Source organism: Campylobacter vicugnae (genome assembly GCF_002139875.1).
Lineage (GTDB): Bacteria > Campylobacterota > Campylobacteria > Campylobacterales > Campylobacteraceae > Campylobacter > Campylobacter vicugnae.
On the sequence record NZ_CP018793.1, the window covers coordinates 1,496,269 to 1,583,173 of the forward strand.

Here is an 86,905-nt window from a genome sequence, read left to right on the forward strand (position 1 = left end):
CGCAAATGAACTACTAAATAAAAATAAGGAGTAAAATATGGCACTACCATTTATCGCTGGGATTGCACTAGGTGCTGGAATTGCATTTGCATTTAGCAAAAGAGATGAAATAGCAAAAACACTTGGAAATTTAAATTTAGACAAAAAATTACAAGATGGGCTAAAGGCTAGCAAATCTGTAATTATCGCTACAAAAGAAACAGCAAAAAAAAGCTCAAATAAAAAGCCAAGTCGCAAACCAAAAGCAAAAACAGCAGACAATATAGCTGCTAAATCAATTACATCGCCAGATGGAGATAAACTATGATAAATACAGGCTCACCTCGCTCAGTTAGCGGACATGCAGTAAGTGGGGCTATACTAGCACTTATGGTAAGTGGAGCATATCAATATGCCAAATTAAAAGATGGCCAAACAACTCAAGATGAAGCTATCAAATCTACACTAAAAGCAACATTTGAAGGTGCTGCAGTAGGTGCTTGTGCGATTGCTGCAGCAAATGTTATTGGCAATCCTAATAAAAGCACAACTAGCAAAATCGTAGAAACAGGAGCTTACATCGCAATTGGTACAGCATTTGTATATGGTATGCAAAATGCATTTAAACCAAAAGCGTGTAAAACTCTACAAAATCAACAAAAAAGGTTAAATAATGATCAACAATAATCCATATATAAAAAATATAAACCAAAATCAACCAAATCAAAACTTTCAAAATAATCAAAATGGGTTTTTAGATGGAGTTTTTGGCTCTAATGGTAGTGGAGACTTTTTAAAAGGTGCATTAATCGGCGCTGCGGCTACATATATTTTAACAAATGAGAGCGCTCAAAGAGCAATATTTAAAGGGTTTGCTAAAATTTCAACACTTTTTGAATGCGGTCTAGAAGAGTTAAAAGAGCGCTATGAAGATGCAAAAGCAGAAGCCAACGAGTAAGATATGCCTATAAAACTTCTGCACAAAACCAAATCTAGAGCTAGATTTAGCTATGAAGGTAGTGTAGATCCGCTCTTGCTTAGAGTTGCTATTGACTCTTTGTCAAATGTAAAAGATGTACGAATAAATGGGATAATTAAAAGTATAGTAATAAATTATGAAGGCTCATTAGATCAAATTCAAAATCAAATTTCAGATATTTTAAAATCTAATGAGATTAAAAGCCAAAGCAAGAGCAAAAAAGATAGCTACATTGCTCTAAGAAGCGAAATCCCAAGCTCATCTGAAGTAGTGCGTGCTGCTAGTGCTTTGGCTGTGGCTCCATTTCTTAGAAGCCCAGGACTTAGTCTTGGTTTTAGCCTTTTAGCCTCTTTTCCATTGCTAAAAAGCGGATTAAAAGAGACATTTAGCGAAGGTATCACATCTCGTAGCCTTGAAGCTGCAGCTGTTGCTATCTCGCTATATCTAAAAGATTATAAAGCGGCAAATTCAACTAATTTTATGCTAACTTTAGGTGAGTATATAGAAGAGCTTACAATGTATAAAAGCGATGATCTTATCAAAGAGTTAGCCAAACAAAAAGGCGGTCTAGCCTGGATTGAGATCATAGAAAATGGCAAACCAATACTTCGTCAAATTCCAAGCGATGATATAAAAATTGGCGATATCGTAGTAGTAGGTGCTGGAGATACCATATATATAGATGGTCATATAGTAGATGGAGAGGCTTTAATAAATCAAATTTCAATGACAGGAGAGGCTACTCCAGCTAGTAAAAGTAGAGGCGATAGAGTTCTAAGCGGTACAATAGTTCAAGAAGGTAAGATTAAAATCTGGGCTGAAGCTGTAGGCGATCACACTGCTACTAATCGCATAAAATCTTATATCCAATCCACACTAGATGAACGCTCAAATCAAGAGCTAACCGCTTCAAAAATGGCAGACTCTTTAGTGCCAATTACTCTTAGTCTAGCAGGACTAAGTTATGCTATGACTGGCGAGCTAGTGCGCGCAGCTAGCGTGCTTCAGGCTGACTACTCTTGTGCGTTAAAGCTTACTACACCAGTAGCATTTAAATCAGCTATATCAAGTGCTGCTAAAGAGGGAATTATCGTAAAAGGTGCTAAAAGTTTAGAGAGTCTTCAGCTAAGTGAAATATTTGTTTTTGATAAGACTGGAACGCTAACAAATGGTGATTTAGAAGTGTTAAAAGTACATTCATTTCATCAAGACTGGGATGCTAATCAAGTATTAAATTTAGCAGCAAGCATTGAAGAACACTACTTTCATCCAGTAGCACAAGCAGTAGTAAAAGCAGCCAAAGAGGATAACTTCGATCATTTTCATCATGATGAAGTTACATTTATAGTAGCTCATGGAGTAAAAAGTGAAGTAGGCAAAAAAAGCGTAATAATTGGCTCAAGACACTTCTTAGAAGATGATGAGTGTATAAGTTTTAAAGAGCATTCTCATAAGATAGATGAGATTTTAAAAAATGGAGATACTCCACTATTTATCGGATTTGATGGCAAGCTTTTAGGCGTTATATTGCTTAAAGATACTATTAGACCAAATACCAAAGAGGCACTAAAAAGACTTAAAAAAAGCGGTGTAAAAGAGTTTATAATGCTTACTGGAGATAGCAAAAGCAAAGCTCAAGCTATCGCTAAAGAGCTTGGCATTGAAAACTATTACGCAGAGCTATTGCCAACTGATAAGGCCAAAATTTTAGATGAGATTATGCTAAAAGCTGCCAAACATGGCCAAAAAGTTGCATTTGTAGGCGATGGGATAAATGACGCTCCAGCACTTGTAAGAGCAGATATAGGCATAGGCATGCATAAAGGTGCTGATATAGCCAAAGCTAGTGCCGATATAGTGCTACTAAGAGATGATATAGAAGCAGTTGCTGATGCTAGAGAGCTAGCTATCTCATGCCTTTCAAAAGTCAATAATAGCTTTAAGGTTACAGTAGGCGTAAATTCACTAATACTTATCTTAGCAAGTCTTGGTAAGCTTTCGCCAATACAAACTGCAATAGCGCATAATGGTACAACAATCGCTTTATTGCTTAATGCTCTTAGGCGAATTCGTATCAAAAAGGATAAATAATGCCTGTTTTAGTAGCCATAGGAGTGATTGGTAGTTTAATTTTAAGCGTACAAACCAATCTAAGAGCATATAAAAAGATCAAAAATAGGAAAAACAATGAACGCAGTAAAAGAGTCTAAAAAATCAAAAATTAGTCTAGAAACTAAAAGAGAAATAGCCAAAATAGGTATGAGCAGCAGCTTGCTTTTAACTGCTAGTACTGCGCTATTTATGAAAAATAAAACCGCTAAAGCTGTACATATTGTAAGCGGTGTAGCTTTAGTAGGATTTTGCCTATATCACGCATCTTTATATCCTAAAGGAAAATAAATCTAATTTATTATAAATAATACTTTTTATCTTTCTTTTTAGCTAGGGTTTAACACCTTAGCTATTTTATATTTTAAATAAATCAAATTTATTTGTGATAGCTAATTTATTCTAAATGACTTAAAATTACCACTAATTAATAATATGATGATTATAAAATATTAAATTTGTTAAGATTGATTTATAGATTTTATTAAAAAGAAATTTGATTATAAAAGCCCCTAGGAAACCCTAGGGGTAAATGCATTATATAAGTGCAGAAGCGATAAAGCCAAATGCAACAGAGAATGCAATAGCTAAAATACCAGGTATTAAGAATGCATGGTTAAATACATATTTACCAAGCCTTGTAGAACCTGTATCATCCATTTGTACAGCACCTAGAAGTGTAGGATAAGTAGGTAAAACAAATAGAGCCGATACAGCAGCAAAAGATGCAACTAGCATATATGCATCGCCTGGGTTTGTTGCACTAATACCTAGAGCTGCTACCACCACTGGAGTAATTGCTTTTGCAGTAGCTGCTTGAGAGTATAGAAGCATAGCAGCAAAGAAGAATATAACAGCAAGTAGTGAAGGAACAGCTTTAACCCAATCACCAGCTAGAGTTTTAATCTCGTTTGTATAGCCACCAACAAATGTATTACCAAGCCATGCAACACCAAGAACACAAACGCAAGCAACCATACCTGATTTAAATACGCTTGTATCAGCTACTTTGCCAACTTCGATTTTACAAAAGATTGTAATAAATGTAGCCACACCAAGCATAAAGCTCATAATCGCTGCATCTCTAGGAACAATTACATTTTCAATAAGAACAGGTTTGCCGCCAACTTTAGAGATAGCTGTAGCATATAATACAACTAGTAAAACGCCAATTAAGAATATACCTACAGAAAGTTTCGCACCTGGTTTAAGCTCTTTATTTTGTACACCAACTGAAGGTTTTACTAAACCTTGAGCTAGACGCTCTTGATATACTGGATCTTTGCTTAGATCAAGGTCAGCAAATAGTGTAATAATAAGAGCTGTAAGCATACAACCAGCAAATGTAGTTACTAACCATAAACCAATTAGAGTTGGATAACTCCAGCCAAGTGGCTCAAGAACACCTGTCATATATACAACAGCAGCACTAACTGGGCTAGCAGTAATAGCAATTTGGCTAGATACAACAGCAATTGATAGTGGAGCTGAAGGTTTAATATTTTGCTCTTTAGCAACTTCTACGATAACTGGAATCATAGAAAATGCTGTATGGCCTGTACCTGCTAAAATTGTCAAAAAGTATGTAACAGTTGGAGCTAGGAAGTTGATATATTTAGGATTTGAGCGTAGAATTTTCTCTGCTATTTGAACTAAATAATCAAGACCGCCAGCAAGTTGCATAGCTGAAATAGCTGCAATAACTGACATAATAATTAGGATAACATCCCAAGGGATAGATCCTGGCTTCATGCCTAGACAAAGACCTAGAATAACAACACCGATACCACCGGCGTAACCAATACCGATACCACCAAGACGAATACCTACAAAGATAGCGCCTAGTAGAACAATGATTTGTAAAATCAATACAAAATCCATAGATTCTCCTTTTATTTTACTTGCTAAGAGATTGACTCTTAGCAAATTTTGAAACGAAATTTAAATTATTTATTTTCACCCATATGCGGATTAAGCATATTAGCAGGTGTTAGAATTTTATCAATCTCTTCTTTTGTTAAATATCCACGCTCTAAGCATATATCTGCAACGCTTTTACCTGTTTGAAGAGCTTCTTTAGCAATGCTAGCTGATTTTTCATAACCAATATATGGGTTAAACGCTGTAACAATACCAATTGAATTATAAACAAAATCGCTACAAATTTTTTCATTAGCTGTAATGCCATCTATACATTTATCAGCTAGAGTTTTCATAGCTTTTTCAAGCATAATAATTGAATTAAATAAGCTATAAGCCACAACTGGCTCAAATACATTTAGTTGTAATTGACCGCCTTCGCAAGCAAAAGTAACTGTAACATCTGATCCAATAACTGAATAACAAACTTGATTTACAACTTCAGGAATAACTGGATTTACCTTACCTGGCATAATTGAGCTACCTGGTTGCATTTTTGGTAGATTAATCTCATTTAGACCACATTTTGGACCAGAGCTTAGAAGTCTTAAATCGTTACATACTTTAGATAGTTTTGTTGCTACCCTTTTTAAAACACCTGAGATTTGTACATATACACCAGTATCTTGTGTAGCTTCTATCAAGTCTTCAGCTACTTTATAGTCATGGCCTGTTACTTCTCTTAGTTTTTGTTCCACCACTTTTGGATAATCTGGGTGAGAGTTAATACCAGTACCAATAGCTGTACCACCTAGATTAACTTCTAATACAAGCTTTCTAACTTCTAGAATTCTTTCTATATCTTCACCTATCATTACAGCAAATGTTTTAAACTCACGACCAAGTGTCATAGGTACAGCATCTTGAAGTTGAGTTCTACCCATTTTTAATACATCTTTGAATTCTTCAGCTTTTCTCTCATATGATTTTTTTAGATAACCCATAGCTGTAGCTAGGTCAGTTAGATAATCATGTAAAGCTAGATGAAGTGCAGTTGGGTATGCATCATTTGTACTTTGGCTTAAGTTTACATGATCATTTGGATGAAGGAATTGATATTCACCTTTTTTATGACCTAAATGCTCAAGTGCAAGGTTAGCAATAACCTCATTAGCGTTCATATTTGTAGAAGTACCAGCACCACCTTGGATCATATCTACTACAAATTGATCATAATACCCACCAGCTAAAATTTTATCGCAAGCTGCTAAAATTGCGCTCTCTTTTTCTTTATCTAAAAGACCTAATTCGCAGTTTGCCATTGCGGCTGCTTTTTTTACTCTTGCTAAAGCACGAACAAACCTAGGAAAGTTTTTTAACCTATCATGAGATATATTGAAATTCTCAACAGCCCTAAAAGTTTGGACACCATAATACACATCATCGCTGATTTCTAATTCACCGATAAAATCGTGTTCTTTTCTTGTACCCATTTTATCTCCTTGATAAATAATTTCAGTGAAAATTCTAATCTCTTAATACTTAATCTATTTTGAAAATTTAAAAAAATAGCTTCAAATGCTGAATTTACGGGGGTTAAAATTTGGCGATTATGGATTTTTGGGCTTTTAAAAGAGTATAATTTTTTATAAAATGTTATAAATACATCTAATTTTTATATTATTTTAATTTAACCTCTATTGAAATTTATCCCCTAAAAAGGGGATTTAAAGCTTTTTTATCTATTATTTTTCTTAATTGCTTAACAGTATTGATATGGATTTAGTTTTTGGATTTGCATCTAGAGCGATCTTGATACTCATAGTAAGCGGTACAGCCAAAAACATTCCGCCAATACCAAAAACAAATCCCCAGAATAATAGACTCAAAATTACTACTAAAGTAGATATTCCAAGTTCTTTTCCAAGAAATTTAGGCTCAATAAAATTACCAATGGCAATATTTAATACTAAATATATAAGTGTTAGCCAAAGCGTACTACTAAGATCATTAACTGCTAAGCTAACTAAAATTGCAGGAATTGCTGCTATTATAGAGCCAATTGTTGGAATATAATTAAGAATAAAAGCAAGAACAGCCCATAGCGGAGCATAAGGCACATCAAATAAGATTAAAAATATCCACACTATCACGCCTGTGGCAATTGATGAAATTGTCTTGATAGCTAAGTAGCGTTTTAAATTTGATATAAATGTACTTGCAATATCTGAAGCTAAAGGGTTTTTTAATGCAAAGTATGCGACCTTATCTTTAAATATTTGAACCTCAAACAAAATAAATGCCAAAAGTAAAAATACTAAAAATGATTGAGTAACTATACTTCCAGTTTGTACAATCAAATTTGATGTAGTAGCAATTAACTTATCTATATTGATAAAACTTAATATATTATTGCTTATATCGATATTTGAATTATCTTTTATATATATTACAAGATTATCTATAAATATATCAATCTTAGCTTTATATATTGGCAAGTCTGCACTAAATCCTAAAAGCGCTGTAGCAATCACATTACCTAAAATCCAAAGCCCACTACCACAAATCCCAATCAAAATTATAAAAGCAAAAAAGCGATTAATATGCACTTTGCTCATTAACTCCAATACCGGATATACTATTATTGAAATAAATACAGCTAGCAAAAACGGCACAACAATAGAACTAGCAAGACTAAGCCCACCTATAATAATGATAAAACTTGCTATAGCTACTAGATTGTATCTCAAATTTATCCCTTTATATATTTAGGCTAAGATACCTGCATTTTGCAGTTTTTGACTTCGCTCAAGAGCATAGACTCTCTTTTGGCCTATTAAATCATATTTCCATATTGGTGCATTTGCCTTAAAATCCTCTACAAATTCATTTATAAGCTTTAGCGCAACCTTCCTTTGTGGGCTACAAACTCCAGCTATAAAGCTGCTTTCATGCACCGCTACATCTCCTTTGCTATGTGCCATTAAAATTATAGCATTTTGTGATTTTGCTCTTTCTTGCCACTTATTAAACCACGTTTTTAAAATCGGTTCATATAGATCAAAACTAAGCCCACTTATGCCGCCTTCATCTCTTACCACGCCTACAAAACTCATAATAGCTCCATAATTTTTGAGCTTATTATCGCTATACCATCGGCTAGTTATTTCATTTGCGTCTAGATTGCCATCATAAATTTCCATCTTAACCTCCACAAACTGGTGGTAAAATACAGATTCTATCTCCGCTTTTAAGCTCTGTATTTATATCATTAATTATCTCATCATTTAAAGCAACAGCACAAAGCTTAAGCCATTTTGATATCTCATCGTTTTGAGATAATATATCTTTTAATTGGCCTAAATTTTTTACATCTAACTCCATAGGCTTAACTCCAATAGGGCCTAAAAACTCCACTTTTACCATATTTTTCCTTTAAATTTTAATTACCTTAGTTTTATAATTTATATAATTTACAAAGGCTCCATTTTGGATTTTTACATTTTGTCTTTTAGTATAATCAACCTCATATGTTCCACTTGATTTAGAGCTAAATTGAACGCAAAGCTTGGCCGCAAATAGCGTAATTTCCTCGCTTAAATTTAGCTTATTAGATTTAACAATAACATGTGTGCTAGCTCTATCTTTTAAATGAAACCAAAAATCATCTTTTTTAGCATTTTTTAGCAAAAACTCATTTCCTTTTTGACTCTTACCAAGACTAATTTTATACCCATTTATATAGAAATTTTCTACTAAATCACTAAATTTAGCCTCGCTTTTTTGTATTTGCTTTTTAGGAGATAAAATCTCAATTTCATTAGCATCCTTGCTAGCATTTATAGCATTTTTTAATGAATTTAAAAATTCTAATTTAGTGATTAAATTCTCTTTTTGTATCTCTATATTTGCAGCCTTTTGGCGTAGCTTTTTACTAGTTTTAAACATCTCATTTGCAGCAATTTTTGGTGAAGAATCAATAGCAATTTGAATAATATTACCATTATAATCCATAAGCTTTAAATCTCTATCATAATCATTTAAATTATGCAAATTTGCAATTATTAAATTTGCTTTTTGGTTTAGCTCATTTGCTCTATTATTAAGCTCATAGCTTGTTTGGAGTGTATTTAAATTTGAGTTTAAAATCTCAATTTTTTTATTTATATTTGCTATTTTGTTTGCTTTAATTTGCTCTAGATTTTTTAAAGAAATTTTAGCAAATTCATCTTGAAAATACTCATCAAAATTCTCTATAATTTGGCTTGGTTTTTCTTTTATCTCTATCCCTTCAAGCAAAGTTAAAACCTTACCAACTTTTATACTTCTTGTAGAATTATCAAAATGATGTAAAGCCTCTAAGATTACCCCATTTTCATCGCAGATAATCGCGTTAGTAAATCGTCCAGTAAATTCAAGATATAAAGTGCTAATAAGCTCCTTATATGAACCAGTAAAGGATACATTTATAGCTAAAATTCTATTATTTTTAAGCGTTTTAATATTTAAAATTTTAGCTGAGTTTAGACGCTTTTTAAGTAAAATATCAAATGGTGCTTTGTACTCTTTAATCTGAATTTGATTACTTTTATAAATAGCTGAATTTGATTTATTTAAATCAAAAATAAGCTCATAATCACCATCAAATTTAATAGCAATCATTAAATCGCCAACTCTTTTAATAGATGAAATTTTGCGAAATTTAGACAAGAACTCTGATATTTGGGTTAAAATTTTGTATTTCATAAGCACGATTATACCAAAATTTTGCTACAATGTAGTCCAAATTTGGTTAAAAAGGAAGTGTATGAAGCAGACAATAACTGAGAAAATTTTTAGCGAACATGTAGGCAAAAAAGTAAGCGCTGGTCAAATCGTAGAGAGTAGCATTGATATGGTAATTGGCAATGATATTACAACGCCAATTTCTATCAAAGCTTTTAAAGAAAGTGGAGCTAAAAAACTAGCCAATCCAAATGGTTTTGCCATTGTGATGGATCACTATATCCCAGCAAAAGATATAATGAGTGCCAATCAAGCTAAAATAAGCAGAGATTTTGCTTATGAGCATGATTTACCAAATTTCTTTGATGAAAAAGATATGGGTATTGAACATGCACTAATGCCTGAAAAAGGTCTAGTAGTTCCAGGCGATGTTATCATTGGAGCTGACTCTCACACCTGTACTCATGGTGCTATTGGTGCATTTAGTACTGGTATGGGAAGTACTGATTTAGCATATGCAATGATAACAGGTAAAAACTGGTTTAAAGTACCACCAACGATAAAAGTTGAATTTGTAGGCAAACCAGGCGATCACATCTATGGTAAAGATCTAATCTTAGAAGTTATTAGAATGATTGGCGTTGATGGTGCTCTTTATAAGGCGCTTGAATTTACTGGTGATGCTATGGCGTATCTAGATATGGATAGTAGATTTAGTCTTTGTAATATGGCTATTGAAGCAGGCGGTAAAAGCGGCATAATCGCAGTCGATGATATCACTAAAGAGTTTTTAAGTAAAGTAAATTTAAGAAGCGAGCCAAAACTTCATTATAGCGATGAAGGTGCAAACTATGATCAAATAATTACAATCGATGTTAGCAAACTTGAACCAGTAATTGCATATCCATATCTTCCAAGCAATGGTAAAAGCGTAAGTCAAGCTGTAAAAGATGATATTAAGATCGATCAAGCATTTATTGGAAGTTGTACTAATGGTAGATTAAGCGATTTAAGAATTGCTGCTCAAATTTTAAAAGGCAAAAGAGTAGCTAAACATACAAGACTTATCATCACTCCAGCTACTCAAAAAATCGCCTTACAAGCACAAAAAGAGGGCTTAATGGATATATTTGTAGAAGCTGGCGCAGTAGTAAGCAATCCAACATGCGGTGCGTGTCTTGGTGGATATATGGGAATTTTAGGCGCTGGGGAGAGATGTATCAGCACAACAAATCGTAATTTTGTAGGCAGAATGGGTGACCGTACAAGTGAAGTTTATCTAGCAAATTCAGCTGTCGCTGCAGCAAGTGCAATTGCTGGTAAAATCGTAGATCCAAGAAATTTATAATGCAAAATGCGTTGATACTAGCTGGTGGCAAAAGCTCTAGAATGGGGTCTGATAAGACCTTATTAGAGTTTTGCTCCTATCCTAGTATTACGCATTTTTTATTTGAGCGTTTAAGCAAACATTTTGATAATGTAAAGGTTGCAAGCAAACAAGATAAATTTAATCCCAAACTACCACTTTTAATAGATGAATTTAGCGAATTTGCACCAATTTATGTAGTTGCAAATTTAGATAAATATTATAAAGACCCAGTATTTATAATAGCAGCAGATACTCCATTTGTAGAGATTGATACTATTAAAGAACTATCAAAACAAAAGTCTCAAATAGCCATAGCAAGCGATGATGAGTTTATGCATTATCTATGTGGATTTTACTCTCCAAATGTGGCTAAGTTAGCAAGACAAATGATAAAAAATGGCGATTTACGCCTAAGTAATTTGGCTAAAATTTGCAAATTTAAGAGTGTGAAATTTCAAAACACTCAGCAATTTTTTAACATAAACACAAAAGCCGATTACGAAAAAGCTAATATTTAACCTATTGTCAATCCAGCTCTTAAATTAAAGCACTTAATGAGTATAAAAATACTAATTGATATAACATAAATATAGTTAAAGAATTACCACTTCACATCTTAACTCTATATCAAAAAGCTCCTTAACTCGCTCTTTAGCTAAATTTATCAATCTCATTGCATCGCTAAAGCTTCCATTGCCATAATTTATCAAAAAATTAGCATGTAACTCGCTAAAGCCGCATCCTCCTATTCTATACCCTTTTAATCCAGCTTGTTCTATAAGCCTACCAGCATGATCATTTTTAGGATTAGCAAAACATGAGCCAAAGCTTGCTCTCTTTGGTTGATTGGATCGCTTTTGATTTAGATGGTTACTTAGATCATCATCATACTCTTTTGTAATCTCAAAACTAGCCTCATATATCACCCCATCAATACTAGAGCATCTATAACCAAATTTGCACTCATTAGACTTTTTAATCCCTTTAGATGTTACTACTTCTAAGAGTTGATTTGATATCTCATACTCCTTTACTCCAGCGTTCATTGTTATCATTCCGCCTAATGTACCTGGAATTTTTTTTACAAACTCAAATCCACCAAGATTATGCTCCTTAGCAAATTTATATATTTTTGAGCTTGGAGTTTTAGCCCCAATTTTTAGCACTCCATTTTCTAGCTTAATATAATTAAATTTATTACTTAAAATACCCATTTTAGGTGGATTAGGAGAGATTAAGATATTGTTAGCACCACCTATTATCACTCCATCAAACTCCATCATATATTCAATCTCTTCTACTTCAAAAATCCCGCCAATTCTTACAGAGCTATACTTGCTAAAATCAATTTTCATTGGATAAATGTCGGTATCATATTTAAAATTCGTTCAGTAAAATCAATCATTTGCCCCATCATCCACGGCATTAAAAAGATTATTACAATTACGACTAAAATTATCTTTGGCACAAAGCTTAGAGTCATCTCATTAATCTGAGTTGTAGCTTGAAATATACTAATTATCAAACCAGCCACCAAACCAGCCATAAGCATTGGTAAGCTAATCATCAAAGCCAACTTAAAAGTCTCAACTCCAAGACCTATTAAATCGCCCTGCATTAGCTATTCCTGCTTTGTAGATATTCAGTTGGAATAAGATTTGGCTGAGCTTTTATCAAATTTGGATATATACCATTTTCATATCCAATTTCAAAAAGTCTATCAACTGCTCTAAGTTGAATCTGGTTCATATTGATTGAATCTGCATTGGCATATAATCCTAAATAGCGTTGCAAGCTTGCATTATCTACACGAACCATATTTCGCTCTATTAGCATTTTACTTAATATATTTTTATTATCATTGGCTACTTGCACAGCTTTCATTAGCACCCTTTCGCACTCTATAGCATCGCTTAATGGCAAGCTTCGTCTAAGTGCCATTCCACCAAGAGGCAAAGGCAAACTATCATCTTCTCTAAGCTCACACCATATATCCCAAATTTCACGCTCTACGCATAACTCATCACTAAAGCTTAATATACTCTCATGTATTAATACACCAGCATCTACTTCGCCACTTAATACAGCATTTTCAATCTCTAAAAAATTCTTATAAACTATCCTAGCCTTAGGATATGCGATACGAAACAACATCGCATTTGTAGTGTATTGACCACTTAATGCAACTTTAAAATTTGGCTTTAGGATTGTATTTTTTTTCTTAATTAATTTTGGCCCATATCCATTGCCAAAGCTTACAGCAGTACGCAAAAGAGCATAATCATCAAAAATAAATGGATATAGAGCAAAACTAATAGCAGTCGCATCAAATTTGCCCCTTAAAGCTCCTTGATTGAGCGTTTCTATATCATCAGCCCTAGAATTAAACTCCAAAATATCACTACCGACCCAACCTAAATTTATCGCACTATACATAAATATATCATCAGCATCTGGTGAGTGAGCTACGCTTATATTTTTCAAATTTATCCTTTTTATTTTGGCTAATTTTACTTGAATTTATCTAAATTTCTAATATATCGCTGTATCAAAAATATGACAAACCTTGCCTTTAAAGTGGATTGTTCTGCCATCAAATCTAAGATTTAAAATCTCTGTACTTTTTGGCACAACCTCCACACTACTACTAAGTTCAAATCTTTCAAATCCAGTAAAAAACGACGCTGCCATACCGGTTCCACAAGCGTTTGTCTCATTTTCTACACCACGCTCAAATGTCCTTACTAGCAATCTTTTACCATCAAATTTGGCATAATTTACATTGGCATTATACTTAGCTCTCATCGCCTTGCATACCTCTAAATCAAATACCTCTAAATCATCTACAAAACTTACTAAATGCGGCACTCCAGTATCATAAAAACTCCACTCAAGACCCATTTTACTAAATGGTTCGCTTAATTTTTTTGGCTCACTTAGGGCTACTTCTACGCTATTTTCTTCTATTGTAGCAGCTATAACTCCAGCTTTAGTCTCAAAAGAGCAAACATTAGAACAAATTTGATTTTTATACGCATATAAAGCAGCCGCTCTACTACCATTGCCACACATCGCAGCCTCGCTACCATCGCTATTATAAAACTCCCACGCAAAATCGCATTTGCTGTTTGCGCGCTTAATTACTATCATTCCATCAGCGCCTATACCGCTAAATCTATCACAAAGCTTTCTTGCCAGGTTTGATCGATCAATAGAGTTAAAATAGCTATTATCAATTGCTTGGAATATGACAAAATCATTACCACTTGCATTATATTTTGAAAGTTGCATAAATATCCTTAAAGAGTTATAATCCATGGATTCTAACATAATATAAATTCAAATTTGCTTTTCTTTATAATTAAAATTAGCATTTATAGCCATAAAAAGCATTGCAAATTCAAATTTAATAAAATATAATCCAAATTTATAAAATATTTACTTAATTTTTATACAAAATTTATGTAAAATAGTATATTATTCCACAGTAAAAAGATAAAGTTTATCCTAATTATTTTAGGAAGAGGAAGGATAGTTTTGAAAGTTTATTTAGACAACAATGCAACAACGATGATTGACCCTGAGGCTTTAGAGTTGATGCTTCCATTCCTTGGTGAGAAATTTGGCAATCCAAATTCACTTCACAGCTACGGAAGCCAAACACATCCAGCACTTCGCAAGGCGCTAGATCAGCTCTATACTGGTATAAATGCAGCTGATAATGATGATATAGTAATAACTGGATGTGCCACTGAGAGCAATAACTGGGTATTAAAAGGTATATATTTTGATAAAATATTAAAAGGCGATAAAAAGCGTATAGTTACAACTACAGTAGAACATCCAGCTATCGGTGCTACCTGTGCATTTTTAGAATCTCTTGGTGTAGAGATTACTAAAGTAGATGTAAATAATCAAGGAATTATCACTGCAGACGATCTACGCAATGTGATGAGTGATGATGTTGCACTTGTGAGTGTAATGTGGGCAAATAACGAAACTGGTATGATCTTTCCAATCAAAGAGCTAGCTAGCGTAGCACATGAATTTGGCGCACTTTTTCACACCGATGCAGTTCAAGCAGTAGGCAAAATTCCCGTAGATGTACAAGATGCAAATGTTGATTTTTTAAGCTTTTCAGGACATAAATTCCACGCACCAAAAGGAGTAGGCGCTCTATATATCAAAAACTCAATACCGCTTACTAGCTTACTTCATGGTGGCGAACATATGGGCGGACGCAGAAGTGGTACATTAAATGTTGCTGGTATAGTAGCAATGGGTCAAGCATTAGAAAATGCAAATAAATTCCTAGCCTTTGAACAAAGCCATGTAGGAAGATTAAGAAATAAGCTAGAAGATGCACTATTATCACTCCCAGATATTACAGTAGTAGGCGATAGAGCCAATCGTGTGCCAAATACAATTCTAGCAAGCATTAAAGGTGTAGAGGGTGAAGCAATGCTATGGGATCTAAACCAAGCTGGTATAGCAGCAAGTACTGGCTCAGCCTGTGCGAGCGAGGATTTAGAAAGTAATCCTATAATGGAAGCCATCGGTGCTGATAGCGAATTAGCACATACTGCGCTTAGACTATCACTATCACGCTTTAATACTGAAGAAGAGATAGATTATACAATAGAAAAAATTAAACATGCTGTACATAGACTAAGAAGCATATCAAGTAGCTATGCATACGCCCCAGAATGGCATAAATCAGGACTATAAAGGAAATAATAATATGGCAAAAGGTAATTTAATAAGCGGAAATATATGGGAAGAGTACTCTCAAAAAGTTCAAAATGCGATGAACGCACCAAAAAATATGGGTGAAATTACAGAAGAAGATGCTAAAGCTCTAGGCTGTAAGCTAATAGTTGCAGATCATGGCGCTGAGAGCTGTGGTGATGCAGTTAGACTATATTGGGCTGTTGATGAAACTACTGATATTATTAAAGATTCTAAATTTAAAAGCTTTGGTTGTGGTACAGCAATTGCAAGTAGCGACTATATGGCAGAACTATGCAAAGGCAAAACAGTAGATCAAGCAGTTAAAATCACAAATATAGATGTAGAAAAAGCTATGCGTGATGATCCAGATATTCCAGCAGTTCCACCACAAAAGATGCACTGCTCAGTAATGGCATACGATGTTATCAAAGCTGCGGCTGCTAGCTATAAAGGCGTTGATCCAGACCACTTTGAAGATGAGATTATAGTATGTGAGTGTGCTAGAGTTAGCCTTGGTACAATAAAAGAGGTAATAAGATTAAACGATCTTACAACAGTAGAAGAAATTACTCAATACACAAAAGCTGGAGCATTTTGTAAATCTTGCATTAAGCCTGGTGGCCATGAAAAAAGAGAGTACTACCTAGTAGATATTTTAGCTGAAGTAAGATCTGAAATGGAAGCTGAAAGAATGAAAGCTATAGCTGATGCTAAAATAAGCGGAAGCGGCGTAGATAGCGATCTAAGCTTTGAGGAGCTAACAGTAGTAAAACAGCTAAAAGCAGTAGAGGCTATTATCGATGAGCATGTAAGACCAATGCTAGAGATGGATGGCGGAAATATGGAAATATTAGATATCAAATCTGAAGAAAGCAGAATCGATATATATATTAGATATCTAGGTGCTTGTAGTGGGTGTGCTAGTGGATCAACTGGAACGCTATATGCGATTGAAAATATCTTGCAAGAGAGCCTAAGTCCAAATATTAGGGTAATTCCTGTATGATAAATGCTAAATTTAAAGCTGGTAAATACTATATTGGTGATTTAGCTAAAATTTTAGACTACTCAAATTTAAGTATTTTAGAGCTAGGGTTTGGAATTTTAGATGAATTTAAATATCTAAATTTTGAGCTTGAATGCGATGAGATAACCGATAATAGTAGATTTATTTATAGCGTTGATAGTTCAAATTTTGGTATAATAAGTGCCAAAATCATAGATGAAGAACTCTTAAGTAGTAGGATTTTAACGCTTAAAAATGGATTTGTCGCTAATAAATTTAGCGGCTATTCTCTTGCTAGGATTGTTGATTTTAAAGATGAGTTTGAAGTTGCTATTTGTGACAATAAGATAACGTTTGGAAATATCATACTAAATTTATAAAATTTATTCACGATTTTTCTTTTATTTAAAAAATTTTCAGCTAAACATAGCATAAAATTTAGTATAATAGACAGATTATAATTTTTCATAGAGAGTTTGAAATGGTACCTAGCTGGGACGATAAATATAGCATTGGCAATTCAGATATAGATTTACAACATCAAAAGCTATTTGATCTTGCCAAAAAATCATTTATTTATGCAAATAAAAATGTATCCCGTGAAGAGATTCGTGATATTGTTGCTGAATTTTTTGAATATATGAAAGAGCATTTCAAAGATGAACAAGAGTATATGGAGTTAATCGGCTACCCAAACCTACACGAACACACTATGATCCATAAAGATATTATCGCTAGTATGGCAGGTCTAATCAAAACTGCCAAAAATGTAAATGATTTAAAAGAAAATCTTTTATTAATTGCTGAAAAGTGGCTAGTAGAACATATTTTAAAAGAGGATGCTAAAATAGAAAAGTGGCGTCAAGCTCAACTACAACATACAGAAGAAGAACTAGTAGAAGAAAAACCTAAACAATATAGATATACATGTGGTTGTTCGCATAAAATTCACTTAGTACCTAGCCATATCCATGAGAAGATCGTAGAAGGTAAAAAATTCTCTTGTATGACTTGTAAAGTTGTAATTAAAATCAAATTATCTTAATTAAAACGAATATTTATCAGTAAATCGATTGGAAGTTTTTACACCCAAATAAATTTGGGTGTAAAATAATTTATTATGCAATTAGTAAAGAATTAATCTTATTTAAATTATCTTTTTTAATCCCTGTAAAAACTAAAAATAGATCTACAATAGCCAAAACCCACACTATAAATAAGATAAAAATACCAATATAAATAAATGTAGTTATAAGACCTAAAATAAAAAGACCAAGCTTTACAGCACCTAAGGTTACATCGCCTTTATAAAATCTATCTATACCAAGCGCACCAAAAAATATACCAAGCAAAAGCCCAACTATAGGACTTTTAAAATTTAACAATCCTATACTTTGTAACTTATCATTTGATGCATTTTTTAATCTTTCTGACAATATAGCCAAGCTATTGCCAGGAATTTTATCTTTTACAGATACTAATACAACATTATAATCCGCAACTTCCTCCTATATTTACTTTTTAGGTGTAACAAGCATATTTACATAACGCCCTTCTAAAACAGGCGCTTTGTCTCTATCAGCATACTCTTGAACCATCTCCCAAATCTTTTCAAGCATATTTACGCCAAGTTCTGGGGTAGACATCTCACGCCCCTTTAAAAATACTCTAAATTTAACATATTTGCCCTCAGATAAAAACTCTTGAGCATGTTTTATCTTATAGTTTATATCATTTTGTGCAATTTTGGCTGAAAGTTTAATCTCTTTTATCTCGATTACTTTTTGCTTTTTCTTAGCCTCTTTTTGCTTTTTCTCTTGTTGATAACGGAATTTGCCATAATCCATTATCTTACATACTGGTGGTTTAGCATCAGCTGCTATTAAAACTAGATCTAATCCCATTTTATTAGCAATATCTAACGCTTCATCTCTACTGATAACACCATACGCAGTGCCATCATCTCCTACGCATCTAACCTCGCTTGCGCGAATTTCATCGTTTAGATAAACCTCTTTATCTTTACTCAAATATTCACCTCGTTTAATTTGGTTTGGACTAAGCTATAAAAATCATCTAGACTTATATCCTTTTGTTCTCTAGCTCTACGATCGCGCAGTGCTACACCTCTATTTGCCACCTCATTATCGCCAAGTACTATTATCATAGGTACTCTTTGTTTTTCTGCGTTTCTAATTTTTTTATTTAATGTTTCATTTTTGCTAAAGATTTCGCTATCTATATTCATATCAAGTAATTTTGCATAAATCTCTTTAGCATACTCTTGATGAGCTTCACCAATTGGTATGATCACAACCTGAGTTGGTGCAATCCAAAATGGCAATTCACCAGCAGTATGTTCAAGTAAAATTCCAATAAATCTCTCAAAACTTCCTAAAATTGCACGATGAAGCATAACTGGCTGTTTTCTTTCATTATTTTCATCGATATACTCTAGATTAAATCTTGCTGGAAGGTTAAAATCTACTTGAATAGTACCGCATTGCCATTTTCTTTTAAGGGCATCTGTAATTTTGATATCGATTTTTGGCCCATAGAATGCACCGCCACCTTCATCAATACCATATTTTAATCCCTTTTCATCTAAAGCATCTTTTAATGCTTTTGTAGCGATCTCCCATACCTCATCATCGCCAACAGCCTTAGTTGGTTTAGTAGAAATCTCCATCTCATAGCTAAATCCAAACGCATTCATAAGAGTATCAACAAAACTTAAAATCTCATAAACATTTTCTTTAATCTGGCTTGGCATACAAAATAGATGTGCATCATCTTGAGTAAATTCACGCACTCTAAATAGCCCGTGCAACACGCCACTCTTTTCGTGTCTATGCACTACACCATACTCAAAAAACTTAAGCGGAAGATCTCTATAGCTTCTAATCTCGCTTTGATAAACTTTAATATGGCCTACGCAATTCATTGGCTTAATACCATACTCTTGATCATCAATTACAGTAAAATACATATTTTCTTTATAATTAGCATAGTGGCCACTTGTCTTCCATGCATCGCTTTTTAAAATCTCTGGCCCACGCACTGGCTCATATCCACGAAGCCTATGAGTACGATATAGTTTATGTTCTAAGCGGCTTCTAAGTCTTGATCCATTTGGTAGCCAAATTGGCAATCCTACACCTACACTCTCATCAAAAGTGAAAAATTTCATCTCTGTGCCAAGTTTACGATGGTCACGCTTTTTAGCCTCTTCTATAATTCTAATATGCTCATTTAAGCTCTCTTTATCCGCATAAGCCGTACCATAAATTCTAGTTAGCATCTCACGATTTTCATCTCCACCAAGATATGCCCCAGCTATTCTAGTAAGTTTAAAAAATCTAGCAAAAATGGTATTTGGAATATGTGGCCCACGACAGATATCTTCAAATCCTCCTTGAGAATACAGGCTTACAGCTCCATCTGGTATTCTTTTTAATACCTCTTGCTTTAAATCATCATCGGCGTATTTTGCAGCTACTTCTGATTTAGTTGAGTTTATTTTTACAATCGCTGTTTTAGCAAGAGCTAACTCTTTCATTTTTTTTTCTATTGCAGCTAAATCATCTTCGCCTAGCTTACTACCATTGCTCTTGCTTACACGCATATCGTAGTAAAATCCATCTTCAATTGCAGGCCCAACAAAAAACTTAACATCAGGATAAAGCTCTTTAATCGCTGCAGCCATAAGGTGCGCACATGAGTGGCGTATAATCTCTAGCGCCTCTTTAGAGTTATCAAATTTGATCGGAATACCACCTCCGGCGTAGCTTTGAGTATCTACTATTTGCCCATCTACATTATATCCAATAATCTCGCTCATCGACTCTCTTTTTTCAAAAATAACAAAATATAAGATTTTATCCAATTGTATTTTAACTTAAACTGAATTTTAATAAAATTTAAGTTAATATAGTTAAGCAATTTAAGCCAAAAATTTGTATAATTACAGCTTAAATGAAAACAAAAAGGTAAATAATGCTTCTTTTAAATCCTGTAGTTATTAGCGTGATTGTTATGTGCGCTTTGTGTTTGTTAAGATTTAATATCTTATTAGCTATCCTTGTATCTGCTTTAGTAGCTGGAATTAGTGCAAATATAGATTTAATCACCACTATAAATATCTTAATTAAAGGCATGCAAGGCAATCTTGAGACTGCTCTTAGCTATATTCTTCTTGGTGCGTTAGCCGCTGCTATTGCTATGAGCAATCTAACTGCTATCTTAATTCATTATATAAGTGAATTAATAAGTAAAAAGCTATTTTGGTTTGTACTTACCATAGCTTTTGTCTCATGTTTTTCACAAAATTTAATCCCTGTTCATATTGCTTTTATACCAATTCTTATTCCGCCACTTTTAGCCTTAATGAATAAATTACAAATCGATAGACGCGCTGTAGCATGTGCTTTGACATTTGGGCTTAAAGCACCATATGTGAGTGCTTCAATAGGTTTTGGCCTAATTTTTCATAATATCTTAGCCAAAGAGATAAGTCAAAATGGACTAGAAACCAATCTAACACAAATAAGCTCAGTAATGTGGCTAGGCGGATTATCAATGCTAATTGGGCTATTTTTAGCTATTTTTTACTATCGCAAACCACGCATCTATCACCAAAACCAGATAGAATCTAAAGAGCTTTATGATAGCAAGCTTGATATTAAAATGAGCAAAAAAGAGTGGATTTTATTAATTGGTGCTATCATCGCTTTTGGCGTGCAATTATGGAGTGGATCTCTTCCTCTTGGTGGGCTTTTAGGGCTCATTTTTATGGTAATTTTTGGCGGTATTGAGTATAAAAAGATTGATAAAGTTATGGAAAATGGCCTAAGTATGATGGCATTTATAGCGTTTATTATGTTAGTTGCTGCTGGATTTGCATCTGTTATTAGAGAGACTGGTGGGATAGCCGAGCTTGTCGAATTTGCTTCAGTAATTAGTGGAGGCAAGCTTGGTGGAGCCATTATTATGCTTATTATTGGGCTTATTGTAACTATGGGAATTGGTACTAGCTTTGGTACTATTCCTATTATTGCAGCATTTTATGTACCGCTTTGTATTTCATTAGAGTTTAGTCATGCTGCTACTATCTTGCTTATAGGTATTGCTGCTGCCTTAGGAGATGCAGGAAGTCCAGCTAGTGATAGCACTCTTGGGCCTACATCTGGACTAAATGCTGATGGCCAACACAATCATATATATGATACCTGTGTGCCAACTTTTATATTTTTTAATATTCCGCTATTAATTTGCGGTATCGTATTTTCTCTAATTTTATAACAATTAGTCTCATTTGAGACTAATTGTTACTTTAGTAATTTATCATTTTTATACTTTACACTCTCTATAATTTTTCCAGATTTATCATATCTATTCCAAGTGCCATCTTTTTCCCCATTGTTATTATATTGTTCTTCTAAATATAAAAATCCATCTTCAGAATAAAATTGATGCTTGCCTATTTTATTGCCATTTTTATATTTTCCTACAAATTTTAACTCCCCATTTGGATACCATATAGTAAATTTGCCATCTTCTTTTCCGTTCTTATACTCTCCAATAGCAGCCTTTGAGCCATTTATATACCATCCTTTTGCAACTCCAGTTTGGATACCATTGTCATACTCTACAAGACTTTGCTTAGCTCCATTTTCAAAATATGTACTTTGAATACCGTGAGCTTTTCCCATATTATATTCGCCTCTCATTTGCAAATTTCCATTTTCGTAATATGTATCAAATTTGCCATGTGGAACTCCATCTTTTGAGTGGCCTCTACCTTTTAACTTTCCATTACTAAACCAATATTTTTGAACACCATCAAGCTTGTCATCACTATAATGTTCTTCTTTTAATTTTATATTAGTATCGCTATATTCTATTAATTTACCATCTTTTTTGCCATCTGAATAATCAATACTAGATGCTAACTGACCATTTTTATACCAAGTTTTATGAGTGCCTACTTTTACCCCAGCCTTATAGCTGCCTTGGCTTTTTAAATTACCATTTTCATACCACTCTTTTGTTAATCCATCTCTTTTATTATCTTTTGAATAAGTCGCTTGAATAGCTAACTGTCCATTATCATATCGTCTCTCTTTTACGCTATCTTGGTTTGAGGTTAAGATTGGGCCGCATCCTACTAATGCACAAGCAATGCTGGTTAATGTTAATATTTTTAATTTTTGTTTCATACGCTCTCCTTTAATAAATTAAACAACTCAATTTTATTTTATATAATCTAAATATCTCTTTAAATTTATCTTTTCAAATTTATTTAACGCTATAAAATTATCATTTAATGTATCTTTTTTGCCATAATTTAATGGTTTTAAGTCTTTTAAAGACAACATAATTCCGCCACTTTGATGCAATAAAAAATCTCCAGCTGCCGTATCCCACAAACTTGAACCATAAAATCTTACAAATAAACTAGCCTTACCTTCTATAAGATAGCCAAATTTAATTGCAGAACTGAGTTTGAGAATATTTAAATTAAATTGATTTGCAAATTTATCTATCTCTTTTTGATGTTGCGAATTTCCAACAATTAGCAAACTTTTGCAAAAAGATTGCTCTAAAGTTTGTCCATTTTTATATATATTAGAACCTATATAGCTACTATACATATCATCACTTAATGGAGAATATATAACGCCTAAAATAGGCCTACTATTTTGAATTAGAGCTATAGATACACAAAACTGGCCACTTTTTGATACAAATTCTTTTGTTCCATCAAGTGGATCAACAAGCCAAAAAGTTGAATTTTCATCTCTTTTATTAAATTCCAAAATAGACTCTTCAGAGCAAATAGGAATTTTAGTTGGTTTTAAATGATTGATTATAGCTTCATTAGCGGCTAAATCAGCAGTGGTAAGTGGTGAGCTATCATCTTTAAATGATAGCTCAAATTTATCATAAACATCCAAAATCGCCCTACCAGCAGCCCTAGCTGCTATTATGGCGATGTCGTGTAGATTACTCAGGTTGAGATGCTGGTCCAACATATAGCTGTCTTGGGCGGACAATTTTGATATTATCTTGAGATTTTAACTCCATCCATTGACTTAACCAGCCTGGAACTCTACCCATTACAAATATTGCAGCAAACATTTCATTTGGAATTCCTAATGCTTTTAGTATTACGCCGCTATGAAAATCAACATTTGGATATAGATTTCTAGAGACAAAATACTCATCATTTAAAGCAATCTCTTCTATTCTTGTAGCTACTTTAATTAGATTGCTATCTATACCGATCTCATCAATTAATCTATCTCTTAGGCCTTTTAATACCTTAGCTCTTGGGTCAAAGTTTTTATAAACTCTATGACCAAAGCCCATTAGGCGGAATGGATCATTTTTATCTTTTGCTTTTTTGATAAACTCATCTACTCTATCTGGAGTACCAATCATCTCTAACTGGCGAATAACACCCTCATTAGCACCACCGTGAGCATGACCCCATAAAGCACCAATACCAGCACTTATACATGAATATGGGTGCGCATGAGTAGAACCAACAGTACGAACTGTCGTAGTAGAAGCATTTTGCTCATGATCAGCGTGTAGCATTAAGATTGTATCAAAAGCTTTTACTTCGATTGGTTTTAGATCTACTCTATTGTGCGGGAATGCTCTTAGCATATATAAGAAATTTTCTGTAAATCCACGATCAAGATCTGGATATACAGTTGGGAAACCACGAACATGGCGATAGTAAAATGCTATCATTGTTGGAATTTTTGCTACCATTCTTTTAGCTAATTCCATATAATCTTTCATATCATCAAAATTCATATCTCTTTTATAATACGCACTCATAGTAGCTACACTTGCTTGTAATACTGCCATTGGATGAGCTTTATCAGGGAAGCAGTCAAATAGCTTAATCATCTTCTCATTTAGATAGCTTCTCTCTTTTAATTCATGGCGGAATGCATTTAACTCATCTTCACTTGGAAGTTTGCCATTAAATAGTAGATATACTACATCTAGATATCTTTTATTTTCAGCTAACCATGCTATATCATAGCCTCTATGCATTAGCGTACCAGCCTCACCATCGATATACGTAATAGCTGAGCGGCACATTGCTGTACTAGTATATCCACGGTCAAATGTAAACATACCAGTATCTTTATATAGGGTAGAGATATCTATAACGCTAGGCCCTAAAGTACCATCTAAAATAGGAAAATCATAACTTTTTCCATTTCTATTATCTGTCAATGTTACTGTGTTACTCATTTTTATCCTTTTATTAAAATTTTTTTATATCTTATCTAAATTTTATTTAAATTAAATTGCCCTTAAATATCTAACTTAATTATTTAAGGCGAAATTTAAGATAATTAGTAAATTTTATTAATACCATTGATATTATTACTTCAAAAATACTAGCAATAATAAAGGCAAAATATAACTCTTTTGGTATATTACCAGCATTATATGCTACCGTTGCTACTGCTACTAAAAGCGTAAGTGGCATTGATAGCGATAAACCAAAAAGGATACTATCATACAAACCAAAACGCTTTATAAATATTAACGATGCAACCACTCGTATAATAACCATAAATATCATTAACTTTATAGCATTATCAAGTACGCCAGGCATAAATAAATATCCCAAATCCACTGTAGTACCGATATAAACAAAAAATATTGGCACTAAAAATCCAAAACCAAAACTTCCAAGTTTATGTGGAAGATCTTTTTTATGATTAAAAAATGTAGCTATGAAACTACCGGCAATAAAAGCACCTAAAACTATCTCTAAATTCAGATATATCATAACTGCAACGGTGCTAAAAAATAGAGCCATAGAGAGGCGAATATCTTTTTCAGCTTTATCATCATGTGGCATTAAGAGTATCTTAATATTTGGATACCACCAAAATAGAACCTCAAGTCCTTTAAATCCAAACACACAAAGCACAATAAACAAAATAAGATAGTATATACTACTAAATAATTCAGCAGAACTACCAAACTCAATATAAGCCGACATCAATGTAAGCAAGGCAATGCTAATAACTTCACCAATTCCACCAGCAATCATAGCTGTATTTAGCCATGGCTCATTCTTGCCATACTCCTTAAATAGAGTAGATAACACACCTACACTCATTACAGGAACAACTACAAAGGTAAGAAATAGAGCATTTGACCATACTCCAGCAACACCAGCAACAATATATAAGATAGAGATGTATAAAAGTGCTAAGCGTAAAACTTGCTTATCTGTCTTAATAAGCGCTCTAATATCAATCTCAGTCCCAGCTAAAAACATCAAGTAAAAAAACCCAACTTCAGCTACTAGTTTAAAAGTTGCACTCTGGCCAATAAATCCAAAATAGCCAAGAATAATTCCAAAAATTATCTCAATTGGCGCAATTGGAATCCTTGTAAATTTAGCCAAATATGGAGAAACAAAGATAGCAAAAGCCAAAACAAGTAAAATAGAAAGCTCACTAATGGCACTGTGTTGCAAACTCAAAGCCTCGTTTTTTAAGCTCTTCTATATCCTTGCTAGCAGCCTCGCCACTAGTAGTGAGATAATCTCCCACTACAATAGCACTAGCTCCATTTTCTAATATCTCATATTGTCTATCGCCAAGGATTACTTCTCTACCGCCAGCTACCATTATTCTAGTATTAGGCAGAGCCTTAGCGCTATCTCTTAATATCTCTAAGGCTTCATCGGCACTAAGCTTTGGCTCTTTGATTTTCAAAGCGGGATTTGGGATAAAGAAATTTATCGGACTAGTAAATGGATTTAGCTCTTTTAATGAGTTTCTAAAACTTATTCTATCTTCATTACTCTCTCCAAGACCATAAATCCCGCCACAGCAAAGCTCAAGCCCGGCTCTTTTGGCATTTAAATTTGTCTGAAATCTCTCATCCCAGCTATGAGTAGAGCAAATTTTAGGAAAGTATTCACGGCTTGTTTCAAGATTGTGATTATAGCTGAAAATTCCAGCATTTTTAAGCTCTTTTAAACTCTCATAACTCGCACTTCCATTACATGCTATCAGCAGCAGTTCGGGTAGCTCTTTTTGTAATGTTTTGGCAGTTTGGCAGATAAACTCAAGCTTTTTATCATCAAGTCTCCTACCGCTAGTAACTAAGCAAAAGCCAAGAGCTTTATTTGCCTTAGCCATTTTGGCCTCTTTTAAAATTTGTTCTATACTTTTTTGTTTATATCTATTTATATCAGCTTTTACATGAGCACTTTGAGTACAATACGCACAATCTTCAGGGCAATTGCCGCTACTAACATTACATATCGCACATAGCATTACTACTTTACTCATTATTGCTTACCTCTTCTTTATATTTACAAGCTGGACATTCGTTAAATTTACCCTTTTTTAACTCTTTAAAAACCATATATTTAGAACACTCTGGACAGTTTTTACCAGCTGGTGGATAGTTGCTTATAAATTTACATTTTGGATAGTTAGAACATCCATAAAATTTACCCTTTTTACTAAATCTCTCTACAATATCGCTACCACATTCTGGGCAATTTACGCCGATTTTGCTTGGCTCTTTTTTTTCAAATTTGGCTTGGCCTAAGAGATTACGCGAATATTTGCATTTTGGAAAATTTGAACAAGCGATAAACTCACCAAATTTACCCTTTCTCTTAACCAATTCACCACCACAATCAGGGCAATTTTCTCCAATTGGTTGGGCTACTTTTTGACTTTTAATATTTTTTTTGCCATCATCTATTTTGGCTATAAATGGATAGTAAAATTTAGATAAAACCTCTTGCCAATCAGCTTTATTTTCGGCTATATCATCAAGTTTTTCTTCCATTTTAGAAGTAAATTCGCTATCTACAATATCTTTAAAATTCTCTTCTAATACTGAAGTTATAGTAAATGCTATATCATTTGGGATTAACTGCTTTTTTTCTACCTTTACATAATCCCTACTTGTAAGCAATGAAATAGTTGGTGCATATGTACTTGGCCTACCAATTCCTAAACTCTCAAGTTTTTTTACCAAGCCTGCCTCAGAGTAGCGACTTGGTGGTTCAGTAAAATGCCCGCTACTTTGCATACTCTCTACACTCATAGTCTCGCCGATATTAAGCACTGGAAGGATTTTATCCTTATCCATATCACCATAAACCTTATAAAATCCATCAAACACAACTTTTCTACCCGATAATTTAAAGGTAGCATTATCGCTTTTTATCATTATATTTTGAGTTTGTGAAATGCTTGGACTCATCTGTGAGGCTAAAAATCTATTATAGATTAATGTATATAGCTTTAACATATCCTTTTCTAAATACTGCGCTGCAATTTGTGGAGTAAAGCTTAAATTAGTCGGTCTAATTGCCTCGTGAGCTTCTTGTGCGCCTTTTGATTTAGTTGTGTAGATATTTGCACTTTTTGGTAGATAATCTAAGCCAAATTCGCTCTTAATGATCTCTCTAGCTGCATTTAATGCCTCTTTGGCTATATTTAAACTATCTGTTCTCATATAAGTAATTGCACCCATAAATCCACTATTTGTCTGCACACCTTCATATAAACTTTGTGCTAGAATCATAGTTTTTTTAGGGCTAAAGCCTAATCTATTTGAAGCGCTTTGTTGTAATGTTGATGTCATAAATGGGGGCTGAGCGTTGGTTTTACGCTCTTTAGACTCAATCTGGCTAATTTGGAATTTATCATTTTTTAATGTATCTAGAATAAATTGAGCTCTTTGTTTATTGGTTATGGTAAGTTTTTCTATCTTTGAGCCTTGAAATTCAACCAATTCAGCTTCTAAATCGCTTTTAAATTTAGTATCAATACTAAAATACTCAATAGGTTTAAAATCTCTAATTTCACGCTCTCTATCAACTAAAATTTTAAGTGCTGAGCTTTGGACTCTACCAGCACTTAATCCTCTTTGAATTTTAATATTTAAAAGCGGACTTAGCTTATATCCTACAATTCTATCTAATAGACGCCTTGCTTGTTGAGCATTTACGCTATTCATATCCAAAACTCTAGGATTGGCTAATGCTGCTTCAATAGCACTTTTAGTAATCTCATGAAATACAATTCTAGGCAAAGCTTCTGGCTTTTTACCAATTGCTGTTGCAATATGATAAGCAATCGCCTCACCCTCTCTATCCTCATCGGTTGCAAGATATATCTCATCAGCATCGCTAGCTAAAGCCTTAATCTCTTTAACTAGCGCACTATGGTCGCTACTAATTCTATACTCAGGAGTAAATTTATCCCCATCAATCTTAATGCCAAAACTAGATTTTGGCAGATCTCTAATATGCCCTTTACTAGCTATGACCTTATACTCAGAACCTAAAAAATTTTTTATAGTTTTAGCTTTTGCCGGAGATTCGACTATTATTAATTTACTCATAATATTGCCCCAAATTCAGTTAGTTGTAATTTTACCAAAAAACTATAAAATGGATATAAAACAGCCAAATAAATATCTAAATTTAGGCCATAACAAGGGACAAATATCCTAAAATCGAACCAATCCCAATTCCTTCTAAAATCACAAAAGCAATGGCTAAAATACTTAAAATATTTAACCAAATAGTCCTAGGCTTTGAGAGTATGACTATCTCATTTGACTCTTTAAAATATATACTAATAATAATCCTTAGATAGTAATATACTGATAAAATAGTATTAATGATACCAAAAATTGCCAAATATGCATAACCAGCTTCAAATGCACTTGAAAATATATAAACCTTACCCAAAAATCCAACCGTGTATGGAAATCCAATAAACGAAAGCGATATAATAGTAAATGCTAAAGCAGCAATAGGCGAACTTTTATAAAGACCAGCTATGGAATCTATAGTAACTTGCTTATCACCAAAAAGTGCATTTAGTAGCAAAAATCCAAACCCAGTAGTAATAGCATAAATAGCTATATAAAATACCCCAGCAAATAAAGATTCTTCGCCGCTAAAGCTAGCTAAATTTATAAATATATATCCAGCATGAACGATTCCAGCAGCTATTAAAATCTTTTTGACATCTACTTCTTTTAAGCTTAAAAAATTACCTATAAACATACTACATATTGCTACAACACTAAAGATAATAGCTAAAATATCATTCCAGCCGCCACTATAAAGCAGAGCAAATTTAATCAACATCCCAAAACTAGCAAGCTTAAACGCTCCAGCTAAATATCCAGTAATGCTAGTACTAGCGCCATAATAGACATCAATACTCCAGCGATAAAAGCCAAAAATTGCAATCTTAAAAAACATCATAGCTATAATTAACATCGCACCAATTGTTGTTATAAATAATGGCGATGAGAGCTTGCTAAGTAGTTCATATTTTGTTGTTTGTGTCATACCAAAAATTAAGGCTGCACCAAGTAGATAAAACGCACTCATAAATGATGATAATAAAAAGTATTTAAAAGCCGCTTCAATGCTTTTAGAATTAAATGAATTTAGTGCTATCATCGCATATATTGATATTGAAGCAATTTCAATGAATATTAGCGTTGTGATAATCTCGCTTGATATTATCATACCCATCATACCAAATGAGGCTAAATTTGCCAATGCTACAAGCTCGGGTTTAAAATATCTCTCATCATCGCTAAAATATAAAGTAGCAAAAAATAAGATAGTAAGCACAGCTACAATAGAACACAGCACCAGCTCAAACTGTCCAAATACTATAAATCCTGTGGCAAAAAATGGTAAGTCGCTATTAACAATTTCATTTCTAAAAACAAAAAATGATACTAAAACAATAGCCCAAAATAGTAAATTTACTCCTAAAAGTAACCCTTTTTTAATTCTTGTAACGCTTAAAAATATATTAGCTATAATAGCAGCAATTGATAGTAAAAACGGCGTTAAAGCTATCATTTATGCTCCTTTAAATTTGATTTTATATATTTTTCATAATGGTTTTGTACTGTATTTTCAGATAGATCTAAAAAGGTTTTAGGATATATACCCATTACAAATATAATAATAGCAACAAATCCAAATCCTAAAATCTGAGACTTGCTAAGCTCTTTGAATTTATCCGTTACACTACTAACGCTTTGCAAAATTGCCTTGCGATACACTACAAACATATAAACAGCACCGACAATTATAGATGTAGTAGCAATAATTCCATATATCAAATTTGTTTTAAATAAACCAACAAGTATTAAAAGCTCAGCTACAAATCCGATTGTAGTAGGAAGCCCAACGCTTGAGAGCATCATAATTCCAAATAAAGTAGCAAAAACTGGAGCTTTATGAGCGATACCTCCAAGCTGACTTATCTTGCGAGTGCCTAACTGAGTGCTAATAATGCCAACCATCAAAAACATCACCCCGCTAGTAATAGCGTGAGCAATAATCTGATAAAGCGCACCGCTCATTCCTACTGCATCAAGACTAAATAAACCAGCTAAAATCAGACCCAAATGCGATGCTGAAGCAAATGCTAAAAGAGTTTTAAAATCATCACATCTAAGCGCAATTACTCCAAAATATATCATAGAAAATATCCCAAGTGCTACAAAATAACTTGAAAACTCTATAAAACTAAGCGAAAAAATAGGCAATACAAATCTTAAAATAGCAAAAACTGCCACTTTAGATGCGATAGCTGAGAGCATAAATGTAGCTACGCTAGGAGAATAAGTATATGCCTTACTAAGCCACATGTGAAATGGAAATAAAGGAAGCTTAATAACAAAAGCGATCATAAAGCTAAAAAACAACACTCTTTCAGCCATCACGCTTAAATTTAATTTTGCTAAATCATCTAAAGCAAAACTATAAAATCCAAATTGCTCAAAATGAAGCACACCAAGATAAATTATAGCTCCAAGCATAATCATAGAACCAAATATCGCATAATACATCATATCAAGCATTGCTTTAGCTCTTTTAGCACTTTTACCATATAGGCCTACCATCACAAAAATAGGAAGAAGCATCATCTCCCATCCAGCATAAAAAAAGATAAGATCAAGCGAGCTACAAACAGCTAAAAATCCACTCTCTATAAATAGTAAATTTGCCCAAAAACCTTTTTCTTCACGCTTAAGCACAAAAAATAGCAATGGTAAAAATAGAGCAATAATTAAAATAAGATAGATATTAATTCCATCAACTCCCACCATATATGTTATCCCATATCTTTGCACTAGCGAAATAATATCTACAAACTGCATTCCACCGGCTGGATCAAAGCTAAGAGTCATTATTACCGTAAGAATTGCGACAAAAACACTCGCTCCAAAAGCCACAATCCTACCCCAAAAATTATTACAAAATAGAGCTATAAAAAGCCCAGATAAAAATGGCATAAATATAATCCAAGTCAATATACTACTCATAAAATAGCCTTTGAAAATATAATAATAACACAGACGAAAAATAACATATAAAATGCATATGAACTAGCTAAACCATTTTGAGTATATTTAGCATATAATTGACCAAATCCTCTAAACATCAAAGCACTAAACTCAACAAGTGGATATAATATTCTATCATCTATAATCTCACGCATAAAATGGCTAATGCGTTTTAAGCTTTTGACAAAAATTAGTTCATATATCTCATCTATATAGAATCTATTTGCTACAATGCTCTCAAATTTACCCATAGATTCTTCGCAATTTTTATAGTTATAAAATTTCTTATAAGCGATAAAAATACCGATACCAGACACTGCCATACTCACCACTCCAGCAATAATCTCTACCATTAAAGTTGGATGGTCTATATCCAAAAATATTGCCATAAATCCACCACCTAATGCAAATAGACACAGCAAATAATTCACACTAAGCATAGTAAAAGGCACTTTATGTTGATGAGGTGCTTGGTTTTGCGAATAAAACACCAAGAAAAATAATCTAAAGCAATAATATGCTGTAAGTCCAGCTGTAAATAGTAAGATACTAAATATTACATAATGCCCAGAAAGAAGTGCTCCAAGGATAATAGCATCTTTAGAGAAAAAGCCAGCAAATGGGAAAATTCCACTAATTGCAAGCATTCCAAAAAGCATTGGATAATATAGAGCTTTATTAGATTTTAAATTTCCCATTTTAAATATATTTTGCTCATGATGAAGAGCTATAATAATCGCTCCAGCACTCAAAAATAGTAATGCCTTAAAAAAGCCATGAGTAAATAGATGATACATCGCAGCACCTGAACTATAACTAAGCGCAGCAAACATATATCCTAATTGACTCATTGTAGAGTAGGCTAAAATCTTTTTAATATCAGTAGCCTTTGTCGCAATAATCCCAGCAAATAACGCTCCAGCTGCACCAATACCGGCTAAAACCTCAACTGGTAAGCTAAGTCCAGCAAATAAGAAATCAAATCTTACAACCATATAAACCCCAGCTGTAACCATCGTCGCAGCGTGAATTAAGGCTGAAATTGGCGTTGGACCAGCCATCGCATCAGGTAGCCAAGTATATAGAGGAATTTGAGCCGATTTAGCCAAAGCACCAGCTATAAAACAAAACGCAATAAATATCGCTACATTAGGACTTAGAGTTATCTCATTAAGACCTATATAATCAAATTTAACTCCGCTACTAGCAAGATATAGAGCAATAAGCCCAATTAAAAAGCCAAAATCACCAATTCTATTTAAAATAAATGCCTTATTACCGGCTTTTACATTATCTTTATCACTAAAGTAAAAAGCAATTAGTAAATATGAACAAACTCCAACGCCTTCCCAGCCAACAAACATCAAAATTGGATTGTTTGCTAAAACCAAAATAAGCATAGAAGCTAAAAATAAATTCATATAGCAAAAGAATTTTCCAAAGCCCTCATCTCCATCCATATAGCCTATAGAATATAGGTGTATAAGCATACCCAAAAACGCTACAAATAACGCCATCACAAGACTAAGACTATCAAGATAAAACCCAACATCTATACTAAATCCAGCAATATCAAGCCAACTAAATAGCTCTAAATTTATACTACTTCCATAGCTTTGAGTAAATAATACCGCCATAGCTATAAAGCTAACTACTGGCCCAATCATACCTAAAAATGCAAAAAATCCTTGAGAGAGTCCAAGCCCTTTTCTAGCAAGATACAAAATCCCAAGAAGCAAACTACCAATAATTGGTGCTAAAATTACGATATTAACTAGCATTACTATCCTTTAACTCTTTAAAGCTATCTATATTTAGGCTCTGTTTTGTCTTATGTAGTAGCGTAATAAGCGCTAGTCCAAAACTAGCCTCAGCTGCAGCTATAGCAATTACTAGCATAACAATAACTTGACCATCTAAATTCAAATTCACCCTAGCAAATATAGCAAAAAGCAGAGCAACTGCATTTAACATCAGCTCAATAGACATAAAAATAGTAAAGATATTTTTACGCAAAATAACACCAAAAATCCCGATCACAAAGAGCAAAATAGCTACAAATATATAGTTCTCAACCATTATTTTTGCCTTTTAAAATCGCTACAACTCCAACCAAAGCAGCAGTTAAAAGTAGCGATATCATCTCAAAACTAAATCCCCAATTAAAAAATAGATATTTTCCAAGTGGAGTAATCTGTCCAAATCCTTCAGGTACCACAATAAAATCACCAGGCATCATAGCAAGCTCATAAGCTAAAAAGCCAAAAACTACCAACGGTAAAGCAGCTTGAAGCATTTGAGTAAAACTAAATTTAGCCCACAAACTATCAGCCTTAATATTGAAAAACATCATAACAAAAACCGATAAAACCATAATAGCCCCAGCATACACTACTATTTGTATTAAAAATAGAGTTTGAGCATATAATAAAAGATATAGCCCAGCAATAGCTACAAGCGAGACAATCATAGATAATGCTCCATGAATTGGAGCCTTAAAACTTATAAGCCCCAAAGCTCCTAAAATCGCCAAAAACGAGAAGTTAATAAATAAAAAATTTTCCATCAAAAATCTCCCCTTTTTCTACTGCTTAGCTCATTTATATCGCTGATAAAATCCTCTCTTTTACCCTCAACTTTAGTAAATATCCCACTATCCATTCTAATAGCATCTTTAGGACAAGCCTCCACACAAAGCCCACAAAATACACACTCTAAAAGATCTATATTAAATACTTTAGGTGCTTTTTCTTTACTTCCTTCTACCTCGCAAGCTTCGATATATATACACTTAGCTGGACAAGCAGTAGCACACATATCACATGCTACGCATTTTAGTTCGCCACTTTCATATTTTGTTAAACGGTGAAGCCCACGATATCTAGGCGTAATATCTTCTGGTTTTTGCTCAGGATACTCTAGGAATTCAATATTTTTTGTATTGAGTAAATTTCTAATAAAATGCCTAAAAGTTCTAGCCATTCCAGCGATTATATAAAATATATAAATTCGCTCTAAAAATGGCATCTTTTTTCGTTCGATTTTTTTTACCTTAACTGCCATAAACCACCACCAATGCTGTAATTATAATATTAAAAATCGCTAAAGGCATAAGCTTCTCCCAGCCTAGGCGTTGAATTTGGTCATATCTAAATCTAGGTAGAGTCCATCTAACCCAGATAAATATGAGCAACATAACAAATGTCTTAAGTGCAAATACTACTAAATTAACCGCAGTTGCTACAACTTCAGCACCAAATTCACCCAAAGAGCCGTTATAAAAATATAGACAAACAATATCTATAGCCACTACAATCATAACTGTCAAAGCATAATATAATTTATTTTCTCTTTTTCTATGATCTTTAGCTATTTTATATCTAGTAACATTATTTTTACTAACCCACCATATAAATAACAAACCAATAATCGTAGTAATACTAGCTATACTAAGTAAAACTATCTTATAATGTGTTGCTAAATCAGCTTGCGATAAATATGGAAGCGAATATCCTCCAAAAAATATCGTAACTACTAAGGCGCTCATAGCTGTCATAGCTATATACTCAGCCATAAAAAACATAGCAAAACTCATTGCGCTATACTCTAGATGATATCCAGCTACTATCTCACTTTCACCCTCAGCTAGGTCAAATGGTGCCCTATTTGTCTCAGCAAATGCACAAGCTATAAATATAATTGCTGCTAATGGCTGAAGAAATATACCCCATGCTGGAAGGCCTAAAAATGAGCCTTGTTGTGCAATTACAAAGTCATTTAAGCTAATTGAATTATATGTAAGAATCATACTAACAACTGCAAGCCCTAAAGGAATTTCATAGCTTATTGCGCCACTTGCAGCACGCAGTGAGCCAAGAAGTGAATATTTATTATTCGAACTCCAACCAGCAAGCATAATACCATAAATACTAAGACTAGCAAATCCTAAATACCATAGCAAACCACCATCAAATGGGATTGCTTGCATAAGATGTTTTACGCCATCAATTGTAAAATACTCGCTAAATGGAATTACAGCTATAGTTAGCGTACTCATTAAAAATAATACCATCGGAGCAATGGTAAAAAGAGCTTTAGAGCGAATAGCTCCTGGAGTAAAGTCCTCTTTTATAGCTAGTTTTAAAGCATCGGCTAAAGCCTGGACAAGACCGCCAAGCCTAATACCAGCGATATCTGCTCTATTTGGACCTGGACGATCTTGTATAAAAGCAGAGATCTTACGCTCTAAAAGCACCAAAACTGGTATCAAAGCCAAAATAAATATAAGAATAAATGCAATTCTAAAGATAATTAGCCAAATTTCACTCATGCAAACGCCTTTAATATATTTATATCAAATTCCACTCTTTGACCCATTAGCTCACTTACAATATCACAAATTTTAGGACTAATTGGCTCAAATACACCCTTACTAAATCTTAATTTCTCATCTATATTTAGCGTATGTCCATCTCTATGATAGCTACTAGCACAGACTATATCGGCATCTTGATTTGAGCCGATTTTAATTACATTATCAAACTCAAATTTAGAAGCAAACTCAAAGTCTTTGCCAAGGTGAAATATTATCAAATTGCTAGATTTTTTATCTAAATTTTTATCCAATCCTAGCTTTATAAGCCCTATACGATTAGCAGTTTTATTTGGGACTCTAAGTTTTAAGCCGATCTCATCTTGAAAGCTTTCATCTCTAAAATCACTAAACCCATATAATCCCATATTAAATTTACTTGCTAAAGTTTTTAATGCACTCATCTCTTCTATACTCAATGAGCTTGAGACTAAGATATCATACTTACTAGCATTACTTCTAAGATCTAAGGCTAGGGCTGAGATTTTAGCACTATCATCGCGTTTTATTATCTGCTCATCTTTATAGCTATAACGACCATAATCACATATAAAATAACCATTTACGCTATTTTCTCTAGGGCGAAATCTATAGATTATACTATCTTGGTATTTAGCTTTGTTGCTATCAACCCAAATTGCGCAGCCTCTTTCACATCCTTGACAGATTGCTGGAGTTTTTTGTAGGTGCCATACACGCTTTTTAAATCTAAAATCAGCCGAAGTCATAGCTCCTACTGGACAGACATCTACGATATTTCCAGCATATGGATTATCTATCTTTTTGCCGTTCATTAGCATTATGTGGCTATGTTCTCCGCGTCCTCCTACTGCTAACTCATAGCTATTAGTGCATAGTTGAGTAAATCTTACACATCTTCGACATAGCACGCATCTTTCAGCATCGTGGATTACTCCAGAGCCAAAATCCTCTCTTTTATATTTTCGCACCTTATCAGCTAAGCTTACTTGTGAGTCTTGTTTATCAAATTTCATATAATACTCTTGTAAATCACACTCACCAGCTTGATCGCATACTGGACAATCAAGAGGATGATTGATAAACTCAAGCTCCAAAATACCACGCTGAACAGCCCTTGTTAAATCGCTATTTATCTTAATCTCCATACCTTCTTTAATCGGAGTATCACAGGCGATTTGTGGGCGTTTTTGGCCTACTACTTCTATTAGACACATTCTACAATTTCCACTTACTCCTAGCGCTTCATGATAGCAAAAGTGTGGAATTTCAATATTATGTTTTTTTAGCTCCGTTATGAGATTACCTTTCTCATTTACGCTAAATTTCTCACCATCGACTATAATCTCTACCATATTTTAATCCTTACAAAGCGCTAAAAACTCATCTTCAAATTTGGTTATAAAACCTATAATTACATCTTTTACAGCTGGAGCAAATACGCAAATTGTTTTACCATCAAGCATAAAACAGATATCTTTTAGTATTTTTAGATCTTTTTTACTACCTTGGCCTTTGCAGATTCTTTCTACAACTCTCATACCCCAGCCACATCCTTCACGGCACGGAGTACACTGCCCGCAACTCTCCTCTGTATAAAACTCAAGCAAATTCAAAAGCACCTGCGGCATACTGACGCTATCATCAAACACCATCATACCACCAGTACCAAGAGCGCTTTTATACTCCCATAAATTTTCATAATCCAAAGTAGCCTTCATCACTTCATCTTTGGTCAATACTGCAGCTGATGAACCACCTGGAATTACAGCTTTTAACTCTCTATTTTTCCATACTCCGCCACCAAATTCATTTATAAAATCAATCATTTTAGTGCCAAATGGCATCTCTTTTACACATGGAGTATTAACACAGCCTGTAACTGCAAATAGCAAGGTTCCAGGTGATTTTTCTGTACCTACACTGCGATATTTTTCCCAGCCATTTTTAACTATAAAAGGTACGCTTGCAATTGTTTCGACATTATTTACCACACACGCACTACCAAATAAAAAATCAGGCTCAGCTCTATTGTGAGGCTTTAATCTTGGATGGCCTCTTTTTCCTTCAATACTTTCTAAAAGCGCACTTTTTTCTCCACAAATATAAGCCCCAGCTCCTTTACAAACTATAATATCTAAACCGCGTCTTTCATCTTTAGATTCATCAATTGCTCTTTGAATACTTTGAAGTTCTCTTTCATATTCGCCTCTTATATAGATATAGGCTCGCTCAGCACCAAGAGCATAAGCTGATATTATAATCCCTTCTATTAAAAGATGAGGATCAAGATTAAAAATATACTTATCTTTGCAAGTTCCCGGCTCACTCTCATCACCATTTACTACAAGGTAGCGTTTATCGCTTGGCCATGCGATCATATTTTTCCATTTTGTTCCACAGTGACCGCCGCCACCTCCCTTGCCTCTTAATCCGCTTTTGTCAATTGCATCTACAATATCCATTCTAGGCATTTTTAAGATTTCATCTAAATTTGCGTATGCTCCATTAGCTTTAGCTATTTCTATTTTATTGGCACCAGGTATATCAAATCTACTACTAACGACTTGCATTTTCTCTCCTTAGCCTATCTATTAACTCTGTTATACTCTCTTTTGTTAAATCACCAATTTGATCTAAATTGCATAACATACATGGAGCCTTTTCACAATACCCAAGACACTCGCTCTCTCCAATACTAAAAAGCCCATCGCTAGTAGTCTCTCCCATTTTAATACCTAGTAAATCCTCTGCAGCCTTGATCACTTCATCGCTACCTCTTAGCTTACAGGTGATAGTTTTACAAAATTTTAACTCATATTTACCTTTTGCAGATTCATTAAACATAGAGTAAAAACCCATAACTTCAGCAAAAAATATAGCCCTAATTCCAAGAGTTTTTTCTAAATATAATATATCTTCAGAACTTATAAATCCTTGTCTTCTTTGCAAAATCCAAAGAGCTGGTAAAACTAACGCTCTATCATCATCTACCTTATTTCGAAGGTCGTCTAAACGCTCAAGTTCATCTTTTGTAAATTCAAAACTCATCTATCTAGCTCTCCTGCAATTATGTTTATGCTACCTAAATTTAAGATACTATCAGCAATCAATCCGCCTCTTACCATATCACTAAATGCATTTAGCGCATAAAAACATGGTGGGCGAAGCTTAAGGCGATATGGCATAGTTCCACCATCGCTAACAATGAAAAATCCTAGCTCACCATTTCCACCCTCGCTCGCACCATAATAGTGGCCAACAGGGAGTTTAATTCCATCAAAAATAAGCTTAAAGTGGTTAATAAGAGCCTCAATATTCCCATATACTTCACTCTTTAGAGGGAGCATAATATCTTTATCTTTTATACAGATATCTCCATCTGGAATTCTTTTAATAGCTTGACGGATAATAGCAATGCTCTCTTTCATCTCATAAAATCGCACAAACATCCTATCATGGATATCTCCACAGCTTCCTACTGGGATATTAAAATCAAAGCTATCATAATAGTAATATGGCTTATCTTTTCTTAAATCATAATCTACGCCACTAGCTCTTAAATTTGGCCCTGTAAAACCATAACTTAAGGCATCTTCAGCACTAATTTTACAAATATTTTGAACCCTATCTAAGAAAATTCTATTTTTCTCTACAAGAGTAAGAGTATCATCAATACCCTTTTCAACCTCTTTTAAATAACCCAAAAGCTCACTTTGCCAACCATCATAAAAATCATGCGCCATTCCGCCAATTCTAGCAAATGAGTTGGTAAATCTAGCACCAGTAAGGCGAGATAAAAAATTATAAATCTTCTCTCTAGGATTATATAGATACCAGTAATTTGTAAGAGCACCCATATCTACAAACATCGCCCCAAGACAAACCTCATGATCTATAATGCGAGCTAACTCTCCTAAAATAACACGCATAAAAATCGCCCTATCAGGAATACTCACGCCTAAAATATCCTCCACAGCCTTAGCATATCCAACATTATTTAGCATCGCTGAGCAGTAATTAAGCCTATCAGTATATGGTATTATCTGTGCATATGTGTGAGTCTCACAGGATTTCTCAAAGCCTCTATGTAAATAACCTATTTCAGTTACACAAGCGGCAATTTTTTCACCATCAAGTGCCATAAAATTACGGATTGTACCATGTGTTGCAGGGTGAGATGGACCTATATTTAAAAATGTATATTTAATCTTAAATTCATCATTTTCTTCACTTGCAAGACCAAGAGATAGGAGCTGATCTCTCATCTCATCTACCAAGCTATCGCTTTGAGTGAGAATTTGATATTTATCAATTGGATAATCTTTTCTTAATGGATGACCTATAAAATCTTTATGATTTAAAATGCGTCTTAAATTTGGATGGTTTGCAAATTTAACCCCATATTGATCATAGCACTCTCTCTCAGCCCAGTTTGCACTTTTGTAAATTTGACTAACGCTTGCTATGCTCTCACTCTCATCAAGATCAACTTGAATAATAAAATTACTACCCTTTAAAGAGCTAAATATATAGTATAGACTAAATCTTTTTGGTTTATTTAAATTTAAATTATCCACACAAGCAATATCTGATAAAAGCTCAAATTTCATCTCATCACGAGCAAATTTAACAGCCTCTAAAATTTGCGCTTTATCAATTACTGCTGTTGTGATTTTATTAAATTCTGACGCCTTAGCGCTAAATTTAGATATAAAACTACTAAGCATCTAAAAGCCCCTTAAAATCTCTATGGCGATCTTTTATACTGCCAGCTTTAATCTTTTGCTGAATAGCTAAAATCGCATCAATTATCGCCTCAGGGCGTGGCGGACAGCCGCTTATATATGCATCTACTGGTATTATTTGATCTATGCCTTGTAGGGTTGTATAATTATCATAAAATCCACCACTGCTAGCACAGGCTCCCATACTTACAACCCATTTTGGCTCACACATTTGATCATATATCTCTTTTAAAATTGGAGCTTGTTTAAATGATATTGTCCCAGCTACTATCATAAGATCAGCTTGGCGTGGCGAAAATCTCATAACCTCTGCTCCAAAACGGCTTAAATCATGCCTAGATGATACAGCACTCATAAACTCAATAGCACAACATGCCGTTCCAAAGATCATAGGCCAAAGCGAATTTGATCTACCCCAATTAAAAAGCGCATCTAATCTGGTTAAAATTAGATCGTTTTTTACTAAATTTTCTATTCCCATCTTAGTATCTTCTTTTTATAAATATAATATAACCCTACAAGCAAGATGCCCATAAATACAAACATCTCAACCAAAGCATAAACTCCAAGCTCTCTAAGACTCACAGCCCACGGATACATAAAAACAGCTTCAATATCAAATATTACAAATACAATTGCAACTAAGTAATATTTGACATTTATGCTTGAGTTTATCCCACCATAAAAATTAACAATCCCGCTCTCATAAATTCTATCTTTTGAACTATTGCTTTTGCCGCTTGGGCCAATTTTTTTAGTAAAATAAAAGGCCACGCAAAGTGCTAAAATGATAAAAACATAGAGATACAGACTCCATACAAGATTACTCTCCAAAGCTTTTTCCTTGAAATTTACTCAAAATTTATTTAGCGGGATTCTATCTAAAATATCACTAGTTAATCAATATTATATATAAATTAATTTTTTATTTAAGGATTTGATTGATAAAATTTATTATTTAGTAAATTTAAAATTAAATTTAATAATTTTTCAAATACAAATTTAATATAAAAAGCCTTTAAATAGGGCATTTAAATAATTACTTATATAATACTTAAGTAATATTATTAATATTTTAATTTTTGATTTATTTGCTTATAGATAAGTAGAATTTAAATTCGTTCAAAAAACTATACCACATAAATAGTTTAAAAATTAAATTCAAAAGCAAAAGGCTTATAAATAGGCTAAATTTGTTAATAATTTTGCCTTAATGTGTAAAATCGTAACATAATTTAAATTTATATTTCTAATTTATACACTTTTTATCTTATTTTCTAATAAATATGATAGAATCCTACAATCTAAAATACATTTTATCCGGAGGTAGCATGAATAAAAAAGTGCTAAGTATAGTTATCTGGGCGGCGGTTGTATTTTTAGCCGTGCTTGGATTTGCCAAACTGACTATAGATAGAGGCGAGACAGTAAATGCTCTATGGTTTGTAGTTGCAGCTGTATGTATCTACTCTATAGCATATAGATTTTACGCTAAATACATAGCTCAAAAGGTTTTAGGACTAGATGACAAAAGAGCCACTCCAGCTGTTGTAAAAAACGATGGGCGTGACTTTGTGCCAACTAATAAAATAGTTCTATTTGGCCACCATTTTGCAGCGATCGCTGGTGCTGGACCGCTAGTTGGACCGATTCTTGCAGCGCAAATGGGTTATCTACCAGGTATGATCTGGCTTGTTGTAGGTGTTGTTATTGCTGGTGCAGTACATGACTTTGTAGTACTATGGTTATCAACTAGAAGAGATGGTAAAAGTCTTGGTGAGATGATCAAGCTAGAGCTTGGTAAAGGCGTTGGTACTGTAGCTATGATTGGAATTTTAGGCATTATGATGCTTATTGTTGCGATTTTGGCTTTAGTTGTTGTAAATGCTTTGGCTGAATCTCCATGGGGTCTATTTACAATAGCTATGACTCTTCCTATAGCAATTGTAATGGGTATTTGGATGAGATTTATCCGTCCAGGTAGAATAGGCGAGGCTTCTATATTTGGCTTTATCATGCTTATGCTTTCACTTTGGGGCGGACACTATGTAGCTGCTGATCCATACTGGGCAGATGTATTTACTATCACTCCAGTAAATTTAGCATTTATTACAATTGGCTATGGTTTTGTAGCAGCAATCTTACCAGTATGGCTACTTTTGGCACCTAGAGATTATCTATCTACATTCCTTAAAATTGGTGTTATTTTTGCAATGGCCTTAGTTATTGTATATCTTGGAATTGGCGACTTTGCTGGTAATCAAAATATCCAAGTAGCAATGCCAATGGTAACTAAATTTACAGATGGTACTGGCCCAGTATTTGCTGGTAAATTATTCCCGTTCTTGTTTATTACCATTGCTTGTGGTGCTATTAGTGGTTTCCACGCTCTAATCTCTAGTGGAACATCGCCAAAAATGCTAGAAAAAGAGACTCACGCTAAAATGGTAGGTTATGGCTCAATGCTTATGGAGTCAGCTGTTGGTGTAATGGCACTAATCGCAGCTATCATAATCACTCCAGATCTATACTTTGCTATCAATGTCGCTCCTGCTGGTTTGGGTACAACTGAAGCTATATCAGCAGCTAGAAGTGCTGGTGAGGTATTTGGGGTATTCCAAGGCGAAGCAAGTCAAAGCTACTTAGCAGGTATTAAAGCCGCTGCTGCTAGTATCAACGCATTTGCTGGAGATATCATCAAAATCACTCCAGAAATGGTAGAACAAAATATTCTAGCATTTACCAAAGAAGTTGGCGAGCCAAGTATTCTAAGTAGAACTGGTGGTGCTCCTACATTTGCTCTTGGTTTTGCTGTGCTTATCTCTAAAATGCCAAGTCTTGAAGGCACAATGGCGTTTTGGTATCACTTTGCTATCTTATTTGAGGCATTATTTATCCTTACAGCAGTTGATGCTGGTACAAGAGCTGGAAGATTTATGGTACAAGATGTTTTAGGTAACTTCTACAAACCAATGGCAAATATCAGCTCAGTTCCAATGGGTCTAATAGCCACTCTTTTATGTGTAGCTGGTTGGGGTTCTATATTATATATGGGTATCACCGATCCAACAGGCGGGGTTAAAGCATTATGGACGCTATTTGGTGTAAGTAATCAGCTTCTTGCTGGTATTGCTCTACTTTTAGCAGTAAGTGTTTTATTTAAAATGAAACGCGGAAAACTAGCTTGGGTAGTAGTTGTACCTGTAACTTGGGTTTTAATCTCAACTATGAGTGCAGGCGTGCAAAAGCTACTTCCAGCAAACGGCGAGAGAGTTCATGACTCAGTAAGCCATGTTGCTGCATATCAAAATAATAGTAAAAAAGCAGCTGATCTAATGGCAAAAATAGAGTCTGGAACTCTTGATGATGCACAGCTTGTAGCAGCTGAAAAAGCATATAAAGCAGCTAATCAAGTAGCTAGAAACAACCTAATTAACGCTATTTTATGTGCAGTATTTATGGGTATTACTATAATTGTTCTAATTGCTACTTTAAGAGTAGTTGCAAGAGCAATCAGTCAAAAAGAACCTCTAATCCCTCTAGCAGAATCGCCATATCTTAAGGCTGAAGATTATGAGGGCAAAGCTGGATGTGGTAGCCACCACTGCGGATGCGCTCATTAAGGAGCTAGTATGCAAATTTTGAGCAAGATAGCTATATTTTATAAAAAAATAGATAGGTTTTCCCACTTACTAGTGGGAATGCCTAGCTATGATAAATATGTAGAATATATGCAAAAATTTCATCCAAATGAAACCCCGCAAACTCAAAGAGAATTTTTCAAAGAGGCTTTAGAGAAAAAATATGGAGCAGGTAGCTCAAAATGCTGCTAAGAATCTGCCTACAATTGTAGGTAGATATTTTATAATTTAACATTATACTTTTGGGTTAGGCATTATTTTTAATCCTTTCAAACAGCTCCATCCACTGTTGCATTACAACTTCTTTACTAAATTTACTTTTAACTATCTCTTTGCTTTTTGCTCCCATTTTAACTCTTAGATTTTCATCACTCATTAGGATTTTTAGTTTATTAGCATATTCATTAAGGTTATTATCTTCTATTAGATATCCACTTTTTTCATCTTCTATTATATCTCTTGGACCAGTTGCAATATCAAATGATATAGTTGGTAATGCATAAGACTGAGCCTCTATAAGAACCATAGGAAGTCCTTCAAAATGGCTTGTCATAGCATATATACTAGCACTTAGATACTCACTCTCTACATCTTTAGTAAATGGTTTTAATATTATAGAGTTAGTTAAATTTAGATCTTTTATCTTATTTTCTATCTTCTCTTTTAACTCTCCATCTCCTACGATATGTAGTTTCCAATCTTTGAATTCACTGCTATCTTGAATTAATTTCCAAATATCTATTAAGCGAAGAAAGCCTTTTTCTTTTGATAGCCTGCCTACGCTTACAACTACTTTTTGTGAGTAATTAGTATTTAAATTTGAGATATTTGGGAGGAAATTTGGTATAAGTTCTATATTTTTATGATGACTTTTCCAAAAATCAATCTCTCCAGTAGCAATTAAGACTAAAGTATCAAAATAGTCATATCGTTTTAAATATCTCCCCTTAGATGCTGTGTGATTAATCCTTATATATTTTGTATTTTTATTTTTAAACAATGGAAAGTGCGGAGAGTTATTAAAAATTATAAAATCTTTATCTTTAAAATCACGCTTTAAAATGTAGCTTTCAATAAATTTATAAGACATTTTATAGAAGAAATTTTTACGCTTCTTATCAAAAGATTTTTGATGCATATAGCTTAATTTAACTCTATTATCAAGCTCAAAAGCATCTTTATCCCCACTTTTATAAAAACTCAAAATTTCTACATCTAATCCAATCTGCACATAAGCATTAGCTAGATTAGCTACAACTCTCTCGGCTCCACCTTTTAGAGTAATATCACCAATTGTTAATAAAATCTTCATTGCCAATTAACTCTTTTATTCTTTATAGTATCTAGATAAATTTGATGGTTTAATTCTAGCATTTCACGACTGTTTTCAGTATGATATAAATGATATGCAATCCCAGCAAATTTTATCCGTCTAAGCTCTCCACCATTAAACAAAAATCTAGCCACAAACTCGGAATCTTCCCTTCCCCAACCTACAAAACTCTCATTAAACCCACCAATTGCCATACAATCACTCTTATAAAAGCTCATATTGCAACCTCGAATTCCTTTAATAAAATCTTTTTTATTAAAAAAATCTGATTTAATAGCCCAGCTTTTATATATAAGCTTTGATAATATAGCATTGCGCGTAGATTTAAAGCTTTTAAACTCACAAACATTGCCCCCCCCTATAATAGAGGCTGTTTGACTTTCGTTTAAAACTACTCTTGAACCTTGTAAAAATTGATTTTTCTTAGCAAATTTAAGATGATCAAGGATAAAGCTTCTATCTAAAACCATATCCCCATCTATAATTATAATATATTCACTTTTTGCACTATTAATAGCTTTATTACGAATTTCGCTTAAGCGAAATCCTCTATCTTCATGCCAAATATGCTTTAATTCACAAGGAAAATTTTGCTTAAATTTGCTAATCAAATTTGCAGTATTCTTACCACTTCCATCATCAGCGATTAAAACCTCATTTGGCAAATAATCCAAACTTTCTATACTTTTTAAAACTTGTTCTAGATATTTTTCATTATTGTATGTGGTTACAACCAAACTCACACTTAGCATTTGATGATTTAACTCATATAATTTAGCATATTTAAAAAATGCACCAAGAGCATTACAAAAGCTAATTACAAAACCTTTATATCCATACATAAATCCACTTTTAAAAAAGTAATCTCTAATAAATTTCCATCCACCATGCAATACAGCACTAGCCATTGTGCTTGATTTATGCCTATTTTGCTTTGCCCATAAGGTGGAGTATTTTTGCATCTTATCTATTAAAACAGACATATTATCATAAGCATAATGCCTTAATCCATTTTTTAGCTTCACTACATTTAAATTGCCAACTTCTAAGCTCTCATGAACAAAATTTGAGTTAAATTTAGTTTTGGTTTTATTAAACAATCTTAATACAAAATCTGGATGCCAACCGCAAGCTTTTATCCATTCGCCTTTATAGAGATTTTTTCTAGGCATTGCATAGATATTATTTGGATTTAGTTCTAAATTTTCTAACTCTTTTAATGCACTTAACTCCAAAACCTCATCGCTATCAATGCTAAATATCCAATCATTACTAGCATAGCTAATAGCCAAATTCTTAAGAGGCCCAAAACCTATAAATTCACTAGAATATATCCTAAGATTACCAAATTTGTTTTTAAATTCATTTACAATTTTTAAGGTATCATCGCTACTTTGATTATCAAGCAATATTATCTCATCAAAGCCTTGCAAAGATTCCAAACACTCTTTGATAGTATCTTGAGCATTTTTAACTAAGATACAAACGCTAATCTTGGTACTAAGTTTCATATATTCCTCTAAATATTTAGGGTTTTGTATCTACTTTTTAGTGCCGATATGAACTTATCAATTTGCAAATTTAGATGTTTCATATCTGAGCTATTATCAATTACGAAATTAGCTAGACGGAGCTTCTCGTCGATTGATATTTGCGAATTTAATCTAACCTTGGCCTCATTTAAACTAATCCCATCTCGTAGCATTATGCGTTCTAAACAGATTGGCTCAAGTGCATAAACCACACAAACACTCTCAAACTCATTATAAGCTGGCGAACTCTCAAAGTATAAAGGTAGATCAACTAAATATGGTTTTTCTTTCTTTTCAAGTTCGCTAGCACTATCAAAAATTTGTTTTCTAATAAGCGGATGGAACATATTCTCAAGCCTTTTTTTAGCATTCTCATCGCTAAAAACTAGCTTACCAAGGCGCTTTCTATCAACCTTTTTATCACTTATAAATTCATTGCCAAATTCATTAGCGACTCTCTCCCAGCACTCATCTAAAAGCCCATGTGCAATCTCATCAGCATCAATCACGCTAAAGCCGTAAATTTTGAGCAAATTTACAACTGTGCTTTTGCCACTACCAATAACCCCAGTAATTACTATCGCATTTTTAAATTTACTCAATGGACGCTATGACCTCTACTTCTACTTTTACACCTTTTGGTAGCTCTTTTACTGCTACTGCACTTCTGGCTGGATATGGCTGACTAAAAAACCCTGCATAAACTTCGTTCATAGCACCAAATTCACTCATATCGGTTAAAAATACTGTAGTTTTTACAATATTTTTATAGCTTAAATTTAGCTCTTCTAAAATCCCACCTACATTTTTTAAAGCTTGAGTAGTTTGAGCCTTGATATCATCTCCTATAACTTCGCCAGAGTTTGGATCTAGCGGTATTTGACCACTGCAATATACTAAATTTCCTACTACTTTATATGCACTATATGGGCCAATTGCTTTTGGATAATTTGCCATTTTTATTTCCTTAATAAAATTTGGGTTATATTAGCATAAAATAAGTTCAAATTTGCTAAAATTAAGCTAAATTTTATTATATAAAAAGGATGGATTATGCAAGATTATAAGGGGTTTTATAAGGCCGCCTTTAAACTTTTTGATGGTAGAGTTTATAAAGACTATTTGCGTCGATTCTGCTATGGAGTAGAAGCGTCGTGCTACTCATATGTACCTAAACTCGTACTAATGCTAAAAAGTGAAAGCGAGATTATAAAAGCTTTTGAATTATCACGCAAATTTAATACCCCACTATGCTTTAGAGGTGCAGGAACTAGTCTAAGCGGTCAAAGCTCATGTGATACAGTGCTAGTTTGTCTAGATTTTTGCTGGGATCATATGAAGGTAAATAGCGATGCTAGCTCTATTGCTTTAGGTTGTGGTGTTATTGGTGAAAATGCAAATAAAGCCCTAAAACCTCTAGGCAAAAAAATCGGCCCAGATCCAGCCACTATCGCTGCAGCACAAATAGGCGGAATAGTAAATAATAACTCAAGTGGAATGTGCTGTGGAGTTAAGCAAAACTCATATAATACATTAAAATCAATTAGAGTAATTCTAGGCGATGGAACCATCCTTGATAGCTCAGATGCATTAAGTGTAGCTAGTTTTAAAATTAGCCATAAAGAGCTTATAGATAAAGTCTTAAATTTACGCTCTGAAATCATTAATGACAAAGAGCTTTGTGAATTAATAAAACGCAAATATAAGATCAAAAATACAACTGGATATAGCATTAATGCTCTTTTAGATTATAGTGATCCAATCGATATTATCACTCATTTATTTATTGGTAGTGAAGGAACATTGGGCTTTGTAAGTAGTGTTGAGCTTGAGTGCGTTGATGATGAAAAATATAAGGCCTGTGCGCTTTTATTTTATGATGATATATTAAAGGCTGCTAAGGTTGTAGAGATTTTAGCCAAATTTGAAGATGAGATCTCAAGTGCTGAAATAATGGATTATGGCTCTCTCAAAGCTGCTTCTAAATTCAAAGGAGTAGATCAGATACTCCCAGATATAAATGAAGGCGAGGTATGTATCTTAATCCAAAGCCAAAATAATAATGAAAAACTACTAAAAGAACAAGTAGATAAGATAAAAAACGCTATAAAAGATTATCCGACAAGCCACAAGGCTAAATTTAGCTTTGATGAGAGTGAATTTGCTAATTGGTGGAAGATTAGAAAAGGTATTTTCCCAATAGCAGCAAGTGCAAAAAGGCCAGGAAGTAGCGTTATAACCGAAGATATCTGCTTTGAGATTAAAGATCTTGGAGAGGGGATTAAAAAACTTCAAGAGCTATTTGATAAGCATGGATTTAAAGATAGTGCTATAATTTTTGGTCATGCTTTAGCTGGCAATCTACACTTTATCATCACTCCAAATTTAAGTCAAAATGTAGAATTTCAAAACTTTTCAAATTTAGTCAAAGATATGTCTATAATGGTATCAAACTTTGGTGGAAGTATTAAGGCTGAACATGGAACTGGCAGAATGGTTGCACCATTTGTAGAGCTAGAATGGGGAGCTAAAGCTTATGCTATAAATAAAAAGATTAAAGAGATATTTGACCCGCATACTCTAATCAATCCAGATGTTATAATCAGCGATGATAAAGATATATTCAAAAAAAATATAAAGCAATCAGCACTTATTGGAAATGAATTTGATGAGTGTGTAGAGTGTGGATTTTGTGAAAAAAACTGCCCATCTAATAAATTAACCCTAAGCCCACGCCAAAGAATTGCTCTAAAACGAGAAATGCAAAGATTAGGCTCACTAAATGACAAGGCTAGCAAAAAATTGCTAAAAGAGTTAAAAGATGGCGCAAAATACTTCTTAAATGAGAGTTGTGCGGCCTGTTCTATGTGTGAAGAGTTATGTCCTGTAGGTATAAATACAGCAAACCTAGCCCTAAACGAACGCAAAGTAAATGCTAGTGATTTTAGCAAAAAAACTGCTGAGTTGGCTAAAGCAAACTTCTCTTTAGCTCTAAATGGAGCCAAATTTGCCCTATCAGCTGCAAATTTACTAAACTCAAATTCAATTCGCAAACTCTCTTTTAAAGCTAATTTAGCTATAAAAACTCCGGTTCTTAAAGAGTATCTACCAAGAAAAAATAGCTATAAACTGCGTGATAAAAATTATGGCTTTGATGAGAGTGTGGTATATTTTTCAAGCTGTCTAAATAGAGCCTTTGCTCCAAATAAAAATCTAAATGATAAACGCCCTATTCAAGAGGTATTTGAATCGCTATGCAAAAAAGCTAAGATAAATGTAATCTATCCTGAGCAAATTGATGATATCTGCTGCGGAAAAATATTTACCAATTATCCAGATACAAAAGAGCTAAATAGAGCTAAAAATATTGATATATTAAGAGAAGCTACAAAAGATGGTAAATATCCTGTAGTAATTGACCATGGTGCGTGTTCATATGAGCTTATCAAATCCCTTAAAGATAGGTTTGAAATTTATGATTTAAGTGAGTATTTACTTAAATTTATCTCTACAAGACTTTCTATTGTCCCAATAAATGACACAATAGGACTATATACAATGTGTGCTAGTAAAAAACTTGGACTTGAAGATACTATGATGAGTTTAGCTAAGCTTTGCACTAAAGGGCAAGTTATAGTCCATAGTGATACTGCGTGTTGTGGATTTGCTGGATATAAAGGGTTTTTTACTCCACAATTAAACATACACGCTACAACTAAATTTAAGAGATTTTATAAAAATAGCGCTATTAATATAGGCTTTAGCAACTCTAGCACATGCGAAATTGGACTAAGCGAAGCTAGCTCATTTAGCTGGCAACATATCGCTTATTTGTTAGATAGCGTTAGCATTAGCCAAAAATAAGTTCAAATAGTGTAAAATCACGAAATTTAAAAGAGGTGAAAAATGATAAGTTATAAAGACGCAGGCGTAGATATAGATGCTGGAAATAGCTTTGTTGAGAGGATTAAACCATTTGTTAAATCGACTCTAACTCCAAATGTAATAGGTGGAATAGGATCATTTTCTGGAGCATTTAGACTTCCAAGCGGATATAAAAAACCAACACTTCTAGCTGCAACTGATGGCGTAGGAACAAAACTTCGCCTAGCAATAGATAGCGGCAAATTAGATAGTGTGGGGATTGATCTAGTTGCAATGTGCGTCAATGATTTAATATGCAATTTTGCTACTCCGATGTTTTTTTTGGATTACTATGCTACTGGCAAACTTGATATCAACTCAGCCAAAGAGGTAGTAAGCGGAATCGCCAAAGGATGTGTGCAAGCTAAATGTGCTTTAATTGGCGGAGAGACAGCTGAGATGCCAAGTATGTATAGCTCAGGGGATTTTGATTTAGCTGGATTTGCTGTAGGAATTGCTGAAGAAGATGAGATAGATAGAACTAAATTTGTAAATGAAGGCGATATCTTAATAGCTCTTCCAAGTTCTGGTTTGCATTCAAATGGATTCTCACTAGCGCGTGCTGTGATAAAAAAAGAAAAGTTAAATTTAGGTGATGAGTTTGAAGGTAGGACACTTTTAGAGACATTATTAGAGCCTACTAGAATTTATGTAGATGAGTTTTTACGACTTAAAGATAGCATAAATGCAATGGCGCATATAACTGGCGGGGGTATAGTAGAAAATCTACCAAGAGTACTTCCAAATGGCCTTGGTGCAAAAGTGCAAAGAAAAGCTATAAAAACACCAAAAATATTTGACCTTATTGCCAAAAGCGTAGAACAAAGCGAAATGGATAGAACATTTAACTGCGGTGTAGGAATGGTGCTAGTAGTACCAAAAGATAAAGCTGATTATGTATTAGCTAATAGCGATGGATATATAATCGGCCAGATTATCAAAGGTAGTGGCGTAGAGATGGTTTAATCTCTTTTATCTATATCCTAAAGTTATCTTGCTTTAGGATATAGATTATTCTATTTATCTGTAGTTCCTCCAAGTAGCGGTACAAATACACACTCTCCTAAAGTTTTGCAATTTATCTGATTACCAGATTTTTTATATTGAGTTATATATTGCTTGCCATCTTTAGCCACAGGTGCTACTAAAATTCCACCATCTCTTAACTGCTCAAAAAGCCTATCTGGAACTACATCACAAAAACAACTAAGAATAATCCTATCATATGGAGCATAGCTTCTCCATCCTAAATTCCCATCATCAAAACGAATAAATACATTATTTATTCCTAGATTCTTCATCAATGATTTAGCTGAATTTGCTAACGCTTCAATCCTTTCAACGCTAAAAACTCTTCTTGCAATCTTAGCTAAAATTGCTGCTTGATATCCGCTACCACATCCAATCTCTAAGATATTATCGCAATTTTCAGCCTCCAAAGCCATAGTCATCTTAGCCACAGTCAGCGGCGAGCTAATCCATTGATTAGAGCCAATCGGATGAGCATCTAACTTAAAAGCATTAATAGAAACAGGAACAAATGGAGTCCTTGGAGTAGTGCTAAATGCCCTATATACCATCGGACTAAGCTCTACTAAATTAGCTATTTCATCGCTCATTTTTTGACATTTTGCTGCTTCTAAACTACTCATTATCCATCCATTGTCTAAAATTATTAATCAAATTTATATCAAATTTCTTACTTTTTGCTCTGCTACCATTAGGACAAAAAACCATATTAAATTTCAAATCCATATCGCTACACGCTATAACAAAGCATCTATTTTGCAAAGCTAAAGCTTGAGAAAGCACCTCATAATGCTCACTTCTAGACTCACCCCACATAGCTGGAACTAAGATTATATCGGCACCTTTTAATCTATTCCAAAGCTCTATAAATCTAAGTTCAAAGCAGATTAAAACACCAATATTAACTCCGGCAATGGAGTTAATTTTAATTTCATCTGCAACGCCAGCTTTAAATATTCTATCTTCGCCATTTAGCTTAAATAACTTATGCTTGTTTTGGCTAAACTCAACCCCATTGCTACTAAGCAAAACAAACTCATTATATCCATTGCTATGATAGCTAAATCCAAGATAGGCTCCAGGTTTGAGACTATTAATTAAATTTAGCTTTAGATCTTCTTCAAACTTCTTTCCGAGACTCTCATATCCACTCACACACAACTCGCCACAAAGTGCTAAATCTCCACTACTTAAAGAGCTAGCAAACTCACAAAGCTCACTAGCCCTACAAATCGCCCCTAAAGAGTTTAGCGTATGTGATTTAAGATTAGAAATCATCAAAGCTTAGGCTGCCCTTGCTATAGTTTGTTACCTTGCTTTCAAAGAAATTTGACTTTTGGTCATTAAATTTAGCAAAATCATCAACCCATTTAATTGGATGGCTGACATTATAGAGCTTTTTAAGACCAATTGATGTTAATCTATCATCAATTAGATATTTGATATATTGATCGATGATATCATCAGTAAATCCCATTATTTGGTTTTGCGTGATATATTTTCCCCACTCAATCTCTAGCTCTCCAGCCTTTTGAAACATATCATAAATTTTAGCCTCAATTTGTGGAGTAAATAGATCTGGACGCTCCTTACGAACTGAGTTTATCATATTTTGAAATAACAATAAGTGAGTAATCTCATCACGCTGAATAAAGCGAATCATCTGTGCTGAGCCTAGCATTTTTCCAGCTCTTGCTAAGGCATAAATAGCAGTAAATCCACTATAGAAATATACCCCTTCTAGAATTTGATTTGCTACCATTGCTAAAAGTAGCTTCTCATCGGTTACATCTCCAGCTAGCTCTTCATATACGCTTGAGATATAATCATTTTTGCGTCTTAAGACATCATCGTGCTTTTCCATCTCATATATTAAATCGGTATTATCGCAAATTGCCTCTACCATTACAGCATAACTTTTTGAGTGGTTAGCCTCTTCATAGGCTTGGCGTGCTAATACGGCATTTATCTCTGGAGCAGTTATGTATGGGTTTATATTATCAGCTAGGTTATTTGTTTGAAAGCTATCCATTGAGATCAGCTGAGACCAAACTAGATCATACATTCTCTTTTCAGCTGTTGTTAGATTACAAGCATAGTCACGCACATCATCGGTGGTATCGACTTCTTTTGGGAACCAAGTATTAGCCTCCATAATATCCCAAAGCTTAAGCGCCCAAGTATATTTTGCTTTTGTAAAATTTAAAATTCCATGCGGATTGCCATTAAAAACCTTACGGTCATTTAGCGTCTCATCAGAGCTTGGATTATATATCTTTTTTCTATGCATTTAAATTCCTTTCATATTAAGATATGGATTTTATCCAAAATGAGTTTAAAACTCCATCAATTAATCAAATTCTCTAGCCCTAGCCCTAATCTCATCAAAGCTAAATTTGCGTAAAATTTTCCCATCTTTAAAGACTGGAATTAGCCAGTTATCTTTACTACCTAACTCATCGGCTCTAATGGTTTTGTATATATCATTTTCTTTAATGAGTGCTAAGCGACCAGATTTTGAGCGTTTTTTAGGATCGGTTATAGGATTTTTATATACATCTCTCCAGTTTATCCCATCGCTACTTACTGCATTTACCTTCATAGCAAATCTTAGAGTATCGCGGTTTAAATGTTGCAATAAAGCCCCACCCATACCAAAGACTATATTATCACTACTTATCTTTCTAAATTTAAGTTCATTTAGTATATCTTCTATACTTTGTGGATTGATACCATCACCATAAATAAGCCTTATATGATCAGGTAAAACTTTATAACCTTTTGAGTTTAACTTATATCCTGCTAAGCTCATCATCTTTTCGATGCACTGACTTGCCATAGTTACAGGATTACCACTATCTGGGCGAAGAACAACCTTGCCGCCTTTTGATCTTACCTCATCAAATAGTTTTCCCCATAAATCAATTGCATTTAGCGTATCATAGCTATCTATTACACAAGCAAATATCCCATCACCATAGCTTTGCACCATATTTTCATAGGCTTTCATCTCATTTTCTTTACCCCATGATGTCATCGTGCTATGCTCGCTAGCTGGAATACTAAAAGCAGCCATATCAGCACCATAATATTTTTTAGCAAAGAGTGCGCCAGTAATGGTGTCTGAGCCTTTAAAATTTACCATATGAGCGCTTCCTCCAATTCCAGCACTCTCAAAACTACTTACCCCACGCGCACCAAAATCATGCAAGGCAAAATCTATATTTTCAGGCGTTCCGCTCTCTTTTAAAAAATGCAATATATTTTGCTTACAAAAATAACTATTAGTCGCTACAGCAACTGGATACCAAATAGAACGAAGTATTGCAGTCTCAAAATATCCTACTAGCCAGGCCAAATTTGGATCTGTATTTTTAATTTGTAAAAGCACATTTTCAGTCTGGATTATGCTTCCTTCAGCTACTGCTTCAATCTCTAAAGGCAAAGCTCCACCATGATGTTCTACTATATATTTCCAGCCATCTTTATTAAATTTTATCCCGTGTGCAGCGATAAAATCAGCTGCTTCATCTATATTCTCATAGGTAATTTTTTGGCTTAGATACTCCATCAAAAATATCTGCAATCCATAAAATAACAATCTATTCCACCTGCCGCCACGAGACTCTATATATGAACTGACAAATTTAATATCTTTTGGGTATTGTAAATAGTGTGAAATTTTATAGCTATCTGTATTTAGTATTGGATTCATATCTGCTCTTTTTTAAATTTAAATAGTATTTTATCAAAATTAACTAAAATCTATTTTTAATTTTAGATATAATTTAGCCCAAATTTATAAAGGATGTAGATGAAAATAGTTTATGATAAAGCAGAATTATTAAGCGATTTAAATCAAATTTGCCTACAAACCCTAAAAGAAAAACCACGAATGATAATCTCTATAGCTGGGCCATGTGGTAGCGGCAAAAGTACGCTTGGTAAATTTATTCGCAAAAAAGGTTTTGATAATTTTAAACCTTATCAAATAGCAGTTATTGATGATAATGTAATGAGTCTTAATCTCTTTATAGTGCGTCCAAAAATACGCAATACCCCCCCCTATAACTCTACAAAAGACAATCTAAAGCCATTTTTTAAATTCCTTCCACCTTATATCAAAATTATCTTTTATATCTGTGCCAGTCCTACTAGAATAGATTTTGCTGATGTTGTAATCACTATTGATATAGATGAAAATAAGCGCTATAAACAATTAAAACAAAGAGAAAAAGACCTAAAATTAATAAATTCACTCATGCAATCAAAGCTAAATATTAATATACCTTTTGCTCATTGGCTCTGCCTAAAAGAGTAAGTGATCGTATTATTATAAAACCCATAAAATTGCTATGCCTTCTATGAAGGCTTACAATAGATATCAACCTATAATAATTATACTTTTTTAATACTATCAACTTCTCAGGCGAAAAATCCCCAAGAGATGGTAATTTAGCTGCTAGTTCATTAAGCGTAGAATTATAATCAACTTTATTATCTTTTAAATTTAATATAGCATTTAATGTTCTAGATATTAGGTAGTATGTACTTGCAAAGTTGTCAATTTTTACAACGCTAAATAAATTTGAAATTTGATCTAAAAATTGCTCTTGATTAATATATAAATTATGCCACCTTATCTCTATAGGCTCTAGATTATATCTACTTCTAGCATTATTTAGATTTTGTAGTGGCTCTATAAAATTCTCCATCATCAAATATATACCATTTGGTTTTAAAGCTAGATGAATATTTTTAATAGCTTTTAGTTGATCTTGGATTGAAGTAAGATTTATCAAACATCTACTAGTTATAATGATATCAAACTCATCAAAGCATATATCATCTAAATTTAATATATCTCCTACTCTAAAGTGTGCAACTCCCTTGCACCCCCCCCCCAACTCATTTTCAAATCTACTTAAAGCTTGATTTATCATATTATTAGAGTAGTCTATACCAAAATATTGACAATTTATATTTTTAATAATCTCTTTAGCTTTTGCTCCATTTCCACAGCCAATATCTAAAATTTTGGCTCCGGTTGGGATATTTTTTATAAGTGTGTCTATCTCCATTTTAAAAGCTATGCTATCAGGAGAGGTTGAGGTGCTAAGATTGCCATGCAAAATAGCTTGATTTTGCCAAAATTCCTTTATTTTATCAATTTTTTGTTGCATTTGAATCCTTTGTAATTTAAGCCATATAGCTTTATAATTAATTTATAAAATAGGCAATCCAGCCTTAACCCACACAGCCGCACACGCAGCAGCTATAAGTCCAGCAAAAAGTCCAGCTACCATATCATCGCTCATTACGCCTAATCCGCCTTTTAGATTGCGATCTAATCTGCCAATTATGCTAGGCTTGGTAATATCTAGAATTCTAAAAAACACAAAAGCCAAAATCACACTAATCCAGCCAAATTCAGCCACTCCTAACTGCTCCCAACTCGATAACGCTATAGATATACTAACCCATACGCCAGCAACCTCATCAATAACTATAGAGCTATCATCGTGGGTGCCACTTTTGGCTTCATAAGAATCAATTATGCTAATACTAGCTAAAAATAGCAAAATACTAGCCATAAATAGTGTCTCTAATCCAATATAATAATATATCCCCACGCCAACTATCGCTCCAGCTAAACTTCCCCAAGTCCCAGGTGCTGGGCGCAATAATCCAGAATAAAAAAATGTTACAAATAACTTTTGCATATTAATCCTTATGTAAGTGAAGTTGTCTGATATAAGCTCATCAATTCTAGATAAAAATCGCTTTGCGTACGCTCTTCTAAAAGTCCAACATTTGGAAATAAATCATCGCAAATCTTTTGAAAGTTTTCAAATCTATCAGGAAATAGAGTGCTTAAAATCATTGCTGAAATCTCTTTACGCATTAAAATTGCAGGCGGCAAAATTCCACGGAATAAAAGCTCTTTTAGCGTATCAGATTTATATTTAATATGATGATGCTGACCATGCGGGCAGGTCTTAGTACTTACAATAGTTCGGCACTGATTACAATAAACCAGCTCAGGCATAACTATGAGTTCTATATCTAAATTTTTAGCAACACTATCTAAAATTGTGCTTGGCTGGTTATGGTCATAAAACATACCAATACCGCCATGATTTTGTCCTACAACCAGCTTTGTTGCACCAAAATTATAAGCTGTTAAACACTCTAAAACTGGATTTATATGATTGCTAAATAGATAACTATTCTCAAATGGCACTATAATCACACGCTCACTAGGCAAGAAGTTACTTACAAAATACTCTAAAGTTTTTTGTCTTAGTTTAAAATCAATATTTCTTTTACTATCTAAAGTGCGGATTAAAAAGATAATAGTGATATCAGCCTTATCTATTGTCATTCTTACAAGTCTTTCATGCAATCTATGAAACGGATCGGCTGTTAGCATTAAGGCAGTTACTTTTTGATAATTTTTCTCTTTTATTGTGTTTAAGACACTTTTTTTAATCTTGGCCAATGTATTATCATAAATCTCAAATTCGCCGCTAACTGCGTATTTACCTGTTTTATTATCATCATCTAGTTCTACCTCTCTAGCAGCAAAAATACTATTATGAGGATTTTCAAGCTTATAAACTGATGAGACAACCATATGACCAACTATATTTCCATTTAGTGCAAATTCAAGCTTTTGACCCTGCTTGATAGCTCTAATTATGGCTTGATTTCTTCTGCCAAATGGTGCGAAGGTATAAGCATACGGCATCGGCTCACCTCTAAAATATCCAGTTTGATAAACCGTTTTAGCCTCATTAGCATCCATAAGCCTTTTAAATTTACCTAAAATTTGATTTTTGATAAGACCTAAGGTGCCATATGTATCTTGATTGATATTTATAATATTACTTCTGTCTGTAGATATCATGCCTTTTTCTTCTTTCCCATATAGATTTACGCGATATTCCAAGTTTTTTTGATATCTCAGTATCTGGCAAGATATCTTGATATAATAAAATCATCTGCTTAACATACTCATCAATTGATAATATATCACTCATCATAGCAGCACGCGGCTCACCTAACATCATAAAATTAAATCCTATATGATCGCTTGCACTATGAACGATAGTTGGCGTACCTCGCAAAGAATCAAGCATATTAGCTCTTGCGTCCAAGCTAAGCTCATCAATATTTCTAATATATATAAAGCTATTTGGCAATAAAGCCTTAATATCAAAGCCAAGCTTAGCATCTACAATCTTACAGTTTAATCCGCTCTCTTTAGCATAACTAAAAACAAAACCATCGCTAATTTGAATTTTGCTAGAGTGAATAATAAGTGGTAATTTAATCTTTTTGTGGTCTAAACTAGCTGGTTTATTAATTATCATAGCCGATTCTAGCATAATGCTATAAGTTTCATTTAACATCTCATAGCGTTTAAATGATTCAAAAAATTTAATCTTTCTAACTAACTCTTCTATCATAAATGGCTTTTGGATATAATCACTTACTCCAGCTTTCATCGGATTTGATACAGTATCAGAGCTGATATAGCTAATAAGCAAGATAATAATTGAGTTTTTATGATTTTCTATAACCTTATAAAACTCATTTGAATTAAAGCTTGTAGATAGTAGCACAACATCATATCTCTCATCTCTTAAAGCCTCAAATATATGAGTAGCAATCTCGCAACTATATCCAAATTCAACTAACTTACTAGCGATACTTTGAGCTAGGTAAATCTCATTTTCTACTATTAAAACTCTCATACCCTAGTCCAATCAAAATATTTCAAATTCACACTAACCATTACAGCAACTCCCTCGCCACGCCCGGTAAATCCTAGCTTCTCACTCGTAGTAGCTTTTATATTTACTCTAAATCTATTTATACCCATTACGCTTGCTATGGTTTTTGCCATTTCATCTTTATATGGCGATATCTTTGGTTTTTCGCAAATTATGGTTATATCAACATTGATAATCTCAAATCCAATAGAACGCACAAACTCCACGCTACGCTCAAGTAAGATTTTAGAATCAATACCTTTAAATTTCATATCAGTATCTGGGAAAAGTTGGCCAATATCAGGTGCGCCAGCCGCTCCTAAAATCGCATCACAAAGCGCATGAATAGCTACATCGCCATCACTATGAGCCTTAAAAGCCTTATTAAATGGCACTTTAACTCCAGCTAAATTTAAATAATCACCCTCGCAAAATGCATGCACATCAAAACCATTTCCACAAAATATATCAGATGATGGAGGCTCAATATTTAAAAGTTTTAAATCATCTTTATAAGTAAGCTTTCTAGCTCTCTCATCGCCCTCTACATACCAAACCTTACCACCAATAGCAGCAATAGCTGAGCTATCATCTGTATAGATAATATCGCTATTTAATGCTTGTTTTAATATGTTCGTTTTGGAGAGTTGTGGGGTTTGAATTCGCTTTAACTCATCTCTATTTATATACTCGCTACCATAAGCTACTGTATCGCTTACTTTTAATGCTGGGACAATACAATCGGCTAAATTTGCATCTTTTATCAATCTTTTAATCAATACATCTGGTATATCTATTCTAGCTATATCGCTTACCATCACATAGTCGCTGCTAATGTGATTTAATGCATTTTTAAGACTATCTTGGCGAGTTGAGCCACCTTGAATAAATTTAATATTTGAGGCAAATCTTGACATATATTCACACTCATTGCTAACTACAATAATCTCTTTGAAATTATAATTTGAGCTTATATTTTTCGTAGCTTTTAGCCATAATGGATCATCGCCAGTGCGTAACCACTGCTTTTTGGTCGCTAGGCCAAATCTTGTAGAACTTCCAGCGCCTAGCATTACTAAAGAGATATCAATCAAAATATGTCCTAAATTTAAAATTATGTTACGAAATTATACACTTTTTTTAATTTTATTTGACTGAAAGTAAAACAAATTTTAACCACAATTTAGCCATTTAATAGCCTAAATTTAGATATTTTAAAAGTATTGCAATCCAAATTTACTTACAAATAAGACTTAAAACAGATATTTAAGATATATTAAATTTAAGCTTTTTACTGTGTAGCTTCTTCCCAGTTATATTGATAAAAGCTTGATTTGTAACATAAAAACCAACAATATTAAAATATTAAAATAAAATCCATATCTACACCAAATTTAAATCGATAAATGCATTTAAGAGTTATTTTGTATTTAATTATCTGTTGTAGAATTTGAGCTTAAAAACTTTAAAAAGGACAGCAAATGAGACAAGCGTGGTGTCAAAAACGCCAAAATGATCCTACTCCAACTCAGATGTATTATGCTAAAAATGGCATAATAACTGAAGAAATGGAGTATGTAGCAAATATAGAAAAACTAGAAGCTACCAAGGTTAGAGAGCTAGTCGCAAGTGGTAAGCTTATAATCCCAGCTAATATCAATCACCACAATCTAATCCCAATGGCAATAGGTAGAGCAGTAACTTGTAAAATAAATGCAAATATAGGCTCAAGTGCGATAATTAGCAATATAAATGAAGAGATAGAAAAGCTAAATGTCTGTTTAAAATATGGAGCCGATACTGTAATGGATCTAAGCACTGGTGGCGATTTAGATGCTATTAGAAGAGCAATTATAGCAAATTCAACTGTGCCAATTGGCACTGTGCCAATCTATCAAATAATCCACGATATCAAAGATTTAGACAATCTAACTCCACAAATTATGCTTGATTGCATAGAAAAACAAGCAAAACAAGGCGTAAGCTACTTTACAATTCATGCTGGATTTTTGCTTGAGTTTATGCCATTAGTAGCTAAGCGTAAAATGGGAATTGTCAGCCGCGGTGGAAGCTTGATGGCTAGCTGGATGATGAAACATCATAAAGAAAATCCATTTTATACTGCATTTGATGATATATGCGATATATGTGCTAAATACGATGTTGCTCTATCTCTTGGTGATAGTTTGCGTCCTGGTTGCCTTGCTGATGCTAGCGATGAGGCTCAAATGGCTGAGCTAAAAGAGCTTGGAAATCTAACTAGAAGAGCCTGGGCAAAAAATGTTCAAGTAATGGTAGAAGGCCCTGGGCATGTGCCATTTAATCAGATTGAATTTAATATGAAAGAACAGCAAAGACTCTGTGACGATGCTCCATTTTACATCCTTGGGCCATTGCCTACTGATATTGGCGCTGGATATGATCATATCACAAGTGCTATTGGTGGAACTATGGCTGCATATCATGGCGCTAGTATGTTATGCTATGTTACGCCTAAAGAGCATCTAGGCTTACCAAATGCTAAAGATGTAAGAGATGGCATAATAGCTCACAAAATTGCAGCTCACTCAGCCGATATCGCATTAAATCGTCCAGGTGCCATAGATAGAGATCACGCTATGAGCGATGCAAGATATAAATTTGAGTGGAACAAGCAGTTTGAATTAGCTCTAGATCCAGATAAAGCAAGAGAATTGCACGATGAGAGCCTTCCTCAAGATGTATTTAAAGAGGCTGAGTTTTGTTCTATGTGTGGGCCTAAATTTTGTGCTTATAAAATAAGTCAAGAGATAGCCAAAACTAGCTGTGAAAGCTACCCTACAAATGAGAGCAAAGATATATAAAACAAGGAAAATGTACGCCGCTACTATCTTGATAATTTTAGCGGCTATATCTATTTTAGCAGCGAATTTTTTAAGCGCTTTTGGGATTAGCGCTTTGATAATTGCTGTGATTTTGGGTGCTATTTTAGCCAATAGTAGCAAAAAAAGTGCGAATTTGATAGCTAGAAGTGGGATTTTGGCTATATCTACAAAGCAAATTCTAAGACTTGGGATTATTCTATATGGATTTAAAATCAGCCTCGATGAAGCACTTAGTATCGGCTATGCTGGGATTTTAAGTGCTTTTATCATTGTTTTTAGTAGCTTTATTGTTGGATATTTTATCTGTCGTGTTTTTGGTATTGATAAGAAACTTTCAGTCTTGATAAGCTCTGGGTCTAGCATCTGCGGTGCGGCTGCTTTGATGGCCACTCAAAGCATTGTCAAAGCTTCACCAAATGCCGTAGCCATCGCACTTTGCTCGGTTGTGATATTTGGTAGTTTGGGAATGTTTATATACCCATTTGTCCTTAGTGAAGCTCAAAATCTCAAAGCTGGATTTATAATCGGTGCTAGCTTACACGAAGTAGCGCATGTAGCTGGTGCTAGTGCTTATAATGAAGTAGTAGCCAATAACGCAATTATAATAAAAATGCTAAGAGTTCTAATGCTAGCGCCATTTTTGATAATTTTAAGCCTTGCTAGTGGATTTTTCATCGGCGAAAAATCAAACATTAGGGCGAATTTTCCATATTTTGCTCTATGGTTTTTTGTAGCATTACTCTGCTCTGGATTTATAAATCCGCAAATTAAAGAGTTTATATCTTTGGTTGATAATTTCTTGCTTAGTGTTGCGATGAGTGCCCTAGGGCTTACAATCACCAAAAAAGCTTTGAAAAATGCAAATTTAAAGGTATTTATCGCTTCTAGTTTGATATTTTTGTGGCTTATTGTTTTGGCTTTTGTCTTAGCAAATTTGCTATTTTAAATTTAAGAAATTTTTTAATATCTTTTTGCCTTGAGCTTGCAATATAGATTCAGGATGAAACTGAACTCCATAGCAATGATATTTTTTATGTTTTATGGCCATAATAATGCTTTTATTTTCTACTTTTATATCTGCTAAAATATCAAATTCGGCTATATTTTTTACGCATAAAGAGTTGTATAAGGCTATTTTTAAAGGTTTTTTTACCCCTTTAAAAAGTAAAGATTTTTTAAATTCGCATTCTATGCTTATACCATGAAATGGTCTGGGCATACGAATAATATCGCCACCAAAAGCTTTAGCTAAGCATTGATGACCTAAGCATACACCTAGAATTGGTTTTTTGCTACTTAAAGCCTTTATAATATCAACGCAAATACCAGAATCATCAGGCGTTCCAAATCCAGGTGAAATAATGATTTTATCAAATTTATTAGCATATTTTATAGCTTTTTTTGTAGTAGCAAAATCATTTTTTACCACCTTAACCTTAACGCCAAGCTCTTTTAAATAATAGACTATATTATAGGTAAATGAGTCGTAATTATCTATCAATAAAACTCTCATAGTTCTACCTTTATAGCACCACGTAGCGAATTTATAGCGTAAATTTCTTTGGCATTTTTTAGATCATCTAATCTTAAAATATCCTCTTGTATCTCATCAGATTTTAATAATTTCTCACGCAAAGTTCCTGGTAGCATGCCGCTTTGCAACTTTGGAGTAAGAAATTTACCATCTATGTTTAACACAATATTTGAACGACTGCCTTCGCAAAGCTCATCTTTTTCATTTAGATAAAAAATATCAAAAAGCCCATCATTTACAATATGCTCATCTCGTAGCGTGGTTTTGTGATATAAAAGATCATTGCAAGAATTTAAGCGGTTTTGGCTAATTGCAATTTTATTTGAATTAATGGGCGGAATTTGGGTTTGGATTATTTTAAACTCACCACTTTTGCTCAAGATCAAATTTACCCTTGTATCACCATTGCTAGGCTTTAAATTAGCAAAAATATTTCTAAATTTAGAGATACTCTCAAAACCACTTTGACTATTTATACCGCCTATAATATCGCAAAATTTCAATACACTCTCATCTATATCATCAAAATCAAATTCTATTGGCAACTTAAATCCTAACAATTTAGCACTGTTAATAACTCTTTTTAAATGATTTTGCAATAAAAATATCTTATCGCCACGCAAAAGCATAGTCTCAAACAATTCAAATTCCATCTTAGGGTATAAAAAGCTACTTTTTAGCTCTAATTCGACAAACTCATCATTGCATTTTGAATCCCAAACCACACCACTACCAACGCCATATCTGTAAAAATCTTGATTAAATCTCTTTTCAAGGGTTCTAATTGGTACGCTAAAAATGGCTTTATTAGCATTTATAACCCCCATTGCACCACAATAAACTCCACGCTCTCTATCTTCTAAACGCTTTATAATACGCATTGTGGCTAGTTTTGGCGCACCAGTAATCGACCCACAAGGAAAAACAGCATTAAAAATCTTGCTTAAATTTCTGTTTTTAAGCTTAGCTTTAAGAGGTGAAATTGCTTGAAATAGTGTTTTGAGTTTAATGATTTTCATCGGCTTTTTTATATGCAATGAACCAATTTTAATAATCTTACTCATATCATTACGCAATAGATCAACTATCATCAAATTTTCACTTCTAGTTTTTGGATCATTTTTAAGCTTTGCTTTTAAAACTCTATCTTCAGCTTTATTTTGACCACGCCTTATAGTGCCTTTCATAGGTGCAAAAGTAATATTTTTACCTTTTAATTTAAAAAACAACTCAGGAGAAAAGGATATTATCTCGCAAAATTGACTTTTAAAATAGCCAAAATATCTGCTTTTTTGTCTATTCAAAAGAGTAGCTATAATATCATCGCTACTAACTTTAGTAGATATTTGTAACTCACTTGTGAAGTTGATTTGATAGCTATTGCCACTAGCTAATTCATTTTTTATATGAGCAAATGCATTTTCATACTCTTTTTTAGATAAATTTTTTAAAATTTGTGGATAAAAATATGGCTTAAATAGTGAAAATTTAAAACTATTTTTTGGCTTAAAAATTTCTTTATTTCTATAACCTTTAAAGTGTGCTATAGGATAATTTGGATTATTTTCATCCATATCATAAGTTAAGTATCCTACAAAATACTCATTTTTTCTATTTTGCATAAAATTTAAAGCCTTATTAAGCTCATCTTTTGTAAAACATATAAACTCTTTACTTAAATCATAATATAAATATTTGCCAAAAATACTAAATTCGCTCATACACTTCTCTATTTTAGTTTAAAAAATTTTAGCTAAAGATTTATAATTTTTAGCTAATATAACTCAAATTTTCAAAAAGGTTAAATATGGATGAAAAAATTTTAAATAAACTACAAAGCGTGATTTATCCAGGCTTTAAAAAAAGCATTGTAGATTTTGGCTTTGTAAAATCAACTAATCCTAAAATAGTTGTAGAAATTACATCAGCCAAACCTGAAGTTGCTCAAACTATCAAAAATGAGATAGAAAAGTTAAATTTAGGCAAAGAGATAGAGATTATCGCACCAAAGCCTCAAACCCAACAATCAAATTCACAAAGCGGGAAAAATATTGCTCCTCAAATTAAAAATTTTGTAATGGTAAGCAGTGGAAAAGGTGGAGTAGGCAAATCTACAACTACTTTAAATCTAGCTATCTCACTTGCTAAACAAGGCAAAAAAGTCGGTCTATTAGATGCTGATATATATGGTCCAAATATACCTAGAATGTTAGGCGTCCAAGGTCGCCAACCTGAAGTAGAAGGACAAAAATTAAAACCACTTCAAACTCATGGTATTGAGATGATGAGTATGGGACTATTAATAGAAGATGGTCAAGGCCTTATGTGGAGAGGCGCAATGATTATGAAGGCAATCACTCAACTACTAAATGAAGTATTATGGAGTGAGCTTGATATCTTGCTACTTGATATGCCTCCAGGAACAGGCGATGCACAAATAACTCTAGCTCAAAGCGTACCAGTAACGGCTGGAATTTGCGTTACTACTCCTCAAACTGTGGCTTTAGATGATTCAGCTAGAAGTCTTGATATGTTTGAAAAACTTCATATCCCAGTAGCTGGAGTAATAGAAAATATGAGCGGATTTATCTGTCCTGATAATGGCAAGGAGTATGATATATTTGGCAAAGGTGGAGCCGATGCCTTAGCAAGCGAATATGATACAACTATACTAGCTCAAATTCCTATAGAACCATCTGTAAGAATTGGTGGAGATAGTGGCAAACCTGTAAGCTTTTATGAACCAAATTCAATTAGCGCAAAAAGATATGATGAAGCCGCAACAAAATTATGGAAAATTATAGAAGATATAAATGCAAATGGTGGCGCTGATAACTCAGCTATTCAGCCAGATATGAATAAATCTAGCTGTCATTAATAAATCAAATTTGAAAGGATAAAAATGAAATATAACGAAATTACAAGCGAGAATATCGCAGAGCTTATGGAGAGCTTTTATGAAGCAATTAGAGAAGATGAGACTGGTCTAGGCGATATATTTAACCATAAAATCGGTACAACCGAAGAGGAGTGGGATGCACATAAGGCTAAAATTGGTGAGTTTTGGAAAGGTGTATTAATTGGCGAAAGCACATTTAGAGGCAATCCTATGCAAGCTCATATGAATCTTGATCCATTTCCACCTGAGCTATTTGATAACTGGTTAAATTTATTCAAAGAGAGTTTAAATAGCATTTATGAACCACAAATTGCTGATATGATTTTAATGCGCGCTCAAATGATCGCAAGTAGATTTAAATCAGTTTTATACTCATAAATTATATCCAGCCAAATTTGGCTGGATTTAGCTAAATATTATCTGCTATTCAAATTTAAAATCAAAATAATTTTTGCTCTTAAATAGATTAAACATATCTATAAATTGCTTAGAATCAAGCTCAAAATTACTATAAATACTATAGGTCATTTTGCAATATGATATTTTATAACCAGAATCTTTAAATCCGTGATTGTTATAAAATTTACTGCGTTTGACTCTTTGTAAGTAATCAGTAGCTTTTGGATCTAAACTCTCAATCTCTAAAACTATTGAGTTAAAATTTGATTTTAAAATTTCTAAAATTAAACCACCAAAACCGCGCCCTTGATACTTAGCACAAACTGCTAAAAATGCTAAATAAGATATATTTTCATAGCTATATATAGCAGCATAACCTACAAACTCTTTATCATTATAAAAAGAGAAAATAGATAGATTCTCATCATTTGCATATATGTTATTAGATAAATTTATTGGCGCTACTAGCTCATTTTGTGGAAACAGATCTAAATTCAAAGCAGTGATTTTGGCAAAATCTATATGAGTAAAGTCAATCTTTTGATACTCTAATTTCATTTAAGAACCTCATCAAACATCGCATTTATAGCTTTATAAAGCATATCATATACCATTTTAAACTCTTGATTATTGCCATAATATGGATCTGGTATATCAGCCTCATCTAAACCAAATTCCCCCATCATCACAAGCCTATTTCCTAATCCAAGGCGTGAGATATTAGCATAATTTTGTCTATCCATTGCTACTATTAGATCAAATTTGGAATCACTCCCACTAATTTGCCTACCTTTTAGCATAGATATATTCACTCCATTTTGACGCCCAATCTCAATAGAGCGAGAATCTGGCGGTTCTCCTATGTGATAATTACTAGTTCCAGCTGAATCTATTAAAATATCTAAACCGCGCTCTTTGGCTACCTTTCTTGCGATTCCTTCTGCTAATGGTGAGCGACAAATATTACCAAGACATACAAACAAAATTGATTTAACCATTAATATCTACTCCTATTTTGTTTATTTGATAATTTTTGCTTTGGCACTTAAATGCTCTATTTTTAACTCATAAATATTCATTTTATTAAGCAAACCAAGTGCTGCAGTATCAAAATAATCCATATAATTTGGCGTATATTTTTTGCATAATAACTCCAAAGCTTTTATTTTTTGACTATTTTGAGTAACTTCATAAGCCTTAGTTTTAGCTATAGCACTTAAATACTCAGTAGTAAAAACCTTGCCTCCAAGCTCACTAGCACTATCTTTGATACTTTCACAAAACTCATAGCTAGGTGTAGGTACTCTATTTTGACTAACAGCAACCAGTTCTACACTTTTACCATCTTTATATAATCTAGCTTTTGAGCCAGTTTTTGCTCCGTGGATAAAAATACTCATACCATCTCTAACAATAGAGATAGGAATGCTAAATATTTGCCCATTTTCATCTATACAGCTAAGCGTTGCATACTGACTCTCATCAATAATTTTTAAAGCACTCTCTTCATTTAATTGACGATCACTTCGTCGCATAATATACTTCTTCATTTATCTTTTTATTTATTAGATAATTATCTAATTTATCATTATCTAAAACTTCATCAAATTCACTTTTGCTTCTATACTCTTTTTCTATATTAAATTCCTCTACACTCTCAAGAAATTTTTTAAAATCAGGATTTTTCATACTTAATTCATTCATTACAGAATAATCTAAATTCTCTCTAAATTCAGCTCTAGCTAAAATCACACTCTCATCGACATTTTGCGAATTAAGGCTGATAACTCCTATACCAAATGAATAGCTAAGGCGTTTCATTAAATCCATAAGCTCCTCATCGCTCTCATCGATATCAAGTGCGACTAAATAGCCCTCATTTGCCCAGCTTGAGTTACTTACAGCTTGAAAATAATACTCTCTAAAGCTACTAACACTTAGATGCTTTTTCATCTCAAAAGCGTAAATTTTAATCGGTAAAGAGCTAAATTTGCCTATAAATTTATTTAACTCTTTTTGATAATCTTTATACTCAAAACTCACACCAACTATATCTGGATATAGCCATTTGTCTGCGCCTTTTTGGGATTTTTTGCTACTTTCGTGATAAATCGTCTTTGTATAAGCTTTAAAATTCTCATTAAAAGAGATAAATCTACTTAAAAGCGGATGCAAATCCCTTTCGCTATAAGAAGTTTTTGGCTCTTTTATCTCGCTATTTTTCTCCATTTGAGCTTCTAAATTTATAACTTGATTTTTTAGCTTTATGAGCTTTATAGGTTTCTCAGTCACCACTTCAAAAATACTATCTACTTTTTTGACATTCATATAAATCGTAGCAGCAAAACTCCGCCACGGCGTTTTACCATTTAAATTTAGCTCTTTAGTAAGCCCCATTTCATTGGCTATATGATACATTTGGTTTGGGTTTAAAGCCTCATTTTTACACTCTAAAACCTCTTTAGTTACATCTATAATAGATTTTGCCATATTAGTATCTTACTCCATTTTGCTTTAAAAAATCTCTTAAATCTTTCAAATATACTAAATTCCATTTAATTTTTTTAATATCTAGCTTTTCAAGCCCAAAAAATTCCCTAAATTCGTTTGCAATGAAAAATGCGAAAAGAGGTGCTACAGCATTTCCTATCTGAGCATAAGAAGCAGAATTTGATCCTAAAAATATAAAGTCATCTGGAAAACTTTGAAGCCTAGCACACTCTCGCACACTTAAACGACGCTTTAAATTTGGGTGTGGGTGAATTACAGCTCCACCACTTCTACTGCCGCGTCCAGTAATTGTTGGACTTGGTTTATTCCAGTCTAAAATTCGGTTTCCTACATAGCCATTTATCTTTACGCCATGAGATGAGCCTGTATGATTTAGTATATTTTCATCAAAATTTTCTGGTAAATCACTAATTGCATCAAAAAGAGTAAATTTTTTCTCAAATGGTATTGGAAAATTTACTTCTTCTTTTATATCATTTCTAACGCCTAAAATTATCACTCTGCGGCGATTTTGTGCAACCAAAAAATCACTTGCATTTAAAATTTTAAATTTAACTCGATAACCACACTCTTTAAAAGATTTTAAAATTTCATTTTCAAAATTTTCAGCAAATTTTTCTCCTGCTTTTATGCCAACAACATTTTCAACCAAAAAACATTTTGGCTGTTTTGCCTTTAAAATTCTTGCATATTGCAAATAAAGTGAATTATATTCACTGTTTAAATTTCGATTTTTACCATTTGCGATTGTAAAACCTAAACAAGGAAAACCACCAATTAAAATATCACCATTTGGAATTTCGGTTGCATCAAGCTTACAAATATCAAGGCAATTTATTTTGTGTTTTAGGTTCTTTTCATAAGTTTTACAAGCATCTTTGTCAATATCATTTGCAAAAATTATATCAAAACCAGCCTTTAAAAAGCCCAAGTCAAGTCCGCCACAACCACTAAACAGCGAAATAACACTAGGCATTTTTAATCCTTTCATCAAATTTTTTAAATAAGTCTTTTAAGGTCTGTAAAGTTTCATTTTTAACATTTTCATCACCATTAAAATACCTTGCATAATTTTTATGAAGCGTTATATCAAATTCGTTTATTAACTCTAAAGTTGAATTTTGCAACCTGTCAAATTTTAAAATCACTACCTTTTTGCAAAATTTTAAAAGCATATCTCTATCAATTCGCAAACTATTTCCTTCGTAGCGATTTACGATTTTCGTTAAATCCGTATTTTGACAAAATGAACTAAAAATATTAAAAATTTCACTTCCACTAAAAAAATTTAAAGTAAGTTTATTGTTTTCTTTAATTGCTACTAGCAAATCGTCTCCGTAAATGAATTTTGCCATTTCCCTAAATCGTTCGTAAAAAATTTCACTTTTTTTAGCCGTTTTTAAAACTTCCAGAAGTTTGGTAAATTGGGGAATTGAACCAAGTCCTATACCAGAATTATTTTTACGCTCCGTTAAAAAACTTTCTAATCCCAACCCATCAAATAAAACTTTTTTTTCAAAACTTCCCATATTTATCTCTTTATTTTCAGCTATTAATGTTTTTAAACTCATTGCATAGTTATTTGGGAAAAGAATATCAGCTTTTTCTCTCTTATTTCCTGCAATTTTGTCTTTTACATTAGCAAAAAAACTCACTTACTTCATATTGTAAATTTTTTCTACTTTGCGTATCTGTAACAATTCCGCCAAATAAAACCGAAAATAAATCTTCAAATTCTCTTGCACTGCTTTTTCGTTTTGCAACTTCATCGCTGCAAATAAATTTATAAAGAAAATTTAAAATATAAAGCGAATTAAAGTCTTGCTTATTCTGAATATCTTTAAAAAATTCATAAATTTCATCACCATTTTTTACTTCTTTAATACTTAAAAATGGCTTTATAAAATCAATAATAACAAGTTCTCGTATCATTTGTACCCTTAATATCTAATTCCATTTTGTTTTAAAAAATCTCTTAAATCATCATATTCGGAGTTTGTAAAATACCGCCATTTTCCACTACCTAATTGATCTAGGCTAACTCTACCAAAGCTTACACGCTTTAGATCCATAACCTCTAAATCAAAATAGCCAAAAAACCGCCTAAGCTCTCTATTTTGCCCTTCATTTATTATCACTTTTAGCCTTGTGTAGCCACCACTTTGACTAATGATTTTATAGGCTAAAAATGGCTTAAATTCCATTGAAATTTGCTTTGTTTTGGCGTGAGCTCCTTTGGTAGCATCTTTGGCAAAAAACCCCTCACGCATAGCATTTATCACTTGTTCTGTAATCTCGCCTTTGATTTTTAGATAATACTCTCTTTCTATATCGCTATCCATAAGAGCCTGGGCAATAGCTGGAGCATCAGTAAGGAGTAATAACCCCTCACTAGCATAATCTAGCCTTCCAACGCTAATAAATTTAGAAAATCCACGAGGTAATGTATCATATATAGTTTTTCTACCACGGTCATCTTTTTTAGTTACTAGCTCGCCTTTTTGCTTGTTATAGACTATCATGCTAAATTCTTTTTTAAGCTTGATTAATCTTGAGCCTATTCGCACTTTATCGCTATCTTTTACCTCGGTTGAGAGATCGCTTACTACTCTACCATTTATGCTAACTTTACCAGCTTTTAGCAACTCATCTGCCTCTCTGCGTGAGTAGTTTGTATTGTGTGAGATAAATTTATTTATACGCATTTTATAGCCCTAAGCTCGTTAAATCATGAATATGCAATAAACCTATTGGTTTTTGATCTTTTTGTATTATAAGAATTTGAATCTTATACTCTTCTATTAATCTAAATGCATCATATGCTAACATATCTGGATTATCTAGAGTTTTTGGATTTTTGGTTGCAAACTCTATAGCCTTAGAGTTAATATCAAAGCTATCTTGTTCTAATGCTCTTCTTAAATCTCCATCGCTTAAAATTCCGCTAAGCTTGCCATCATTATCTACTAAAATCACACTACCTAATCTACCTTCGCTCATTGCTGTAATGGCTGATTTTAACGATATATCATCTTTGGCAATTGGTAAATTTGATTTTCTCATAGTATCTTTTACCTTTAGATATAGCCTTTTGCCAAGGCTTCCACCTGGATGAAATGCTGCAAAATCCTCGCTTTTAAAATCTCTAAGCTTCATAAGGCAAACAGCTAACGCATCACCAAGCGCTAAGGTTAGCGTAGTTGATACTGTAGGTGCTGCACCTATTGGACAAGCTTCACGCTCTATATCTATATTTAAATTTGCATCACTTAAATTGGCTAAACTTGAACCTGATTTAGAGATACCTATGATTTTTATATCTCTTCTTTTAATATGCGGAAGAATAGCTAATAGCTCAGCACTCTCGCCACTATAACTAATAGCCAAAACTGCATCATCACTCCCAATCATCCCTAAATCTCCATGCATAGCCTCTGTTGGATGGATAAAAAAGCTAGGCGTTCCAGTACTTGCTAAAGTAGCGGCAATCTTAGCTCCAATGTGGCCGCTTTTGCCAACGCCAGTTACTATTAGCTTGCCTTTGCAACTATAAATCAAATTTACAGCTTTTTGAAATTCGCTACCAACTAAACCAGCCTGACGCCTTAACTCATCAGCTTCTAAATTTAAAACTTCACTTGCAATTTTAGCTATATCCATTTTTAACTCCGTTACATCAGATAGACAACTGGTACAATTGTCGGATATTTTTTAAGCTTTCTAAATATATGCTTTCTAATAACTTGACGAATTTGATTTTCTAACGCTCTTTGGTCATTTAGCATATCATCTTTGACATTAGTTAAAAATTGTAGCAATATCTCTTCTAGTTCTTTACTTAGACTTCTTGTATGTCTTTCGCTTACTAATCCATAGCTAATTACTCTATTATGAATTAGAGTTTTAGCATTTTTATCAATTTGTGAAATGATAGTAACAACTCCAGCCTCAGCTAACTTTTGACGATCAATTACTACATCATCAGCGATCTGTTTGTTTATCTGATTATCTATAAATACCTTACCAGTTTTAACTGTTTTTACTCTTTTGATATGGCGTTGGCATACTTCAACTTGATCTCCATCGCTCATTAGATATATATTTCTCTCATCAATTCCACAGCTCATCGCAGTCTCTTTATGTTTTACGATGTGATTATACTCTCCATGAACTGGAAGGAAAAATTTAGGTTTAATAAGCCTTAGCATAAGCTTTTGCTCCTCTTGAGCTGCATGGCCGCTGACATGAATCTCGCTAAAGTCTTGATGAGCTACATTTGCTCCGCTTTTTAGCAAGAAATTTAAAATCGTAGATACGCTAGTTTCATTTCCAGGAATTGCTTTTGAACTAATAATAACCTGATCTGTAGGCTTGATTTTAATATATTTATGCTCATCAGTAGCCATTCTATATAGTGCGCTCATTGTCTCGCCTTGACTTCCAGTAGTTACTATTAAAACTTCATTATCTGGATATTTGCTTACCTCATTTGCATCTATAAATATTTTACGATCTAAATTTACATATCCAAGTTCAATAGCTGTCCATAGATTGCGCTCCATACTTCTACCTATTACGCAAACTTTTCTACCATGTTTTATACCACGCTCAATAGCTTGATATACTCTGTGGATATTTGAGCTAAATGTACTCATAATCACTCTACCCTTAGCCGAAGCAAAGATAGAATCAAAGGTCTTTCCTACACTGCTTTCACTCTTTGTAATGCCATCTTTATAGCTATTTGTTGAATCACTCAAAAGGCATAAAACACCCTTTTCACCATAATATGCAAGACGATTTAAATCCGTTGGATAGCCATCAATTGGAGTGTGATCGATTTTAAAATCTCCTGTATGGATAATTGTACCGGCTTTTGTCGTGATAGCTAATGCACTTGCATCGATAATAGAGTGCGTGATATGAATTAATTCAAACTCAAAATCTCCAAGCTCATAGACCTTTCTTTTTTCAATCGGGCGGAAGTAACTTCTAAATGATTTTAATCCATGCTCTTCAAATTTATTGCTAATCATACCTAAAGGAAGTGGAGTAGCATAAATTGGAAATTGAAATTCTTTGAAAAAATATGGCACCGCACCGATGTGATCTTCGTGAGCATGAGTTATGATGATACCTCTGATTTTGTTTTTTATCTTTCTTACATAGTCAAAATCAGGCACCAAAATATCTACGCCATGCATACCTTCAGTAGGAAAGCTCATACCAATATCAATGATAATAGCATCATTATTTGTCTCAAATATCGTCATATTTCCACCGATCTCACCAAGACCGCCAAGTGGAGTTATAGTAATTTTATGCTCAGCTGAATTTAGATATTTAAGCGGTTCAAGACGCAACTCATGGCTAGCTTTATTAGCCTCAATTGCTGCTTTCATATCCTTTTGCCAATCTTCGTTACCACCTATTTTAATTGTAGAATTGTTATTTTTGCGGCGTTTTTTAGCTTTTTTAACTAAATCTTTTGATTCTGCATTTTGTGTATTTTGAGCATTTTGTGGCTCTACTGTAGCTTTATTTGCCTCTTTTTTTAGATTATCTTTATGATTGCGATATCTTCTTTTTTTATTAGGTTTTTCACCTAGTGCTTGACTCTTCTCTTCGTTCATTTTTGGCCTCTTTAAATAATTTTAAATACAAGGCGACACAAAGCTCATGAGGACGAGTAGTAAGCGGTAAATCATACTTAAGCAAAAAGCTCTCTATAAGAGATTTTGAGCTATAACTGCTTAAATTTTTTAATAGAGTTTTGCGAGGAGATAAGAATGCTGATTTTAAAAATTTCTCAAATTCTACAAGCTCTTCGCCTATTAAATTTCTATCTTTAATAATTCTAATAACCGCAGAGACAACCTTAGGCTGTGGATTAAATGCAGTCGTAGGCACATCAAAAAGCAACTCAACATCGCCCCTAACTCCAGCTAAAATAGCCAAAGCACTAAACTCACTATCTCCAGCCTGCGCACTAAATTTTAAGGCTACCTCTTTTTGAATCATAACAACAAGCCCTTTGCACTTACTATCGCTCAATGCTTTTAAAATTATATTTGTCGCTACATAGTAAGGCAAATTTGCTACTAAAAAATACTCCTGTCTTGCTATCTCATCCCAGGATTCAAGAGCGTCGGCGTTAGTTATTTTTAGCTTTTGCTCCAAGATCTCACTAGCAAATTTATCTAGCAAAATCTCATAAAGCTCGCTGTCTATCTCAAAACACTCGATTTTTCCACTAAGTTGTATAAGCTTTTGTGTTAAATCACCTAAGCCAGGCCCAATCTCTACAATTCTATCTAAATTATTGGGAATCGCTTGGATGATTTGACGCTTTATGCTCTCATCAATTAAAAAATTCTGACCAAATTTCTTTTTTGCACGTATCATGAGTGGCTATTTTAGCTAAATTTGACTGAATTTATAGTAAAATAAAAATAAAAAGTCTAAAAATGGAAAATTTCGCTAAAAGAATCATACCTTGCTTGGATGTAAATAATGGAAGAGTAGTCAAAGGTGTTAATTTCGTAGGATTAAAAGATGCTGGCGATCCAATCGAAGTAGCCAAAAGATATAATGACGAAGGTGCAGATGAGTTATGCTTTTTAGATATTACAGCTAGTAGCGATGGAAGAGATACCATAGTCCATGTCGTAGAAGAGGTCGCAAAACAACTATTTATCCCACTTACTGTAGGTGGAGGGATTCGTAAAATAGATGATATATCAAGGCTATTAAATGTAGGCTGTGATAAAGTCAGCCTAAATTCATCAGCTGTAGATAATCCAAATTTAATTTATGAAGCTGCTAATAAATTTGGTTCTCAATGTATCGTAGTAGCCATAGATGTCAAAAAAAATGATAAAGGTAGTTATAATGTATTTGTTCATGGAGGACGAAAAGATACTGGACTAGATGCGATACAATGGGCTAAAAGAGTCTATGACTTAGGCGCTGGAGAGATACTTTTAACTTCTATGGATAGCGATGGAACTAAGGCCGGATATGACTTAAACATAACATCAGCCATATCAAACTCAGTCCAAATTCCAGTCATTGCTAGTGGAGGAGCAGGCACAATGCAGCACATCTTACAAGCTTTTCAAAATGGAGCCGATGCAGCGCTTGCAGCTAGCATATTTCACTATAAAGAGATTGAGATTTTAAAACTCAAAGAGTTCTTAAGAGATAATGGAATTGGGGTAAGAATTTGAATCTAAATAGATTAAATAGCGATATTTTAATTGTTTGTGCTGGAGCGATGGAGAGTTTTGAATTTGCCAAAGCTGTCGGTATTGGAATGGTTGAACCAGCAATAAATTTAACTAAAATTTTACTTAATTTAAAACAGCTACCAAAAAAGATTATATTTATTGGGAGTTGCGGAATTTATGGCAATGAAAATTTGCTTAAAATTTACCAAAGTTCTTTAGCATTTAACTATGAAATTAGTGGAATTATGGGGCTTAGCTACACTCCTATCAAGATAAATTTACCTAATGTTTCACAAAAAACAATTTTAATAAATTCATCAAACTTCATTACAAATTCAGCTGAAATTTCAAAAAAATTTAAAAATTTAGGTTTCACAGCTGAAAATATGGAAGCTTATAGTATAAAGTGTGTTGCGCTTAAATTTGGAATTGAATTTGAGTCAATTTTATGTGCAACTAACTATTGCGATGAAAATGCCCATGAAAATTTCATACAAAATTACCCACAAGCCAAAGAAAACATCACAAAATATCTAAAATCAAAAGGAATTATATGAAAAATTTGCTTGATTACACTCAGGCAGAGCTGTCTGAATTTATCCAGCCAAAATTTAGAACAAAGCAAATTTATGAGTGGATATATAAAAAAAATGCAAGATCATTTGATGAGATGAGTAGCTTGCCAAAAGATCTTAGAGAGAGTTTAAAGTATGAATTTTATATAGAACCACTAGAGATGATCAAAAATGAGATTAGTAGCGATGGAAGTATAAAATATCTTTTTAAACTTAAAGATGGCAAAACAATTGAAAGTGTGCTACTACCGATGAAAGAAGAGATTGTAGATGAAAATGGCAAAACGCAAAAACATGCTAGATATACAATCTGTGTAAGTTCTCAAGTAGGATGTAAAATGGGTTGTAGCTTTTGTTTAACAGCCAAAGGAGGCTTCATACGAAATTTAACTGCTGGTGAGATCGTAGGACAAATTCTATGGATTAAAAGAGAAAATAAAATACCATATGAAAGACGAGTAAATATCGTATATATGGGTATGGGAGAGCCATTAGATAATCTAAATAATGTGGCAAAAGCTGTAAATATATTAAAAGATAATGATGGTCTAGCAATTGGCGCACGCCGTCAAACTATCAGCACAAGCGGACTAGCAAGCCAGATTAAAAAGCTTGGTGAGTTTGATCTTGGCGTGCTATTAGCAATATCACTACATGCTGTTACAGATGAGTTGCGTGAAAAGCTAATGCCAGTTAATAAAGCCTACAATATCGCTAGCGTAATGGACGCAGTGCGTGGATTTCCTATAGATATGAGAAAGAGAGTTATGTTTGAATATCTTATAATGGATAAGGTAAATGATAGTCAAAATGATGCTAAAGCTTTAGTCAAACTACTTCATGGGATAAAAGCAAAGGTAAATTTAATTCTCTTTAATCCACATGAGGGTAGTCCATATCAAAGACCATCTCAAGAAAATGTAGAAAAATTTAGAGATTATTTGCAGTCTCGTGGTGTTACATGCACAATTAGACAGAGCAAAGGACTTGATATCAGCGCTGCTTGTGGTCAGCTAAAAGAGAGAAGTAAAGGAGAAAATAGTGCCACTGCTTGATATAATTCAACTTGTTTTTATTGTCATTGTCGTTGCTATTGGCTTAATCGGAATGATATATGTGATAAAATCTGAAAAATAAATTTGTATATCTAGAGAATATAATACAATTTTATCTTTTTAAAAATTTAACTATTTTCATAGTAATTTTAATCATATTTTAAGTTAGGGGGGGGGTAGAATACTCTTTTTAGACCAAAAAAAGGAGTAATTATGAAAAAATTTATCCTATTCATCACCCTAGTTGCAAGTGTTATCTTTGCTAATGCATATGATTTATCCTATGGTTCATCTAGTTATGAATACCAAGGATTATCTGATAGAGTTGATGAACTAGAAAGAGAAAATAGAAATCGCAAAAGAGATGCTCAAATGAGAAGTCTAGGTACCGATGATTTCTATAGACAAAATTTGCCATTTGACCCAGGTTTTTAATCCATTTGCGCAAATGGACTTAATCCAAATTCCATCTTGGAGCTGATATCAAATTTAGCTCCATTATAGTTAAATTTAAGCCGATTGGAGTGAAGCATAAGCCTATTTGCTCCAGTTTTGTCAATACGCTCATTTTCACTCATCTTGCCATCTAGAATTCGCTCTATATCATCACGCTCAAGCCCATAAATTGGATCACCTAAAATTTTATGTTTCACATAAAACATATGAAGTCTAATTTGATGCTGACGCCCTGTAAGCGGGATACACTCAACCAATGTTAAATTCCTTTTATAATCAAATTTAATCGGACGAAATAGAGTTACAGCGCGCTTGCCATTATCACAAATTTGCATTCTAATCTTAATATCATTATAATCTTTAGCAAGATCCATTGCCTTATCAATGATAAGCCAATTATTGCTATCAATAAAATCTAGTTTACTCATAAAATCAATATAATTTTCTAATTTAAATTTATCAAATTTATCTACTTCAACTTTACCATTTACTAAAGCTAAATAACTTTTAAAAACTTCTCTATTTTCAAACATTGATTTAAGCTTTTTCGTAGTTTCTATACTTTTGCCAACTACAATAACTCCACTTGTCTCTTTATCTAATCTATGTGCTACAGAAGCTTCTCTTCCCCATAAACTCCAAATTTCATCACATAGGCTATAGTTACAATTCCTACCATTTGGATGAGTTAAAACTCCACTTGGTTTATCAAAAACTCCAAATTCATCACACTCAAAAATCGGCTTTATTCCCACTGGCTTGCACTCATAATCTATAAAAAATAATTCACCATTTATAGTACTATTTTTATCTAATGTCACACCATTTTTATCAATTAATCTACCCTTATCGCAAAGCTTTTGAGCTTGGCTCATTGTATAGCCACGTGATAACAAAATTTGATAAGTTTTCTGCCCGATAAATTCACCAATTTTCATCTTAACATATGCCATTTATTAACCTAACTTTTAGAACATTTTTTATATAATATTAGATTTATTATATAAAAAATCAGCAAAAAAGGTTCTGAAATGGTAGAGAGATATGCTAGAAAAGTTATGAGTGATAAATGGAGCATACAAGCCAAATATGATGCATGGCTAAAAGTCGAAATAGCAGCAGTAAAAGCTTGGAATAAGCTAGGATTTATTCCAGATAGTGATTGTCAAAAGATCTGCGAAAATGCTAAATTTGACATTGCTCGCATAGATGAAATAGAAAAAACTACAAAACATGATGTTATAGCATTTTTAACAAGCGTTAGCGAGAGTCTTGGAGATGAGAGCAGATTTGTCCATTTTGGTATGACTAGTAGCGACTGCATAGATACAGCTGTGGCTTTGCAGATAAAAGATAGTATGGATCTAATCTTAGATGATGTTAAAACCCTAATGAATACAATCAAAATAAGAGCAAATGAGCATAAAAATACTCTAATGGTAGGCAGAAGTCATGGAATTCATGGTGAGCCTATAACATTTGGTCTAGTGCTTGCAATATGGCATGATGAGATTAAAAGAGCATACGAGCTACTAATGCATGCTCAAAAAGTAATAAGTACAGGTATGATTAGCGGAGCAATGGGAAATTTTGCACACGCTCCACTTGAACTTGAAGAACTAGTATGTCAAAATCTAGGTCTAAATCCAGCCCCAGCAAGCAATCAAGTAATACAAAGAGACCGCTACGCTCAAGTTATCTCAGCTCTTGCTATACTAGCTAGCAGTTGCGAAAAGATAGCTGTTGCTATCCGCCATTATCAAAGAACAGAAGTTTATGAAGCAGAAGAGTACTTCTCTCCAGGACAAAAAGGCAGCTCAGCAATGCCACATAAAAGAAATCCTGTACTAAGTGAAAATGTAACAGGATTATGTAGAATGATTAGATCATATGCTATTCCAGCAATGGAAAATGTAGCACTATGGCATGAAAGAGATATCAGTCACTCAAGCGTAGAGAGATTTATCCTACCAGATGCTTTTATCACAACTGATTTTATGCTAAATAGACTAAATGGGCTACTAGCAAATTTAGTCGTATATCCAGAAAATATGATGAAAAATTTAAATCTAACTGGTGGATTAGTATTTTCTCAAAGAGTCCTTTTAGAACTACCAAAACTTGGAGTAAGCAGAGAAGATGCATACAAAATTGTTCAAAGAAATGCTATGAAAGTATGGGCTGACTTACAAGAAGGCAAAAAAGCGATTAATGAAAATGAAGAGAGTCTATTCTTACAAAATTTACTAAATGATAGCGAGTTAAGAGAAAAACTAGATGAAAATGCGATAAAAGAGTGCTTTGATTACTCTTACTACACTAAAAATGTAGATGCGATATTTAAGCGTGTATTTGAAATTTAAGAGGTATAACAATAGATGAAAGTTATAAAAAGAAATGGTAGAACAGAAGAGTTAGATATCTCTAAAATTAAAAAATATACAAGTGAAGCAGTTGAAGGTCTAGATAATGTCAGTCTAAGCGAACTAGAAGTTGATGCAAAAATTCAATTTCGTGATAATATAACAACCGAAGAGATACAACAAACCCTTATCAAAACTGCAGTAGATAAGATTGATATAGATAGACCAAACTGGACATTTGTTGCAGCTAGACTATTTTTATATGATTTATATCATAAAGCTACTGGATTTAGTGGATATAATAGCCTTCAAGATTATCTAATTAAAGCTGAACAAGAAGGCAGAATTCTATTAGGCCTTAAAGAAAAATATGACCTAGAAGATCTAAATGCATATATAAAACCTGAGCGTGATATGCAATTTACATATTTGGGTATAAAAACTCTATATGATAGATATCTTATCAAAGATAAAAATGGCAAACCAATAGAGCTACCACAGCAGATGTTTATGGCTATTGCAATGTTTTTAGCACAAAATGAGCTAGACTCTCAAGGCTGGGCTAAAAAATTCTACGATATAATCAGCAAATTTGAAGTAATGCTTGCTACACCAACTCTATCAAATGCTAGAACTACTAGACATCAACTCTCAAGCTGCTATGTAGGTAGCACCCCTGATAATATAGAAGGAATTTTTGATAGTTATAAAGAGATGGCTTTGCTATCTAAATTTGGTGGCGGTATAGGCTGGGATTGGTCTAAAGTCCGTGCAATGGGTGGCAGCATTGATGGGCATAAAAACGCAGCTGGTGGAATAATTCCATTTTTAAAAGTTACAAATGATATTGCTGTTGCTGTAGATCAGCTTGGTACTAGAAAAGGTGCTATTGCTGTTTATATAGAACCTTGGCATATGGATGTGAGTGATTTTTTAGATCTTAGGAAAAATTCAGGTGAAGAACGCCGTAGAGCTCATGAGCTATTCCCAGCGTTATGGATTAATGATCTATTTATGCAAAGAGTAGAAAAAAATGAACGCTGGACTCTATTTGATCCAGCTGATACACCTGATTTATGCGATTTATATGGAGATGAATTTAATAAAAAATATATAGAGTATGAAAATCATCCAGATATAGCAAAAAGCGTAGTACAAGCAAAAGAGTTATGGAAAAAGATACTTACAAGCTATTTTGAGAGCGGTATGCCATTTTTATGCTTTAAAGATAGTGCAAATAGAACCAATCCAAACTCACATAAAGGTATAATTAGAAGTTCAAATTTATGTACTGAGATATTTCAAAATACAGAGCCAAACTACTACCAAACAAAGGTAGTCTATACAGATGGAAGTTATGATCTATTTGATGAAAATAGCGATATAACCGTAGATGGCGGCTACACTAAAAAAGCTAAAAAAATTACTGCCTTAGATAGATTAAATAATAAAGATATATTTATAGTAGAAAAAGGGTTAAAAGATGGCAAAACAGCCGTATGTAATCTAGCTAGTATAAATCTAAGCAAGATTAATACTCCTGAAGATATAGCTAGAGTTACGCCAATTGCCATTAGAATGCTTGATAATGTTATTGATCTAAATTTTTATCCTCACGCTAAGGTCAAACATACTAACATAGCTAGTCGCTCAATAGGTCTAGGTGTAATGGGTGAGGCTGAGATGCTAGCTACTAAACAGATACAATGGGGTAGCTACGAACATTTAGAAAAGATAGATGAAATTATGGAAAATATCAGCTATAATGCTATCTATGCCTCAAGTAATCTAGCTGTAGAAAAGGGTGTATATCCAGATTTTGAAGGCTCAAATTGGTCAAAAGGGATATTCCCAATCGATCTAGCAAACCAAAATGCAAAAGCCTTAGTAAATCGTGGTGGAAGTCTATTTGATGAAGGAAATTGCGACTGGAGCAAACTAAGAGAAAAAGTCAAAAAAGATGGTATAAGAAATGGCTATTTAATGGCAATTGCACCAACATCAAGCATTAGTATCTTAGTAGGTACAACTCAAACAATAGAACCAGTCTATAAGCGAAAATGGTTTGAACAAAATCTAAGCGGTATGACTCCATGTGTAGTTCCAAATTTAAGTCCAGATACTTGGCAATATTATACTCCAGCTTATGAGCTAGATCAAAGATTACTCATAAAAGCTGGTGCAATCCGCCAAAAGTGGATTGATCAAGGTCAAAGTCTAAATATCTTTATGAGCCTAGATAAAGCAAGTGGAAAATATCTAAGCGATATATATATGCTTGCATGGTCTTTAGGAATAAAATCTACATACTATCTAAGAAGCGAAAGCCCAGATTCAAGCCAACTAGACAATAAACCAATTGATCGCAGCATTGAATGTGAAGGGTGTCAATAAATTTAATTCGTAGCTAAAATAATCTTAGCTACGAATCTTCTAATTTAACTCAAATAAGGATTATCTTGTCAAATCAAAACAAACTAAAACGAGCAATGCACTCACGCCATTTAAATATGATTGCAATTGGCGGTGCTATTGGAACAGGACTTTTTGTTGCTAGTGGCAATACTATTGCTACAGCTGGACCTGGTGGAGCGCTTTTAGCTTATGCGTTAATAGGCTTTATGGTCTATTTATTAATGCAAAGCTTAGGTGAATTAGCTACATATATGCCTGTAGCTGGAAGCTTTCATGAGTATGGTAGTAGATTTATTAGCTCATCTTTTGGATTTGCTATTGGATGGAATTACTGGTTTAACTGGGCTATTACAGTTGCTGCCGAGCTTGTAGCTGCGGCTATTATTATGAAATTTTGGTTTCCTGATGTACCTGCTTGGATTTGGTCAGGATCGTTTTTAGCTGGAATTTTACTAATTAATTACTTTAGTGTTAGGACATTTGGCGAGAGTGAGTTTTGGTTTGCACTGATAAAAGTTTTAGCCGTAATAGCCTTTATTATGCTTGGTTTGGCTATGATTTTTGGTATTATGAATGGCCATGTTAGCGGATTTAATAACTGGTTTTTAGAAGATACTACTACTGGACAAAGCGCGCCTTTTGTCGGTGGAGCATTAGGTATTTTGGCTGTTTTTATGGTAGCTGGGTTTAGTTTTCAAGGTACTGAGCTAGTAGCAGTTGCTGCAGGAGAAGCTAAAGATCCAAACAAAAGTATTCCAAAAGCTATAAATGCAATATTTTGGAGAATTTTATTATTTTATATATTTGCTATTTTTATCATTGGTACGCTTTTACCTTTTACAGATCCAAATTTGCTCAAAAATAGCGAAACAGATATAGCTCAAAGTCCATTTACTATTTTATTTGATAGAGCTGGAATTGCCTTTGCAGCTAGCGTGATGAATGCTGTTATATTTACTGCAATATTTAGCGCTGGAAATAGTGGATTATACTCAAGTACTAGAATGCTCTATGCCTTAGCTAAAAGTTCAAAAGCTCCTAAAATATTTGCTAAGACTGATTCTAGAGGTGTTCCAGTTTATGCATTAATTGCTACTGCTACTATAGGTGCGGCTTGCTTTTTGACCTCACTTTTAGGCGATGGTGCGGCATATTTTTGGCTTATTAATGCTTCAGCTTTAGCTGGATTTATCACATGGGCAGGTATAGCCTGGTCACATTATAAATTCCGCAAAGCCTACATCGCTCAAGGTAAAGATGTAAATGATCTACCATTTAAAGCAAAATGGTACCCACTTGGGCCAATTTTAGCACTTATAATGTGTATAATTGTAATAATTGGGCAAAATTATGAAGCCTTAATACAAGGTAGAGATTTTGTCGCACTTCTTACTAGTTATATTGGATTATGGCTATTTTTACTTATTTGGGCTGGACATAAACTTATAACTAAAAGTAAAGCTATTGATCCACTCCAAGCCGATCTAAAACGCTACGACTATTAAGATTTTATATTAAAACTATGAGTTAAAGCTATTGCTATTGCATCTGTAATATCAAGTGGCTTTATCTCTTTAGTTATTCCTAACATCTTTTTTACCATAAATGCTACTTGCTCTTTAGCAGCTTTTCCTTTACCTGTAACAGCCTTTTTAATTTGTAGTGGAGTATATTGAGCAAATTCACCATGAATTTGCAAAATTTTAAGAGATAGAGCGCCACGGAATTGAGCTAGTTTTAAGACTGTTTTTGGATTATGCGCAAAAAATATATCCTCAATTGCTACTGCATCAATTTTATGAGCCTTAAATATGAGATCTAGGCCTTCACAAAGCTGAGTTATTTGAAATTGTAAATCATCTTGCTTTATTTTGATAAGTCCAGCTTCAACTAAAGTTTTTTTATTGCCAATTTTCTCAATTATCGCATAGCCGCAATTGCGAGTTCCAGGGTCTATTCCTAAGATTTTCACATATTTCCTTTAAAGTTATTCACACTATTCACATCTAAATTTGAATTCAAACCGCAATAATACCATAATAAGTCATTTTTAATTAAATTTTTAGTAAAATATTAGCCAATAAATTTAAAGGGAATATG

At 33.5% G+C, this 86,905-nt stretch carries 89 protein-coding genes (1 of these 89 cut by a window edge); 29 read left to right on the plus strand and 60 right to left on the minus strand.

What is annotated here, in order from left to right:
• From CVIC12175_RS07835 to CVIC12175_RS07860, 6 genes are all read left to right on the plus strand, one after another.
• On the plus strand, positions 1–34 hold the 3' portion of the coding sequence (locus CVIC12175_RS07835; RefSeq protein WP_086256048.1) for a ferritin family protein. 551 nt of this gene lie to the left of the window's left edge; 34 of the gene's 585 nt are visible here — the last part of the coding sequence; its start codon lies beyond the left edge, outside the window; its stop codon occupies positions 32–34.
• A 3-nt stretch (positions 35–37) separates the two neighbouring features.
• The gene (locus CVIC12175_RS07840) at positions 38–307 is read left to right on the plus strand and encodes a hypothetical protein (protein ID WP_086256047.1); all 270 of its coding nucleotides are present in this window, start codon (positions 38–40) and stop codon (positions 305–307) included.
• Positions 304–666, plus strand: coding sequence for a magnetosome protein MamC family protein (locus CVIC12175_RS07845; protein ID WP_086247508.1), 363 nt, complete (start codon positions 304–306; stop codon positions 664–666). Before CVIC12175_RS07840 ends, CVIC12175_RS07845 begins: the two co-directional genes overlap by 4 nt.
• Positions 653–937, plus strand: coding sequence for a hypothetical protein (locus tag CVIC12175_RS08675; RefSeq protein WP_086256046.1), 285 nt, complete (start codon positions 653–655; stop codon positions 935–937). The genes CVIC12175_RS07845 and CVIC12175_RS08675 overlap by 14 nt, the downstream gene beginning before the upstream one ends.
• A 3-nt stretch (positions 938–940) precedes the next feature.
• On the plus strand, positions 941–3,049 hold the full coding sequence (locus tag CVIC12175_RS07855) for a heavy metal translocating P-type ATPase (RefSeq protein ID WP_086256045.1): 2,109 nt from the start codon (positions 941–943) through the stop codon (positions 3,047–3,049).
• 96 nt (positions 3,050–3,145) lie between these two features.
• Entirely contained in the window at positions 3,146–3,358 is a 213-nt protein-coding gene (locus tag CVIC12175_RS07860; RefSeq protein WP_086249109.1) for a hypothetical protein, read from the plus strand.
• A gap of 246 nt (positions 3,359–3,604) precedes the next feature.
• Here the strand turns inward: CVIC12175_RS07860 and CVIC12175_RS07865 are convergent, their stop codons facing one another.
• The 6 genes from CVIC12175_RS07865 to CVIC12175_RS07890 all read right to left on the minus strand — a co-directional run bounded on the left by CVIC12175_RS07865 (position 3,605) and on the right by CVIC12175_RS07890 (position 9,673).
• Positions 3,605–4,948, minus strand: coding sequence for an anaerobic C4-dicarboxylate transporter (locus tag CVIC12175_RS07865; RefSeq protein ID WP_086256853.1), 1,344 nt, complete (start codon positions 4,946–4,948; stop codon positions 3,605–3,607).
• Between the two features lie 65 nt (positions 4,949–5,013).
• Positions 5,014–6,420 (minus strand): aspartate ammonia-lyase, encoded by a 1,407-nt coding sequence (aspA, locus tag CVIC12175_RS07870; RefSeq protein ID WP_086249111.1) that lies wholly within the window; start codon positions 6,418–6,420, stop codon positions 5,014–5,016.
• A gap of 261 nt (positions 6,421–6,681) precedes the next feature.
• Positions 6,682–7,677 (minus strand): AI-2E family transporter, encoded by a 996-nt coding sequence (locus CVIC12175_RS07875; protein WP_236861072.1) that lies wholly within the window; start codon positions 7,675–7,677, stop codon positions 6,682–6,684.
• Between the two features lie 18 nt (positions 7,678–7,695).
• Positions 7,696–8,130, minus strand: coding sequence for a molybdopterin synthase catalytic subunit (locus tag CVIC12175_RS07880; RefSeq protein ID WP_086302944.1), 435 nt, complete (start codon positions 8,128–8,130; stop codon positions 7,696–7,698).
• Between the two features lies 1 nt (position 8,131).
• Positions 8,132–8,353 (minus strand): MoaD/ThiS family protein, encoded by a 222-nt coding sequence (locus tag CVIC12175_RS07885; protein WP_086249114.1) that lies wholly within the window; start codon positions 8,351–8,353, stop codon positions 8,132–8,134.
• Positions 8,354–8,362: 9 nt separating this feature from the next.
• On the minus strand, positions 8,363–9,673 hold the full coding sequence (locus CVIC12175_RS07890; protein WP_086256880.1) for an NFACT RNA binding domain-containing protein: 1,311 nt from the start codon (positions 9,671–9,673) through the stop codon (positions 8,363–8,365).
• A gap of 61 nt (positions 9,674–9,734) precedes the next feature.
• On the opposite strand from CVIC12175_RS07890, the gene leuC reads away from it, so the two are divergent.
• Positions 9,735–11,000 carry a 3-isopropylmalate dehydratase large subunit gene (leuC, locus tag CVIC12175_RS07895; protein WP_086256855.1) on the plus strand — a complete coding sequence of 422 codons (1,266 nt, stop codon included), beginning with the start codon at positions 9,735–9,737 and terminating at the stop codon, positions 10,998–11,000.
• Complete coding sequence (locus CVIC12175_RS07900; RefSeq protein WP_086256856.1) at positions 11,000–11,539, plus strand: molybdenum cofactor guanylyltransferase; 540 nt, start codon at positions 11,000–11,002, stop codon at positions 11,537–11,539. Before leuC ends, CVIC12175_RS07900 begins: the two co-directional genes overlap by 1 nt.
• A 75-nt stretch (positions 11,540–11,614) precedes the next feature.
• Here CVIC12175_RS07900 and CVIC12175_RS07905 read toward each other — a convergent pair whose 3' ends face one another.
• Genes CVIC12175_RS07905 through dapF form a run of 4 tightly spaced genes read right to left on the minus strand, consistent with a single transcriptional unit; the run spans position 11,615 to position 14,312 of the window.
• Entirely contained in the window at positions 11,615–12,376 is a 762-nt protein-coding gene (locus CVIC12175_RS07905) for a UDP-N-acetylmuramate dehydrogenase (RefSeq protein ID WP_086256857.1), read from the minus strand.
• Complete coding sequence (fliQ, locus tag CVIC12175_RS07910; protein WP_086247497.1) at positions 12,373–12,639, minus strand: flagellar biosynthesis protein FliQ; 267 nt, start codon at positions 12,637–12,639, stop codon at positions 12,373–12,375. The genes CVIC12175_RS07905 and fliQ overlap by 4 nt, the downstream gene beginning before the upstream one ends.
• Positions 12,639–13,505 carry a menaquinone biosynthesis family protein gene (locus CVIC12175_RS07915; protein ID WP_086256858.1) on the minus strand — a complete coding sequence of 289 codons (867 nt, stop codon included), beginning with the start codon at positions 13,503–13,505 and terminating at the stop codon, positions 12,639–12,641. The genes fliQ and CVIC12175_RS07915 overlap by 1 nt, the downstream gene beginning before the upstream one ends.
• A gap of 48 nt (positions 13,506–13,553) precedes the next feature.
• On the minus strand, positions 13,554–14,312 hold the full coding sequence (gene dapF, locus CVIC12175_RS07920) for a diaminopimelate epimerase (RefSeq protein ID WP_086256859.1): 759 nt from the start codon (positions 14,310–14,312) through the stop codon (positions 13,554–13,556).
• A 246-nt stretch (positions 14,313–14,558) separates the two neighbouring features.
• Here dapF and CVIC12175_RS07925 point away from each other — a divergent pair, with 246 nt between their 5' ends.
• The 4 genes from CVIC12175_RS07925 (at position 14,559) to CVIC12175_RS07940 (ending at position 17,803) form a co-directional block, all read left to right on the plus strand.
• Positions 14,559–15,749, plus strand: a complete 1,191-nt coding sequence (locus tag CVIC12175_RS07925; RefSeq protein WP_086256860.1) for a NifS family cysteine desulfurase — start codon at positions 14,559–14,561, stop codon at positions 15,747–15,749.
• Between the two features lie 13 nt (positions 15,750–15,762).
• On the plus strand, positions 15,763–16,758 hold the full coding sequence (locus tag CVIC12175_RS07930) for an iron-sulfur cluster assembly scaffold protein (RefSeq protein WP_086256861.1): 996 nt from the start codon (positions 15,763–15,765) through the stop codon (positions 16,756–16,758).
• Positions 16,755–17,138 (plus strand): hypothetical protein, encoded by a 384-nt coding sequence (locus CVIC12175_RS07935; protein WP_086302946.1) that lies wholly within the window; start codon positions 16,755–16,757, stop codon positions 17,136–17,138. The genes CVIC12175_RS07930 and CVIC12175_RS07935 overlap by 4 nt, the downstream gene beginning before the upstream one ends.
• A gap of 101 nt (positions 17,139–17,239) precedes the next feature.
• Positions 17,240–17,803: a bacteriohemerythrin gene (locus tag CVIC12175_RS07940; RefSeq protein ID WP_086247491.1), complete on the plus strand. Its 564-nt coding sequence runs from the start codon at positions 17,240–17,242 to the stop codon at positions 17,801–17,803.
• A gap of 73 nt (positions 17,804–17,876) precedes the next feature.
• Here the strand turns inward: CVIC12175_RS07940 and CVIC12175_RS07945 are convergent, their stop codons facing one another.
• From CVIC12175_RS07945 to thrS, 3 genes are all read right to left on the minus strand, one after another.
• Positions 17,877–18,194, minus strand: coding sequence for an NINE protein (locus CVIC12175_RS07945; protein ID WP_236861073.1), 318 nt, complete (start codon positions 18,192–18,194; stop codon positions 17,877–17,879).
• Positions 18,195–18,272: 78 nt separating this feature from the next.
• Entirely contained in the window at positions 18,273–18,788 is a 516-nt protein-coding gene (gene infC, locus CVIC12175_RS07950) for a translation initiation factor IF-3 (protein ID WP_086225692.1), read from the minus strand.
• Positions 18,785–20,599, minus strand: coding sequence for a threonine--tRNA ligase (gene thrS, locus CVIC12175_RS07955; protein WP_086256863.1), 1,815 nt, complete (start codon positions 20,597–20,599; stop codon positions 18,785–18,787). The genes infC and thrS overlap by 4 nt, the downstream gene beginning before the upstream one ends.
• A gap of 155 nt (positions 20,600–20,754) precedes the next feature.
• Between thrS and CVIC12175_RS07960 the strand changes: the two genes are divergently transcribed.
• Positions 20,755–22,059: a Na+/H+ antiporter family protein gene (locus CVIC12175_RS07960; protein ID WP_086256864.1), complete on the plus strand. Its 1,305-nt coding sequence runs from the start codon at positions 20,755–20,757 to the stop codon at positions 22,057–22,059.
• 26 nt (positions 22,060–22,085) lie between these two features.
• Here CVIC12175_RS07960 and CVIC12175_RS07965 read toward each other — a convergent pair whose 3' ends face one another.
• From CVIC12175_RS07965 to CVIC12175_RS08055, 19 genes are all read right to left on the minus strand, one after another.
• The gene (locus CVIC12175_RS07965; RefSeq protein WP_086302950.1) at positions 22,086–22,976 is read right to left on the minus strand and encodes a toxin-antitoxin system YwqK family antitoxin; all 891 of its coding nucleotides are present in this window, start codon (positions 22,974–22,976) and stop codon (positions 22,086–22,088) included.
• Positions 22,977–23,009: 33 nt separating this feature from the next.
• A complete protein-coding gene (locus tag CVIC12175_RS07970) occupies positions 23,010–23,792 on the minus strand; it encodes a 3'(2'),5'-bisphosphate nucleotidase CysQ family protein (RefSeq protein ID WP_236861074.1) in 783 nt (260 codons plus the stop codon).
• Entirely contained in the window at positions 23,764–25,035 is a 1,272-nt protein-coding gene (locus CVIC12175_RS07975) for a citrate synthase (protein WP_086247485.1), read from the minus strand. Before CVIC12175_RS07975 ends, CVIC12175_RS07970 begins: the two co-directional genes overlap by 29 nt.
• Positions 25,036–25,114: 79 nt before the next feature.
• Positions 25,115–26,281, minus strand: coding sequence for a cation:proton antiporter (locus CVIC12175_RS07980; protein WP_086256881.1), 1,167 nt, complete (start codon positions 26,279–26,281; stop codon positions 25,115–25,117).
• Positions 26,262–27,104, minus strand: coding sequence for a biotin synthase (locus CVIC12175_RS07985; RefSeq protein WP_236861075.1), 843 nt, complete (start codon positions 27,102–27,104; stop codon positions 26,262–26,264). The genes CVIC12175_RS07980 and CVIC12175_RS07985 overlap by 20 nt, the downstream gene beginning before the upstream one ends.
• Positions 27,097–29,184 carry a type I DNA topoisomerase gene (topA, locus tag CVIC12175_RS07990; protein ID WP_180380687.1) on the minus strand — a complete coding sequence of 696 codons (2,088 nt, stop codon included), beginning with the start codon at positions 29,182–29,184 and terminating at the stop codon, positions 27,097–27,099. Before topA ends, CVIC12175_RS07985 begins: the two co-directional genes overlap by 8 nt.
• Before the next feature lie 79 nt (positions 29,185–29,263).
• The gene (locus tag CVIC12175_RS07995) at positions 29,264–30,673 is read right to left on the minus strand and encodes an NADH-quinone oxidoreductase subunit N (protein ID WP_086256866.1); all 1,410 of its coding nucleotides are present in this window, start codon (positions 30,671–30,673) and stop codon (positions 29,264–29,266) included.
• Positions 30,670–32,148 carry a complex I subunit 4 family protein gene (locus CVIC12175_RS08000; RefSeq protein WP_086256867.1) on the minus strand — a complete coding sequence of 493 codons (1,479 nt, stop codon included), beginning with the start codon at positions 32,146–32,148 and terminating at the stop codon, positions 30,670–30,672. The genes CVIC12175_RS07995 and CVIC12175_RS08000 overlap by 4 nt, the downstream gene beginning before the upstream one ends.
• Positions 32,145–33,950, minus strand: coding sequence for an NADH-quinone oxidoreductase subunit L (gene nuoL, locus CVIC12175_RS08005; protein WP_086256868.1), 1,806 nt, complete (start codon positions 33,948–33,950; stop codon positions 32,145–32,147). Before nuoL ends, CVIC12175_RS08000 begins: the two co-directional genes overlap by 4 nt.
• Entirely contained in the window at positions 33,940–34,248 is a 309-nt protein-coding gene (gene nuoK / locus CVIC12175_RS08010) for an NADH-quinone oxidoreductase subunit NuoK (protein WP_086247479.1), read from the minus strand. The genes nuoL and nuoK overlap by 11 nt, the downstream gene beginning before the upstream one ends.
• Positions 34,241–34,735 carry an NADH-quinone oxidoreductase subunit J family protein gene (locus CVIC12175_RS08015; RefSeq protein WP_086256869.1) on the minus strand — a complete coding sequence of 165 codons (495 nt, stop codon included), beginning with the start codon at positions 34,733–34,735 and terminating at the stop codon, positions 34,241–34,243. The genes nuoK and CVIC12175_RS08015 overlap by 8 nt, the downstream gene beginning before the upstream one ends.
• Positions 34,735–35,232 carry a NuoI/complex I 23 kDa subunit family protein gene (locus tag CVIC12175_RS08020; protein WP_086247477.1) on the minus strand — a complete coding sequence of 166 codons (498 nt, stop codon included), beginning with the start codon at positions 35,230–35,232 and terminating at the stop codon, positions 34,735–34,737. Before CVIC12175_RS08020 ends, CVIC12175_RS08015 begins: the two co-directional genes overlap by 1 nt.
• Positions 35,222–36,499: a complex I subunit 1/NuoH family protein gene (locus CVIC12175_RS08025; RefSeq protein ID WP_086302951.1), complete on the minus strand. Its 1,278-nt coding sequence runs from the start codon at positions 36,497–36,499 to the stop codon at positions 35,222–35,224. The genes CVIC12175_RS08020 and CVIC12175_RS08025 overlap by 11 nt, the downstream gene beginning before the upstream one ends.
• Positions 36,496–37,875 carry an NADH-quinone oxidoreductase subunit G gene (locus tag CVIC12175_RS08030; protein ID WP_086302953.1) on the minus strand — a complete coding sequence of 460 codons (1,380 nt, stop codon included), beginning with the start codon at positions 37,873–37,875 and terminating at the stop codon, positions 36,496–36,498. Before CVIC12175_RS08030 ends, CVIC12175_RS08025 begins: the two co-directional genes overlap by 4 nt.
• A 3-nt stretch (positions 37,876–37,878) precedes the next feature.
• Positions 37,879–39,093 (minus strand): NADH-quinone oxidoreductase subunit NuoF, encoded by a 1,215-nt coding sequence (gene nuoF / locus CVIC12175_RS08035; protein ID WP_086256872.1) that lies wholly within the window; start codon positions 39,091–39,093, stop codon positions 37,879–37,881.
• On the minus strand, positions 39,080–39,571 hold the full coding sequence (locus CVIC12175_RS08040) for an NADH-quinone oxidoreductase subunit NuoE family protein (RefSeq protein ID WP_086316007.1): 492 nt from the start codon (positions 39,569–39,571) through the stop codon (positions 39,080–39,082). The genes nuoF and CVIC12175_RS08040 overlap by 14 nt, the downstream gene beginning before the upstream one ends.
• Positions 39,568–41,250 carry an NADH-quinone oxidoreductase subunit D gene (locus CVIC12175_RS08045; protein ID WP_086316008.1) on the minus strand — a complete coding sequence of 561 codons (1,683 nt, stop codon included), beginning with the start codon at positions 41,248–41,250 and terminating at the stop codon, positions 39,568–39,570. The genes CVIC12175_RS08040 and CVIC12175_RS08045 overlap by 4 nt, the downstream gene beginning before the upstream one ends.
• Positions 41,243–41,749, minus strand: coding sequence for an NADH-quinone oxidoreductase subunit B (locus tag CVIC12175_RS08050; RefSeq protein WP_086247471.1), 507 nt, complete (start codon positions 41,747–41,749; stop codon positions 41,243–41,245). The genes CVIC12175_RS08045 and CVIC12175_RS08050 overlap by 8 nt, the downstream gene beginning before the upstream one ends.
• The gene (locus tag CVIC12175_RS08055; protein WP_086316009.1) at positions 41,740–42,102 is read right to left on the minus strand and encodes an NADH-quinone oxidoreductase subunit A; all 363 of its coding nucleotides are present in this window, start codon (positions 42,100–42,102) and stop codon (positions 41,740–41,742) included. The genes CVIC12175_RS08050 and CVIC12175_RS08055 overlap by 10 nt, the downstream gene beginning before the upstream one ends.
• Before the next feature lie 497 nt (positions 42,103–42,599).
• On the opposite strand from CVIC12175_RS08055, the gene CVIC12175_RS08060 reads away from it, so the two are divergent.
• On the plus strand, positions 42,600–44,891 hold the full coding sequence (locus CVIC12175_RS08060; protein WP_086316010.1) for a carbon starvation CstA family protein: 2,292 nt from the start codon (positions 42,600–42,602) through the stop codon (positions 44,889–44,891).
• Between the two features lie 9 nt (positions 44,892–44,900).
• Complete coding sequence (kcuS, locus tag CVIC12175_RS08065; RefSeq protein ID WP_086247468.1) at positions 44,901–45,101, plus strand: KCU-star family selenoprotein; 201 nt, start codon at positions 44,901–44,903, stop codon at positions 45,099–45,101.
• A gap of 55 nt (positions 45,102–45,156) precedes the next feature.
• Here the strand turns inward: kcuS and CVIC12175_RS08070 are convergent, their stop codons facing one another.
• Genes CVIC12175_RS08070 through CVIC12175_RS08085 form a run of 4 tightly spaced genes read right to left on the minus strand, consistent with a single transcriptional unit; the run spans position 45,157 to position 48,731 of the window.
• Entirely contained in the window at positions 45,157–46,221 is a 1,065-nt protein-coding gene (locus CVIC12175_RS08070) for a glycosyltransferase family 4 protein (RefSeq protein ID WP_086316032.1), read from the minus strand.
• Positions 46,218–47,753 (minus strand): glycosyltransferase family 2 protein, encoded by a 1,536-nt coding sequence (locus tag CVIC12175_RS08075; protein ID WP_086303031.1) that lies wholly within the window; start codon positions 47,751–47,753, stop codon positions 46,218–46,220. Before CVIC12175_RS08075 ends, CVIC12175_RS08070 begins: the two co-directional genes overlap by 4 nt.
• An 8-nt stretch (positions 47,754–47,761) precedes the next feature.
• Positions 47,762–48,376 carry a dephospho-CoA kinase gene (gene coaE / locus CVIC12175_RS08080; RefSeq protein WP_086256020.1) on the minus strand — a complete coding sequence of 205 codons (615 nt, stop codon included), beginning with the start codon at positions 48,374–48,376 and terminating at the stop codon, positions 47,762–47,764.
• Positions 48,369–48,731 (minus strand): RidA family protein, encoded by a 363-nt coding sequence (locus CVIC12175_RS08085; protein ID WP_086254656.1) that lies wholly within the window; start codon positions 48,729–48,731, stop codon positions 48,369–48,371. Before CVIC12175_RS08085 ends, coaE begins: the two co-directional genes overlap by 8 nt.
• Positions 48,732–48,827: 96 nt before the next feature.
• Between CVIC12175_RS08085 and CVIC12175_RS08090 the strand changes: the two genes are divergently transcribed.
• Positions 48,828–51,638 (plus strand): FAD-binding and (Fe-S)-binding domain-containing protein, encoded by a 2,811-nt coding sequence (locus CVIC12175_RS08090; protein ID WP_086303034.1) that lies wholly within the window; start codon positions 48,828–48,830, stop codon positions 51,636–51,638.
• 42 nt (positions 51,639–51,680) lie between these two features.
• Entirely contained in the window at positions 51,681–52,664 is a 984-nt protein-coding gene (purM, locus tag CVIC12175_RS08095; protein ID WP_086303036.1) for a phosphoribosylformylglycinamidine cyclo-ligase, read from the plus strand.
• Between the two features lie 50 nt (positions 52,665–52,714).
• On the opposite strand, the gene CVIC12175_RS08100 is transcribed toward purM, so the two are convergent.
• The 4 genes from CVIC12175_RS08100 to CVIC12175_RS08115 are packed head-to-tail and all read right to left on the minus strand — an operon-like array spanning position 52,715 to position 56,442.
• On the minus strand, positions 52,715–53,350 hold the full coding sequence (locus CVIC12175_RS08100) for a protein-L-isoaspartate(D-aspartate) O-methyltransferase (protein WP_086254659.1): 636 nt from the start codon (positions 53,348–53,350) through the stop codon (positions 52,715–52,717).
• A complete protein-coding gene (locus CVIC12175_RS08105; RefSeq protein WP_086256876.1) occupies positions 53,343–54,005 on the minus strand; it encodes a carbon-nitrogen hydrolase family protein in 663 nt (220 codons plus the stop codon). Before CVIC12175_RS08105 ends, CVIC12175_RS08100 begins: the two co-directional genes overlap by 8 nt.
• The gene (locus CVIC12175_RS08110) at positions 53,995–55,017 is read right to left on the minus strand and encodes a ribonucleotide-diphosphate reductase subunit beta (RefSeq protein WP_086256877.1); all 1,023 of its coding nucleotides are present in this window, start codon (positions 55,015–55,017) and stop codon (positions 53,995–53,997) included. Before CVIC12175_RS08110 ends, CVIC12175_RS08105 begins: the two co-directional genes overlap by 11 nt.
• Before the next feature lie 60 nt (positions 55,018–55,077).
• Positions 55,078–56,442, minus strand: a complete 1,365-nt coding sequence (locus CVIC12175_RS08115) for a nicotinate phosphoribosyltransferase (RefSeq protein WP_086249147.1) — start codon at positions 56,440–56,442, stop codon at positions 55,078–55,080.
• Positions 56,443–56,541: 99 nt separating this feature from the next.
• On the opposite strand from CVIC12175_RS08115, the gene CVIC12175_RS08570 reads away from it, so the two are divergent.
• Positions 56,542–57,048, plus strand: coding sequence for a DEAD/DEAH box helicase family protein (locus CVIC12175_RS08570; protein ID WP_192940152.1), 507 nt, complete (start codon positions 56,542–56,544; stop codon positions 57,046–57,048).
• On the opposite strand, the gene CVIC12175_RS08125 is transcribed toward CVIC12175_RS08570, so the two are convergent.
• From CVIC12175_RS08125 to CVIC12175_RS08145, 5 genes are read right to left on the minus strand one after another with little or no spacing between them, the layout of a single operon-like run.
• Positions 57,008–57,910, minus strand: a complete 903-nt coding sequence (locus CVIC12175_RS08125) for a class I SAM-dependent methyltransferase (protein WP_086316011.1) — start codon at positions 57,908–57,910, stop codon at positions 57,008–57,010. The two genes, CVIC12175_RS08570 and CVIC12175_RS08125, sit on opposite strands and share 41 nt — an antisense overlap.
• A 42-nt stretch (positions 57,911–57,952) precedes the next feature.
• Positions 57,953–58,450, minus strand: coding sequence for a phosphatidylglycerophosphatase A family protein (locus CVIC12175_RS08130; RefSeq protein ID WP_086303040.1), 498 nt, complete (start codon positions 58,448–58,450; stop codon positions 57,953–57,955).
• An 8-nt stretch (positions 58,451–58,458) separates the two neighbouring features.
• Positions 58,459–59,637 carry a sulfate adenylyltransferase gene (locus CVIC12175_RS08135; RefSeq protein WP_086256013.1) on the minus strand — a complete coding sequence of 393 codons (1,179 nt, stop codon included), beginning with the start codon at positions 59,635–59,637 and terminating at the stop codon, positions 58,459–58,461.
• On the minus strand, positions 59,615–60,487 hold the full coding sequence (locus tag CVIC12175_RS08140) for a response regulator (protein ID WP_086249152.1): 873 nt from the start codon (positions 60,485–60,487) through the stop codon (positions 59,615–59,617). Before CVIC12175_RS08140 ends, CVIC12175_RS08135 begins: the two co-directional genes overlap by 23 nt.
• Positions 60,484–61,599: a bifunctional 2-C-methyl-D-erythritol 4-phosphate cytidylyltransferase/2-C-methyl-D-erythritol 2,4-cyclodiphosphate synthase gene (locus tag CVIC12175_RS08145; protein WP_086316012.1), complete on the minus strand. Its 1,116-nt coding sequence runs from the start codon at positions 61,597–61,599 to the stop codon at positions 60,484–60,486. The genes CVIC12175_RS08140 and CVIC12175_RS08145 overlap by 4 nt, the downstream gene beginning before the upstream one ends.
• 387 nt (positions 61,600–61,986) lie before the next feature.
• Between CVIC12175_RS08145 and thiC the strand changes: the two genes are divergently transcribed.
• Both thiC and CVIC12175_RS08155 read left to right on the plus strand, forming a co-directional pair.
• A complete protein-coding gene (gene thiC / locus CVIC12175_RS08150; RefSeq protein WP_086249154.1) occupies positions 61,987–63,348 on the plus strand; it encodes a phosphomethylpyrimidine synthase ThiC in 1,362 nt (453 codons plus the stop codon).
• A gap of 10 nt (positions 63,349–63,358) precedes the next feature.
• Positions 63,359–64,315 carry a YeiH family protein gene (locus CVIC12175_RS08155; RefSeq protein WP_236861076.1) on the plus strand — a complete coding sequence of 319 codons (957 nt, stop codon included), beginning with the start codon at positions 63,359–63,361 and terminating at the stop codon, positions 64,313–64,315.
• On the opposite strand, the gene CVIC12175_RS08160 is transcribed toward CVIC12175_RS08155, so the two are convergent.
• The gene (locus CVIC12175_RS08160; RefSeq protein WP_086257294.1) at positions 64,307–64,882 is read right to left on the minus strand and encodes an anthranilate synthase component II; all 576 of its coding nucleotides are present in this window, start codon (positions 64,880–64,882) and stop codon (positions 64,307–64,309) included. The genes CVIC12175_RS08155 and CVIC12175_RS08160 overlap by 9 nt on opposite strands.
• Positions 64,879–66,624, minus strand: a complete 1,746-nt coding sequence (locus CVIC12175_RS08165; protein WP_086256009.1) for a bifunctional chorismate-binding protein/class IV aminotransferase — start codon at positions 66,622–66,624, stop codon at positions 64,879–64,881. Before CVIC12175_RS08165 ends, CVIC12175_RS08160 begins: the two co-directional genes overlap by 4 nt.
• Positions 66,625–66,710: 86 nt before the next feature.
• Between CVIC12175_RS08165 and CVIC12175_RS08170 the strand changes: the two genes are divergently transcribed.
• Positions 66,711–67,781 carry an Mrp/NBP35 family ATP-binding protein gene (locus tag CVIC12175_RS08170; RefSeq protein ID WP_086257293.1) on the plus strand — a complete coding sequence of 357 codons (1,071 nt, stop codon included), beginning with the start codon at positions 66,711–66,713 and terminating at the stop codon, positions 67,779–67,781.
• A gap of 24 nt (positions 67,782–67,805) precedes the next feature.
• On the plus strand, positions 67,806–68,180 hold the full coding sequence (locus CVIC12175_RS08175; protein ID WP_086247451.1) for a group III truncated hemoglobin: 375 nt from the start codon (positions 67,806–67,808) through the stop codon (positions 68,178–68,180).
• A 45-nt stretch (positions 68,181–68,225) separates the two neighbouring features.
• On the opposite strand, the gene CVIC12175_RS08180 is transcribed toward CVIC12175_RS08175, so the two are convergent.
• From CVIC12175_RS08180 to rsmA, 11 genes are read right to left on the minus strand one after another with little or no spacing between them, the layout of a single operon-like run.
• A complete protein-coding gene (locus CVIC12175_RS08180) occupies positions 68,226–68,759 on the minus strand; it encodes a GNAT family N-acetyltransferase (protein ID WP_086256007.1) in 534 nt (177 codons plus the stop codon).
• On the minus strand, positions 68,756–69,199 hold the full coding sequence (locus CVIC12175_RS08185; RefSeq protein WP_180380693.1) for a low molecular weight protein-tyrosine-phosphatase: 444 nt from the start codon (positions 69,197–69,199) through the stop codon (positions 68,756–68,758). Before CVIC12175_RS08185 ends, CVIC12175_RS08180 begins: the two co-directional genes overlap by 4 nt.
• A gap of 21 nt (positions 69,200–69,220) precedes the next feature.
• Complete coding sequence (locus tag CVIC12175_RS08190) at positions 69,221–69,736, minus strand: pyridoxamine 5'-phosphate oxidase family protein (RefSeq protein ID WP_086257300.1); 516 nt, start codon at positions 69,734–69,736, stop codon at positions 69,221–69,223.
• On the minus strand, positions 69,723–70,691 hold the full coding sequence (locus CVIC12175_RS08195) for an HrgA protein (RefSeq protein WP_086257291.1): 969 nt from the start codon (positions 70,689–70,691) through the stop codon (positions 69,723–69,725). The genes CVIC12175_RS08190 and CVIC12175_RS08195 overlap by 14 nt, the downstream gene beginning before the upstream one ends.
• Before the next feature lies 1 nt (position 70,692).
• Positions 70,693–71,688: a DNA cytosine methyltransferase gene (locus CVIC12175_RS08200; RefSeq protein WP_086257290.1), complete on the minus strand. Its 996-nt coding sequence runs from the start codon at positions 71,686–71,688 to the stop codon at positions 70,693–70,695.
• Entirely contained in the window at positions 71,681–72,367 is a 687-nt protein-coding gene (locus CVIC12175_RS08205) for a hypothetical protein (RefSeq protein ID WP_236861077.1), read from the minus strand. Before CVIC12175_RS08205 ends, CVIC12175_RS08200 begins: the two co-directional genes overlap by 8 nt.
• Entirely contained in the window at positions 72,351–72,644 is a 294-nt protein-coding gene (locus CVIC12175_RS08680; RefSeq protein WP_236861078.1) for a hypothetical protein, read from the minus strand. The genes CVIC12175_RS08205 and CVIC12175_RS08680 overlap by 17 nt, the downstream gene beginning before the upstream one ends.
• 8 nt (positions 72,645–72,652) lie before the next feature.
• Entirely contained in the window at positions 72,653–73,417 is a 765-nt protein-coding gene (locus CVIC12175_RS08210; RefSeq protein WP_086257288.1) for a pseudouridine synthase, read from the minus strand.
• A 1-nt stretch (position 73,418) separates the two neighbouring features.
• Positions 73,419–74,372 (minus strand): KpsF/GutQ family sugar-phosphate isomerase, encoded by a 954-nt coding sequence (locus CVIC12175_RS08215; protein WP_086247446.1) that lies wholly within the window; start codon positions 74,370–74,372, stop codon positions 73,419–73,421.
• A gap of 11 nt (positions 74,373–74,383) precedes the next feature.
• Positions 74,384–76,345, minus strand: coding sequence for a ribonuclease J (locus tag CVIC12175_RS08220; RefSeq protein WP_086303043.1), 1,962 nt, complete (start codon positions 76,343–76,345; stop codon positions 74,384–74,386).
• Positions 76,314–77,117 (minus strand): 16S rRNA (adenine(1518)-N(6)/adenine(1519)-N(6))-dimethyltransferase RsmA, encoded by an 804-nt coding sequence (rsmA, locus tag CVIC12175_RS08225; protein WP_086303045.1) that lies wholly within the window; start codon positions 77,115–77,117, stop codon positions 76,314–76,316. The genes CVIC12175_RS08220 and rsmA overlap by 32 nt, the downstream gene beginning before the upstream one ends.
• Positions 77,118–77,179: 62 nt before the next feature.
• Between rsmA and hisF the strand changes: the two genes are divergently transcribed.
• From hisF to CVIC12175_RS08245, 4 genes are all read left to right on the plus strand, one after another.
• Complete coding sequence (hisF, locus tag CVIC12175_RS08230) at positions 77,180–77,941, plus strand: imidazole glycerol phosphate synthase subunit HisF (protein ID WP_086254679.1); 762 nt, start codon at positions 77,180–77,182, stop codon at positions 77,939–77,941.
• 47 nt (positions 77,942–77,988) lie between these two features.
• Entirely contained in the window at positions 77,989–78,498 is a 510-nt protein-coding gene (locus CVIC12175_RS08235; RefSeq protein WP_086257299.1) for a phosphorylase family protein, read from the plus strand.
• A complete protein-coding gene (gene rlmN, locus CVIC12175_RS08240) occupies positions 78,495–79,571 on the plus strand; it encodes a dual-specificity RNA methyltransferase RlmN (RefSeq protein WP_086257284.1) in 1,077 nt (358 codons plus the stop codon). The genes CVIC12175_RS08235 and rlmN overlap by 4 nt, the downstream gene beginning before the upstream one ends.
• 213 nt (positions 79,572–79,784) lie before the next feature.
• Positions 79,785–80,006: a hypothetical protein gene (locus CVIC12175_RS08245; protein ID WP_086256000.1), complete on the plus strand. Its 222-nt coding sequence runs from the start codon at positions 79,785–79,787 to the stop codon at positions 80,004–80,006.
• Here the strand turns inward: CVIC12175_RS08245 and CVIC12175_RS08250 are convergent.
• On the minus strand, positions 80,003–80,980 hold the full coding sequence (locus tag CVIC12175_RS08250) for a pseudouridine synthase family protein (RefSeq protein ID WP_086257283.1): 978 nt from the start codon (positions 80,978–80,980) through the stop codon (positions 80,003–80,005). The two genes, CVIC12175_RS08245 and CVIC12175_RS08250, sit on opposite strands and share 4 nt — an antisense overlap.
• 78 nt (positions 80,981–81,058) lie before the next feature.
• Between CVIC12175_RS08250 and purB the strand changes: the two genes are divergently transcribed.
• The 3 genes from purB to CVIC12175_RS08265 all read left to right on the plus strand — a co-directional run bounded on the left by purB (position 81,059) and on the right by CVIC12175_RS08265 (position 86,310).
• On the plus strand, positions 81,059–82,390 hold the full coding sequence (gene purB / locus CVIC12175_RS08255) for an adenylosuccinate lyase (RefSeq protein WP_086303047.1): 1,332 nt from the start codon (positions 81,059–81,061) through the stop codon (positions 82,388–82,390).
• A 15-nt stretch (positions 82,391–82,405) separates the two neighbouring features.
• On the plus strand, positions 82,406–84,784 hold the full coding sequence (locus tag CVIC12175_RS08260) for a ribonucleoside-diphosphate reductase subunit alpha (RefSeq protein WP_086255997.1): 2,379 nt from the start codon (positions 82,406–82,408) through the stop codon (positions 84,782–84,784).
• Positions 84,785–84,849: 65 nt separating this feature from the next.
• Entirely contained in the window at positions 84,850–86,310 is a 1,461-nt protein-coding gene (locus CVIC12175_RS08265; protein ID WP_269466675.1) for an amino acid permease, read from the plus strand.
• Here CVIC12175_RS08265 and ruvC read toward each other — a convergent pair.
• Complete coding sequence (gene ruvC, locus CVIC12175_RS08270) at positions 86,307–86,777, minus strand: crossover junction endodeoxyribonuclease RuvC (RefSeq protein WP_086247438.1); 471 nt, start codon at positions 86,775–86,777, stop codon at positions 86,307–86,309. The two genes, CVIC12175_RS08265 and ruvC, sit on opposite strands and share 4 nt — an antisense overlap.
• Positions 86,778–86,905: the final 128 nt, after the last annotated feature.

Bases quoted from the DNA above. Each gene is read 5' to 3' on its own strand.
- CVIC12175_RS07840 (WP_086256047.1), top strand. From the start codon at position 38: ATGGCACTACCATTTATCGCTGGGATTGCACTAGGTGCTGGAATTGCA.
- CVIC12175_RS07845 (WP_086247508.1), top strand. From the start codon at position 304: ATGATAAATACAGGCTCACCTCGCTCAGTTAGCGGACATGCAGTAAGT.
- CVIC12175_RS08675 (WP_086256046.1), top strand. From the start codon at position 653: ATGATCAACAATAATCCATATATAAAAAATATAAACCAAAATCAACCA.
- CVIC12175_RS07855 (WP_086256045.1), top strand. From the start codon at position 941: ATGCCTATAAAACTTCTGCACAAAACCAAATCTAGAGCTAGATTTAGC.
- CVIC12175_RS07860 (WP_086249109.1), top strand. From the start codon at position 3,146: ATGAACGCAGTAAAAGAGTCTAAAAAATCAAAAATTAGTCTAGAAACT.
- CVIC12175_RS07865 (WP_086256853.1), bottom strand. From the start codon at position 4,948: ATGGATTTTGTATTGATTTTACAAATCATTGTTCTACTAGGCGCTATC.
- aspA (WP_086249111.1), bottom strand. From the start codon at position 6,420: ATGGGTACAAGAAAAGAACACGATTTTATCGGTGAATTAGAAATCAGC.
- CVIC12175_RS07880 (WP_086302944.1), bottom strand. From the start codon at position 8,130: ATGGAAATTTATGATGGCAATCTAGACGCAAATGAAATAACTAGCCGA.
- CVIC12175_RS07885 (WP_086249114.1), bottom strand. From the start codon at position 8,353: ATGGTAAAAGTGGAGTTTTTAGGCCCTATTGGAGTTAAGCCTATGGAG.
- CVIC12175_RS07890 (WP_086256880.1), bottom strand. From the start codon at position 9,673: ATGAAATACAAAATTTTAACCCAAATATCAGAGTTCTTGTCTAAATTT.
- leuC (WP_086256855.1), top strand. From the start codon at position 9,735: ATGAAGCAGACAATAACTGAGAAAATTTTTAGCGAACATGTAGGCAAA.
- CVIC12175_RS07900 (WP_086256856.1), top strand. From the start codon at position 11,000: ATGCAAAATGCGTTGATACTAGCTGGTGGCAAAAGCTCTAGAATGGGG.
- CVIC12175_RS07905 (WP_086256857.1), bottom strand. From the start codon at position 12,376: ATGAAAATTGATTTTAGCAAGTATAGCTCTGTAAGAATTGGCGGGATT.
- fliQ (WP_086247497.1), bottom strand. From the start codon at position 12,639: ATGCAGGGCGATTTAATAGGTCTTGGAGTTGAGACTTTTAAGTTGGCT.
- dapF (WP_086256859.1), bottom strand. From the start codon at position 14,312: ATGCAACTTTCAAAATATAATGCAAGTGGTAATGATTTTGTCATATTC.
- CVIC12175_RS07930 (WP_086256861.1), top strand. From the start codon at position 15,763: ATGGCAAAAGGTAATTTAATAAGCGGAAATATATGGGAAGAGTACTCT.
- CVIC12175_RS07935 (WP_086302946.1), top strand. From the start codon at position 16,755: ATGATAAATGCTAAATTTAAAGCTGGTAAATACTATATTGGTGATTTA.
- CVIC12175_RS07940 (WP_086247491.1), top strand. From the start codon at position 17,240: ATGGTACCTAGCTGGGACGATAAATATAGCATTGGCAATTCAGATATA.
- thrS (WP_086256863.1), bottom strand. From the start codon at position 20,599: ATGAGCGAGATTATTGGATATAATGTAGATGGGCAAATAGTAGATACT.
- CVIC12175_RS07960 (WP_086256864.1), top strand. From the start codon at position 20,755: ATGCTTCTTTTAAATCCTGTAGTTATTAGCGTGATTGTTATGTGCGCT.
- CVIC12175_RS07965 (WP_086302950.1), bottom strand. From the start codon at position 22,976: ATGAAACAAAAATTAAAAATATTAACATTAACCAGCATTGCTTGTGCA.
- CVIC12175_RS07970 (WP_236861074.1), bottom strand. From the start codon at position 23,792: ATGTTGGACCAGCATCTCAACCTGAGTAATCTACACGACATCGCCATA.
- CVIC12175_RS07975 (WP_086247485.1), bottom strand. From the start codon at position 25,035: ATGAGTAACACAGTAACATTGACAGATAATAGAAATGGAAAAAGTTAT.
- CVIC12175_RS07985 (WP_236861075.1), bottom strand. From the start codon at position 27,104: ATGAGTAAAGTAGTAATGCTATGTGCGATATGTAATGTTAGTAGCGGC.
- CVIC12175_RS07995 (WP_086256866.1), bottom strand. From the start codon at position 30,673: ATGATAGCTTTAACGCCGTTTTTACTATCAATTGCTGCTATTATAGCT.
- CVIC12175_RS08000 (WP_086256867.1), bottom strand. From the start codon at position 32,148: ATGAGTAGTATATTGACTTGGATTATATTTATGCCATTTTTATCTGGG.
- nuoL (WP_086256868.1), bottom strand. From the start codon at position 33,950: ATGCTAGTTAATATCGTAATTTTAGCACCAATTATTGGTAGTTTGCTT.
- nuoK (WP_086247479.1), bottom strand. From the start codon at position 34,248: ATGGTTGAGAACTATATATTTGTAGCTATTTTGCTCTTTGTGATCGGG.
- CVIC12175_RS08015 (WP_086256869.1), bottom strand. From the start codon at position 34,735: ATGGAAAATTTTTTATTTATTAACTTCTCGTTTTTGGCGATTTTAGGA.
- CVIC12175_RS08020 (WP_086247477.1), bottom strand. From the start codon at position 35,232: ATGGCAGTTAAGGTAAAAAAAATCGAACGAAAAAAGATGCCATTTTTA.
- CVIC12175_RS08025 (WP_086302951.1), bottom strand. From the start codon at position 36,499: ATGAGTGAAATTTGGCTAATTATCTTTAGAATTGCATTTATTCTTATA.
- CVIC12175_RS08030 (WP_086302953.1), bottom strand. From the start codon at position 37,875: ATGGTAGAGATTATAGTCGATGGTGAGAAATTTAGCGTAAATGAGAAA.
- nuoF (WP_086256872.1), bottom strand. From the start codon at position 39,093: ATGCAAGTCGTTAGTAGTAGATTTGATATACCTGGTGCCAATAAAATA.
- CVIC12175_RS08040 (WP_086316007.1), bottom strand. From the start codon at position 39,571: ATGAGTTTTGAATTTACAAAAGATGAACTTGAGCGTTTAGACGACCTT.
- CVIC12175_RS08045 (WP_086316008.1), bottom strand. From the start codon at position 41,250: ATGCTTAGTAGTTTTATATCTAAATTTAGCGCTAAGGCGTCAGAATTT.
- CVIC12175_RS08050 (WP_086247471.1), bottom strand. From the start codon at position 41,749: ATGGGAATAGAAAATTTAGTAAAAAACGATCTAATTTTAACCAGATTA.
- CVIC12175_RS08060 (WP_086316010.1), top strand. From the start codon at position 42,600: ATGAATAAAAAAGTGCTAAGTATAGTTATCTGGGCGGCGGTTGTATTT.
- kcuS (WP_086247468.1), top strand. From the start codon at position 44,901: ATGCAAATTTTGAGCAAGATAGCTATATTTTATAAAAAAATAGATAGG.
- CVIC12175_RS08070 (WP_086316032.1), bottom strand. From the start codon at position 46,221: ATGAAGATTTTATTAACAATTGGTGATATTACTCTAAAAGGTGGAGCC.
- CVIC12175_RS08075 (WP_086303031.1), bottom strand. From the start codon at position 47,753: ATGAAACTTAGTACCAAGATTAGCGTTTGTATCTTAGTTAAAAATGCT.
- CVIC12175_RS08085 (WP_086254656.1), bottom strand. From the start codon at position 48,731: ATGGCAAATTATCCAAAAGCAATTGGCCCATATAGTGCATATAAAGTA.
- CVIC12175_RS08090 (WP_086303034.1), top strand. From the start codon at position 48,828: ATGCAAGATTATAAGGGGTTTTATAAGGCCGCCTTTAAACTTTTTGAT.
- purM (WP_086303036.1), top strand. From the start codon at position 51,681: ATGATAAGTTATAAAGACGCAGGCGTAGATATAGATGCTGGAAATAGC.
- CVIC12175_RS08100 (WP_086254659.1), bottom strand. From the start codon at position 53,350: ATGAGTAGTTTAGAAGCAGCAAAATGTCAAAAAATGAGCGATGAAATA.
- CVIC12175_RS08105 (WP_086256876.1), bottom strand. From the start codon at position 54,005: ATGATTTCTAATCTTAAATCACATACGCTAAACTCTTTAGGGGCGATT.
- CVIC12175_RS08110 (WP_086256877.1), bottom strand. From the start codon at position 55,017: ATGCATAGAAAAAAGATATATAATCCAAGCTCTGATGAGACGCTAAAT.
- CVIC12175_RS08115 (WP_086249147.1), bottom strand. From the start codon at position 56,442: ATGAATCCAATACTAAATACAGATAGCTATAAAATTTCACACTATTTA.
- CVIC12175_RS08570 (WP_192940152.1), top strand. From the start codon at position 56,542: ATGAAAATAGTTTATGATAAAGCAGAATTATTAAGCGATTTAAATCAA.
- CVIC12175_RS08125 (WP_086316011.1), bottom strand. From the start codon at position 57,910: ATGCAACAAAAAATTGATAAAATAAAGGAATTTTGGCAAAATCAAGCT.
- CVIC12175_RS08130 (WP_086303040.1), bottom strand. From the start codon at position 58,450: ATGCAAAAGTTATTTGTAACATTTTTTTATTCTGGATTATTGCGCCCA.
- CVIC12175_RS08135 (WP_086256013.1), bottom strand. From the start codon at position 59,637: ATGATATCTACAGACAGAAGTAATATTATAAATATCAATCAAGATACA.
- CVIC12175_RS08140 (WP_086249152.1), bottom strand. From the start codon at position 60,487: ATGAGAGTTTTAATAGTAGAAAATGAGATTTACCTAGCTCAAAGTATC.
- thiC (WP_086249154.1), top strand. From the start codon at position 61,987: ATGAGACAAGCGTGGTGTCAAAAACGCCAAAATGATCCTACTCCAACT.
- CVIC12175_RS08155 (WP_236861076.1), top strand. From the start codon at position 63,359: ATGTACGCCGCTACTATCTTGATAATTTTAGCGGCTATATCTATTTTA.
- CVIC12175_RS08160 (WP_086257294.1), bottom strand. From the start codon at position 64,882: ATGAGAGTTTTATTGATAGATAATTACGACTCATTTACCTATAATATA.
- CVIC12175_RS08165 (WP_086256009.1), bottom strand. From the start codon at position 66,624: ATGAGCGAATTTAGTATTTTTGGCAAATATTTATATTATGATTTAAGT.
- CVIC12175_RS08170 (WP_086257293.1), top strand. From the start codon at position 66,711: ATGGATGAAAAAATTTTAAATAAACTACAAAGCGTGATTTATCCAGGC.
- CVIC12175_RS08175 (WP_086247451.1), top strand. From the start codon at position 67,806: ATGAAATATAACGAAATTACAAGCGAGAATATCGCAGAGCTTATGGAG.
- CVIC12175_RS08180 (WP_086256007.1), bottom strand. From the start codon at position 68,759: ATGAAATTAGAGTATCAAAAGATTGACTTTACTCATATAGATTTTGCC.
- CVIC12175_RS08185 (WP_180380693.1), bottom strand. From the start codon at position 69,199: ATGGTTAAATCAATTTTGTTTGTATGTCTTGGTAATATTTGTCGCTCA.
- CVIC12175_RS08190 (WP_086257300.1), bottom strand. From the start codon at position 69,736: ATGCGACGAAGTGATCGTCAATTAAATGAAGAGAGTGCTTTAAAAATT.
- CVIC12175_RS08195 (WP_086257291.1), bottom strand. From the start codon at position 70,691: ATGGCAAAATCTATTATAGATGTAACTAAAGAGGTTTTAGAGTGTAAA.
- CVIC12175_RS08200 (WP_086257290.1), bottom strand. From the start codon at position 71,688: ATGCCTAGTGTTATTTCGCTGTTTAGTGGTTGTGGCGGACTTGACTTG.
- CVIC12175_RS08680 (WP_236861078.1), bottom strand. From the start codon at position 72,644: ATGATACGAGAACTTGTTATTATTGATTTTATAAAGCCATTTTTAAGT.
- CVIC12175_RS08210 (WP_086257288.1), bottom strand. From the start codon at position 73,417: ATGCGTATAAATAAATTTATCTCACACAATACAAACTACTCACGCAGA.
- CVIC12175_RS08215 (WP_086247446.1), bottom strand. From the start codon at position 74,372: ATGGATATAGCTAAAATTGCAAGTGAAGTTTTAAATTTAGAAGCTGAT.
- CVIC12175_RS08220 (WP_086303043.1), bottom strand. From the start codon at position 76,345: ATGAACGAAGAGAAGAGTCAAGCACTAGGTGAAAAACCTAATAAAAAA.
- rsmA (WP_086303045.1), bottom strand. From the start codon at position 77,117: ATGATACGTGCAAAAAAGAAATTTGGTCAGAATTTTTTAATTGATGAG.
- hisF (WP_086254679.1), top strand. From the start codon at position 77,180: ATGGAAAATTTCGCTAAAAGAATCATACCTTGCTTGGATGTAAATAAT.
- CVIC12175_RS08235 (WP_086257299.1), top strand. From the start codon at position 77,989: ATGGAGAGTTTTGAATTTGCCAAAGCTGTCGGTATTGGAATGGTTGAA.
- rlmN (WP_086257284.1), top strand. From the start codon at position 78,495: ATGAAAAATTTGCTTGATTACACTCAGGCAGAGCTGTCTGAATTTATC.
- CVIC12175_RS08245 (WP_086256000.1), top strand. From the start codon at position 79,785: ATGAAAAAATTTATCCTATTCATCACCCTAGTTGCAAGTGTTATCTTT.
- CVIC12175_RS08250 (WP_086257283.1), bottom strand. From the start codon at position 80,980: ATGGCATATGTTAAGATGAAAATTGGTGAATTTATCGGGCAGAAAACT.
- purB (WP_086303047.1), top strand. From the start codon at position 81,059: ATGGTAGAGAGATATGCTAGAAAAGTTATGAGTGATAAATGGAGCATA.
- CVIC12175_RS08260 (WP_086255997.1), top strand. From the start codon at position 82,406: ATGAAAGTTATAAAAAGAAATGGTAGAACAGAAGAGTTAGATATCTCT.